The sequence below is a fragment of the Arthrobacter sp. 05N428_2 genome (assembly GCF_056397065.1).
In genome coordinates this window covers 1-112,094 of sequence record NZ_JBFTMR010000005.1, presented here as the reverse complement: position 1 = coordinate 112,094, position 112,094 = coordinate 1, and the positions used below count along the sequence as shown (strand labels likewise).

The 112,094-nt window shown below is 67.4% G+C and carries 108 protein-coding genes, 3 tRNA genes, 2 pseudogenes and 2 riboswitches; of the genes and pseudogenes, 81 read left to right on the top strand and 32 right to left on the bottom strand.

The window, feature by feature from the left end:
- Positions 1-85: 85 nt before the first annotated feature.
- Positions 86-200: riboswitch (SAM riboswitch) on the top strand.
- 60 nt (positions 201-260) lie between these two features.
- The 3 genes from AC1DGI_RS07245 to AC1DGI_RS07235 all read left to right on the top strand — a co-directional run bounded on the left by AC1DGI_RS07245 (position 261) and on the right by AC1DGI_RS07235 (position 4,512).
- Positions 261-1,577, top strand: a complete 1,317-nt coding sequence (locus tag AC1DGI_RS07245; RefSeq protein WP_476898292.1) for a bifunctional o-acetylhomoserine/o-acetylserine sulfhydrylase — start codon at positions 261-263, stop codon at positions 1,575-1,577.
- Positions 1,578-1,636: 59 nt separating this feature from the next.
- A riboswitch (SAM riboswitch) is annotated at positions 1,637-1,752 on the top strand.
- An 11-nt stretch (positions 1,753-1,763) separates the two neighbouring features.
- Entirely contained in the window at positions 1,764-2,963 is a 1,200-nt protein-coding gene (gene metX / locus AC1DGI_RS07240; protein ID WP_476898291.1) for a homoserine O-acetyltransferase MetX, read from the top strand.
- A gap of 166 nt (positions 2,964-3,129) precedes the next feature.
- Positions 3,130-4,512, top strand: a complete 1,383-nt coding sequence (locus AC1DGI_RS07235) for an MFS transporter (RefSeq protein ID WP_476898290.1) — start codon at positions 3,130-3,132, stop codon at positions 4,510-4,512.
- Positions 4,513-4,644: 132 nt separating this feature from the next.
- Here the strand turns inward: AC1DGI_RS07235 and AC1DGI_RS07230 are convergent, their stop codons facing one another.
- Both AC1DGI_RS07230 and AC1DGI_RS07225 read right to left on the bottom strand, forming a co-directional pair.
- Positions 4,645-4,989, bottom strand: coding sequence for a cupin domain-containing protein (locus AC1DGI_RS07230; protein ID WP_441403287.1), 345 nt, complete (start codon positions 4,987-4,989; stop codon positions 4,645-4,647).
- A 572-nt stretch (positions 4,990-5,561) separates the two neighbouring features.
- Positions 5,562-6,461, bottom strand: coding sequence for a LysR family transcriptional regulator (locus tag AC1DGI_RS07225; protein WP_476898289.1), 900 nt, complete (start codon positions 6,459-6,461; stop codon positions 5,562-5,564).
- Between the two features lie 174 nt (positions 6,462-6,635).
- Between AC1DGI_RS07225 and mmsB the strand changes: the two genes are divergently transcribed.
- A complete protein-coding gene (gene mmsB, locus AC1DGI_RS07220) occupies positions 6,636-7,538 on the top strand; it encodes a 3-hydroxyisobutyrate dehydrogenase (RefSeq protein ID WP_476898288.1) in 903 nt (300 codons plus the stop codon).
- 31 nt (positions 7,539-7,569) lie between these two features.
- Complete coding sequence (locus AC1DGI_RS07215; RefSeq protein ID WP_441402560.1) at positions 7,570-9,054, top strand: CoA-acylating methylmalonate-semialdehyde dehydrogenase; 1,485 nt, start codon at positions 7,570-7,572, stop codon at positions 9,052-9,054.
- 3 nt (positions 9,055-9,057) lie between these two features.
- Here AC1DGI_RS07215 and AC1DGI_RS07210 read toward each other — a convergent pair whose 3' ends face one another.
- Positions 9,058-9,522, bottom strand: a complete 465-nt coding sequence (locus tag AC1DGI_RS07210; RefSeq protein WP_476898287.1) for a hypothetical protein — start codon at positions 9,520-9,522, stop codon at positions 9,058-9,060.
- Positions 9,523-9,628: 106 nt separating this feature from the next.
- On the bottom strand, positions 9,629-10,480 hold the full coding sequence (locus tag AC1DGI_RS07205) for an SGNH/GDSL hydrolase family protein (protein WP_441402563.1): 852 nt from the start codon (positions 10,478-10,480) through the stop codon (positions 9,629-9,631).
- Between the two features lie 94 nt (positions 10,481-10,574).
- Between AC1DGI_RS07205 and AC1DGI_RS07200 the strand changes: the two genes are divergently transcribed.
- Entirely contained in the window at positions 10,575-11,237 is a 663-nt protein-coding gene (locus AC1DGI_RS07200; RefSeq protein ID WP_476898286.1) for an alpha/beta hydrolase, read from the top strand.
- A 69-nt stretch (positions 11,238-11,306) separates the two neighbouring features.
- Here the strand turns inward: AC1DGI_RS07200 and AC1DGI_RS07195 are convergent, their stop codons facing one another.
- A complete protein-coding gene (locus AC1DGI_RS07195) occupies positions 11,307-11,543 on the bottom strand; it encodes an RNA-binding S4 domain-containing protein (RefSeq protein ID WP_476898285.1) in 237 nt (78 codons plus the stop codon).
- 33 nt (positions 11,544-11,576) lie between these two features.
- On the opposite strand from AC1DGI_RS07195, the gene AC1DGI_RS07190 reads away from it, so the two are divergent.
- The 3 genes from AC1DGI_RS07190 to AC1DGI_RS07180 all read left to right on the top strand — a co-directional run bounded on the left by AC1DGI_RS07190 (position 11,577) and on the right by AC1DGI_RS07180 (position 15,078).
- The gene (locus AC1DGI_RS07190; protein ID WP_476898284.1) at positions 11,577-12,560 is read left to right on the top strand and encodes a DMT family transporter; all 984 of its coding nucleotides are present in this window, start codon (positions 11,577-11,579) and stop codon (positions 12,558-12,560) included.
- Positions 12,561-12,682: 122 nt separating this feature from the next.
- Complete coding sequence (locus AC1DGI_RS07185; RefSeq protein WP_441403097.1) at positions 12,683-14,068, top strand: glycine--tRNA ligase; 1,386 nt, start codon at positions 12,683-12,685, stop codon at positions 14,066-14,068.
- Positions 14,069-14,070: 2 nt separating this feature from the next.
- On the top strand, positions 14,071-15,078 hold the full coding sequence (locus AC1DGI_RS07180) for a GNAT family N-acetyltransferase (protein WP_476898283.1): 1,008 nt from the start codon (positions 14,071-14,073) through the stop codon (positions 15,076-15,078).
- A 100-nt stretch (positions 15,079-15,178) separates the two neighbouring features.
- Here the strand turns inward: AC1DGI_RS07180 and AC1DGI_RS07175 are convergent, their stop codons facing one another.
- The 3 genes from AC1DGI_RS07175 to AC1DGI_RS07165 are packed head-to-tail and all read right to left on the bottom strand — an operon-like array spanning position 15,179 to position 17,665.
- Positions 15,179-16,024: a lysophospholipid acyltransferase family protein gene (locus AC1DGI_RS07175; RefSeq protein ID WP_476898282.1), complete on the bottom strand. Its 846-nt coding sequence runs from the start codon at positions 16,022-16,024 to the stop codon at positions 15,179-15,181.
- 1 nt (position 16,025) lies between these two features.
- A complete protein-coding gene (locus AC1DGI_RS07170) occupies positions 16,026-16,886 on the bottom strand; it encodes a DUF1295 domain-containing protein (RefSeq protein ID WP_476898419.1) in 861 nt (286 codons plus the stop codon).
- Complete coding sequence (locus AC1DGI_RS07165) at positions 16,886-17,665, bottom strand: alpha/beta hydrolase (protein ID WP_441400064.1); 780 nt, start codon at positions 17,663-17,665, stop codon at positions 16,886-16,888. The genes AC1DGI_RS07170 and AC1DGI_RS07165 overlap by 1 nt, the downstream gene beginning before the upstream one ends.
- A gap of 112 nt (positions 17,666-17,777) precedes the next feature.
- On the opposite strand from AC1DGI_RS07165, the gene AC1DGI_RS07160 reads away from it, so the two are divergent.
- The 12 genes from AC1DGI_RS07160 (at position 17,778) to AC1DGI_RS07105 (ending at position 27,924) form a co-directional block, all read left to right on the top strand.
- Positions 17,778-17,879: a BBE domain-containing protein gene (locus AC1DGI_RS07160; protein ID WP_441400062.1), complete on the top strand. Its 102-nt coding sequence runs from the start codon at positions 17,778-17,780 to the stop codon at positions 17,877-17,879.
- 96 nt (positions 17,880-17,975) lie between these two features.
- Positions 17,976-19,442: a YibE/F family protein gene (locus AC1DGI_RS07155; protein ID WP_476898281.1), complete on the top strand. Its 1,467-nt coding sequence runs from the start codon at positions 17,976-17,978 to the stop codon at positions 19,440-19,442.
- Positions 19,443-19,561: 119 nt separating this feature from the next.
- A complete protein-coding gene (dusB, locus tag AC1DGI_RS07150) occupies positions 19,562-20,740 on the top strand; it encodes a tRNA dihydrouridine synthase DusB (protein WP_441400058.1) in 1,179 nt (392 codons plus the stop codon).
- The gene (locus AC1DGI_RS07145) at positions 20,733-22,022 is read left to right on the top strand and encodes a deoxyguanosinetriphosphate triphosphohydrolase (RefSeq protein ID WP_441400056.1); all 1,290 of its coding nucleotides are present in this window, start codon (positions 20,733-20,735) and stop codon (positions 22,020-22,022) included. The genes dusB and AC1DGI_RS07145 overlap by 8 nt, the downstream gene beginning before the upstream one ends.
- A gap of 123 nt (positions 22,023-22,145) precedes the next feature.
- Complete coding sequence (locus AC1DGI_RS07140) at positions 22,146-22,475, top strand: hypothetical protein (RefSeq protein WP_476898280.1); 330 nt, start codon at positions 22,146-22,148, stop codon at positions 22,473-22,475.
- Positions 22,476-22,509: 34 nt separating this feature from the next.
- The gene (locus tag AC1DGI_RS07135; RefSeq protein WP_476898279.1) at positions 22,510-23,478 is read left to right on the top strand and encodes an FAD:protein FMN transferase; all 969 of its coding nucleotides are present in this window, start codon (positions 22,510-22,512) and stop codon (positions 23,476-23,478) included.
- Positions 23,471-24,028 carry a ferric reductase-like transmembrane domain-containing protein gene (locus AC1DGI_RS07130; protein ID WP_441400050.1) on the top strand — a complete coding sequence of 186 codons (558 nt, stop codon included), beginning with the start codon at positions 23,471-23,473 and terminating at the stop codon, positions 24,026-24,028. Before AC1DGI_RS07135 ends, AC1DGI_RS07130 begins: the two co-directional genes overlap by 8 nt.
- Positions 24,025-25,284 carry an NADH-ubiquinone oxidoreductase-F iron-sulfur binding region domain-containing protein gene (locus AC1DGI_RS07125; RefSeq protein ID WP_476898278.1) on the top strand — a complete coding sequence of 420 codons (1,260 nt, stop codon included), beginning with the start codon at positions 24,025-24,027 and terminating at the stop codon, positions 25,282-25,284. Before AC1DGI_RS07130 ends, AC1DGI_RS07125 begins: the two co-directional genes overlap by 4 nt.
- Positions 25,281-25,532 (top strand): ferredoxin, encoded by a 252-nt coding sequence (locus tag AC1DGI_RS07120; protein WP_441400047.1) that lies wholly within the window; start codon positions 25,281-25,283, stop codon positions 25,530-25,532. The genes AC1DGI_RS07125 and AC1DGI_RS07120 overlap by 4 nt, the downstream gene beginning before the upstream one ends.
- Positions 25,533-25,634: 102 nt before the next feature.
- Complete coding sequence (gene dnaG / locus AC1DGI_RS07115) at positions 25,635-27,566, top strand: DNA primase (RefSeq protein ID WP_476898277.1); 1,932 nt, start codon at positions 25,635-25,637, stop codon at positions 27,564-27,566.
- A gap of 65 nt (positions 27,567-27,631) precedes the next feature.
- Positions 27,632-27,704, top strand: a tRNA-Asn gene (locus tag AC1DGI_RS07110).
- 147 nt (positions 27,705-27,851) lie between these two features.
- A tRNA-Asn gene (locus AC1DGI_RS07105) sits at positions 27,852-27,924 on the top strand.
- Between the two features lie 107 nt (positions 27,925-28,031).
- On the opposite strand, the gene AC1DGI_RS07100 is transcribed toward AC1DGI_RS07105, so the two are convergent.
- Positions 28,032-28,439, bottom strand: coding sequence for a hypothetical protein (locus tag AC1DGI_RS07100; protein WP_441401766.1), 408 nt, complete (start codon positions 28,437-28,439; stop codon positions 28,032-28,034).
- A gap of 363 nt (positions 28,440-28,802) precedes the next feature.
- Between AC1DGI_RS07100 and AC1DGI_RS07095 the strand changes: the two genes are divergently transcribed.
- From AC1DGI_RS07095 to AC1DGI_RS07025, 15 genes are all read left to right on the top strand, one after another.
- The gene (locus AC1DGI_RS07095) at positions 28,803-29,510 is read left to right on the top strand and encodes an HD domain-containing protein (protein ID WP_441401765.1); all 708 of its coding nucleotides are present in this window, start codon (positions 28,803-28,805) and stop codon (positions 29,508-29,510) included.
- 47 nt (positions 29,511-29,557) lie between these two features.
- Complete coding sequence (locus AC1DGI_RS07090; RefSeq protein WP_476898276.1) at positions 29,558-30,358, top strand: IclR family transcriptional regulator; 801 nt, start codon at positions 29,558-29,560, stop codon at positions 30,356-30,358.
- A 147-nt stretch (positions 30,359-30,505) separates the two neighbouring features.
- On the top strand, positions 30,506-31,783 hold the full coding sequence (locus AC1DGI_RS07085) for a cytochrome P450 (protein ID WP_476898275.1): 1,278 nt from the start codon (positions 30,506-30,508) through the stop codon (positions 31,781-31,783).
- A gap of 5 nt (positions 31,784-31,788) precedes the next feature.
- Positions 31,789-32,958 carry a PEP/pyruvate-binding domain-containing protein gene (locus tag AC1DGI_RS07080; RefSeq protein ID WP_476898274.1) on the top strand — a complete coding sequence of 390 codons (1,170 nt, stop codon included), beginning with the start codon at positions 31,789-31,791 and terminating at the stop codon, positions 32,956-32,958.
- Positions 32,959-33,027: 69 nt separating this feature from the next.
- Positions 33,028-34,911 carry a PEP-utilizing enzyme gene (locus AC1DGI_RS07075; protein ID WP_476898273.1) on the top strand — a complete coding sequence of 628 codons (1,884 nt, stop codon included), beginning with the start codon at positions 33,028-33,030 and terminating at the stop codon, positions 34,909-34,911.
- The gene (locus AC1DGI_RS07070) at positions 34,904-35,692 is read left to right on the top strand and encodes an SDR family NAD(P)-dependent oxidoreductase (RefSeq protein ID WP_476898272.1); all 789 of its coding nucleotides are present in this window, start codon (positions 34,904-34,906) and stop codon (positions 35,690-35,692) included. Before AC1DGI_RS07075 ends, AC1DGI_RS07070 begins: the two co-directional genes overlap by 8 nt.
- A gap of 60 nt (positions 35,693-35,752) precedes the next feature.
- The gene (locus tag AC1DGI_RS07065; protein ID WP_476898271.1) at positions 35,753-36,073 is read left to right on the top strand and encodes a 2Fe-2S iron-sulfur cluster-binding protein; all 321 of its coding nucleotides are present in this window, start codon (positions 35,753-35,755) and stop codon (positions 36,071-36,073) included.
- Positions 36,074-36,075: 2 nt separating this feature from the next.
- Complete coding sequence (locus AC1DGI_RS07060) at positions 36,076-37,419, top strand: NAD(P)/FAD-dependent oxidoreductase (protein ID WP_476898270.1); 1,344 nt, start codon at positions 36,076-36,078, stop codon at positions 37,417-37,419.
- Positions 37,420-37,460: 41 nt separating this feature from the next.
- Positions 37,461-38,213 carry an HD domain-containing protein gene (locus AC1DGI_RS07055; RefSeq protein ID WP_476898269.1) on the top strand — a complete coding sequence of 251 codons (753 nt, stop codon included), beginning with the start codon at positions 37,461-37,463 and terminating at the stop codon, positions 38,211-38,213.
- On the top strand, positions 38,210-39,730 hold the full coding sequence (locus AC1DGI_RS07050; protein ID WP_441401925.1) for an aldehyde dehydrogenase family protein: 1,521 nt from the start codon (positions 38,210-38,212) through the stop codon (positions 39,728-39,730). Before AC1DGI_RS07055 ends, AC1DGI_RS07050 begins: the two co-directional genes overlap by 4 nt.
- 325 nt (positions 39,731-40,055) lie before the next feature.
- The gene (locus AC1DGI_RS07045) at positions 40,056-40,952 is read left to right on the top strand and encodes a phage holin family protein (protein ID WP_476898268.1); all 897 of its coding nucleotides are present in this window, start codon (positions 40,056-40,058) and stop codon (positions 40,950-40,952) included.
- A 55-nt stretch (positions 40,953-41,007) separates the two neighbouring features.
- Positions 41,008-41,667 carry a CDP-alcohol phosphatidyltransferase family protein gene (locus AC1DGI_RS07040; RefSeq protein WP_476898267.1) on the top strand — a complete coding sequence of 220 codons (660 nt, stop codon included), beginning with the start codon at positions 41,008-41,010 and terminating at the stop codon, positions 41,665-41,667.
- The gene (locus AC1DGI_RS07035; RefSeq protein WP_441401922.1) at positions 41,667-42,572 is read left to right on the top strand and encodes a DMT family transporter; all 906 of its coding nucleotides are present in this window, start codon (positions 41,667-41,669) and stop codon (positions 42,570-42,572) included. Before AC1DGI_RS07040 ends, AC1DGI_RS07035 begins: the two co-directional genes overlap by 1 nt.
- Positions 42,573-42,675: 103 nt before the next feature.
- A complete protein-coding gene (locus tag AC1DGI_RS07030; protein ID WP_476898266.1) occupies positions 42,676-43,887 on the top strand; it encodes a glycosyltransferase in 1,212 nt (403 codons plus the stop codon).
- Positions 43,888-44,021: 134 nt separating this feature from the next.
- A tRNA-Ile gene (locus tag AC1DGI_RS07025) sits at positions 44,022-44,095 on the top strand.
- Between the two features lie 97 nt (positions 44,096-44,192).
- Here the strand turns inward: AC1DGI_RS07025 and AC1DGI_RS07020 are convergent.
- The 4 genes from AC1DGI_RS07020 to AC1DGI_RS07005 all read right to left on the bottom strand — a co-directional run bounded on the left by AC1DGI_RS07020 (position 44,193) and on the right by AC1DGI_RS07005 (position 46,081).
- Positions 44,193-44,924, bottom strand: coding sequence for a hypothetical protein (locus tag AC1DGI_RS07020; protein ID WP_476898265.1), 732 nt, complete (start codon positions 44,922-44,924; stop codon positions 44,193-44,195).
- Complete coding sequence (locus AC1DGI_RS07015; RefSeq protein WP_476898264.1) at positions 44,917-45,126, bottom strand: hypothetical protein; 210 nt, start codon at positions 45,124-45,126, stop codon at positions 44,917-44,919. Before AC1DGI_RS07015 ends, AC1DGI_RS07020 begins: the two co-directional genes overlap by 8 nt.
- 105 nt (positions 45,127-45,231) lie before the next feature.
- The gene (locus tag AC1DGI_RS07010) at positions 45,232-45,738 is read right to left on the bottom strand and encodes a DUF2510 domain-containing protein (RefSeq protein ID WP_476898263.1); all 507 of its coding nucleotides are present in this window, start codon (positions 45,736-45,738) and stop codon (positions 45,232-45,234) included.
- 115 nt (positions 45,739-45,853) lie between these two features.
- Positions 45,854-46,081, bottom strand: coding sequence for a hypothetical protein (locus AC1DGI_RS07005; RefSeq protein WP_476898262.1), 228 nt, complete (start codon positions 46,079-46,081; stop codon positions 45,854-45,856).
- 820 nt (positions 46,082-46,901) lie between these two features.
- Here AC1DGI_RS07005 and AC1DGI_RS07000 point away from each other — a divergent pair.
- The gene (locus AC1DGI_RS07000; RefSeq protein ID WP_476898261.1) at positions 46,902-48,092 is read left to right on the top strand and encodes an acyl-CoA dehydrogenase family protein; all 1,191 of its coding nucleotides are present in this window, start codon (positions 46,902-46,904) and stop codon (positions 48,090-48,092) included.
- Between the two features lie 62 nt (positions 48,093-48,154).
- Here the strand turns inward: AC1DGI_RS07000 and AC1DGI_RS06995 are convergent, their stop codons facing one another.
- Positions 48,155-48,688 carry a murein hydrolase activator EnvC family protein gene (locus AC1DGI_RS06995; protein ID WP_476898260.1) on the bottom strand — a complete coding sequence of 178 codons (534 nt, stop codon included), beginning with the start codon at positions 48,686-48,688 and terminating at the stop codon, positions 48,155-48,157.
- 499 nt (positions 48,689-49,187) lie between these two features.
- On the opposite strand from AC1DGI_RS06995, the gene rpsB reads away from it, so the two are divergent.
- From rpsB to AC1DGI_RS06965, 6 genes are all read left to right on the top strand, one after another.
- On the top strand, positions 49,188-50,087 hold the full coding sequence (gene rpsB / locus AC1DGI_RS06990) for a 30S ribosomal protein S2 (protein WP_476898259.1): 900 nt from the start codon (positions 49,188-49,190) through the stop codon (positions 50,085-50,087).
- 133 nt (positions 50,088-50,220) lie between these two features.
- On the top strand, positions 50,221-51,057 hold the full coding sequence (tsf, locus tag AC1DGI_RS06985) for a translation elongation factor Ts (protein WP_441401029.1): 837 nt from the start codon (positions 50,221-50,223) through the stop codon (positions 51,055-51,057).
- A gap of 132 nt (positions 51,058-51,189) precedes the next feature.
- Positions 51,190-51,927, top strand: a complete 738-nt coding sequence (pyrH, locus tag AC1DGI_RS06980) for a UMP kinase (RefSeq protein WP_476898258.1) — start codon at positions 51,190-51,192, stop codon at positions 51,925-51,927.
- A 74-nt stretch (positions 51,928-52,001) separates the two neighbouring features.
- Complete coding sequence (gene frr / locus AC1DGI_RS06975) at positions 52,002-52,559, top strand: ribosome recycling factor (RefSeq protein ID WP_441401033.1); 558 nt, start codon at positions 52,002-52,004, stop codon at positions 52,557-52,559.
- Positions 52,559-53,476 carry a phosphatidate cytidylyltransferase gene (locus tag AC1DGI_RS06970; RefSeq protein WP_441401035.1) on the top strand — a complete coding sequence of 306 codons (918 nt, stop codon included), beginning with the start codon at positions 52,559-52,561 and terminating at the stop codon, positions 53,474-53,476. Before frr ends, AC1DGI_RS06970 begins: the two co-directional genes overlap by 1 nt.
- Positions 53,477-53,577: 101 nt before the next feature.
- Positions 53,578-54,156, top strand: a complete 579-nt coding sequence (locus AC1DGI_RS06965; protein ID WP_476898257.1) for a DivIVA domain-containing protein — start codon at positions 53,578-53,580, stop codon at positions 54,154-54,156.
- 19 nt (positions 54,157-54,175) lie between these two features.
- On the opposite strand, the gene AC1DGI_RS06960 is transcribed toward AC1DGI_RS06965, so the two are convergent.
- Genes AC1DGI_RS06960 through AC1DGI_RS06945 form a run of 4 tightly spaced genes read right to left on the bottom strand, consistent with a single transcriptional unit; the run spans position 54,176 to position 58,009 of the window.
- Positions 54,176-55,642 carry a sodium/solute symporter gene (locus AC1DGI_RS06960; RefSeq protein WP_476898256.1) on the bottom strand — a complete coding sequence of 489 codons (1,467 nt, stop codon included), beginning with the start codon at positions 55,640-55,642 and terminating at the stop codon, positions 54,176-54,178.
- Positions 55,643-55,649: 7 nt separating this feature from the next.
- Positions 55,650-56,021, bottom strand: a complete 372-nt coding sequence (locus AC1DGI_RS06955; protein ID WP_476898255.1) for a hypothetical protein — start codon at positions 56,019-56,021, stop codon at positions 55,650-55,652.
- Entirely contained in the window at positions 56,018-56,737 is a 720-nt protein-coding gene (locus tag AC1DGI_RS06950; RefSeq protein WP_476898254.1) for a LytR/AlgR family response regulator transcription factor, read from the bottom strand. Before AC1DGI_RS06950 ends, AC1DGI_RS06955 begins: the two co-directional genes overlap by 4 nt.
- 54 nt (positions 56,738-56,791) lie before the next feature.
- Positions 56,792-58,009, bottom strand: a complete 1,218-nt coding sequence (locus AC1DGI_RS06945; RefSeq protein WP_476898253.1) for a sensor histidine kinase — start codon at positions 58,007-58,009, stop codon at positions 56,792-56,794.
- 184 nt (positions 58,010-58,193) lie between these two features.
- Between AC1DGI_RS06945 and AC1DGI_RS06940 the strand changes: the two genes are divergently transcribed.
- Both AC1DGI_RS06940 and AC1DGI_RS06935 read left to right on the top strand, forming a co-directional pair.
- A complete protein-coding gene (locus tag AC1DGI_RS06940; protein ID WP_476898252.1) occupies positions 58,194-58,574 on the top strand; it encodes a DUF485 domain-containing protein in 381 nt (126 codons plus the stop codon).
- Entirely contained in the window at positions 58,571-60,187 is a 1,617-nt protein-coding gene (locus AC1DGI_RS06935) for a solute symporter family protein (RefSeq protein WP_476898251.1), read from the top strand. Before AC1DGI_RS06940 ends, AC1DGI_RS06935 begins: the two co-directional genes overlap by 4 nt.
- A gap of 101 nt (positions 60,188-60,288) precedes the next feature.
- On the opposite strand, the gene AC1DGI_RS06930 is transcribed toward AC1DGI_RS06935, so the two are convergent.
- Entirely contained in the window at positions 60,289-60,762 is a 474-nt protein-coding gene (locus AC1DGI_RS06930) for an Lrp/AsnC family transcriptional regulator (protein ID WP_476898250.1), read from the bottom strand.
- Positions 60,763-60,959: 197 nt separating this feature from the next.
- Between AC1DGI_RS06930 and pdhA the strand changes: the two genes are divergently transcribed.
- From pdhA to AC1DGI_RS06915, 3 genes are read left to right on the top strand one after another with little or no spacing between them, the layout of a single operon-like run.
- Positions 60,960-62,138 (top strand): pyruvate dehydrogenase (acetyl-transferring) E1 component subunit alpha, encoded by a 1,179-nt coding sequence (gene pdhA / locus AC1DGI_RS06925; RefSeq protein ID WP_476898249.1) that lies wholly within the window; start codon positions 60,960-60,962, stop codon positions 62,136-62,138.
- Entirely contained in the window at positions 62,138-63,148 is a 1,011-nt protein-coding gene (locus AC1DGI_RS06920; RefSeq protein ID WP_476898248.1) for an alpha-ketoacid dehydrogenase subunit beta, read from the top strand. Before pdhA ends, AC1DGI_RS06920 begins: the two co-directional genes overlap by 1 nt.
- Positions 63,145-64,542, top strand: a complete 1,398-nt coding sequence (locus tag AC1DGI_RS06915) for a dihydrolipoamide acetyltransferase family protein (RefSeq protein WP_476898247.1) — start codon at positions 63,145-63,147, stop codon at positions 64,540-64,542. The genes AC1DGI_RS06920 and AC1DGI_RS06915 overlap by 4 nt, the downstream gene beginning before the upstream one ends.
- Before the next feature lie 662 nt (positions 64,543-65,204).
- On the opposite strand, the gene AC1DGI_RS06910 is transcribed toward AC1DGI_RS06915, so the two are convergent.
- The gene (locus AC1DGI_RS06910) at positions 65,205-65,831 is read right to left on the bottom strand and encodes an SACE_7040 family transcriptional regulator (RefSeq protein WP_441403768.1); all 627 of its coding nucleotides are present in this window, start codon (positions 65,829-65,831) and stop codon (positions 65,205-65,207) included.
- Positions 65,832-65,977: 146 nt separating this feature from the next.
- Here AC1DGI_RS06910 and AC1DGI_RS06905 point away from each other — a divergent pair, with 146 nt between their 5' ends.
- The 7 genes from AC1DGI_RS06905 (at position 65,978) to AC1DGI_RS06875 (ending at position 74,016) form a co-directional block, all read left to right on the top strand.
- Positions 65,978-67,585, top strand: coding sequence for a carboxyl transferase domain-containing protein (locus AC1DGI_RS06905; RefSeq protein ID WP_476898246.1), 1,608 nt, complete (start codon positions 65,978-65,980; stop codon positions 67,583-67,585).
- Between the two features lie 7 nt (positions 67,586-67,592).
- Positions 67,593-69,818: an acetyl/propionyl/methylcrotonyl-CoA carboxylase subunit alpha gene (locus AC1DGI_RS06900; protein WP_476898245.1), complete on the top strand. Its 2,226-nt coding sequence runs from the start codon at positions 67,593-67,595 to the stop codon at positions 69,816-69,818.
- Positions 69,819-69,880: 62 nt separating this feature from the next.
- On the top strand, positions 69,881-71,044 hold the full coding sequence (locus tag AC1DGI_RS06895) for an acyl-CoA dehydrogenase family protein (protein WP_476898244.1): 1,164 nt from the start codon (positions 69,881-69,883) through the stop codon (positions 71,042-71,044).
- Between the two features lie 35 nt (positions 71,045-71,079).
- Complete coding sequence (locus AC1DGI_RS06890; protein WP_476898243.1) at positions 71,080-71,850, top strand: CoA transferase subunit A; 771 nt, start codon at positions 71,080-71,082, stop codon at positions 71,848-71,850.
- A 2-nt stretch (positions 71,851-71,852) separates the two neighbouring features.
- A complete protein-coding gene (locus AC1DGI_RS06885) occupies positions 71,853-72,623 on the top strand; it encodes a CoA transferase subunit B (RefSeq protein ID WP_476898242.1) in 771 nt (256 codons plus the stop codon).
- Positions 72,620-73,186 carry a MaoC family dehydratase gene (locus AC1DGI_RS06880; protein ID WP_441402349.1) on the top strand — a complete coding sequence of 189 codons (567 nt, stop codon included), beginning with the start codon at positions 72,620-72,622 and terminating at the stop codon, positions 73,184-73,186. The genes AC1DGI_RS06885 and AC1DGI_RS06880 overlap by 4 nt, the downstream gene beginning before the upstream one ends.
- Entirely contained in the window at positions 73,183-74,016 is an 834-nt protein-coding gene (locus AC1DGI_RS06875) for an HpcH/HpaI aldolase/citrate lyase family protein (RefSeq protein WP_476898241.1), read from the top strand. The genes AC1DGI_RS06880 and AC1DGI_RS06875 overlap by 4 nt, the downstream gene beginning before the upstream one ends.
- Before the next feature lie 123 nt (positions 74,017-74,139).
- On the opposite strand, the gene AC1DGI_RS06870 is transcribed toward AC1DGI_RS06875, so the two are convergent.
- Positions 74,140-75,249 carry a DUF2510 domain-containing protein gene (locus AC1DGI_RS06870; protein ID WP_476898240.1) on the bottom strand — a complete coding sequence of 370 codons (1,110 nt, stop codon included), beginning with the start codon at positions 75,247-75,249 and terminating at the stop codon, positions 74,140-74,142.
- Positions 75,250-75,446: 197 nt separating this feature from the next.
- Complete coding sequence (locus AC1DGI_RS06865) at positions 75,447-77,153, bottom strand: SNIPE associated domain-containing protein (protein ID WP_476898239.1); 1,707 nt, start codon at positions 77,151-77,153, stop codon at positions 75,447-75,449.
- Positions 77,154-77,441: 288 nt separating this feature from the next.
- Here AC1DGI_RS06865 and AC1DGI_RS06860 point away from each other — a divergent pair, with 288 nt between their 5' ends.
- Positions 77,442-78,446, top strand: a complete 1,005-nt coding sequence (locus tag AC1DGI_RS06860; RefSeq protein WP_476898238.1) for a patatin-like phospholipase family protein — start codon at positions 77,442-77,444, stop codon at positions 78,444-78,446.
- 99 nt (positions 78,447-78,545) lie between these two features.
- Here AC1DGI_RS06860 and AC1DGI_RS06855 read toward each other — a convergent pair whose 3' ends face one another.
- Genes AC1DGI_RS06855 through AC1DGI_RS06845 form a run of 3 tightly spaced genes read right to left on the bottom strand, consistent with a single transcriptional unit; the run spans position 78,546 to position 81,344 of the window.
- On the bottom strand, positions 78,546-79,604 hold the full coding sequence (locus AC1DGI_RS06855) for an ABC transporter substrate-binding protein (RefSeq protein ID WP_442250426.1): 1,059 nt from the start codon (positions 79,602-79,604) through the stop codon (positions 78,546-78,548).
- A 3-nt stretch (positions 79,605-79,607) separates the two neighbouring features.
- The gene (locus tag AC1DGI_RS06850) at positions 79,608-80,501 is read right to left on the bottom strand and encodes an ABC transporter permease (protein WP_442250427.1); all 894 of its coding nucleotides are present in this window, start codon (positions 80,499-80,501) and stop codon (positions 79,608-79,610) included.
- Between the two features lie 24 nt (positions 80,502-80,525).
- Positions 80,526-81,344, bottom strand: a complete 819-nt coding sequence (locus AC1DGI_RS06845; RefSeq protein WP_476898237.1) for an ABC transporter ATP-binding protein — start codon at positions 81,342-81,344, stop codon at positions 80,526-80,528.
- 242 nt (positions 81,345-81,586) lie between these two features.
- Here AC1DGI_RS06845 and AC1DGI_RS06840 point away from each other — a divergent pair, with 242 nt between their 5' ends.
- Together AC1DGI_RS06840 and AC1DGI_RS06835 are read left to right on the top strand one after the other, a co-directional pair.
- Positions 81,587-83,329, top strand: a complete 1,743-nt coding sequence (locus tag AC1DGI_RS06840) for a sensor histidine kinase (RefSeq protein ID WP_476898236.1) — start codon at positions 81,587-81,589, stop codon at positions 83,327-83,329.
- Positions 83,319-83,981, top strand: coding sequence for a response regulator (locus tag AC1DGI_RS06835; RefSeq protein WP_476898235.1), 663 nt, complete (start codon positions 83,319-83,321; stop codon positions 83,979-83,981). The genes AC1DGI_RS06840 and AC1DGI_RS06835 overlap by 11 nt, the downstream gene beginning before the upstream one ends.
- 50 nt (positions 83,982-84,031) lie before the next feature.
- On the opposite strand, the gene AC1DGI_RS06830 is transcribed toward AC1DGI_RS06835, so the two are convergent.
- Positions 84,032-85,519 carry a lipase maturation factor family protein gene (locus tag AC1DGI_RS06830; RefSeq protein WP_476898234.1) on the bottom strand — a complete coding sequence of 496 codons (1,488 nt, stop codon included), beginning with the start codon at positions 85,517-85,519 and terminating at the stop codon, positions 84,032-84,034.
- Between the two features lie 113 nt (positions 85,520-85,632).
- On the opposite strand from AC1DGI_RS06830, the gene dxr reads away from it, so the two are divergent.
- The 10 genes from dxr to AC1DGI_RS06780 all read left to right on the top strand — a co-directional run bounded on the left by dxr (position 85,633) and on the right by AC1DGI_RS06780 (position 96,568).
- Positions 85,633-86,817, top strand: coding sequence for a 1-deoxy-D-xylulose-5-phosphate reductoisomerase (gene dxr / locus AC1DGI_RS06825; protein ID WP_476898233.1), 1,185 nt, complete (start codon positions 85,633-85,635; stop codon positions 86,815-86,817).
- 39 nt (positions 86,818-86,856) lie between these two features.
- Positions 86,857-88,188: a M50 family metallopeptidase gene (locus tag AC1DGI_RS06820; RefSeq protein WP_476898232.1), complete on the top strand. Its 1,332-nt coding sequence runs from the start codon at positions 86,857-86,859 to the stop codon at positions 88,186-88,188.
- A 154-nt stretch (positions 88,189-88,342) separates the two neighbouring features.
- On the top strand, positions 88,343-89,062 hold the full coding sequence (locus AC1DGI_RS06815) for a MarR family transcriptional regulator (protein WP_476898231.1): 720 nt from the start codon (positions 88,343-88,345) through the stop codon (positions 89,060-89,062).
- Positions 89,059-89,592 (top strand): hypothetical protein, encoded by a 534-nt coding sequence (locus tag AC1DGI_RS06810; protein WP_476898230.1) that lies wholly within the window; start codon positions 89,059-89,061, stop codon positions 89,590-89,592. The genes AC1DGI_RS06815 and AC1DGI_RS06810 overlap by 4 nt, the downstream gene beginning before the upstream one ends.
- Positions 89,593-89,640: 48 nt before the next feature.
- Positions 89,641-89,934, top strand: a complete 294-nt coding sequence (locus AC1DGI_RS06805) for a YciI family protein (protein WP_441401276.1) — start codon at positions 89,641-89,643, stop codon at positions 89,932-89,934.
- Between the two features lie 49 nt (positions 89,935-89,983).
- On the top strand, positions 89,984-91,150 hold the full coding sequence (gene ispG / locus AC1DGI_RS06800; RefSeq protein ID WP_476898229.1) for a flavodoxin-dependent (E)-4-hydroxy-3-methylbut-2-enyl-diphosphate synthase: 1,167 nt from the start codon (positions 89,984-89,986) through the stop codon (positions 91,148-91,150).
- Positions 91,113-92,009, top strand: coding sequence for a GNAT family N-acetyltransferase (locus AC1DGI_RS06795; protein ID WP_441401283.1), 897 nt, complete (start codon positions 91,113-91,115; stop codon positions 92,007-92,009). Before ispG ends, AC1DGI_RS06795 begins: the two co-directional genes overlap by 38 nt.
- Before the next feature lie 380 nt (positions 92,010-92,389).
- Positions 92,390-94,201, top strand: coding sequence for a proline--tRNA ligase (locus AC1DGI_RS06790; protein ID WP_441401272.1), 1,812 nt, complete (start codon positions 92,390-92,392; stop codon positions 94,199-94,201).
- Positions 94,202-94,222: 21 nt separating this feature from the next.
- Complete coding sequence (locus AC1DGI_RS06785; protein ID WP_476898228.1) at positions 94,223-95,017, top strand: sulfite exporter TauE/SafE family protein; 795 nt, start codon at positions 94,223-94,225, stop codon at positions 95,015-95,017.
- 108 nt (positions 95,018-95,125) lie between these two features.
- Positions 95,126-96,568 carry a pyridoxal phosphate-dependent decarboxylase family protein gene (locus AC1DGI_RS06780; protein ID WP_476898227.1) on the top strand — a complete coding sequence of 481 codons (1,443 nt, stop codon included), beginning with the start codon at positions 95,126-95,128 and terminating at the stop codon, positions 96,566-96,568.
- On the opposite strand, the gene AC1DGI_RS06775 is transcribed toward AC1DGI_RS06780, so the two are convergent.
- The 3 genes from AC1DGI_RS06775 to AC1DGI_RS06765 all read right to left on the bottom strand — a co-directional run bounded on the left by AC1DGI_RS06775 (position 96,565) and on the right by AC1DGI_RS06765 (position 99,607).
- Positions 96,565-97,635 carry an aminoglycoside phosphotransferase family protein gene (locus AC1DGI_RS06775; RefSeq protein ID WP_476898226.1) on the bottom strand — a complete coding sequence of 357 codons (1,071 nt, stop codon included), beginning with the start codon at positions 97,633-97,635 and terminating at the stop codon, positions 96,565-96,567. The genes AC1DGI_RS06780 and AC1DGI_RS06775 overlap by 4 nt on opposite strands.
- Before the next feature lie 46 nt (positions 97,636-97,681).
- A complete protein-coding gene (locus AC1DGI_RS06770; RefSeq protein ID WP_476898225.1) occupies positions 97,682-98,413 on the bottom strand; it encodes a VIT1/CCC1 transporter family protein in 732 nt (243 codons plus the stop codon).
- Positions 98,414-98,491: 78 nt separating this feature from the next.
- Positions 98,492-99,607 (bottom strand): DUF4439 domain-containing protein, encoded by a 1,116-nt coding sequence (locus tag AC1DGI_RS06765; RefSeq protein ID WP_476898224.1) that lies wholly within the window; start codon positions 99,605-99,607, stop codon positions 98,492-98,494.
- A gap of 106 nt (positions 99,608-99,713) precedes the next feature.
- Between AC1DGI_RS06765 and AC1DGI_RS06760 the strand changes: the two genes are divergently transcribed.
- The 7 genes and pseudogenes from AC1DGI_RS06760 (at position 99,714) to AC1DGI_RS06730 (ending at position 106,511) form a co-directional block, all read left to right on the top strand.
- A complete protein-coding gene (locus tag AC1DGI_RS06760) occupies positions 99,714-100,328 on the top strand; it encodes a ribosome maturation factor RimP (protein WP_476898223.1) in 615 nt (204 codons plus the stop codon).
- Positions 100,328-101,308, top strand: coding sequence for a transcription termination factor NusA (nusA, locus tag AC1DGI_RS06755; RefSeq protein WP_476898222.1), 981 nt, complete (start codon positions 100,328-100,330; stop codon positions 101,306-101,308). The genes AC1DGI_RS06760 and nusA overlap by 1 nt, the downstream gene beginning before the upstream one ends.
- A 199-nt stretch (positions 101,309-101,507) precedes the next feature.
- Positions 101,508-101,876, top strand: a complete 369-nt coding sequence (locus AC1DGI_RS06750; protein WP_441402388.1) for a YlxR family protein — start codon at positions 101,508-101,510, stop codon at positions 101,874-101,876.
- 152 nt (positions 101,877-102,028) lie between these two features.
- Positions 102,029-104,905: pseudogene (gene infB / locus AC1DGI_RS06745) on the top strand (translation initiation factor IF-2); the annotation flags it as partial.
- Between the two features lie 156 nt (positions 104,906-105,061).
- A complete protein-coding gene (gene rbfA, locus AC1DGI_RS06740) occupies positions 105,062-105,571 on the top strand; it encodes a 30S ribosome-binding factor RbfA (RefSeq protein WP_476898221.1) in 510 nt (169 codons plus the stop codon).
- Between the two features lie 146 nt (positions 105,572-105,717).
- Entirely contained in the window at positions 105,718-106,164 is a 447-nt protein-coding gene (gene trxA / locus AC1DGI_RS06735; protein ID WP_476898220.1) for a thioredoxin, read from the top strand.
- Positions 106,164-106,511: a CU044_2847 family protein gene (locus tag AC1DGI_RS06730; protein WP_476898219.1), complete on the top strand. Its 348-nt coding sequence runs from the start codon at positions 106,164-106,166 to the stop codon at positions 106,509-106,511. Before trxA ends, AC1DGI_RS06730 begins: the two co-directional genes overlap by 1 nt.
- A 24-nt stretch (positions 106,512-106,535) precedes the next feature.
- Here the strand turns inward: AC1DGI_RS06730 and AC1DGI_RS06725 are convergent, their stop codons facing one another.
- Positions 106,536-106,733, bottom strand: a complete 198-nt coding sequence (locus AC1DGI_RS06725; RefSeq protein ID WP_441402977.1) for a hypothetical protein — start codon at positions 106,731-106,733, stop codon at positions 106,536-106,538.
- A 65-nt stretch (positions 106,734-106,798) separates the two neighbouring features.
- The gene (locus AC1DGI_RS06720; RefSeq protein WP_476898218.1) at positions 106,799-107,992 is read right to left on the bottom strand and encodes a pyridoxal phosphate-dependent aminotransferase; all 1,194 of its coding nucleotides are present in this window, start codon (positions 107,990-107,992) and stop codon (positions 106,799-106,801) included.
- Positions 107,993-108,067: 75 nt separating this feature from the next.
- Between AC1DGI_RS06720 and truB the strand changes: the two genes are divergently transcribed.
- The 4 genes from truB (at position 108,068) to AC1DGI_RS06700 (ending at position 110,579) form a co-directional block, all read left to right on the top strand.
- On the top strand, positions 108,068-109,003 hold the full coding sequence (truB, locus tag AC1DGI_RS06715) for a tRNA pseudouridine(55) synthase TruB (RefSeq protein ID WP_476898217.1): 936 nt from the start codon (positions 108,068-108,070) through the stop codon (positions 109,001-109,003).
- 2 nt (positions 109,004-109,005) lie between these two features.
- The gene (locus tag AC1DGI_RS06710) at positions 109,006-109,359 is read left to right on the top strand and encodes a hypothetical protein (RefSeq protein ID WP_441402956.1); all 354 of its coding nucleotides are present in this window, start codon (positions 109,006-109,008) and stop codon (positions 109,357-109,359) included.
- Positions 109,360-109,381: 22 nt separating this feature from the next.
- Positions 109,382-109,864, top strand: coding sequence for a hypothetical protein (locus AC1DGI_RS06705; protein WP_441402955.1), 483 nt, complete (start codon positions 109,382-109,384; stop codon positions 109,862-109,864).
- 235 nt (positions 109,865-110,099) lie between these two features.
- A complete protein-coding gene (locus AC1DGI_RS06700; protein WP_441402954.1) occupies positions 110,100-110,579 on the top strand; it encodes a MarR family winged helix-turn-helix transcriptional regulator in 480 nt (159 codons plus the stop codon).
- 63 nt (positions 110,580-110,642) lie between these two features.
- Here the strand turns inward: AC1DGI_RS06700 and AC1DGI_RS06695 are convergent, their stop codons facing one another.
- Positions 110,643-111,179: an NUDIX domain-containing protein gene (locus AC1DGI_RS06695; RefSeq protein WP_476898216.1), complete on the bottom strand. Its 537-nt coding sequence runs from the start codon at positions 111,177-111,179 to the stop codon at positions 110,643-110,645.
- 106 nt (positions 111,180-111,285) lie between these two features.
- Here AC1DGI_RS06695 and AC1DGI_RS06690 point away from each other — a divergent pair, with 106 nt between their 5' ends.
- Positions 111,286-111,762 carry a hypothetical protein gene (locus AC1DGI_RS06690; RefSeq protein WP_476898215.1) on the top strand — a complete coding sequence of 159 codons (477 nt, stop codon included), beginning with the start codon at positions 111,286-111,288 and terminating at the stop codon, positions 111,760-111,762.
- A gap of 85 nt (positions 111,763-111,847) precedes the next feature.
- Positions 111,848-112,094 (top strand): annotated as a pseudogene (locus AC1DGI_RS06685) (hypothetical protein); the annotation flags it as partial.

Sequence of the window (112,094 nt, the reverse complement as noted above, 5' to 3'; positions counted from 1 at the left end):
GCTTGGCGGGGCTGCACGTGGGGCGCGGCTTCATCTTCGTCATAAAGCTATCCAGACGCCCGGGGGCCTTCCTAGACTGAAGCCAGGTCATGAGCGCCAGCATCGAGCCCCGGCTTGCTGGCCGGCAACCCTCCTGCGCGGTGGGGTGCCCCGGGTGAAGACCTGGCCAACCGGCGTCCGCCGGAAGGCAAGCGCGGCGCCAGAGCCGGCCGGGCCCCAGGGCCACGGACGGCCTGTGCCCAGTCACAAGGAGCTCTCCAATGTCCAACGCCTGGTCCTTTGAAACCCGCCAGATCCACGCCGGCCAGGAGCCGGATTCAGCCACCGGAGCCCGGGCGCTCCCGATCTACCAGACGACGTCGTTCGTCTTCCCCAGTGCGGAAAGCGCGGCCAACCGCTTCGCCCTCGCCGAACTCGCCCCCATCTACACCCGGATCGGCAACCCCACCCAGGATGCGGTGGAGCAGCGGGTCGCGAGCCTTGAAGGCGGCCTCGGCGCACTCCTCCTGAGTTCGGGGCAGGCCGCCGAAACCTTCGCCATCCTCAACATCGCCGAAGCCGGGGACCACGTGGTCGCCAGCCCCAGCCTGTATGGCGGCACCTACAACCTGCTGGCGCACACACTGAAGAAGTTCGGCATCTCGGTGACCTTTGTGGAAGACCCGGACAACCTGGACCAGTGGCGGGACGCGGTGCAGCCGAACACCAAGCTGTTCTTCGGCGAGGTGGTCTCCAACCCGCGGCAGGACGTGCTGGACCTCGAAGGCGTCGCGGACGTGGCCCACCGGGCAGGGGTACCGCTGATCGTGGACAACACGCTCTCCACCCCCTACCTGATCCGGCCGATCGAATGGGGCGCCGACGTCGTGGTCCATTCGGCCACCAAGTACCTTGGCGGCCACGGCACCGCGATCGGCGGCGTGATCGTGGACTCCGGCAACTTCGACTTCGGCAAGGACCCCGAGCGCTTCCCCGGCTTCAACACCCCGGACCCCACGTACAACGGCCTGGTCTACGCCCGCGACCTCGGAGCCGACGGGGCGCTGGGCGCAAACCTCTCCTTCATCCTCAAGGCCCGCGTCCAGCTGCTGCGCGACCTCGGCTCGGCCGTCTCGCCGTTCAACGCCTTCCTCATCGCCCAGGGCATCGAGACACTGAGCCTGAGGGTGGAGCGCCATGTCGCCAACGCCGTCAAGGTGGCCGAATGGCTGGAGGCAAGGGACGACGTCGAATCCGTCGCATACGCCGGACTGCCGTCCAGCCCCTGGTACGAGCGCGGGCGCAAGTACGGCCCGAAGGGTACCGGCGCCGTCGTGGCCTTCAACATCGCCGGCGGAGCGGAGGCCGGCAAACGTTTCGTCGATGCCCTCGAACTCCATTCCCACGTGGCGAACATCGGTGACGTGCGGTCCCTGGTCATCCACCCGGCGTCGACCACGCACAGCCAGCTCTCGCCCGAACAGCAGACGGTTGCCGGGGTGAACCCCGGCCTGGTCCGGCTGTCAGTGGGGCTGGAACACATCGACGACATCGTCGCTGACCTTGACGCCGGCTTCCGGGCGGCCAAAACCGCCTGAGGTCACACAGCCGTCACAATCTTCGCGCTTGCCCGGCCGTGTTTCGTAGACTCGGGGCAGGTCATGAGTGCCAGCGACAGCCCCGGCTTGCTGGCCGGCAACCCTCCTCCTGCGGCGGGGTGCCCCGGGTGAAGACCTGGCCTGTCGGTCAGCTGACGGCGGGCAAGCGCAAAGATAGGTCCGCACATGACGATTGCCGCCGCCCGCACGGGTGCACCCGACAGCACAGCAACCAGCCGCGAAGCGACGGGCCATGACGTGACGGGCCACCAAACGACGAAAGGCACAGGGGCCGCGTCCGTCCCGGACGGGACGGTGCGCCACCACCGGATCGGCTCCCTGGCCCTTGAATCCGGCGCCACCCTGCCGGATGTCACGCTCGCCTACGAGACCTGGGGAACGCTCAATGCTGACGCCTCCAACGCGGTCTTGATCGAGCACGCCCTGACCGGAGACACCCATGTCACCCGGGGTGCCGGCGAGGAACCGGGCTGGTGGGAGCAGCTGGCTGGCCGCGGCGCGCCCGTGGACACGGACCGGTACTTCGTGGTTTCTATCAATATCCTTGGTGGCTGCTACGGCTCCACCGGGCCCTCGACGCCGGCACCGGACGGCAGGCCCTGGGGCTCGCGCTTCCCGCTGGTCACCCTCCGGGACAGCACCGCCGCCGAGGCCCGCCTCGCGGACGCCCTGGGGATCGGCAGCTGGCACGCCGTACTGGGCGGTTCCCTCGGGGGAGCGCGCGCCCTCGAATGGGCGGTCAGTTACCCGGAACGGGTCCGGCGTTGCGCCGTGATCTCGGTGGGTGCCAGCAGCACGGCCGAGCAGATTGCGTTCGCCCAGGCCCAGACCCTGGCCATCCGCCAGGACCCCAACTTCAACGGCGGCGACTACTACGGCGGCCCGGAACCGCATGCCGGTCTGGCCCTGGCCCGCCGGATCGCCCACATCACCTACCGTTCCGCCGCCGAACTGGACGGCCGCTTCGGGCGGAAGCCGCAGCCGGCCGAGGCCCCGCTCGAAGCCGGGTCGCTGGCCGGCCGGGGCCGCTACCAGGTGGAGAGCTACCTGGACCACCAGGGCAACAAACTCGTGCGCCGCTTCGATGCCAACAGCTACATCGCCATCACCGAGGCGCTGATGAGCCACGACATCAGCCGCGGCCGCGGAAGCCTTAAGAAGGCCCTCTCGAGGGCCACCGCTGAGTTCCTCGTGGCCGCCGTGGACTCGGACCGGCTGTACTTCCCGGCCCAGTCCCGTGAACTCGCCGACGCCCTGCCGGGAGACGTTCCGGTGCATGTGATCGAGGCTCCGATCGGCCATGACGGCTTCCTGACCGAGATCGGCCAGCTCAGCGATCAACTGCGGGAGAGCTTCTTCGGCTAGCCGGCGGCGTCGTCGGCTGTGCATTTTTGCAGACGGGCTCTGCGCGAATGGTCGTTGAGCCTGCGGCGATGGCAGTCCATACTCGTTGAGGATAAAAGCTGTGTGTCATAACTCACACAAGCGTCAGGTTCACAGGGGTGTCGACGGAGACATCGAAGGAGTCCCAATGAGTACGGAAAACGCCGCCGCGAGGCGCGCAGCAGAGCCCGAAGTCGAGTTGTCGGGTCTGAAGAAGGTAGTGGCGGCCTCGATGGCCGGCACGGTGGTTGAGTGGTACGAGTTCTTCCTCTACGCCTCCGCCGCCACCCTGGTGTTCGGCAAGATGTTCTTCCCCAACTCCGGCACGGAGCTGGACGGAATCCTTGCCGCCTTCCTGACCTACGCGGTCGGCTTCATCGCCCGCCCCATCGGCGGCATCGTGTTTGGCCACTTCGGTGACAAGTTCGGCCGCAAGCAGCTCCTGCAGCTCAGCATCATCCTGGTCGGCGTCTCGACCTTCCTGATGGGCTGCCTCCCGAGCTTTGCGCAGGTCGGCTACTGGGCACCGGCCCTGCTGGTGTTCCTCCGCTTCGCCCAGGGCTTCGCCGTCGGCGGCGAATGGGGCGGCGCCGTCCTCCTCGTCGCCGAGCACAGCCCCAGCAAGTCCCGCGGTTTCTGGGCCAGCTGGCCGCAGTCTGCCGTCCCGCTGGGCAACTTGCTCGCCACCGCCGTACTGTTCATCCTCTCCGCCGTGCTGTCCTCCGCGGACTTTCTGGGCTGGGGCTGGCGGGTTGCGTTCTGGCTGTCCGCCGTCATCGTGCTGATCGGCTACTACATCCGGACCAAGGTCCAGGATGCCCCGATCTTCCTGGAGGCACGCAAAGAGGTTGAAGAGGGCCAGAAGGGCTATGGCGTCGCCGAGGTCTTCCGCCGCTACCCCCGCGGCGTGTTCACCGCCATGGGCCTGCGCTTTGCAGAAAACATCCTGTACTACCTCGTGGTCACGTTCTCGATTACCTACCTCAAGACCGTCGTCCACACCGACACTTCCCAGATCCTGCTCCTGCTGCTCGTGGCGCACGCCATCCACTTCTCCGTGGTGCCGATGGTCGGCCGCCTCTCGGACCGTCTGGGCCGCAAGCCGGTGTACATGGCCGGCGCCGTTCTGGGTGCAACCTGGGGCTTCTTCGCCTTCCCGATGATGGACACCGGCAACGACTTCGTCATCCTCGCTGCGGTCATCATTGGCTTGCTGTTCCACGCCCTGATGTACGCCGGCCAGCCGGCGATTATGGCGGAAATGTTCCCGACCCGGATGCGCTACTCGGGCGTCTCGCTCGGCTACCAGGTCACCTCGATCGTGGCGGGTTCCCTTGCCCCGATCATCGCCGTGGCGCTGTTGAGCCAGTACAAGTCCTCCGTTCCGGTGGCTGTCTACCTGTTGCTCGCCTGCGTCGTTACGGCCGTCGCGGTGTTCTTCCTGAAGGAAACCCGGGGTGTTTCGCTGCACGACGTCGACGCCGCCGATGCCCAGGGCACAGCGGACCTCATCGCCGCAGGCAAGAAGTAACAGGCAAGAAATAGCAGGTAAGAAATAAGCTCAGCCGGTACCACGCTGCCCGTGTCCGCGTTTCTACGCGGGCGCGGGCAGCTCCTTTTCGGCGTCTTCTGCGGCGGACGGTTGGTCAGAAGCCCGGGCCTTTCAGGGTTTGGCGTAGTCGACGAATCCCTGCCAGTCGATCACGACACAGGGTTCGTCTCCCAGTACCCAGGCGTCGTGCCCGGGGGCCATGGTGGCGAAGTCGCCGGGCCCGTATTCCATTTCCTCGCCGTCGTTCATAACGACCTTCATTCGACCGGATACGAAATACCCCATGTGGGCGGCCTGACAGCTCTCCGTTTTGGCGATCGGTTTTACGTGCTCGGACCAGCGCCATCCGGGCAGGAATGTGGCGCGTCCCACGCCGCCCTGTTCGAGGTTGACGAGTTGAAGTTGGCCCGTGCCACCTTCAAAGGGACGCGTCTCCTCGGGCGAATCGAGGCTCATGCGAACTAAACCTGGCATCATGACCTCCTATGGTCGGTCCTGCTTGTTGTGGGTAGGCTCCGACACTGCGCTCTGGCGGTGTTTACCCCTCGGATGCTGTGAAACTTCACCCGACGGCGCCTCTGCGGAAGGGCCGCCAGCGCGCTGAGCTACCGTCTTGATTTATAGACCCAATCGCGCCTTTTGCCTAGAGCGCACCGGTCCCGCATCAGCTGGGCTTGCGATTCACCGCGATACTTTTCCCTCACTGATGAGACGGCATTCGGAGGCTTCCTATTCGCAGCCGCTAACGCATGGTTTTTCATGTCAAGTGATGGCCCCGCCCCTGAGTATCACGCGTCCTGCAGGACGCGGCGTCTACAACGCCAAATAGCGCCGCAAAAGACCCCCCCCCATTTACCGCCGAAAGTCACAGGCCGGATTTGGCTTAGTGTCGCTCGAACGTCCCGGTCAGGGTTCCCTTTGCGGGCAAGTAGTGGGCCGGGCGGACTCTGAACAGTTCGGGCTGACGACATCGGACATGGACGGCCGCCGGTAAAGCAGGCCGCCGCCGTAAACGCAGCGCGCCCGGCTCAGCCTGCCAGCACGTCCTGGCGTTCGGCGATCTCGGCCCGGACGGCCGCCACCACCGCCTGCACCGGTGCCGACCGCAGCGATTCCGACCGGGCCACCGCCCAGATCGGCAGCTGGCGCTGGAAGTCGTCCGGCAGGACCGGCACGAACCCTGGCTTGCCGACTACGAGGAAGTTGGGCAGCAGCCCGATCCCGGCGGCCCGACTGACCGCCTCGAGCTGGGCGAAAATACTGGTGGCTTGGAAGCTGGAGCGCGGCATCGGTAGCTGGGTGGACCGGTGGCCAAGTTCGGCGACCTGCAGGGCTGACTCGACGTAAGAGACAAAGCCGTGCTGCCGGACGTCGTCGAGCGTCTCGGGAAGCCCGTGCTCGCGCTCGTACTCCGGGCTCGCGTAGAGCCGGAGGAAGTAGTTGGAAAGGAAGATGGTCTGGGCGTTGCTGACGTCCAGGTTGCCGACCACCACCTCAAGGTCAACCCCGGACCGGTTCTGGCTTACCTTCCGGGTGGCGCTGAGCATTTCCACGTTCAGCGAGGGGTGGTCCTGCTGCAGCCGGACCAGGGCCGGGGTGACGAATTCGGCGCCGAAGCCGTCCGGGGTGCTGATCCGGACCAGGCCGGAGAGCACGTCCTCCCGTCGGGTGATCCGGCCGGTCAGCGCACCCAGCGTCCCCTCGATGGCTTCCGCGGCCGCCACCGCCTGGGCTCCAAGCTCGGTAAGCTCCCAGCCGTGCGGGCTGCGCTCTAGCGTCCGGCCCCCAAGTTGTTTGTCCAGGGCGAGGATCCGCCGCGAGATGGTGGTGTGCGTGGTGCCCAGGGTCTCCGCGACCGCGTTGAACCGGCCCAGCCGCGCCACGGTTAGCAGGATCAGCAGGTCGTCCGGACTCGGGAGCCTCTTCATGCCCTCCATCTTTCCGCCATGTGCATCTGCGCACATGGCATCTTCAGTTTTTCTCCTTGATTGCACTGTAACAGGGTGTGATGGTTGACACGTGGGATCCGGCAGCTGCGCCGGCCCCGAGCCTTACCAAGACGCAGCAACAGGACGCAGGATCAAAGCAAAGGAGCTTACGCCATGGCAGTTGTCGCCTGGATCGGACTGGGAAACATGGGCGGGTCCATGTCGGTGAACCTCGCCAAAGCCGGAAACGAGGTCCGCGGCTTCGACCTCAACGCGGACGCCGTGGCCGCCGCCGAGGCCGGGGGAGTCAAACCCGCCAGCAGCATCGCCGAGGCCGTGGAGGGCGCCGACGTCGTCTTCACGATGCTCCCGAAGGGCGAGCACGCCCGCGCCGTATACCTCGGTGCCGAGGGCGTCCTGGCCCACGCCGACAACAAGACACTGCTGGTGGACTCGTCCACAATCGACATTGCCTCGGCCCAGGCCCTGCACGACGCCGCAGCGGAGGCGGGCTTCCGCTTTGTCGACGCCCCCGTCTCCGGCGGGATGAGCGGCGCGAAAGCCGCGACGCTGACCTTCATGATCGGCGGCGAGGCCGGCGCCGTCGCCGAAGCCACCGAATACATTCGGCCGATGGCCGCCAACATCATCCCCACCGGGGGAGCCACCACCGGGCAGGCCGCCAAGATCTGCAACAACCTGATGCTCTTCATCAACCTCGCCTCCACGGCCGAGGGAGCGGTGCTCGCGGACCGCCTGGGCCTGGACAAGCAGGTTTTCTGGGACATCGCCTCGGTCTCCTCCGGCGACAGCTGGGCTCTGCGCACCTGGTACCCGGTGGCCGGCGTCGTGCCCACCGCCGCATCCAACAACGACTTCGCCCCGACCTTCACCGCCGAACTCGCCAACAAGGACATCGGACTGGCCATCAGCGCAGCCAAGGACACCGGAACCCCGCTGGAAATCGGCGAGCACGTCCAGCAGCTCTTCCAGCGCCTGATCGACGGCGGCCAGTCCGGCAAGGACTGCTCCGCGATTGTCAAGCTGGTCGACGGCTCGTTCGAATCCGCCAAGTAGCCTTCAAACCTTTTTAGAAAGAGATCCTCCCATGGAACGCATTCCGCACTTTATCAACGGCGCCCTGGTGTCCGACGCCGAACGCTACGGCCCCGTATTCAACCCCGCCACCGGCGAACAGGAAAAGGAAGTGGCCCTTGCCTCCGCGGACCGCGTCGAGGAGGCCATCGCCGCCGCCCGCGCCGCCCTGCCCGGCTGGCGGGCCACCAGCCTCGCCAAGCGCACCACGATCTTCTTCAGGGTCCGCGAGCTCCTCATGCAGCGCCGGCCCGAACTGGCGGCCCTGCTGACCAGCGAGCACGGCAAGGTCCTCTCCGACGCCGAGGGCGAGATCACCCGCGGCCTGGAAAACATCGAATTCGCCACCGGCCTGTCCCACGCGCTCAAGGGTGAACGCTCGGAACAGGTGTCCGGCGGCGTCGACGTCCACTCGGTGCGCCAGCCGGTCGGCGTCGTCGCCTGCATCACGCCGTTCAACTTCCCGGCGATGGTGCCGCTCTGGATGATCGGCAGCGCGCTGGCGTGCGGGAACACCGTGCTGCTCAAGCCGAGCGAAAAGGACCCGTCCTCCGCGATCTTCATCGCACAGGTCTTCGCCGAGGCCGGACTGCCCGCCGGCGTCCTCAACGTGGTGCACGGCGACAAGGAAGCCGTCGACGTGCTGCTCGAGCACCCGGACGTGAAAGCGGTCAGCTTTGTAGGCTCGACGCCGATCGCCCAGTCCATCTACAAGCGCGCCGCCGACCATGGCAAGCGGGTCCAGGCCCTGGGCGGTGCCAAGAACCACATGGTTGTGCTCCCCGACGCGGACCTCGACATGGCCGCCGACGCCGCCATCTCGGCTGCCTATGGCTCCGCGGGCGAGCGCTGCATGGCCGTCAGCGTCCTGGTCGCCGTCGGGAACATCGCCGACGAACTGGTGGACGCGATCGCCACCCGCATGGCCACGCTCAAGATCGGTCCCGGCACGGATCCGGCGTCGCAGATGGGTCCGCTGATCACCGCGGAACACCGCGACAAGGTGGCCTCCTACGTGGCCGGCGCCGCAGACGAGGGCGCCTCCGTGGTGGTGGACGGCCGGCACCAGGAGTTCGACTCCAACGGCTTCTTCATCGGCGTCAGCCTGATTGATCACGTCAAGCCCGGCATGAAGGTCTACGACGACGAGATCTTCGGCCCCGTCCTCTCGGTGGTCCGGGTGGAGAGCTACGCCGACGCCGTCAAGCTCGTCAACGACAACGAGTTCGGCAACGGCGTGGCGATCTTCACCCGCGACGGCGGCGCCGCCCGGCAGTTCGAGTTCGACGTCGAAGCCGGCATGGTGGGCGTCAACGTCCCGATCCCGGTGCCGGTGGGAACCTTCTCCTTCGGTGGCTGGAAGAACTCGCTCTTCGGCGACACCCACATGTACGGCCCGGAAAGCATCCGCTTCTACACCCGGGGCAAAGTGGTCACGACGCGCTGGCCGGATCCCTCCACCTCGGTGATCGATCTGGGCTTCCCGCAGGTCGACTAGGGCCTAGCCCTTCATGATCTCCGCGCGCTGGGCCATGTAATCCTCCATGGCCAGCTCGCCGTTGCTGTACTTCTGGTCCAGCTCGGCGAGCTTGCGCGCGCGGAAACCCTGCGGCTCCGACGACGACGGCGGGGCAGCCGGCGGCTGCCAAGCAGGTGCCTGCGGGGCGGCGGCCTGCGGCGGGCTGTTCAGGTATTCCGGGCTGTCCTCGTACGGGACCTGGTACTGCTGCTTGGCCGGGGGCTGCGGGGCGCCGAGCTGGCCGAACCCGCCGTAGTAGTCCCGCTGGGTGAAACCGTCGCGCGGCTGGTTGTCCTGCTGGCCGGGGAACCCTCCGGACCCGCCGAACGGCTGCCCGGGAAAGCCGCCGGGGCCGTTGCCGTTCCGCCCGCGGTTGGACGCCCTGTACCGGCGCATCCCGAACATGATGATGGCCGCCGCGACGGCGAGCCCAAAGAAGGAGAACACGGTACCGAACCTTTCAGGAGTGGTCCTTCAGCTTAACGCGCGGGCCGCTCCCGAAGTGCCTGGTCCTGCCCCGGCCGGAACCGGGCAGCCCGTTCAGGGCCGTCGTTCAGGGCCGCAGGGCATCCTCCGCGCCGGGCGGGCCCTCGCCCGACCCGAGCGGGACCCCGGGGCCGAACACCGGACCGGCCAGCGGGCGCTTGGCCGTGATGCCGTCCCCGGAGGAGCGGTGCCGGAGCCGGCGGACCACCCACGGGACGAAGTGCTCGCGGGCCCAGATGAGGTCACCGGTGCGGGCCTGCCGCCAGCTGCGCGGCGGCAGCGGTTTGGGGGAGAGCGGCTCCAAGGTGTGTTGCACGTTGAGCGAGTCCAGCACCATGGCCGCGATGGTGTGGTGGCCCAGCGGCGAGAAATGCAGGCGGTCCGCATCCCACATCTGCGGGTCATTGAGCTGCCGGAGGGACCACATGTCGGCGATGACGGCGTCGTGCCGGGCCGCCACGGTGCGCAGGTTCTCGTTGTAGATCGCCACCTTGCTGCGGATCCGGCCCAGCACCGTGGAGCCGGTGTCCGGCCCGTTGAACAGGACCACCGTGGCGCCGCCCAGGCTCAGGATCTGCACCACCGAGTCCAGCCGCTCGGCCAGGACGTCGGGGTCTCCGCCGGGCCGGATCAGATCGTTTCCGCCCGCGGACAGGGTCACCAGATCCGGCTTCAAGGACAGGCAGTGGGCCAGTTGCTGGTCCACGATCTGCTGCAGGAGACGGCCCCGGACCGCGAGGTTGGCATAAGCGAAATCGTCGTGACCGCGGCTCAGTTCCTCCGCCACCCGGTCCGCCCAGCCGCGGTGGCCGCCCGGGCTGGCCGGCTCCGGATCGCCGATCCCTTCCGTGAAGGAGTCGCCCATGGCAACGTAGCGCGTCCAGGGATGGTTAAGGGTCAGATCCGGAAGATTCGCCATGGCTTCTGTTTCGCTCACCTACTTATCCTGCACTCATGTACCAAAGGTGCGCCAGCGCCACTGGTGACCCACAGGTAACTGTAAGAATAGAACCATGACTGAAGCCGCTCTTTTCCCCGCCGCGTTTCCCGCCCCCGTCGTCCTGTGGTCCCGGCCCGAAGACGCCCGCGCCGGCAAGCCCCTGCTGGTCCTGCTGCACGGTTACGGCGCCAACGAGGAGGACCTGCTGAGCCTGGCCGACGCGCTGCCGGAGGAGTTCGTGGTGGCCTCGCTGCGTGCCCCGCTGGCCGCCGGTCCGGGCTTCACCTGGTTCCCGCTGACCGCATCAATCGATTATTCACTCGAGGCCGTCAAGCACGCGGCGGCCTACGCCCAGGACTGGATCGACTCGGTCCGGGCGAACCATCCCTCGGTGACGCTGCTCGGGTTCTCAATGGGCATGGCCCTGGCCACCACGCTGCTGCGGCAGCGGCCGGACGGGTACGCCGCCGTCGTCGGACTCTCCGGCTTTGCCGTCGACGCCGGCGGCGACCCGAGCTTCCGCGACGACGAGCTGGATGGCACAGTGCCGATGTTCTGGGGCCGGGACCAGCACGACCCCGTGATCACGCCGGACAAAGTCGAGTTCACCATGGGCTGGGTGCGCCGTCACGTGAAGCTGACCAAGGTGCTGTACACCGGCATGTGGCACGGCATCAACCAGCAGGAAATCGGTCACGTGGGCGAGTTCCTCAGCCATGAGGTGCTCGACAAATAGTCCGCGCGGCGGCGCCCCGCGCGGCGGCGCCCCGCACGGCGGCGCCCGGCGCCGCGCTGCCAGGTGCTGCTAGGCTCCGGCGGGTGTCACGATCCGTACGGTCCGGCCGTTCACGGTGACGGTGTCGCCGTGGTGGAGCTGGCGGCCGCGCCGGTCATCGATCTCTCCGTTGACTTTGACAAGCCCGTTCCTGATAAGGTCCGTAGCTTCCACCCCGTCCTCGACCAGGTTGGCCAGTTTCAGCAGCTGGCCCAGCCGGATCATGTCGTCGCGGATGGGGATGTCTTCAATTTCCGGGTTGCTCATACCAGCAATAATGCCTGACCAAAGGTGGCACCAATGACCCACGCACCGCGGCTTCCGCTGCTTCTCGGTCTTCTCCTCGCCGTGGCGGCGGGACTTTTCGTCCCCGTCCAGGGCCGGATCAACGGCGCCCTGGGAACGGTCCTCGCCGACGGCCTCGCCGCCGCGGTGGTCAGCTTCAGCACCGGCCTGGTGCTGATGATCGTCATCTCGCTGCTCCTGCCCAAGGGGCGCGCCGGGCTGGCCGAAGTCCTGCCTTCGCTGCGGGAACGCCGGTTCCCGCGCTACTACGTGCTGGCCGGCGGCATCGGCGCGTTCTTCGTCTTTGCCCAGTCCTTCACCGTCGGACTTCTCGGCGTCGCCCTGTTCACCGTCGCCGCCGTCACCGGGCAGACCCTGAGCGGCCTGCTGGTGGACCGGATGGGGATCGGCCCCGCGGGCCGGAAACCCATCACCGGGATCCGGGTCCTCGGCAGCGTGCTGACCGTCGCAGCCGTGGCCTGGGCCGTGTCGCCGCGATTTGCCGCCGGCGGGGTTTCGGGGGCGGACTCCGGGCCGTTGCAGCTGCTGGTGCCGGTGCTGCTTCCGGTGCTCGCCGGGTTTCTCATGAGTTTCCAGCAGGCCATGAACGGCACGGCCACGGTGCACTACCGCACCCCCATCACCGCCACCCTGGTGAACTTCATCGCCGGCAGCATTGTGCTCTGGCTCGCCTTGCTGATCAAGCTGGCCGTCGCCGGGCCCGGCCACCCTCTCCCAGGCGAGTGGTGGTACTACCTGGGCGGTCCGATGGGCTGCGTCTTCATCGCCGTCGCGGCCTTCCTGGTTCACAGCCTGGGCGTGCTGGTCACCGGCCTCGGCATGATCGCCGGGCAACTGCTGGGATCGCTGGGCCTGGACCTGTTCCTGCCCGCGCCGGGCACCATCGTCGCGCTGCCCACCGTGCTGGGCACGCTGCTGACGCTGGCCGCCATCGTCCTGGCCAGCCTGCCCTGGTCCCGCGGAGCCCTCAAGCGGTAGCGGCCCGGGTAGGCTAGGAGTTTGCATCACACCGTTCGCAACACCCCGCCCGGCAACCAGCCGGTGACCCGGGGCTGACAGCGCGGACCGCACCCAGCGGCCCTGTAGAAATTGGAGTTCCCATGGCAGCAAAATCCGTACTCGACCAGATCATTTCCCTCGCCAAGCGACGGGGATTCGTCTTCCAGGCGGGCGAAATCTACGGTGGCTCCCGCTCTGCCTGGGACTATGGCCCCCTCGGTGCCGAGCTGAAGGAAAACATCAAGCGGCAGTGGTGGCAGTCCGTGGTCCGCGGCCGTGAGGACGTCGTCGGTCTGGATTCCTCGGTGATCCTGCCCCGCCAGGTCTGGGAGGCCTCCGGCCACGTCGACGTGTTCTCCGATCCGCTGGTGGAATGCCTTTCCTGCCACAAGCGCTACCGCGCGGACCACCTCGAGGAAGAGTACGAGGAGAAGAAGGGCCGCCCGGCCGAGAATGGCCTCAAGGACATTGCCTGCGCCAACTGCGGCACCCGCGGCGAATGGACCGAACCGCAGGAATTCTCCGGCCTGCTCAAGACCTACCTGGGCCCCGTCGCCAGCGAAGAGGGCCTGCACTACCTGCGCCCCGAGACTGCCCAGGGCATCTTCGTCAACTTTTCCAATGTGCTCACCACGTCCCGGAAGAAGCCCCCGTTCGGCATCGGCCAGATCGGCAAGTCCTTCCGCAACGAGATCACGCCGGGCAACTTCATCTTCCGCACCCGCGAGTTCGAGCAGATGGAGATGGAATTCTTCGTCGAGCCCGGCACCGACGAGCAGTGGCACCAGTACTGGATGAAGGAACGCATGTCCTGGTACACCGGCCTGGGCATCCGGGAGGAGAACCTGCGCTTCTTCGAGCACCCGCTGGAGAAGCTCAGCCACTACTCCAAGGGCACCACGGACATCGAATACCGCTTCGGCTTCCACGGCTCGGAATGGGGCGAGCTCGAGGGCATCGCCAACCGCACCGACTTTGACCTCTCCACGCACTCGAAAGCCTCCGGCCAGGACCTGAGCTACTTCAACCAGGCCACCAACGAGCGCTACACCCCGTACGTGATCGAGCCGGCCGCCGGCCTTACCCGCTCCTTCATGGCGTTCATGATCGACGCGTACACCGAGGACGAGGCACCGAACGCCAAGGGCGGCGTCGACGTCCGCACCGTGCTCAAGCTCGACCCGCGCCTGGCCCCGGTCAAAGCGGCGGTGCTGCCGCTGAGCCGCAACGAGGACCTGTCCCCGAAGGCCAAGGACCTCGCCGCGCAGCTGCGCAAGAACTGGAACATCGAGTTCGACGACGCCGGTGCCATCGGCCGCCGCTACCGCCGGCAGGACGAGATCGGCACCCCGTTCTGCATCACGGTGGACTTCGACACGCTCGAAGACCAGGCCGTCACGATCCGCGAACGCGACACCATGAGCCAGGAACGCGTCTCCCTGGACAAGGTGGAGGGCTACCTGGCCGCACGGCTGATCGGCGCCTGAGCGTGGCAATCGAATACCGCGAATGGCGCGAGGGCGACGACCTGGCGCTGCTGGAAATGTGGGGCGGTCCGGAGACGGATCAGGCCCGGCAGTTCCGCGGCACCCTGGCGCCCTCGGGCAACGCCCCGTGGCGCCGCTGCATCGTGGCCGAGGACGTCGTCGACGGCGTCGCCATCCCCGTCGCGGCGGGCGTGGTCCACGAGGCCTCGCTGCACCCGGAACGCCTCTGGGTCTACGTCGAGGTGGCCCGCGACCACCGCCGCGCCGGCATCGGCTCCACGCTGCTGGCCATGCTCCGGCACGAGGCGGAACGATCGCCGTCGGGAGTGTCCCGGCTCCGGACCAAGGTGGAGCCGGGCACGCCCGGCGCTGCCTTCGCCGAGGCCGCCGGACTGGCCCCGATCCAGCGCTCCCGCCTCGTCGTCGTGGAGCCCGGAGCCCTGAAACTCCCCGTGTTCGGCGACGGCTCCGAAGCCGCGGCCTCGGACCAGGTGGAGGATCTGGCCACCGGTTCGGTGGAACTGAGCGACGTCGTGGGGCGGTACTACACCGCCGTGCACTACTGGGACAGCCCCGGCGAACTCAGCATCCCCACTGTGCAGCGGCTGTTCCTGGACGATCTGAGCGGCGCGCACGGCGCGATCGTGCTGCGCTCGCCCAAGGCCAGTGCCTTCGGTGCGGGCGTGGCCGCCAAGAAGAAAGGGCGGCTGCAGGCGTTTGCGATCAGCTACGCGCAGGGCGGCCCGGAGATGGGCGGCCCTGAGAACGGCCACTCCGCCACCGCCGGCGAACCGTCCGACGTGTTCCTGGGCCATGACCCGGCGCTCTCCGACGACGACGCCCGGACCGCGGTCAGGGACCTGCTGGCGCTGATCGCGTACCAGTACCCGGTTCTGCTGGAACTGGACGATTCCATGACGGCCTTGCGCGCCGTCGTCGAGCCGCTGCTGGACGACGGCAAGGCCCGGCAGGCCGGCGCAGACACCCTGATCGTCTCCGACCCGGTCTAGCCCGCTTAGCCCAACTGACTCGCAGTTGTTGTCGTTTACAGGAGGGTAAGCGACAACAACTGCGGGTCAGTTTTGGGTTAGACGGCGGCTGAGTGGGGCTTTAGCGATGCCGGCTGCGTGCGCGGCGCGGGCCTTCGGCTTCATCCAGCCGTCGACGTTCCTCCTCGTTGGGCGCGCCGCCGCCGAGGGCAGCCGGCATCCACCAGGCGCCCGGTTCCGGCTTCAGCGGGAAGTCGGCGATGCCGGCGTCGATTCCGTACTGAAGGATTTCGCGCAACCTTTCGGTGGCCGCAGCGACGTCGAGCTCTCGGCCGGGGGTGAACGGCTTACCGACGTGCACGCGCACCGGCGCCCGCCAGGCCCGGAACGGCGAAAAGCCGTGGTGCCGGGTCATGACCCGGTGCGCACCCCAGACCGAGACCGGGATGATGGGGACGCCGGCCTCGGCTGCCATCCGCACGGCACCGGTTTTGCATTCCCGGACCCGGAAGCTGCGGCTCACCCCGGCCTCGGGCAGGATCGCGATGTACTCGCCCTCGCGCAGCTTTTGCACGGCGGCGTCGTAAGCGTGGGAGCCGCCGCCATAGCCGACGACGACGTGCCCGGCGGCGCTGACGGCTGGCCCGGCGAACCAGTGGTCGGCCGCTCCCTGGGTGATCAGGAAGCGCATTTGGGCCCTGTTGTGCCCCCACAGCAACAGCTCGGCGACGGCGAAGTCGAGATAGCCGAAATGTGTGATGGCGACGACGGCGCCCGCCCCGGGGGTGGGGCGCCGGGAGGAGGTGCCCGGGGACGAGCCGGGCGGGACCGCCCCGGGCAGATGTTCTTGCCCGGTGACGATGACCCGGATCCGGAACAGCCAGCGCAGCGCCTGTCCGGTCCGGATGATCACGCGGTAGAAACGGTCGCTGGGCTTGGGCCGCCAGCCGCGTCCGGCCGCCTGCATCTCAGTGTCCGCCGGTGTTGTGGGGGCGGGGCTTTTGATGGCCCTGATGCCGGCTGCGCGTCTTCCGCCGGCGCGGCGGCCTCGGGATGAAGCCCGAGGTCGATTCGACGTATTCCTTGTAGCCAGGCCGGGCGGACATCGCCTTCTCAGTCAGCGGCTTCCCGGTCTTTCCGGCCAGCGTCCAGATCATCAGCGCGGGGGAGAGGACTGTCAGCGCACCCGGCCAGGAGTCCGCGGCGACCAGGAACAGCCCGGCCCAGACGGCGGCGTCGCCGAAGTAGTTCGGGTGCCGGGTGTAGCGCCAGAGGCCCGTGTCCAGGACCGTGCCGCGTCGAGCCGGATCCGCCTTGAACCGGGCCAACTGCCAATCCCCAACCGTCTCGAAGACGAAGCCGACCAGCCACAGCAGGGTCCCCAGCAGTGCCAGCCAGCCCAGGGCCCCCGTGCTGAACATGCCGACCTGGAGGGTGAGTGAGACGAAGAACATCACCACGCCCTGCGGCAGGTACACGCGGCGGAGCGCGTAGCTGTTGCGCGAGCCGGGGGCCGAGGAGAGCATGGCCACGTAGCGCGGATCCTCGTGGCCCCCGCGGGCGCGGACGCCGATGTGCGCGGCCAGCCGGATGCCCCAGACGGCGACTAGGGCCAGCAGCAGCAGGCGGCGGCCGCCGTCGCCGTGGCCCGCGGACAGCAGCCACGAGACCCCGGCCGCCACGACGAAGCCCAGGCCCCAGACCGTGTCGATGACCGAGTGGCGGCTCTGCCGCACGGCGACGGAGAACGTCACGGCCAGCAGTGCCACCAGTCCAAGGGCCACCCAGGGAAGGCTTGCCAGGAAGGCCTCCAGCGGGAATGCCGGCATCACAGCACCACCGGGAGTTTGGCCGCGGCGGGCAGGACCTGGCGGAGGATGCCGGTGCCGCGGAACTCGACGCCGGCGCTGCCGCCGAAGGCGTCAAGGATGAAGCCGTTGGCGAGCGCATTCCAGAGCCGGACCCGGCGGAACATGAAGTGGCCGGCGCCCTGCAGCGAAACGTAGTCCACAGACTCGGCCACGCCCTCGATGCGCCGGGCGTAGGCCAACGAGTGTTTGGGGCTGGTCCAGCGGTCCTCGCTGCCATGCACGATCAGTACCCGGCGTCCCGCGACGCGTTCCGCCGGCGTGGACCCGTCCAGCCACGGGGCCAGGGCGACGACGGCTACGACCTGCGGGTCGTCCGCGACGCAGAGCGCCGTGAGGCCGCCCATCGAATGGCCCAGCAGGTAGACGGGCACGCCGGGATGCTCGCGGCTGATCTGGGCAAGTGCCCAGCGGGCGTCTTGGACCGGGGACATGTCCGGTCCGTTCCAGCCCCGGTACCGGTTCCGGAGGGTCCAGACGGCCAAGCCCTGCGGGCCGCCCTCGTTCCGCAGCGCCTGGGCGAAGGGGAGCATCCGGGCCGGGCTGAGGTGCCGGCCGCGGACGGCCTGAAAACTATCCGCGCGTCCGCCGTGCAGCACCAACGCGACGCCGCGGGTCGGCCCGGCCGGGTCGGCAATGGTTAGCTCCGCCCGGGCGCCAAGGCCGGTCCCGGCCGCAGGGCTTTCCCGGTCATCTGTCTTGCGTCTGGCCACCGTTGTGTCCTCCACATCGTTCGTCAATTCCAACCTTAGGGCCGTCTGGGCGCAGTTCAAGTGGCCCTGCAGGTGCGGGCGCGCACCCCTTTTCGGGGGGGACCTACCCACAGGACATTCGGAGCAAGGCCGGGGAAGGATGGGCTCCGCGCCGGCTTACTACCGGCGGCTGGGCGAGATCAAGGCCAAGTACGATCCGCAAAACCTCTTCCATGTGAACCAAAACACCGCGCCGGCGTAACCGGCGGGTTTCCACGCGCCGCGCCAGCGCACCATGGCCGGGGACGGCCAGGGTGCGCTCACGCCGTAGAGTTTTGGGCATGAGGTTGAACTGCTGATGGGCGCCGGACACTCCCATACCCCGCAAGGGCATCCCGAACCGACGCCCCGGGCGCTCGCCGCCCGGAAGAAGGCCAACCGGATCCTGGCGGCCATCCTTATCCCGCTGACCCTGCTGACCGTCGCCGCGATGGTGCTGCTGTGGCCCTCGGGCAGCAAGGAAGGCATCAAGCTGTCCAGCCCCTACGCGGCCGCACCGGGCGTCAGCTTCGACACAGGCAAGATCCAGCGCGTCGTCGTCGGCAGCTGCATGGACGGCTCGGGGCCCGGCGCGGACGCAGCGGGCGCGCCCGCCGATTCCGCCCAGGGCGCGGCGCCCGGGCAGGGCTCGCAGTGCACCTTCGCCTATACCGAACCGGACAAGGGCGGAAACCCGGTCAAGGTGGTCATCAACCCCGACGTCGCCAAGTCCCACGGCGTCAAAGTCGGCGACAACATCCGCTACCTGAACCTCTCCAAGGCGCAGGGCGCCTCGGCCCAGGGCACGCCTGCCTATGTGTTCGTCGACTTCGTCCGGACGCTCCCCATCGTCCTGCTCGCCATTCTCTATGCCGTCGTCGTGATCGCGGTGGCGCGCTGGCGCGGACTGCGCGCGCTGATCGGCCTGGCCGGCGCCTACACCGTGCTCGTCACCTTCATCCTGCCCGGCCTGGTCGAAGGGAAACCGCCGCTGCTGCTGGCGGTCGTCGGCTCCACAGTGATCATGATCGGCGTGCTGTACTTCGCCCACGGCTTCACCGCCCGGACCTCGACGGCGCTGCTGGGCACCATGTTCGGGCTGGGCATCACCGCCGCCCTGGCGGCCTGGGCCACCGATGCGGCAAACCTGGCCGGCGTCGGCAACCATGACGCCGCCACCCTGGCCAACGTCTCTGACCACATCTCCATCTCGGGGATCATCCTGTGCGGGCTCATTATTTCCGGGCTCGGCGTGCTCAACGACGTCACCATCACCCAGGCTTCCGCGGTGTGGGAACTCTGGGAGCTCGCCCCCGGGACCTCGGCACGGAAGCTCTTCAGCTCTGCCATGCGGATCGGCCGGGACCACATTGCCTCCACCGTCTACACCATCGCGTTCGCCTACGCCGGCGCCGCACTGCCCATCCTGATCATCGTGATGCTCTACGAACGGCCGCTGGGCGACGCACTCACCAGCGCCGAGCTATCCGAGGAAGTGATCCGCACGCTCGTCGGCTCCATCGGCCTGGTCCTCGCCATCCCGGTCACCACCCTGATCGCGGTGCTCGTCGTGAAAGCCACCGGCCTCCGGGGCGCCGCAACCGCCGCGGACGACGGCGGCCGGTCCGCCGTCGTCGTGCCCGCGACCGCCGAGGCCGCAGTGGCTGCCGGTGCGCTCGCCGGCGGTGCGCTGGACGGCGCGAGGCTGCCGGGCGGTGTGCCCGAGGGGAGGGCCGAACCGGCGGCGGAGACCCGCCGCGGACGGCGGGCCGCCCAGCCCGGCTGACCGGCCCGGCTCGGGTGGGGCGGCTGCCCGGGCGGGCCGGCGGCCGCACGCAGCCCAGCGATATCCACATGGCCGGGCGGGCGTGCTGCCGATTTGCCCGGCTTTGAGACAATGGTCGGGTGACTGTAGTAGCAACGCCTCCCGCCCCCAAGCTGGACCTCCCGCCGCTCAAGCTGGGACCCCTCACGGTGGACACCCCCGTGATCCTGGCTCCGATGGCGGGCATCACCAACTCCGCGTTCCGCAGACTGTGCCGTGAATATGGCGGCGGTTTGTATGTCGCGGAGATGGTCACCTCCCGTGCCCTCGTTGAGCGCACGCCCGAGTCACTGCGGATCATTTCGCACGACGAGGACGAGGACGTCCGTTCCGTCCAGCTCTACGGCGTGGACCCGGTGACGGTGGGCCAGGCCGTCCGGATGCTGGTCGAGGAAGACCGTGCGGACCACATCGACCTGAACTTCGGCTGCCCGGTGCCCAAGGTAACTCGGCGCGGCGGCGGCTCGGCGCTGCCGTGGAAGATCGACCTGTTCACCTCGATCGTGCAGACCGCGGTCAAAGAAGCGTCCAGGGGCAACATCCCGCTGACCATCAAGATGCGCAAAGGCATTGACGAGGACCACCTGACCTATCTGGACGCCGGCCGGATCGCGCGTGATTCCGGCGTGGCCGCCGTCGCCCTGCACGGCCGCACCGCCGCGCAGTTCTACTCCGGCCAGGCCGACTGGTCCGCCATCGCCAGGCTGCGCGAAGCCCTCCCGGATATCCCGGTCCTGGGCAACGGAGACATCTGGTCCGCCGAAGATGCGGTGCGCATGGTCCGCGAAACCGGCGTCGACGGCGTCGTGGTGGGCCGCGGCTGCCAGGGCCGGCCCTGGCTGTTCGGCGACCTGATGGCCGCGTTCGAGGGCAGCGACGTCCGGCACAAGCCGGCACTGCGCCAGGTGGCCGAAAGCATCTACCGCCACGCCGAACTCATGGTCGAGACCTTCGGCGACGAGGGCAAAGCGCTGCGGGAAATCCGCAAGCACATGGCCTGGTACCTCAAGGGCTACGTGGTGGGCAGCGAACTGCGGAACCGGCTGGCCCTCGTGACCAGCCTCGAGGTGCTCCGCGGCACCCTCGACGAACTGGACCTCGATTCGCCCTACCCCGGGGCCGACGCCGAGGGCCCCCGCGGCCGGGCCGGTTCGCCCAAGAAGCCCGCACTGCCCAAGGACTGGCTGCTCAACCGCAGCCTCGACGCCGAACAATCCCGCGATATCTCGTTCGCCGAACTGGACGTCTCCGGTGGCTGAAACCAGGACTACCGCCCCGGTGCTGGACGGCTACGTGGACCGGGACTGCGCCCGCTGGGTCGAGGAGCCACCCAAGAGCACCTACCGCTCCGACTTCGAACGGGACCGCGCCCGGGTGCTGCACTCGTCCGCCCTGCGCCGGCTCGGGGCCAAGACCCAGGTGGTCGCCCCGGACACCGATGATTTCGTCCGTACCCGGCTCACCCACAGCCTTGAGGTCGCACAGGTGGGCCGCGAACTGGGCCGCGCCCTTGGCTGCGATCCCGACGTCGTGGACACCGCCTGCCTCAGCCACGACCTCGGCCACCCGCCCTTCGGCCACAACGGCGAGTCGGCCCTGAACGAGGTGGCCCACGCGATCGGCGGCTTCGAAGGCAACGCCCAGACCCTGCGGCTGCTGACCCGCCTCGAGCCCAAAGTCCTCGCCCCCGACGGCCGCCCCGCCGGGCTGAACCTCACCCGCGCCAGCCTCGACGCCGCCGCGAAGTACCCGTGGTCGGCAGCGAACGCCCCCGTGATCCACGGCCAGCGGACCAGCAAGTTCGGCGCCTATGAGGACGACCTGCCCATATTCGACTGGATCCGGGAGGGTGCGCCCGAACGCCGCTCCTGCCTCGAAGCCCAGGTCATGGACCTCGCGGACGACATCTCCTACTCGGTGCACGACGTCGAGGACGCGATCGTCGCCGGGCACTTCCAGCTGCGCTGGATGGACAACCCCGACCACCGGGCCCGGGTAGTCGGCTACGCCAAGCAGTGGTATCTGCCGCACAACGATCCGGCAGCCATCGACGCGGCCCTTGCCCGGCTGGAAGCCACCCCTGTCTGGGTCCGCGAGGCCGACGGCAGCCGCAAATCCATGGCGGCCTTGAAGGACATGACCAGCCAGCTGATCGGCCGCTTCTGCCAGAGCGCGCTGGAGACCACCCGCGCCGTTTACGGTCCGGAAAACCTCACCCGCTACAACGCCGAACTCATCGTCCCGGACGAGACCGTGATGGAGATCGCCGTAATGAAGGGCCTGGCCACCACCTTCGTGATGACCACCGAACACCGGCAGCCGATCTATGAACGCCAGCGGGAGGTCCTGCATGCCCTGGTAACCGCGCTCAACGCCGCCGGCGCCCGTCACCTGGAACCGATGTTCGCCGCCGACTGGCGGGCCGCGGCAGACGACGGCGCCCGGCTGCGGGTCGTCATCGACCAGGTCGCCTCGCTGACCGACGGGTCCGCGCTGGCCATGTACGAACGGCTCGTCGGCAGCCTGCCGTCGCTCTGGTGACAGGCGCCGCCGGCCGGCGTAGTATCCGGCCGGTTGCCCGATCTACACATAATTCAAAGAAATTACACAGGGACGGCGAGGAGTATGGAAGGAGAGGCACACCCTAAAGGACAGGAGTAGGTCATGAGTACTCGGAGCAGGGGCAAGCGCCTCGCCAGCGGGATTACCGCTGCCGTGGGCCTGGGCAGTCTGGCAACAGCCGGTGTTGCCGCCGCCGCCGTGTATGCCTCAACGCCTTCGGTGGTTGCCAGGATGGGTTCCACCTCCAACTTCGGCACGTCCGGAACTTCCACGACGCCCGGCGACTCCGCCAAGTACGGCGGCTCCAATACGTCCGGCGGTTCGGGCAACAGCCAGGACAACAGCACACGGCGTTCGCGCGGCTACGGCAGCACCAGCCCGGTGCAACCGGGCAGCGGCGGGACCATCCATGGCAATTCGTCCGGTTCCTGAGATGACGGGTCCTGCGGCGCAAAACCCTGGAACTGTGGGTCAATCCACCTGGACCGTTTGGGGACTCGAGGCCTCGCTCACCGTCACAGAGCAGGCGTTGCTGCCCGCAGCGGAACACATCGTCCGGGGTGTTGTAGCCGCCGTCGACCTTGCCTGCAGCCGTTTCCGCGCCGACTCGGAACTGATGCGGCTCCAACCCTCGCTGGCGGCCGGAGCCGCCGTCAGCCCGACACTGAGGCTCCTCATGGAACGTGCCCTCGATGCAGCCCGGCTGACGGCGGGCGACGTCGATCCGACCCTAGGCGCCGACCTTGATGCACTGGGGTACGGCCACGGACTGGTCAGCGTGCCGTTGCCGCTTGATCATTCGGCTGGTGACGGGGCAGCGGCGCCTTCGCCGGCGAGCCCCAGAGCTCCCGGCTGGTCACGGATCAGCCTTGACGCCCAGAGACTAACGGTGCCGCCGGATCTTCGCCTCGACCTGGGCGCCACGGCCAAAGCCGTGGCGGCGGATCTTGCCGCCGCCGAGGTGCACGCGAAATTAGGCTGCGGAGCCCTCGTTGGCCTGGGCGGAGACCTGGCCACCGCCGGGCCCGGACCGCAAGGTGCCGGACAGCCGGGATCCTGGCAGATCCTTGTCCAGGACCTTGTTTCGGACCCGAGCCAGCGGATCGCCCTCGCGCCTGGCTTTGCCCTCGCCACCTCCAGCACGCAAAAGCGGCGCTGGAAGCATGCAGGGATCGAAGTCCATCACATCCTGGATCCCCGCTTCGGACTGCCAGCGGAGCCTGTCTGGCGGTCGGTGACGGTGGCAGCTCACACGTGCCTGGAGGCCAACGCCTTCAGCACCGCGGCCATAGTCCGTGGCTTCGGAGCCCTGGAGTGGTTCCGGTCTGAAAACATCGCGGCACGCCTTGTCGGCAGCAACGGCCGGGTCGCCGCCACCGGCGGCTGGCCCGCGGCTGACCGTAGCGTGCGCGCCGGAGGTGTCTCCCGTGGATGAGGCAATGTGGGCCTTCGGCCGGGTCAGCGGGTTCATCGCCCTCGCGCTGTTTACCGCGTCCGTCCTGTTGGGCATCCTCAACAGGTCAGGCCGGCCGCTGCTGGAGCTGCCGAGGTTTTCCATCAGCATCCTGCACCGCAATATTGTCCTGCTTGCCACGGTATTCCTTGGCCTGCACATCGGATCCCTGCTGCTGGATTCCTTCGCGAAACTGCGCCCCGTGGACGTCGTCGTGCCGTTCCTGGGCTCCTTCCAGCCGTTCTGGCAGGGGCTGGGCACGGTGGCACTGGACCTAGTGGCGGCCGTCGTCGTGACAGCCCTGCTGCGGCGCCGGATCGGCCAGCGCGCATTCAAGGCCGTCCACTGGCTCAGCTACGCCATCTGGCCCCTCGCCATGGCCCACGCCCTCGGAAACGGCACGGATGCGGGCAGCAAGTGGTTCCTCGCGCTGGCGGCAGGGTCAGCAGTGGCCGTCGCGTCAGCCCTGGTGTGGCGGCTCTCGCCGTCGTTCCCGGAAACCGCCAAAGCCCGGGAAGGACGCCTCCTGTGAACCCGTTTCCCGACGTGCTCCCGCCTTCGCCCGGGGCCGCCGCCGTCCGGCTGGAGCCCCGCCTCCTGGCAGCGGATCCGGGTGCAGGGCTGGCCGGTCACCTGGAAACCTTCGGGCCTTTGGATCCCGACGTCGCTGCCCCGGGCCTGCTGGCGGTGCTGGAGGCCTCGGGCCTCACCGGCCGCGGCGGCGCCGCCTTCGAGACCTGGCGGAAAGCCACCGCCACCGCCCGCTCCGTACGGAAGGGGTTGCTTGCAGCACGGCCCGTGGTGATCGCCAACGGCGCGGAAGGGGAGCCGCTGAGCTTCAAGGACAAGACGCTGCTGGCCGACGCACCCCATCTGGTGATTGACGGCCTCCTGGCTGTTACCAAGGCGTTGGCGGGCTCGCGGATGTATCTGTACGTGCCGGCGGTCAGCATTCCCGGGGTGCAGCGTGCCTTGCTGGAGCATCCCGGTGCGCGGCGGATTGAAGTGGTGGAAGCGCCGGAGACCTTCATCTCGGGGGAGTCGAGCGCCGTCGTAAACATGATCGCCACCGGCTCTGCGCTTCCGCTGGACCAAAGCCGTCGACTCAGCGTGTCCGGGCTCAACGGCCGTCCCACCCTGGTAGTCAATGTCGAAACCCTGGCGCAGGTGGCCTTGATCGCCCGCTTCGGTGCGGCGTGGTTCCGTGAAGCCGGGACCGCCGCGGATCCCGGCACCCGGCTGGTGTCTGTCTCCGGTCCCACCCCGGCACGCGGTCTAGTGCTGGAGGTGCCCGGCGGGGCAAAGCTCGCCGACGTCCTCGGGGCCGCCGGCATGGATCCCGCCTCCGTGTCCGCAGTGCTGGTGGGCGGCTACCACGGCCGCTGGGTGCGGACCGGTTCCCAGCTGCTGTCGCCCGCGGGACCGGCCAGCCGGATGGTGCGTCCCGGCGCCGGAGTCATCCACGCGCTGGGCCGGGACACGTGCGGGGTCGAGGCCACGGCCCGCATCCTTACCTATCTCGCCGGGGAGTCAGCCCGGCAGTGCGGACCGTGCATGTTCGGATTACCGGCAATGGCCGCGGTCCTCAACCGCATCGCCGCAAGGGACCGGGATCCCCGGCTCCTCGCCGAACTGGACCGCCTCGGCAAGCTGGTCACCGGACGCGGCGCGTGCCGGCACCCGGACGGAACAACGGGCCTGGTAAGCAGCGCGCTGGAGGTTTTTGCCGACGACGTGCGGGCGCACCTCACCGGCCGGTGCATCGGGCCCGGAGGCATGGCGGCATGAGCACCTCCCTTCATATCGACTGGACCAAGTGTGATGGCCGCGGCCTGTGCACCGAGCTGCTCGCCGGCGTGCTGGACAGGGACGATTGGGGATACCCGGTGGCCCGCGGGAAGGTAGGCCGGCAGCGGACGGATGTTCCGCTGCGCGCCGCTGACCGGGAAGCGGCGCAAGAGGCCGTGGCGTTGTGCCCCATGCTGGCCCTTAGCCTGAGGGAGACGGCCCCCGCTGAATCCCGGCGCCGCCGTTAGTCCGCGGTCAAGGCGCGGTTAAGTCGCGGTAAGCCGCTGCGCGGCTGCCGGGCCGCGGGCAGCCCCSCCGGGCTGCCCGCGGGCGGGGGCTAGGATAGCTATGTGGCTGGCCTGATCAAACGTGACGATATCGACGAGGTACGCCAGCGCACCGACATCAAGGAAGTCATCGACGGCTACGTGACCCTCAAGGGGGCGGGCCTGGGATCCTTCAAGGGCCTGTGCCCCTTCCACGACGAGCGCTCGCCGTCCTTTACCGTGCGCCCCCAGGTGGGCCGCTACCACTGCTTCGGCTGCGGCGAGGACGGCGACGTCATCTCCTTCGTGCAGAAGCTCGACCACACCACCTTCCACGAGGCCGTAGAGAAGCTCGCGGCGCGGATCGGCTACGAACTGCGCTACGAGGACGGCGGTTCCGGCCCCAATCGCGAGGAAATCGGCCGTCGCCAGCGGCTGCTGGACGCACACAAGATCGCTGACGAATTCTTCCGTGCCCAGCTCCTGACCCCCGGTGCCACAGAAGGCCGAAACTTCCTTTACGACCGCGGTTTCGACCGTGCCGCATCGGAACTGTTCGGCGTCGGCTACGCCCCGCAAGGCTGGGACTCGCTGCTCAAGCACCTCCGCGGCCGCGGCTACACCGACGCCGAGCTCAAACTCACCGGGATGTTCTCGGAAGGCTCCCGGGGGATCTACGACCGCTTCCGCGGCCGGCTGATCTGGCCCATCCGTGACATCGCCGGCGACACCATCGGCTTCGGTGCGCGGAAGCTCTACGAGGACGACCAGGGCCCGAAATACCTCAACACCCCCGAAACCGCTCTCTACAAGAAGTCTCAGGTCCTGTACGGGATCGACCTCGCCAAGCGGAACATCGCCAAAGAGCGCCAGCTGGTGGTGGTGGAGGGCTACACCGATGTGATGGCGTGCCACCTGGCCGGGGTTACGACGGCGGTCGCGACCTGCGGCACGGCGTTCGGCACCGAGCACATCAAGGTCGCCCGCCGGCTTCTCTCCGACGACGGCAGCGGGGGAGAAGTGATCTTCACGTTCGACGGCGACGCCGCAGGCCAGAAAGCGGCCCTGCGTGCCTTCGAAGAAGACCAGCGCTTCGTGGCCCAGACCTATGTCGCAGTCGAACCGGGCGGCGCCGATCCCTGCGAGCTGCGCCAGGCCAAGGGCGACTCCGCCGTCCGCGACCTGATTGGCACCCGCCGTCCGCTGTTCGAGTTTGCGATCCGCGCCACGCTGAGGCGGCACAATTTGGACACCGTGGAGGGCCGGATCGCGGCCCTGCGCGAGTCGGCTCCCGTGGTCGCGCAGATCCGCGACGCCGGCATCCGGCCCGGCTACGCCCGGGAACTGGCGGGCTGGCTGGGAATGCCGGTCGAGGAGGTCAGCCGCGCCGTCGGCGTCGCCATGAAGCGAGGCAGCACGGGTGGGCCGACGGTTTCCGGGACATCGCGGCCCGGCGGGCGGCCGGCCGGTGGCGACGCTGCCCTGCCCGGGGGACCCGGGGTGGCCGCCGGACCGGCGTCGGGTGCTGTCCCTTCCTACCAGCGTCCGGACCCCCGCGATCCGGTGGCCTCAATGGAGCGGCAGGCGCTCGAAGTGGCGCTGCAGGAGCCGGCCCTCCTGGCCGGGGGCATTTGGGAGCGCTTCTCCGGGGCCCGGTTCCTCACGCCTGCTTTTCAGGCCGTCCACGACGCCATGCGCGCCTCGGGTCCTGGCCTGCTGGGGGAACCCGCTCGCTGGGTGGGTCAGGTCATGGAGGAGATCCCCGAACCACTCCGGCCGTTGGTCTCCGAGCTGTCGGTGGTGCCATTGCCTGCCAGTACAGCCGAGGGGGTCCAGAAGTACGGCAAGGGGATCCTCAAGGCGCTCTTTGAACTTCAGATCACCCGGGTGAAGGCGGACAAGATGGGCCAGCTGCAGCGGCTCGATCCCAGTTCCGAGAAGGAACGGATCCAGCAGGTCCAGCGGGAACTGATGATGCTCGAAATGGAGCGTCGGGCGTTGCGTTCCGACGCCTAGACCCACGATTTCGTTCCACGATTTCACTCCCGTCAGGGATTTTGCTAGGCTTGAACCCGCCTCATTCCTCCTTAGCTCAATTGGCAGAGCATTCGACTGTTAATCGAAGGGTTGCTGGTTCAAGTCCAGCAGGAGGAGCGCGCAGTCCCCGTTCCGGGTCACCGGGACGGGGACTTTTTTATACCCGCTGGGGGTATGGAGTCCGGCGGGGAGGCGGCCCGGCCCCCGACTGCGCCGCCGATTTCCTTAGCGCTGAAACCTTTGCTAATGTCATACCTGCTTCATTCCTCCTTAGCTCAATTGGCAGAGCATTCGACTGTTAATCGAAGGGTTGCTGGTTCAAGTCCAGCAGGAGGAGCGGACAGGTCCCGCGGCCGGTGAATTACCGGCCGCGGGACCTTTTTTCTTGCCCGCCGTGCGGACGGATCGGGCGCCTATTTGCCTTTCGGGCGCCTTTTCGGGCCCCTAGACGAAGAACATCTCGACCTGCAGGAAACGCTCGGCCTCGGCCACGGCCGCCTGAAAGGCCTCATCCTCCGTGGGGGACTGCCTCGGCTCCCGGGGGTGCCACTCGTGGGCGGAGGAGTGCACGCGGGTGAAGCCGCCGCGCGGGGGTGCGTAGAAGATGCCAAAGCGCTGCACGGGCCACTCGGGGGAAGTTTCGGGGGCTACCAGGAGCGCTGCATCGAAGGCGGGGTTGTACCACTGAGCGATGGGACGCCGCCGGTCCTCGGTGAATAGCCCGGCCGCATACAGCGCGGCCGACTGAGGGCTGGTCTGGGAGCACAGCCGCTCCCACCACAGAGGCAGAATCCCGTCGTCGCTTCGCTGCCACGTGGCCGGTAGGGGATGAGGGCTCTGCCAGTCAGGCACACAACAACTTTATCGCCCGCCGTGGGCCGCGAACAGGGCCGCGTGGTCGCACCCCTCCCGCCCCTCGGGACATGCGCCACGCTCGGGTTGGCGGGGGACATGCGCCGCGCTCGGGCCGGCGCATGGGCATGTTGCCAGTATGTCCATTCGTGGCGGCGGGGACTGGGCATGTCCTGGAGGGGGTCTGCCCTCTTCTCGGGCCGGCCGGGGACATGCGCCGCGCTCGGGCCGGCGTGTGGGCATGCTGCCAGTATGTTCATTCGTGGCGGCGGGGACTGGGCATGTCCCGTACTTGCCCAGCCCGGTTCCGGTGAGCGGAAGGCGGCCCTTGCCCGCGCCGACTTTAGGGCCGATGTTGGATGCATGACGAAGATGAGGGCCGCCGCCAATCACCACGGGCGGGACGTCGCCGCGAGTATTGAGGCGGACCCGGATGGGGTCATGGCGCTATCTCCTCAGCTTGCCGCGATCTGGGACCGCGCGGCCCCCTATCTGCGGGTGCGGGACAACGATGCCCACACGCTCTACGCCCTGGGACTGGCCCAAGCCCTGTTGGATGCGCACCCCGAGGCGGATCCTGCCGTCGTTCTTCCGGCCATCATGCTGCATGACGTGGGCTGGTCGCAGGTTCCGCCGGACGAGGTGCTGCAGGCCATTGCCCCGGGCGGCGGGAGACCCGACCTGGTGCTGCTGCACGAAAAAGAGGGGGCCAAGCTGGCGGCCCAAATCCTCGCGGACGGCCGCTACGATCCCGGGAAGGTCCAGGCCATTCTGGACATCATTGACGGGCACGACAGCCGGCGCGAAGCCCTCTCCATCGAAGACGCGATCGTCAAGGATGCCGACAAGACCTGGCGGCTCAGCCCGCACGGCATCGACACGGTGATGGACTGGTTCGGGCTCGACCGCGGGCAGGCCCTGCGGCTGTGCAGCCAGCGCGTCCACGGGCATCTGTTCACCGCCGAGGCACGCGCCATGGCGAGGGCACTGTCCGCCCTGGAATCGGTAACCCTGTGGCCGCAGCGGCAACGCCTGCTCGAGGAGCCAACAGGTGCGGCCGCACCGGTCTAGACTCGATTCCGGACGCCGCTGGGCGCCAAGGAATGCAGGAGGTCAGCATGGCCGGCGGCAGCCGCGAACCCGGACGCACCGTGACGTCCAAGGTCCTGGCCATCCTGGAGGCATTTGAGAAGTCCCGCGGCGCGTTGAGCCTAACGGACATTGCCGAGAAATCCGGGCTCCCGTTGAGCACCGCGCACCGGCTGGTGAACGAGCTGACGGACTGGGGCTTCCTCTCGCGGGAACCCAACGGGCGGTACCAGCTGGGCATCCGGCTGTGGGAGCTCGCCCAGAACACCGGACGGCAGCTGCGCGACGCGGCCCGTCCCTATGTTCAGGACCTGTTCTCATTGACCGGCGAGACCGCGCACCTGGCCGTCCGCGTCGGCCATGAAGTGCTCTACATCGACAGGGTCTACGGTTCCAAACGGGTGCCCAGGGCCTCCCGCGTGGGAGGCCGGCTTCCGATGCATGCCACCGCCGTCGGGAAGGTCATCCTGGCGTTCGAGGAGGGCTGGGTCCGGGACGCTTACCTGCATCGGGAGCTGGAACGGCCCACAGCCCACACCCACGTTGACCCGCGGCGGTTTGCTGCGGAACTGGACCAGATCCGCGAGCAGGGCTATGCCACCACGCTGGAGGAAGTGCGCCTGGGCTCGTGTTCGATCGCCGTCCCGGTCTTCCACACGGGCAGGATCGGGGCGGCGATCGGCCTGGTGCTGCCCACCTCCCAGGCGTCCACCATGACCAGGCACCTTCCGGTCCTGAAGGGAATTTCGGCGCAGATCGAACGCGCCACGGCACGGATCCCGCTGGAAACGCTTATCGGCGTCCACCGGGGAACCCTTCCGACGGGGTAGGCCGACGCCGCTCTTCCGGAGACTGATATTGGTTTCCGCTGAGCGGAAGTAACGACTGGGCTTGGCTGGTGATGTGGACCACACTGGAGACCACGAACCCCCGGCGCCTGACGGCAGCCGGCGGAGCCAATTTTCCTAGGAGTTCCCATGTCATCGTCGACTGAAACGGCCGGCCGCTGTCCCCTCGGCCACGGCGCCGAAGCCCCCGCCGGGCACCACGGCTATGAGCCGTTCCAGATGAAGGACCCCTTCGGCGCGTACGCCGAGCTCCGGGCCGAGCAGCCGGTCATGTTTGACGAGCGGACGGGCCTCTACGTTGTCTCGCGCTATGAGGACATCAAGGCAGTGTTCGAAGACTGGGAGACCTTCTCGAGCGAAAACGCCCAGGCGCCGGTCCGCGAACGCGGCGCCGCGGCCAAGAAAATCATGGACGACGGCGGGTTCACCGCCTACTCGGGTCTTTCCGCGCGCATCCCTCCGGAGCACACCCGAATCCGCGCGATCGTCCAGAAAGCCTTCACCCCCCGCCGCTACAAGGCGCTTGAGCCGTTCATCCGGCAGAACGTCGTCGGGCTGGTCGAGAAGATGCTGKCACGCCCGGAACACCGCGGCGACATGGTCAAGGACCTCGCCTATGACGTCCCCACCATCACCATCCTCACGCTCATCGGAGCCGACGTCGCAAAGGTCGATACCTTCAAACGCTGGAGCGACTCCCGCGCGGCCATGACCTGGGGCGACCTCAGCGACGAGGAGCAGATTCCGCACGCCCGCAACCTCGTGGAGTACTGGCAGGAGTGCTTGCGCCTGGTGAAGGAGGCCCACGGCAACTGCGGCGACAACCTCACCGCGGACCTGGTGAAGGCGCAGCAGGAAGGCGCCGAGATCTCGGACCACGAGATCGCCTCCGTTCTCTACAGCCTGCTCTTCGCCGGCCACGAGACCACCACCACGCTGATCTCCAACGCGCTGCGCGAGCTCCTCGCCCGGCCCGAGCAGTGGAAGCGGCTCGTGCAGGACCCCAAGAAGATCCCCGCGGCCATCGACGAGGTTCTGCGCTACGCCGGCTCGATCGTGGGCTGGCGGCGCAAGGCGCTGAAGGACACGGAAGTGGGTGGTGTCGCGATCGAAAAGGGTGCCCAATTGCTGCTCCTGATGGGCTCCGCCAACCGCGACGAGGACAAGTTCGACGCCGGCGAAAACTTCGATATCACCCGCCCCAACGCCCGCGAGCACCTCTCCTTCGGGTTCGGCATCCACTACTGCCTGGGCAACATGCTCGCAAAACTCCAGGCAAAAATCGCGCTCGAGGAAGTCGCCCGGCTCGCCCCGGAGCTACAGCTGGAGAACCCGGAGGGCATCACCTTCCGGGAAAACCTGTCCTTCCGCGTCCCCGAGACCGTTCCCGTCAGCTGGAAGGCCTGAAAATCATGCACAGCAACGAATACATCCAGTTCTTCGACGGCGGTGTCACGCCAAAGCTCGAAAACCTCGGCGGAAAGGGGGCTTCGCTGGTCACCATGACCTCCGCCGGCATGCCCGTTCCGCCCGGCTTCGTGGTGACCACCGCCCAGTTCGACACCTTCATGGAGGAAGCCGGGATCACCAAGCACATCCATCAGCTCTTGGCCGATCTGGATTCCGAGGACATGGCGCAGGTGGACAAGGTCTCCGCCGCCATCCGCGAAGACATTTGCTCCCGGCCCGTTCCGCAGGCAATGCGTGAACTTACGATCAGCGCCTACGACTCCCTCATGAACCGCTTCGACGCGCCGGTCCCCGTGGCCGTGCGGTCCAGCGCCACCGCCGAGGACCTGCCGGACGCCTCTTTCGCCGGCCAGCAGGACACCTACCTCTGGCTCGACGGCGTCAAGGCCGTCACCGACCACATCCGGCAATGCTGGGCCTCGCTCTTCACCTCCCGGGCCATCGTCTACCGGCTCAAGAACAACATCCCCAACGAGGGCCTCTCGATGGCCGTCGTGGTGCAGAAGATGGTCAATGCGCGCGTCTCCGGCGTCGCGATCACCATGGACCCCACCAACGGCGACCGCTCCAAGATCACCATCGACTCCTCCTACGGGGTCGGGGAGATGGTGGTTTCGGGCCAGGTCACCCCGGACAACGTCATGCTGGACAAGGTGACCCTGGCCGTGGTCAACGAGCACCTCGGCGACAAGCACGCCGAACTCGTCCCGGACGCCGCCGCCGGCCGCCTCGTCGAACGCGAGGTCGACGCCGAACGCCGCGGCCGCCGCAGCCTGTCCGACGCCGAACTCACCGCCGTCGCGCAGATGGCCAAGCGGGCCGAAAAGCACTACAAATGCCCGCAGGACATCGAATGGGCCCTCGACGCGGACCTGCCCGACGGCGAGAACCTGCTCCTGCTGCAGTCCCGCCCGGAAACGGTGCACTCCTCCAAGGCAGCGTCGCAAACGCCGCCCCAGCCGGCCGCCGCCGGCGGCTACTTCAGCGGACTGCGCCACCCGACCCCGCCGGTGACCCCGCCTGTAGGCACGGCGCCGTCGTCAGCGCCGCCGGCGAGCGGGAGCTTCAGCCTCGGCGGCATCACCGCGTCACTGCTGAAGCCCTCCTTCTGAATAAGTTTTGCCCCGCTAGTCCGCTCCGACACCCAGGCTCAACGCCGAGCCCGTATTGAAAGGACCGCCATGTCCCTGAAGTCCTTCCCCAAGCCCTCCGAGCTTCCGGTTCCCGCCGGCGCCGAGGGCTGGGAAAAGATCTACCCGTACTATCTGGTCTTCCAGGACAAGCTCAAGGAGCAGGAGGACGCCAAATTCTGGTTCTGCGACAGCCAGCACTGGCCTACCGTGTTCAAGCCCTTCGAGACGATCGGCGGCGAGTTCGCGGTCAAGTGCCTGGGCCAATACAACGCCCGGCACCTGATGATCCCCAACGCCAACGGCATCGAGTTCCGGGTCCACCTGGGCTACCTGTACATGTCGCCCATCCCGGTCCCCGAGGACCAGATCGGCGCCCGCGTCCCCCTCTTCGAACAGCGGGTGGGGCACTACTTCCAGAACTGGGACCAGTTGCTCAAAGACTGGCACGTGAAGGTCAAGGGCACCATCGATGAGATGGAAACCATTTCCTTTCCGAAGCTCCCGGACATGGTTCCGATGGAGGACATCCTGTCCGGCAAGGGCAAGGACGGCTCCGAGAAGCTCTTGGAGAGCTACGACCGGCTGATCCAGCTGGCCTACCAGAACTGGCAGTACCACTTCGAGTTCCTGAACCTGGGCTACATCGCCTACCTGGACTTCTTCAACTTCTGCAAGCAGGTCTTTCCCAACATCCCGGACCAGTCCATCGCCACGATGGTCCAGGGCGTGGATATGGAGCTCTTCCGCCCGGACGACGAACTCAAACAGCTCGCCAAGCTCGCCGTCGAATTGAAGCTGCAGCGGTACTTTGGTAACACCGACGACGTCGAGGCCACCTTGGGTGCCATCGCGGCCGCCCCGGGCGGGGACCGCTGGATAGCCCAGTACGAGGGCGCCAAGGACCCGTGGTTCAACTTCACCGTGGGCAACGGCTTCTACGGCCATGACAAGTACTGGAACGAGCACCAGGAAATCCCGCTGGGCTACATCGCGGACTACGTCCGGCGCGTGGACGAAGGCCAGGAAATCATGCGCCCGGTCGAGGCCCTGATCGCCGAGCGCGACCGCATCATCGAGGAATACCGGGACCTGCTGGAAGGCGAAAACCAGGCGCTCTTCGACGCCAAGCGGGGCCTCGCCGCCACCGCCTACCCGTACGTGGAAAACCACAACTTCTACATCGAGCACTGGACCATGGGCGTTTTCTGGCGCAAGATCCGTGAACTGTCCCGCATGATGCAGGCCGAGGGCTTCTGGACCGAACCGGATGACCTGCTTTACCTGGGCCGCAACGAGGTCCGCGACGCACTCTTCGACCTCGTCACCGGCTGGGGCGTCGGCGCCAAGCCGATCGGCCCGGACTACTGGCCGGAGGAGATTGAGCGCCGCCGCGGGATCGTGGACGCGCTCAAGACTGCCCGGCCCGCGCCGGCGCTGAACACCCCGCCGGAAATCATCACCGAACCCTTCACCCGGATGCTCTGGGGCATCACCACCGAGCAGGTCCAGCAGTGGCTGGGCGCCGGCGAGGAGGTTGAGGGCGGCGGCCTGCGCGGCATGGCGGCATCGCCCGGCGTCGTTGAAGGCCTGGCCCGCGTCGTTACGGACGCGGACCAGCTCTCCGAGGTCCAGCAGGGCGAGATCCTCGTCGCCACCGTCACCGCTCCCTCCTGGGGCCCAATCTTCGGCAAGATCAAAGCCACCGTCACGGACATCGGCGGCATGATGAGCCACGCGGCCATCGTCTGCCGCGAATACGGCCTGCCGGCCGTGACCGGAACCGGTTCGGGGTCCACCACGATCAAAACCGGCCAGCGGCTGCGGGTCGACGGCACCAAGGGCACTGTCCAGATCCTGGACGATGAGCCCGAACTGCAGGTCGCGGGGCCGGGGGCCCACAGTCACAGTGAGCACAGCCACAGCCATGTCTGATCCCACTACGCCTGATCCACAGAGTGACGGTGCGGGCCCTGACGGCCGCACTGTCCTGATCACCGGTGCCGCCGGCGGGCTGGGCCGGGCGTTCGCGCTCGGCTTCGCCCGCCGCGGCTACCGCGTGGCTGTGGCGGATGTGAATCTCGAGGGCGCGGAGGAAACCGCCAAACTGGTCGCGGATGCCGGGGCCGAGGCGGCAGCGTTCCACGTCGACGTCACCAGCGTCGACTCCACCGAGGCCCTCGCGAAAAGCTGCGCGGACTTCGGCAGCGGGGGGATCGACGTCGTCCTCAACAACGCCGCCGTGTACGCGGCGGTGACCCGGAGCCCGTTCGAAGACATCGATCCGGCCGAGTGGGACCTGGTCATGAACGTCAACCTCAAGGGCCCCTGGCTCGTGAGCCGGGCCGCGAGTCCGTACCTGCGCGAGGGCGGCCGCGTCATCAACCTCTCCAGCGCGACCATCTTCAGCGGTTCGGAGCAGTGGATGCACTACGTCGCCTCGAAGGGCGGCGTGGTGGCCCTGACCCGGGTCATGGCCAAGGAGCTGGGCAGGCGGGGGATCACGGTCAACGCGATCGCCCCCGGCTTTACCCTCACCGAGGCCAGCTACGGGCTGATGGCCAATGCCGAGAACTACGGCGTGGACCGCGGCGCGATCAAACGGGCGAGCCAGCCGGAGGACATCGTCGGCGCCGCGCTCTTCCTGGCCGGCCCGGACAGCTCCTATTACACCGGCCAGACCATGGTGGTCGACGGCGGCCGCCAGTTCATCTGACCCCGTCCGCCACCGCCCAACTCAACGATTCATCCCAAGCTCACCCTCTAAGGAGGACCTATGCCAACCGTTCATTTCACTGACGCCGAAGGCGCTGTTCGCGATGTCCAGGGCAACGCCGGCGACTCCGTCATGGAAACCGCGGTCCGCAATGGCGTGCCCGGTATCGTCGCCGAATGCGGCGGCTCGCTGTCCTGCGCCACCTGCCACGTGTTCGTCCGCGAGGACTGCCTTTCACAGCTCCCGAAGATGGAGGACATGGAGGACGAGATGCTCTACGGCACCGCAGTGGACCGCGAGGACAACTCGCGGCTGTCCTGCCAGCTCCGCCTCACGGACGAGCTCGACCTGTTCGTCACCACCCCGGAAACGCAGGTGTAGTGATGGGCACCCGCGCATTGGAGCAGGCAGCCGCCGCCGAGCAGACCGCGGCCGGCGCAGCCGTGCAGCCGGACAGCACCACCCGGACCGGCCTGCTGATCATCGGCGCGAGCCAGTCCGGCGTCCAGCTCGCGGTGTCGCTGCGGGCGCTCGGCTTCGAGGAACACATCACCCTCCTCGGTGACGAGGACCACCGCCCCTACCAGCGGCCGGCGCTATCCAAGGAATTCCTGCAGGGCACGGTGGAGAGTGAATCGCTGATTTTCCGCTCCAACGACTACTGGACCGAACACAACGTGGACCTGGTGAAGGGCCAATTCATCGTCCGGATCGACAAGGACGCGGACGGCTCCGGCGTCGCGCACTCCGCCTCCGGCAAGCAGTTCCCCTTCAAGCGGCTCGCCCTCACAGTGGGCGCCCGCGCCCGCAAGCTGGAGATCGACGGCGCGGACCTCGACGGCGTGCTGTATCTGCGCAACGCCGACGACGCCCTGGCGCTCAAGGCCCGGGTGGGGGACGCCACGGACGTGGTGGTGATCGGCGGCGGATTCATCGGACTGGAAGCCGCGTCGAGCCTGCGGAAGATGGGCAAGAACGTCACGGTGCTGGAGTTCGGGCCTCGCCTCGTGGGCCGGGCCGTCGGCGAAGAAACCGCCGACTACTTCCTGCGGGCGCACCGGGACCGCGGACTGGACATCCGGCTCAGCACGAGCGCCCGGCGGTTCATTGCGGAGCACGGCTCGGGCGAGGGCAGCGGGGCGGTGGCCGGCGTGGAACTCCAGGACGGCACCGTGCTGCCCGCTCAGATCGTGCTGGTAGGCATCGGCGTCATCCCCAACACCCAGTTGGCGGAGGACCTGGGCCTCACGGTAGACAACGGGATCGTAGTGGACCGCTTCGCCCTGGCCTCGGACGGCGCCACGGTGGCAATCGGTGACTGCGCCAACATGCCCAACCCGGTGCCCGGGTCCACGCCCGGCGAACGGATCAGGCTGGAAAGCGTCAACAACGCCATCGAACACGCCAAGGTCGCGGCTTACTCGCTGACCGGACGGCGGGAGGAATACGCCGGCATCCCGTGGTTCTGGTCCAACCAGGCGGACCTCAAGCTGCAAATCGCCGGCCTCTGCAACGGTTACGACCAGACTGTTCTCCGGCGGGACGAGGAGCGCGGAAAGTTCAGTGTCCTCTACTACCGGCAGGGCCGGATCATCGCCGCGGACTGCGTCAACGCGCCGCTGGACTTCATGGCCGTCAGGAACGCCCTGGCCAAGGGCCAGAACATCCCGGCGGACGCCGCCGCTGACCCGGCCACCCCCCTCAAGACGATTACGACGGACAGCTAACTGTATTCAGACAGTAGGTTGGCCGCACCCGAAGGAGCATCATGACCACCCCCGAGACTCCGGTCGCCCATGCCGACGCCGGCCCGGCTGCCCGAAGCGCGGAACCCATGTCCGCCGCCGCGGATTTTGCCGCAGCCTATCCAGCCCGCCCGGTTCCGCCCACGGGCCCGGTCGACACTGCCCCGATCGCCACCACTCCGGCCGCGCTCGAGGACCTCGACGTGCTCTGGCGTGCCGTGGTGCACGAGACACGCACCCGCGGCAACGACATCCACCTGCCGATCTCGCTCGCATTCGCCGAGCGGCTGTGCCGTGCGCACCCCGACGCCGACGCCGAACTGGTGCGCGTGGCGACCTTGCTGCATGACACCGGGTGGGCCCACGTGGACGAATCGCGCATCATCTCCGAGGGCTTCGCCGGCGACTGGCGCAAGGCAGCCATCAGGTACGAACACGAAAAGCAGGGCTGCGACGTTGCCCGCCGGGTGCTCCCGCCCCTGGGCTACTCCTCGGAGTTTATCGAGCGGGTCTGCGACATCATCGACGGCCACGACACCCGCCCGGAGGCGCACTCCCTGGAAGACGCGCTGATGCGCGACGCGGACCGGCTGTGGCGGTTCGACCAGGCGGGGATTGCGCTCGCCTCCTCCTGGTTCGGGATGGATCCTGCCACTTACACCGACCGGCTGGCCACGGAAATCGTGCCCGAACTCATCACCCAGGCCGCCCACGACATGGCCGTCGCGGACCTGGACCGTTCCAACGCTCTACTCAAGACGGCGGTGATCCGGTGACCGCCGCGACGCACGACGCGCCGGCCCTCGCAGCGCGGGCCGCGCTCGAATTGCCGTACACCCACGTCGAGGACATCTTCATCGACGGCGCCTGGATCCCCGCGCGCGGCACCGGCCGCAACCCGGTCACGGACCCCGCCACCGGCGAAGTGTGGGGCTCGGTGCCGGACGGAACGCCCGACGACGTCGACGCCGCCGTCGCCTCCGCCCGCAGGGCTTTCGACGCGGGCGAGTGGCCGCGGTTGGCGCCGTCCGAGCGGGCAGCCTATCTGCTGCGCATCGCCGAGGAAGTGGAGAAACGGGCGGGGGAGCTGTCGCTGACCAACACCCGGGAGAACGGCTCGCCGGTGTCCGAATCCGCCGGAGCCGCGGCGAACGCCGCGGGCATCTTCCGCTACTTCGCCACGTTGGCTGGCTACCTTGAGCGCGCGGATGTGCGCGCGTTCCCCAAGGGCGGCGGCGAATCCGTGGTCCGGCGCGAACCGATCGGCGTGTGTGCGCTGATCGCGCCGTGGAATTTTCCGATCAACCTCGTGGTCATCAAACTTGCCCCGGCGCTGCTGGCCGGCTGCACTGTGGTAATCAAGCCGGCGTCGCCCACGCCGCTGTCGCTCCGGGTGATTATCGACGCCGTGGCCGCGGCCGGGGTCCCGGCCGGCGTCGTCAACCTGGTCACCGGGTCCGGCCGGCTCGGGGACGCGCTGGTGAAGCACCCGGGCGTGGACAAGGTGGCGTTCACCGGTTCTACCCCGGTGGGCCGGAAAATAGCCGCGGCCTGCGGCGAGCTGCTGCGTCCCGTCACCTTGGAGCTTGGCGGAAAATCCAGTGCGATTGTGCTGCCGGATGCTGACTTGGACGCGATGTCGCGGGTGCTGATCCGCTCCTCCATGCGCAACACCGGCCAGACCTGCTACATCTCCACCCGGATCCTGGCCCCCGCCAGCCGGTACGAGGAAGTGGTGGACATGGTCACCGCAACCATCGCGGCCGGTAAGCAGGGCGACCCGCTGGACCCGGACACGGTCTTCGGGCCTTGCGCCACCGAATCCCAATACCGGACGGTGCTGGAATACGTTGAGTCAGGACTGGCTGAAGGGGCCCGCGCCACCACCGGCGGCCGGGCGGCTAGCCTGGGCGGCGGGCTCGAAGGCGGCTACTTCGTGGAACCCACCGTGTTCGCCGATGTCACCCCGGAGATGCGGATTTCCCGGGAGGAGATCTTCGGCCCGGTGATCTGCATCCTGAAGTACGACGACGCCGGGGGCGCCGTTGATGAGGCGGTTGAGCTGGCGAACAACACCGAGTTTGGCCTCGGCGGCCTGGTGTTCGGGCAGGACCGGCAGGCGGCGCTGGCTGTCGCGGACCGGATGGACACCGGGTCCGTGGGCATCAACTTCTTCGCGTCCAACCACGCAGCACCCTTCGGCGGCCGGCACGATTCAGGACTTGGCACGGAATACGGAATCGAAGGCCTGAACGCGTACCTGAGCTACAAGTCCATCCACCGCCAGGTTTAGCCTGCTCCGCGTCGCCGGAGTCCGCCCACCCGCCGGCCTGCGCCGCCCCTGTACCGCCCCCGTCCCGGGGGACATGCGCCACGTGCGTGCCGGCGGGTGGGCATGTGCCCGTTATGTCCATTCGTGGCCGCGGGGTACGGGCATGTCCTCCCCGGAGGGTGTGGCCCGGACCGGGCCGGCCCTCACGCCACGCTCAATCCTGCCAGTCGGCGGGACGCTGTCCGGACCCTGAATGATAGTTTTGAGACCTGGGCGTGCGTTTAAGCACGTGCACCCGGCAATTCAGCGTAGGCGGATCACAGATGGAACCAGTTAGGCGGAACCGATGAGCGGACGTCACACCGGCAGGACAAGCGGAGGGCTGCGCCTTTCCGCGCTGCCCAAGACCCTGAAACTGATCTTCAAGCTCGCACCCCGGCAGCTCAACGACGAGATTGCGTTCGCCAAGGCCGAGCTCAAACGCAAGGGCATCCAGCTTGGCGTCGCGGCGGCCTTCCTCGCTGTCGCGCTGATCTTTGTCGCTTTCCTGGTGATCGGGCTCATCGTTGCCGCCATCATGGGCCTGGCCACGGTGATGCCCGCCTGGCTCGCGGCCCTCCTGGTCTGCGCCGCCTTCCTGATCGTCGCGCTGATTGTGGGCTTGATCGGCTACAGCCGGTTCAAGAAGGCGATGCCGCTGCTGCCGGAGGAGACGATCCGCGGCCTCAAACACGACCTCGGCATCGCGAAGGAAGGCTCGTCCTTCGACGCCGCCGTCCTGGATCCGAAGTCCCCGCAGGCCCAGGCCGCCAAGGCCGCCAAGGAAGAGGCCGCCGCGAAAGCGAAGGCCGCGAAGGAAGCCAAGAAGGCAGCCGAGCAGCCCGACCTCGGCCCGGCCCCGACCGAATCCCAGCTGCGCAGCCGCCTCGACCAGCGACGCCGGCACCTCACCGGGGTCCGTGACGAACTCGGCGAGGAACTCGACGTCAAGACGCAGGCGCAGGGCCTCCTCGCCGCCGGCCAGCACCGGCTGGCTGAAGGCAAGGAGCTCGTTGACGACAGGGTCGCCGCGTTCCGCAGCCAGGCAAAAACACCCGGCGCACCCAAAGCCTTCGCCGCGACGGGGGTCAAGGGCGAGTCCGGCGCCGCAGCCGAGCTCGGCAAGCGCTGGAAGCCGCTGGCCGCCCTGGCCGCCTCGACGGCCACCCTCATCTTCCTGTTGCGCAGACTGCTCAAGGGTTAGGCGCCACCCTGAACTCCGACACTGACTCGTTGCCGGCCGTGGAAAGGGGGACCGGATGAAGTTCATCGGCGCTGGCACGCGGCCCGGGCAGCCGCAGATCCATCACGACCTGGTCTTCACCGTCCCCAACCTGCTGACCGTGGTCCGCTTCCTGGGGGTCCCGCTCTTCATCTGGCTCGTCCTGGCTAAGCAGGAATACGGCTCGGCCGCGCTAGTGCTGGCGGTCATGGGCAGTACCGACTGGGTGGACGGCTACATCGCCCGCCGCTTCAACCAGATGTCAGAACTGGGCCGCATCATGGACCCCATCGCGGACCGGTTGGCGTTGATCGCCGTCGTCGTCACGCTGGTGATCGCCGGCGTCATTGAGTGGTGGTATTTGGCCGCGCTCCTGGTCCCCGACCTGGTACTGCTGTCCCTCTCGCTGTTCTACTTCCACAGCCACCCCGACCTGCCCGGCAGCCGGATCGGGAAGATCCGGACCGCCCTGCTGCTGGTCGGCACGCCGTTGCTGGTGCTGTCCAAGCTGCCCATCCCGGGAACCGGCGCCTACTTCGTGGCCGCCTGGATCTGCCTTGGGCTGGGCCTGGTGGGGCACTGGATCGCGGCCTACAACTACTTCTGGGCCATCATCCGCAAGGGCCGGGGGCTCAAAGCCGGTGCCGGAGCGGCCGTGGACCAGGGGCAGAACACCGGCGACGGCGGACGCCGCTGATGGTCTGGTTCGCAGTACTGCTGGCGGTGCTTGGCGCCTTCTTTCTTGCCTTCGGTGCCCAACGGCAGGGGAGCGCGGTCAAAGCGGACACCGGAGGCCTGGCACTCAGCTCGCACGGCATGCTCCGCCTGATCCGCAACCCGCGCTGGGTCCTCGGACTGCTGCTGCTCGGCGTCGGCACGGCAATGAACGCCGTCGCCCTCGTCTCGGCGCCCCTCACCGTGGTGCAGCCAATCGGCGCGATCGCGCTCGTGATCACCACCATCATCAATGCCAAAGACCAGGGCCTCAGCATGAACCGGGCCACCGTGGTGGCCATCAGTACCTGCGTCACCGGCTCGGCCCTGTTCGTGGTGCTCGCCGTGAACGTCACGCAGGAAAACCACCACGTCAGCGGCTCGGACGAACTGACCATTGTGCTGCTGCTTGCCTTGGCCGTGGGCCTCTTCGGAACGCTGGCGGTGCTTTTCAGACACCGGATGAGCGCTTTCGTGTACATCATCGGCGCCGGCGTACTCTTCGGTTTCGTGGCGGTCCTGACCCGGATCATCGGCAAACACCTGCTCGATCCGAACGGACTGTTCCTGCTCAACGTCCAGTGGTACACGCTGGTCGCCATGGCGGCGGCCGGCGGGCTGGGATCGTGGTTCGTGCAGAGCGCCTACTCCGGTGGGCCGCCGGACCTCGTGATCGCCGGGCTGACCGTGATCGACCCGATCGTCGGCATCGCTATCGGCATCGTGATTTTGGGGGAACTGCGCCCCGACGTCCACGCTGTGACGGCGATTGCCATGGGGGTCGCCGCTTCCCTTGCTATCGTGGGAGTGATCGCCCTTTCCCGGCACCATCCCGAGGTCACGAAGCGCAAGAAGGACGCGCGGAAGGCCGCGGGGCGGGTGTCCTAGGGCGGCGCCAGAGACTTCAGGCGCAGGCCCGCCGCCTGCCGCCGACGGCCAGCCGGCCGCCACAGCCCAGCTGACCGCACCGTGACGACCAGGAGCTATCCCCGTGACCAGGCCCGAGAATGACCAACCCGACAACCAGAAACCGCTGACCATCCTGATTGCCGCGGAGACGTACCCGCCCAACATCAACGGCGCGGCCATGTTCGGTTACCGCCTCGCCAAGGGCATGACGGCCCGCGGACACAACGTGCACGTCCTGGCCTGCCGGCCCGGCAAGGGCAAAAGTTACAGCGAAGCCTGCGACGAGGGCACGGTCCACCGAATCAGGTCGCATTCAGTTCCCACCCACGAATACTTCCGGATCACCTTCCCCTGGGAGATCAAGAAGGAAATCAGCCTTCTCTTCGACAAGGTCCAGCCCGACGTAGTGCACATCCAGAGCCACTACATGATCGGCGAGCACGTCCTGTACGAGGCGGTGAAGCGCGGCGTCAGGGTCGTCGCCACCAACCACTTCATGCCCGAGAACCTGAACCCCTTCCTGCCCTTCCCGCAGTGGTTCAAGGACGTCGTGGGCCGCATTTCCTGGAAGGACATGGGCAAGGTGATGGGCCAGGCCGACGTCGTGACCACCCCCACGCCACTGGCCGCCAAGGCCATGCACGAGCACGCCTTCCTGCGCAAGGTCCTTCCGCTCTCCAACGGCATCGACGCGGCAGCGTACGAGTTGAAGCCCGGCGAGGAAGAGGTCCGGCATGCCAGCCCCACGGTCCTGTTCGTTGGCCGACTGGCGGAGGAGAAGCACATCGACGTGCTGATCGATGCCGTGTCCAAGACCCCCAAGGAGCTGGACATCCACCTCGAGATTGTCGGCGGCGGGGAGGTCCGCGCCGCCCTCGAGGCACAGGTCGCCCGGCTCGGACTGCGCGACCGGGTGAAATTCCTGGGACTCACCAGCGATGCCGAGCTCCGCAAGGCCTACCTTGCCGCAGACCTGTTCTGCATGCCGGGCACGGCCGAGCTCCAGTCCCTCGTTACCCTCGAGGCAATGTCCGCGTCGACGCCGGTGCTGCTGGCGGACGCCATGGCCCTGCCGCACCTGGTGCGCGACGGCGAGAACGGTTACCTGTTCACGCCAAATGACAGCGACGACCTGGCCGCCAAGATGGTCCGCGTCCTGACGCTTCCCGCCGGCGAACTCGCGGCCATGGGCAAGGCAAGCCGGGGCATCGTGGAGAACCACAGCATCGAACGCACCCTCCAGACGTTCGAGGACATCTACCGCGGCGCCAGCTACGACGATCTCGTCGTCTAGTCCCGGCGCCGTGTACGACCGCGTTTGCGGGACGGAGTTGCCCGGCGGTCGGTACGGCGCGGGCGACTACTATTGCTAGAGTGTTTTTGCCCGGAACAGTCCGGTCCGCCCGGGCCAGGCCGTTCCCGGCGCACGGGGCTATAGCTCAGCTGGTTAGAGCGCGGGACTCATAATCCTAAGGTCCTCGGTTCAAGTCCGAGTAGCCCTACCTGAAAAGAGCTCCTGACCTGCGGAAACGCGGATCAGGGGCTCTTTCGTATTGGAGTTTTCAGGTAGGCCTCCGCCGGAAACCCACCGATATGCTGTCAGACCGAGTCCACGAAACCATCCCAGCGGCGCTGGGCCGCTGTCGCCACGGCGGGAGCAACGAGGCCAGTGGTGCCGATCAAATTTCCCGCTTCGGGCAATGAGATCGACACCCCAAGGACGGCCAGGACCCAGACCGTGAATACAAACGCGTAGATCCCCTGGCTGATGAGTTCCAGAGCATTGGTGGCGTATCCCGAAAGGGATGCCACGTAGGCCTCGATCGCTGGCTCAGCGCCATCCAGCGCATTCACTGCTTCGCGTGCAGTTTCAAGAAACTCCGGATCTGTTGCATGGGACGCCGCGACGGCCGTGCCCAGCCTCAGTAGTTCGTCAGCGGAGGGAAGCCGGGGCGCAGCGGTCCCGGCTTCACCCGGAGCCACTATCGCCGGGCCCAAGCCGGTCACCGGTGGGAAGGCCGCCAGAATCGACTTCTGCAACGTTTGGATGCTTGGGGCGAACGACTTCGCCAGTTCCCCGGAAAAATTAACTCCCAGGACTTGACTGACGTTCGGCACCAGCTTGGACCAGTCCGGCGCGACGGCCTTATATGAATCGAGGATCGTTTGGCGGACGTCCGGAAGGTGTGATGCAAAGTTGAGGGCGATGGAATCAGTCATCGGCTTGGTCAAACCTGAAAAGTAGTCAGTCGGAAACAGCTGGGGCATTTTGATGGGCGGGAACACTGCGGCCATGTCGAAGTGATAAGGCGGCAGTAGCTGGTTAGACAAGGCGATCTCCGAAGGCTTCGAGTAAGGACGTGTTGTCGGGTGCTTGGTGAATTTTTTGGACGTGGTGCTTCCGGGTGACGTACTCGATGGAGTGGCCCAGCTGGGCCGATGCGCTGGCCATCCCTGAGGAGGCTTCCAGCAGGGTCCCTGCTGTCTTTCGGAACGTGTGCGGCGTGACCCACTGGAGGCTGAGTTCGACCATGAGCCATCCCCTATCCCGTCATGACGCGTGAGCGTCAGCCTAGTTCAAACTCGCTGCCCCGGAGGATCTTCCGGAAACGAAAGGAATCGGTGGGCCTCGTGACGGCTAGCCGACGCTAGCGCTTCCGTTCCATTGATGATCGGAGGGACTATAGGTGAGCGAACACGTGTAGCTAGAGCGGATCTGCGCCCCGAAGCTGTTTTGCGAGTCCACGGAACCAGTCACAGTCCAACTGTTCCCAGACCCCGAGGCGCCTTCCCCGCTGAAGTTCGCCGTTGATGGTGCCTTCAATTTGTCCTGAACCATTCCACGGCAGGCGACCTTTGCGTGTGCCCCGTCGCCCAAAGTTGCCGGGTCCACCTTGCCGGCATTAGCCACGCAACTAGACATTATGCCGCCAATGACCAACGAGAGGACCAAGAACACTCCGCACCCAATGGCCGTTTGCTTCGGGGTGGCCTTCGGCTTTTCGACGACGGTGGCCGCCGGCTTAGAGCCTGCCGAGTTCGGCGCAGGGAACGGCCGCACCTCTTCCCTCCACGTCGTTCCGTCCCAAAACCGCTGCTGCGGCTGGCCTGCCGGATCTGGATACCAGCCTGCTGGATTGCTCAATATTCCCCCTTGAAATCGCCCCGTATCGGGGCCCTTGGTGATCCTAAGGCTGGATTGCGACGCGTACGTGCCAACTCCGCTTACGGCGCGCCGCGGCCGGTCACATGGACGGTCGTCACGTCCTCCGGCGGATCGGCGACTGCTGCACCGGCGCAACCTCCGATGTGGTGAGGATGGTTGCGAGGTGGTGTTCGGTGAAGCGGATGGTTCTGGGGCCGAACTCAAGGTAGGGCCACGCCCCGCCGCGAGCTTTGTTGCGGACCGTGGGGGGCGCGATCTGCAGGAGCTTGGCGACCTGGCCGACGGTGTAGGTTAGCGGGACTGAGGGTGAGTCTTCGTTCAAGGTCAATCCAGTCAAAATCGGTAAATATCGAGCTGTACCGATCGAAGATAGCCCAGAGTGACACCTAAATCCATCAAATGCTTGCCAGTTCGGCACGATAGTGGTATTCCCACGAATTCCGCACGTTTCAAACATGCAACTCGGACGTCTGCCAACGGCCGGCCCGCGGGGCGTTGCGCAAACTTGAGGTTGCCGGCTTGGCCTGGATGAACGGGGGCCTTCCGCAGCCGGAGACTAACGCACGCAAATTGGCTAGGAGTAGCGGGGGATCGAGGCGCCTGTCCATGATGCCACCGGAGCCCGGCGCCCAACGGCATGCCGCCGCCGTCACTCCTGGATGGTCGGGAAGACCGTGTCCGCCCACCACTTACCCACCGGAAACCCCGACGGGGAACGCAAGACGATGAACATGGCATGCGGCGTATAGGCCAGTTCCGTCCCGGAATCTGGGCAGTAACGCCATCCACCGAATACTGACGAAAAGCAGCAACTCATTCTCCTAAGGTCCTCGGTTCAAGTCCGAGTAGCCCTACGAACTGGCGGAATTTCCTAGACGATCCGCGTCCCACCGGGGCCACAGTCGACGTTTCCGCGTCGGCTGCGGCTTCTTTTGCGTCACGGCGAACCGCCGCATCCGGTCCAGCTTCCACCCCTTTCTCACACCCGGCTCCCGGACGCGCCCGGGCCCGGGACCCACCCGCCGTGCCCCCGGTCACTTGCCGCCCGGCCGCCGCTTGCGATATGTTACTCGTGAGTAACATATCCGCGGCGCGCCGCCCGCGCCCTTTTGATCGCTGCTGATCACGAGTGAAGGAACGACATGTCCAAAGCTGCAATCGACTTCAACAACCTCCCCTACGCCGACGGCGATTTCTTCGCGTTCGAGCAGCTGCTCAGTGGCAAGGAGCAGGACCGACTCGCGGAGGTGCGCGAGTTCATGGCCCGCGAGGTCAAGCCGATCGCCGTGGACTGCTGGAACCGTGGCGAGTTCCCGATGGAGCTCATCCCCAAGCTCGCCGAGATTGACCTGGTCAGCCCGGTGAAGCGCCAGGGCTACTCGAACCTCTTCGCGGGGATCCTGCACGCGGAGGCAACCCGTGCGGACACCTCGATCGCCACTTTCATGGGCGTGCACGACGGGCTCTTCACCGGATCCATCGAGGCACTCGCATCGCAGGAGCAGCAGGAGGCCTGGCTGCCGGACATCTACTCGCTGAAGAAGATCGGCGCCTTCGGCTTGACCGAGCCGCTGGGCGGCTCCGACGTCGCCGGCGGGACGCGCACCACAGCCCGGCGCGAGGGCGACAGCTGGATCCTCAACGGCGCCAAGCGCTGGATCGGCAACGCGACCTTCTCCGACTGGGTGGTCATCTACGCGCGCGACGTGGCCGACAACCAGGTCAAGGGCTTCCTCGTGGACACCAAAACCGCGGGGTACAAGGCCACCAAGATCGAGAACAAAATTTCGCTGCGCACCGTGCAGAACGCCGACATCACCCTGGAGAACGTCGTGGTCCCGGAGTTCTTCAAGCTGGCCAACGCCAACAGCTTCCGGGACACCAACAAGGTCCTGAAGGTCACGCGCCTCTCCGTCGCCTGGCAGGCCGTCGGTCAGCAGCTGGCCGCGTTCGACGTCGCCCGCCGCTACGCCGTCGAGCGCAGCCAGTTCGGCCGGCCGATCGCGTCCTTCCAGCTTGTCCAGCACCAGCTGGTGCAGATCCTCGGCAACGCTGTCAGCTCCATGGGCATGATGGTCCGCCTGTCCCAGCTCGAGGATGCCGGGGAGGCCAAGGACGAGCAGTCGGCCCTGGCCAAGGCCTTCACGACGGCACGGATGCGCGAAAGCGTGGCCATCGGCCGCAGCCTACTCGGCGGCAACGGCATCGTCACCGACTATGAGATGGCCAAGATCTTTTCCGACGCCGAAGCCATTTATTCCTACGAGGGAACCCACGAAATCAATACCCTGGTCACCGGACGGGCCATCACCGGGATCTCTGCCATCGTCTAGGCACCCGGGGCTCCGGCTTTGGCACCGCCTGCCGGGGGACCCCGATGCACGCCCGCGGCCCTTCATCCGGAACCGCCCAGTCCCGAACCGGGATTTGCGGGTGGAAGCAGGATGGAGGGCCGCAGGTCCATAACGAAAGCCAGCGGGTTGAGATACTCATCGCCGCGCCGCACGCCCCAGTGGACGCACGGTGTTCCGCCGCAGTGGCCGGGCAGCGCGTGTCCCAGCACCGACCCTTCGCCCACCTCGTCGCCGGGCTGCAACGCGCTTTCGACCGGCTCGAAACTGCTGCGCAGGCCGTTGCCGTGGTCGACGGTAATTACCGGTCGATCCACCACGAAGCCCGCGAAGCTGACGCGGCCCGGCGCCGGCGAGGTGACCGGGGCGCCGTCGTACGCCGCGCGGAGGTCCACCCCGCGGTGGCCGCTGAGCCACGGCCGGTCCGGAGGATCGAAGCCGCGCAACACGGGGGGTCTGGGGGAGAGCGGCCAGCTCCAGCCGCCGGCCGGGGACGCCGGCCCGGGAGCGCCGCGCGCCGGAGCCGACGCCGGAACGAGCACCAGCAACAACGCAGCGAGAAGAATTGAAACCTTCATGCCGCCAGCCTGCGGTGACCGGACGCGGCCCCGGAAGGCCCCGACGCGGCTATGTGGATTCGGGCCCGGTTCCGGACGCGATTCCTGCCCGCTTCCAGCCCCGAACGCCACCGAAGCAGGGCCTTCGAGCGGCCCGGAAGCCGTCCGTCCGGGCAGGTCCGCTGTAGTACACTTGGTGGAGCAGTTTGCTGTGCCCTCATGCCTGATTCCGCATATGTGTCCCTCCTTCTGGGGCCGATATGCCGGACAGGCAGCACGTCTCATTCAGGAGTGCGGGAGCAGTGGCTGACTACGCGTATCCAGCCCTCCCTGTCCGAAGCCCGGCTTCCGGGTGCGGAGGACTGCGCCTCTTACGGTCCGGCCCCTCGGGGTTGGATGAGGGGTGCGGTGGATGCCAGGAGGAACACCCGCCCGGGTGTTGCTAAATAACCGTCAACTATTGGCAGGGTAAGAGAGCCCAGGGCTTTCTCATGAATGACCTGCCGGAAGGAGCGTCGGCATGCCCGTCGTAACTATGCGCCAGCTGCTTGACAGCGGCGTCCACTTTGGACACCAGACCCGTCGTTGGAACCCGAAGATGAAGCGTTTCATCTTCACGGAGCGCAACGGCATCTACATCATTGACCTTCAGCAGTCGCTGTCCTACATCGACCGCGCCTACGAGTTCGTGAAGGCCACCGTTGCACACGGCGGCACCGTCCTCTTCGTCGGCACCAAGAAGCAGGCCCAGGAAGCGATCGCCGAACAGGCAACCCGCGTCGGCCAGCCGTACGTCAACCAGCGTTGGCTCGGCGGCATGCTCACCAACTTCCAGACGGTTTCCAAGCGCATCCAGCGCATGAAGGAACTCGAAGAGATCGATTTCGACGACGTCGCCGGCTCCGCGTACACGAAGAAGGAACTGCTGCTCCTTCGCCGCGAACTGACCAAGCTGGAGACCAACCTCGGCGGTATCCGCAACCTGACCAAGGCGCCTTCGCTCCTCTGGGTTGTCGACACCAAGAAGGAACACCTCGCCGTCGACGAAGCCAAGAAGCTGAGCATCCCGGTTGTGGCCATCCTGGACACCAACTGCGATCCCGATGAAGTCGACTTCCCGATCCCGGGCAACGATGACGCCATCCGCTCCGTCAACCTGCTGACCCGCGTTGTTGCCGACGCCGTTGCGGAGGGCCTGATCGCTCGCCACAACCGCGCCACCGGCACCACGGAAGCTCCCGAAGAGCCGCTGGCCGAGTGGGAGCGCGAGCTCCTCGAAGGCAACAAGGCCGCTGAAGCTGCTGCTCCGGCCGCCGCCGAGGCTGCTGCTCCGGCAGCCGCTGAAGCCGAAGCTCCCGCCGCTGAAGCTGTTGCTCCGGCCGCCGCCGAGGCCGCTCCGGCTGCCGACGAAGCCAAGTAGTCAGACAAATAAATCTGGATCTCCCTGCACGCCGCCCGCGGCGTGCAGGGTACTGACAGGATGGTTGCTCACTGGGTGAGCAGCCGTCCTGTCGGTCCGTACACCACACAAATTTCTAGACAGAGGGGTTCACATGGCGAACTACACTGCCGCTGATATCAAGGCTCTGCGCGAGCGTACCGGCGCCGGCATGATGGATGTCAAGAAGGCTCTTGACGAAGCCAACGGTGACGCCGAGAAGGCCATCGAGATCATCCGGATCAAGGGCCTCAAGGGCGCCACCAAGCGCGAAGGCCGTTCCACCGCGGAAGGCCTGGTTGCGGCCAAGGTCGACGGCGGCGTCGGCGTGATGATCGAAGTCAACTGCGAGACGGACTTCGTCGCCAAGTCGGACAAGTTCATCCAGCTTGCCGACAAGGTGCTCGCCGTTGCTGTTGAGTCCGGCGCTGCCGACCTCGACACCCTGCTGGCCACCGATCTCGACGGCAAGCCGCTCTCCGAGGTCGTCATCGAAGAAGGTGCGATCCTGGGTGAGAAGGTTGTCGTCCGCCGCATCTCCCGCGTCGAGGGCGCCACAGTCGACGCGTACCTGCACAAGACCTCCAAGGACCTTCCGGCCCAGGTCGGCGTGCTGTTCGCCGTAGACGGCAAGGGTGAAGAAGCTTCCACCGCTGCCCACGACGTCGCCGTGCACATCGCCGCGATGTCCCCGAACTACCTGACCCGCGAGGACGTCCCGTCCGACCTGGTCGAGTCCGAGCGCCGCATTGCTGAGGAAACCGCCAAGGCCGAGGGTAAGCCCGAAGCCGCGATGACCAAAATTGTCGAAGGCCGCGTTACCGGCTTCTACAAGGGCGAGGTCCTCGTTGACCAAGCATTCGCCAAGGATGCCAAGAAGTCAGTCGCCAAGGTCCTCGAAGAGGCCGGCGTCAAGGCAACCGCGTTCACGCGTTTCCGCGTCGGTTCCTAAGTAAGATCCGCTGAGGGGGTGGTCACTGCGGTGGCCACCCCTTTCGCGTGCGCCGGGAACGCGGGCCCGGGAATGCAGCCTTTGGTCCCCGGCACGATACCCTTTTTCAGAGCTCACCAACGGGAAGGCACCATGGAGACCGTCAACAATTCAGCCCAGCCAAAGAAGAGCAGGCGCCGCGTGCTCCTGAAGCTGTCCGGAGAGGTCTTCGGCGGCGGCAAGCTGGGCGTTGACCCGGACACCGTGCGTGGCGTCGCGAAGCAGATCGCGGCCGCCGTTCCCGACGTCGAGGTCGCAATCGTCGTCGGCGGCGGGAACTTCTTCCGCGGCGCCGAACTTTCACAGAGCGGCATGGACCGTTCCCGCGCCGACTACATGGGGATGCTCGGCACCGTGATGAACTGTCTGGCCCTCCAGGACTTCCTGGAACAGGCCGGCGTGGAGACGCGCGTGCAGAGCGCCATCACCATGGGCCAGGTGGCCGAGGCCTACATTCCGCGCCGCGCCATCCGCCACATGGAAAAGGGCCGCGTCGTCATCTTCGGCGCCGGTGCCGGACTCCCGTACTTCTCCACCGACACGGTCGCAGCGCAGCGCGCTATGGAGGTGCACGCCGACGTCGTCCTGATGGCCAAGAGCGGGGTCGACGGCGTCTACACCGCCGACCCGAAGAAGGACCCCACCGCGGAGAAACTGCACCACCTCAGCTATGACGAGGCCCTGCGCCGCGATATCCGCGTGATGGACCAGACGGCCATGACGATGTGCAAGGACAACAACCTGACCATGGTTGTGTTCGGCATGGAAGGCGAAGGCAATGTCACCCGGGCCATCCGCGGCGAGGACCTCGGCACCGTGGTCACCCCCTAGCTCCGGCTAGGATGTTTTTAGGACAGTTCAGCTCCCCGGGCACTGGGGTGCGCACCAATTTCTGAGGAGAGAACGTGATCGAAGAAACCTTGCTCGAAGCCGGGGACAAGATGGACAAGGCGGTTGAGGTAGCCAAGGACGACTTCGCCTCGATCCGGACCGGCCGTGCCACCCCGGGCCTGTACAACAAGGTCCTGGTGGACTACTACGGCTCGCCGACCCCGTTGCAGCAGCTGGCCTCCTTCGCCGTCCCGGACGCGCGCACGATCCTCATCACCCCGTTCGACAAGACCGCCCTGCGGGACATCGAACGTGCCCTGAGCGACTCCGAGGTGGGCGCCAACCCCTCCAACGACGGCAACGTCATCCGGATCACCATCCCGGAACTGACCAAGGAACGCCGCAAGGAATACGTCAAGATCGTCAAGTCCAAGGGCGAGGACGCCAAGGTGTCCATCCGCAACATCCGCCGCAAGGCCAAGGAAACCCTGGACAAGCTGGTCAAGGACGGCGACGCCGGCGAGGACGAAGGCACCCGCGGCGAGAAGGAACTCGACGCCCTGACCAAGGCGCACGTCGACGGCATCGACGAGTTGCTCAAGCGCAAGGAAGCCGAGCTGCTCGAGGTCTGATGGCGGAGGAACAGCAGGCGCCCGGACCGCAGGTACGGGCGCGGGGGAAAGAGCGGAAGAACCCGACGCCGAAAGCCGGCCGGAACCTTCCTGCCGCCACGGCGGTGGGCCTTGCCATGCTCTTCGCCGTGCTGGGCGGTCTGCTGTTCCTGCCACTGGCCTTCGTGCTGCTGGTCACCGCGTTCGCCGTCTTCGGCGTCTGGGAAGTGTACCGGGCGCTGGAAGCCTCCGGCACCCGGCTGCCGATCATCCCCGCGATGACCGGCACCGTGGCGATGCCTCTCGCGGCCTATTTCGGCGGCCCCGAGAGCCTGCTGTTCGCACTGCTGCTCAGCAGCGTCGCGGTGCTCCTGTGGCGTTCGCTGGAGGGGGCCGCGGGGTCGGCGCGGAGCATCTTCGCCGGCGTCTTTACGATGGCCTGGGTACCTTTTCTGATCAGCTTCGCGGTGCTGCCGCTGCATGCCGCCGGCAGCTCCCCGATCGGGCCTTGGCCCGGGGGCGTGGTGCCGACAGGGGCCTGGCAGATCGGCACCCTGCTGTTGCTGGTGGTCTCCAACGACACCTTCGGCTACCTCGTGGGCGCCTCGCTGGGCAAGCACCCGATGGCCCCGAAGATCAGCCCGAAGAAGTCCTGGGAGGGCTTTGGCGGGTCGATCGCGGGGGCGGTGGTGGTGGGCGTCCTCGCCTGCATTTTCGTGCTGGGCGAACCCTGGTGGTTCGGCGCGGCCCTCGCCGTGGGCATGGTCGCCGCCGCGACCGCCGGCGACCTGGCCGAATCCATGGTCAAACGCGAACTCGGCATCAAGGACATGGGCAACAGCCTCCCCGGGCACGGCGGAGTGATGGACCGGCTCGACTCAATCGTCTTCGCGTCCCCGGTGGCGTTTATGATTTTCTCCGCCAGCGCCGGCCGCTAGCGCAACGCGTTTACCACCCGGCGCCTACAATGGTGCCGAGCAAACACCGCTCGATATTCGGGCAACCAGAGCCGAACGGCATCGAAGGAAACATAGTTACAGTGGACATCCAACGGCAGATTCCTGGCTCCTTTGACCGCGTGCAGCGGAACCAGTACGGCTATAACGCCAAGCAGGTGGACCAGTTCCTGCAGCGCGCGCGGGTGTCGTTTGAAACGCCCCACGCAGCAGCACGATCGGTCAAGAGCGCCGACGTCCGCGCCGTCTCCTTCGACCCGGTCAAGGGCGGCTACGCCGCCGCCGGCGTCGACGCGGCCCTGGACCGGCTGGAGGACGCCCTGGCCCGCCGGGAACGCGACGAACTGATTGGGGAACGCGGCGAGGAAGCCTGGTTGCGCGAGATCGGCCGGCTTGCCGGGCTGCTCCGCGGCCGGCTGCACCGCCCCGACGGCCAGCGCTTCCGGCGCCCGGCCAAAGGCAAGGTGCGCAGCTACAACACCACCGACGTCGACGACCTCTGCCACGAACTGATCGGCTACCTCGAGGAGGACCAGCCGCTGAGCGTTGACAACGTCCGCCGCGCCACCTTCCGGCCCGCCGTCGGGCGCGAGGGCTACGAGGAAAGCCAGGTCGACGCGTTCCTGGAGCGCGTCGTCGAACTCATGGCCGCCATCGACTAAGGCGCCACCGGCTGCCCCGCTAGCGCTCGGTGGCGAGCGGCCGTTCCGGGGTGTGCAGCCGGGTCATCAGCCGGGTAATGGTCCGCGGAACCCGTCCCCGGGTGGCCCGGGACACCAACACCATCACCGCGAAGGCGGCCGGGACCGTCCACGCGGCCGGCTGGGCGAGCCACGGCGCTGTCCCGGCGGCACCCAGCACCGCGCCGGCCAGCATGGCGCCGCCGCAGAGCACCGCGCCGGTCAGCATTCCGGCGATCGCGCCGGCGTCGGTCAATCCGCGCCACCAGATGCCCAACAACAGCACGGGGCAGATGGTGGACGCCGTGAAGGCAAAGACCAGGCCCACACTCCCGGCCAGCGCCGTGGAGTCCGTCATGGCCGCGATCGCCAGCGGCACCACCGCCGAGATCAGTGCCGCGAGCCGGAACCCGCGCACGCTTCCGCCCAGGACATCCTGGCTGATGACACCCGCCAGCGACACCACGAGGCCCGAAGTGGTCGACAGGAAGGCCGCGAACGCCCCGGCCACCACGAGTGCGGACAGCAGGTCCCCGGCCGGGCCGCCGACCATTCGCCCCGGCAGCAGCAGCACCAGGGCGTCCGCCTGCACGCTGTGCGCCAGTTCGGGGGCGTACATCCGCCCCAGCACCCCGTACGCCGTCGGAAACAGGTAGAACACCGAGAGCAGGCCCAGCACAATCAGCGTGGTCCGGCGCGCCGACTGGCCGTCCGGGTTGGTATAGAAGCGCACCAGCACGTGCGGCAGACCCAGCGTCCCGAACAGCAGCGCCACCAGCAGCGAGAGAGTCTGGTACGGGCCCGCCGCGGCAACGGCCGTCGGGTTCACGGACGCCTCGGCGACCGCGGGGGAGCCGCTGCCGGCCAGGACAAACAGGATGAACAACACCGGCACGGCCAGCGCAGTGAGTTTCAGCCAGTACTGGAACGCCTGGACGAAGGTGATGGACCGCATCCCGCCGGACACCACAGTCACGCAGACGACAGCGACCACGGCCACTTGCCCCACCCAGGCCGGCAGCCCGGTGGTGATGCGGATGGCCAGCGCCGCGCCATGCAGTTGCGGGACGATGTACAGCCAGCCGACCACCACCACGACGAAGCTGGTGACCCGGCGGACCGCACGGGAATCCAGCCGGGCCTCGGTGAAGTCGGGGATCGTGTAGGCGCCGGAACGCCGCAGCGGGGCGGCAACGAACAGCAGAAGCATCAGGTACCCGGCCGTGTAGCCCACCGGGAACCACAGCGCGTCCGTGCCTGAGAGCAGGATGAGCCCGGCGACGCCGAGGAAACTGGCGGCGGATAGGTACTCGCCGCCGATCGCCGAGGCGTTCCACCAGGGCCGCACCGTACGCGAGGCGACGTAGAAGTCACCGGTGGTGCGGGAAATCCGCAGGCCGTAGAAACCGATCACTGCGGTGGCCAGCGAGACGGCGGCGAAGGCCGCAACGCCGACGACCGGGTTCATCCGGGCCTCACTTGTGCCCGGCGAGGTCGCGGTAGCGGGACTCGTTCCGCGCCGCTGTCCGGACATACAGCCACGCGCTCAGGCCGATCACCGGATAGACCCCGACGCCCAGCAGGACCCAGCCGAAGGGCAGTCCCGCGACCCGCAATTCCGCCATACCCGGCACCAGTCCCAGCAGCAGCGCGAAAGCCAGCAGGATCAGCATGAACCCGGCCGCCACCACGATGCCGAGCCGCAACTGGGAGCGGATCAGCGAGCGGACGAACAGTTGCCCGGCGTCGGACTCCTCGGCCGCCTCACGCGTGTCCGCGGATGGGCGGACCGCGGCAGCACTGCCTGCGTTGAAACTGCGCGGGGCGGTGACGCGGACCCGGGTCATGCCTGCGGCCGGATCCGGGTCGCTTCGAGCTTCTCCCGGACCGACGGCAGGTGCCGGCGGCTGATCGGCAGTTCGGCCCCGGCAACGGTCACGCTGGGACGGGCCGCGGCCAGCTTCATGTGGCTGACGTGGTTCAGGGCGATCAGGTAGGAGCGGTGGATCCGGAGGACACCGGCGTCGGCCCACTGCTGCTCAAGGTCAGCCAGCGGCACCCGGATCAGGTAGCTCGCGTCCGGGGTGTGCAGCCGGGCGTAGTCGCCCTGCGCCTGGACGTAGGTGACGTCCTCCCGCCGGATCATCTTGGTGGTGCCGCCGAGATCCACCGTGATCATCTCCGCGGCCGGGGCGCCGTCGCGGATCAAATCACAGATCCGGCCGATCGACCTGGCCAGCCGCTCGGCGCGGACGGGCTTGAGCAGGTAGTCCACGGCGGCGAGCTCGAACGCCTCGAGCGCGCAGTCCTCGTCGGCGGTGACAAAGACGACGGCGGGCGGCTTGGCGCCGCGGGAAATGACCCGGGCGATGTCCAGCCCGGAGACGGCCGGCATATGGATGTCCAGGAACACGGCGTCGACGTCGCCGGCCTCGAGGGCGCGCAGCGCCTCGGCGCCGGAGGAGGCGCGATGGATGGTCCCGATCCGGTCGTCCCGGCCGAGCAGGTAGGCCAACTCCTCGACGGCGGGCAGCTCGTCGTCGGCGACGAGGACGTTAATCATGGTCCTAGGGTACCGCCGCAGCCGGGGGAGCCGTGGAAGCCGAGGCGCTGGGGCTCAGGCGTCGTGGCGGGGCTGCGACTTGGGGACCCGCATGGTGATCAGGGTGCCTTCGTTCGGCGCCGTCTCGATCACCAGGCCGTTGTCCTCGCCGTAGACCTGCCGCAGCCGGGCATCGACGTTTCGCAGGCCCACGTGGTCGCCGTCGGAATGCCCGGCAAGAACGCCGCGCAGTTTCTCCGGATCCATGCCGACGCCGTCGTCCTCGATGGTCACCTCGGCGAAGGCGCCGGAATCGTTGGCGGTGATGGTGATGTGGCCCGGGCCCTCCTTGGCCTCGAGGCCGTGCCGGACGGAGTTCTCGACCAGCGGCTGCAGGCTCAGGAATGGAATGACGGTGCTCAGCACCTCGGGTGCGATCCGCAGGCTGACCTGGACCCGTTCGCCGAAGCGCGCCCGCTCCAGCAGGAGGTACCTGTCGATGCAGCGCAACTCCTCGGCCAGCGTGGTGAAGTCGCCGTGCCGGCGGAAGGAGTAGCGGGTGAAGTCGGCGAACTCCACCACCAGCTCCCGGGCCCGGACCGGGTCGGTGTTAATGAAGGAGGCGATCGCGTTGAGCGAGTTGTAGATGAAGTGCGGGCTGATCTGGGCCCGCAACGCCCGGACCTCGGCCTCCATCAACAGGGTCCGCGACGCGTCGAGCTCGGCCAGTTCCACCTGTGTCGCCACCCAGTCGGCCACTTCGCCGGTGGCCCGGACCAGCCCGGCGTTCGCTGCCGGGGCGAAGGCCGCCACCACCCCCACCACCCGAGTGCCTGCCTTGATCGGGGCGATGATGACGGCGCGTTCCGCCCCCGGGGCCGCCGGTGCGGGGCCCTGGGTGCCGGCGAGCATCTGCAGTTCGCCGGCCGGAATCATGGCCGTGTGGCCGCCGGCCAGTACCTTGGCGGCGAGGCCCATCAGCGCGGGTTTGAGTTCCTCCGCGACGCCGTCCCACGCCAGCACCCCCGTGGTGTCGGTGATCGCCAGACCGTCGCAGCCCAGCAGGCCGCGGAGCTGCCGGCTGGCCTTCGCGGCGCCGGCCGGATTCAGCCCGGTGCGCAGGTACTGGCCGGCCCGGGAAGCGGCATGCAGGGTCTTGTACGTGGCGCGTTCGGCGTCCGTGCCCAACTCGCGGAAGGAGCGCAGGACCTTGAGTCCAACGGCGACGACGACGGCGACGGCCGCGGCTATCATGGCGATTGCCGCCGCGGCGACAAGGGGAGAGTCCGGCATGCTGCCAGCGTAGCGCGCGCCGTTGGGCGCAGCATCGCAACCGTTGAGCGACGTTAAGCGCGCGGATGCTGGAACGTGGCGTGCCTCACGATGCACAGTGATTGCAGTCACACAGCACCGGAGGTCTCTTTCCGGAGCCCGGGGGTACCCGTCGGTGGCTCGCCAGTCTCAACGAGGAGGAACGATGGGTCACGACGCCCAACATACGGACGCAGCGGCGGCCGTGGACTTCAAGGAGGTCCAATCGACGGAGCGGTTCCAAGAACTGCGCAAACGTCACCGCAGCTTCGTTTTTCCGATGGCCATCGCATTCCTGCTGTGGTACTTCGCCTACGTCCTGCTGGCCGACTACGCGGTGGGCTTCATGTCCACCAAGGTCTGGGGCAACGTCAACATCGGCTTGATCCTGGGCCTGCTGCAGTTCGTGTCCACGTTCGCCATCACCGGCTGGTACGTCAGCTACTCGAACCGGAAACTTGACCCGATCGCCTCCGAGATCCGCCATGAGATCGAAGGCCACGAGTTCGACAAGCACGGCAACAGAGTGAGCGGAGAAGCGAAATGACTCTTATGGTTCCCGCCGTCAATGTTGCGGATCTCAAAGACACCACCGCGCTCAACATGGGCATCTTCGCCCTGTTCGTCGCGATCACCATGGTCATCGTCATCAGGGCCAGCCGGAACAATAAAACCGCTGCGGACTACTACGCCGCCGGCCGCTCCTTCACCGGCCCGCAAAACGGTACTGCCATCGCCGGCGACTACCTCTCCGCCGCGTCGTTCCTGGGCATCACCGGCGCCATCGCCGTGAACGGCTACGACGGCTTCATGTACTCGATCGGATTCCTCGTCGCCTGGCTCGTCGCGCTGCTGCTGGTGGCCGAACTGCTCCGCAACACGGGCAAATTCACCATGGCCGATGTCCTTTCGTTCCGGCTCAAGCAGCGACCCGTGCGCATCGCCGCTGCCATCTCCACCCTGGCCGTGTGCTTCTTCTACCTGCTGGCCCAAATGGCCGGCGCAGGCAGCCTGATCTCCCTGCTGCTGGGCATCAGCGACTGGGGCGGACAGGCACTCGTGATTATCGTCGTCGGCGCCCTGATGATTATGTACGTGCTGATCGGCGGCATGAAGGGCACCACCTGGGTCCAGATCATCAAGGCCATGCTGCTCATTGCCGGCGCCGCCGTCATGACCTTCTGGGTCCTGGCCATCTACGGCTTCAACCTTTCCGATCTGCTCGGCGGCGCGGTAGAAACCTCGAAGAACCCGGCAGTGCTCAACCCGGGCCTGCAGTACGGCAAGTCGGACACCTCCAAGCTCGACTTCATGTCCCTCGGCCTCGCGCTGGTGCTCGGCACCGCCGCCCTGCCGCACGTGCTGATGCGCTTCTACACTGTTCCGACCGCCAAGGAAGCCCGAAAGTCCGTGGTGTGGTCCATCTGGCTGATCGGCATCTTCTACCTGTTCACCCTGGTCCTGGGCTACGGCGCTGCGGCTCTGGTCGGTGCCGACACGATCAAGGGAGCCCCGGGCGGGGTCAACTCCGCGGCACCCCTGCTGGCCTTCCACCTGGGCGGTCCGCTGCTGCTCGGCTTCATTTCGGCGGTGGCCTTCGCCACCATCCTTGCCGTGGTCGCCGGCCTCACCATCACGGCGGCGGCGTCCTTTGCGCATGACATTTACGCCAACGTCATCGCCAAGGGCAAGGCGGACCCGGGGACCGAGGTCAAGGTGGCCCGCCGGACCGTCGTTGTGATCGGCATCCTGGCCATCATCGGCGGCATCTTTGCGAACGGCCAGAACGTCGCGTTCCTGGTGGCACTCGCGTTCGCCGTGGCGGCGTCCGCCAACCTGCCGACGATCGTCTACTCACTGTTCTGGCGGAAATTCACCACCCAGGGGGCAATCTGGAGCATGTACGGCGGCCTCGGGTCCGCGATCATCCTGATCGCGCTCTCACCGGTGGTCTCCGGCGCCAAGACGTCGATGATCCCCGGGGCCAACTTCGCGGTCTTCCCGCTGAGCAACCCGGGCATCGTTTCCATCCCGCTCGCGTTCCTCCTGGGCTGGCTGGGCACGGTACTGGACAAGAGGCTTGAAGACACCACCAAGCAGGCCGAAATGGAGGTCCGCTCCCTGACCGGGGTGGGCGCCGAAAAGGCCACCAACCACTAGCCGCCCAGCGGGAAGGGGAGCCCCCGTGCATCAACTGCACGGGGGCTCCTCTTTGCCTTGGGGCCGTGCTGGGGGACCGGGGCGGGGGAGTGGGCTGCCGGTTAGGCCTCGGCGGAGCCGCGTTCCAGCAGCGGCTGGACCCGGAACGGGATCATCTCACTCATGGCCAGGGCGGTGTCGGTGCGGTCTACGCCGYCGCAGGACAGGATCTTGCCGTTGATCCGGAACAGGTCCTCGGCGTCGAGCGCCACCACGCGGAGCAGCAGATCGGCGGACCCCGTAAGGCCGTAACCCTCCAGGATTTCCGGGACCCCGGCAAGCTCCACCGCCAGTTTGCCCAGCTTTTGTTGCTGGACATGAACGGAAATGAACGCCATCAGGGGATAGCCCAGGGCGGCCGGGTTGATCCGCCGCTCGAAGGAGAGGAACACGTGCTTCTTCTCCAGCTGGGCCATCCGGGCCTGCACCGTATTTCTCGACAGCCCCAGCTTCTGCGCCAGGGCCACCACGGTGCGGCGGGGATCCCGGGCCATCGCCGAAAGCAGGCGGGTGTCGGTGCCATCCAAAGCTTGCATAATGCGCAAGGTTAGCACGGTCCAGCGGACCCAGATAGGGCAAAATGCTCAATATTTCCGAAGGTGGTTGTACCCTCTGGCAGTTGTGAGTAGGGTCACAATTATCCGGGGCAACGGCGCCCGGGCGGCCGTCGCGCGTAGGGATCACAAGTCCCGCGGGCCAGGGTCAGACGACGTCAGAAGGTTGCGGACAAGCTGTGTTTACCGACGACGCGGGGAAGGGCGGCATGACCGCCGACAACCCCGGGAACAGTGCAGAATCAAACAGGCGCACGGGCGGAGACCTCGTCCAGCTGATCACCCCGGGGGGTGAACGCGTAAGCCATCCGGAGTTTGACTCCTGGGTCCAAGATGTCGGCGATGAGCAGCTCGCCGCGCTCTACGAGGACATGGTGGCGATCCGCCGGATCGACGCCGAGGCCACCGCCCTGCAGCGCCAGGGCGAGCTCGCCCTGTGGCCCCCGCTGCTGGGCCAGGAGGCGTCCCAGATCGGTTCGGCCCGGGCGCTGCGCGAGGACGACTTCGTCTTCCCCAGCTACCGCGACAACGGTGTGGCCTACTGCCGCGGCGTGCAGCCGGCAGACATCGTCAAGGCCTGGCGCGGCAACGCCCTGGCCGGCTGGGATCCCTACACCGTCAACGTGGCCACGCAGCAAATCATCATCGGCGCCCAGAGCCTGCACGCCACCGGTTACGCCATGGGGATCCAGAACGACGGCGCCGACTCGGTCGCCGTGGCCTACTTCGGCGACGGGGCCACCAGCGAAGGCGACGTCAACGAGGCCATGGTCTTCGCGGCAAGCTTCCAGGCGCCGGTGGTGTTCTTCTGCCAGAACAACCACTGGGCCATCTCCGAGCCGGTCATGCTGCAGTCCCACATCCAGATCGCGGACCGCGCCTCCGGCTTCGGCATTCCCAGCATGCGGGTGGACGGCAACGATGTGCTGGCCGTCATGGCTGCCACCCGGATCGCTATCGACCGGGCCCGCCACGGCGGCGGACCCACCTTCATCGAGGCCGTCACGTACCGGATGGGCCCGCATACGACGGCGGATGACCCCACCCGCTACCGTGACGCCAACGAGCTCGAGGACTGGGCCGCCAAGGACCCCATCGCCCGGCTCAAGGCACTCCTCGAGCGCAAGGGCCTGCTGACAGACGACCTCGAGGCCGCCGTCGCCGCCACGGCCGACGCCGTCGCCCGGGAACTGCGCTCCGGCACCATCAACATGCCCGAGCCGCAGCCGCTGGACATCTTCAAGCACGTGTACAGCACACCCAACTCCTCGCTGGACCGCCAGCAGGACCACTACACCCGTTACCTGGCTTCCTTCGGCGATCCCGCGGCAGCCGCTTCCGAAGAAGGTGCACGCTGATGACAAAGATGACCTTTGCCCGAGCCATCAATTCGGGCCTGCGCAAGTCCCTCGAAAACGATCCCAAGGTGATCCTCATGGGCGAGGACATCGGCACCCTCGGCGGCGTCTTCCGTGTCACCGACGGCCTGCAGAAGGACTTCGGGAAGCACCGCGTGGTGGACACGCCGCTGGCGGAATCCGGCATCCTCGGCACCGCCGTCGGCCTCGCCTACCGCGGCTACCGTCCGGTGGTGGAGATCCAGTTTGACGGCTTTATCTACCCGGCGTTCGACCAGATCGTCAGCCAGGTGGCCAAGATGCACTACCGCACCCAGGGCGCCGTCAAGATGCCCATCACCATCCGGGTCCCCTTCGGCGGCGGCATCGGCTCACCGGAACACCACTCCGAATCACCCGAGGCCTACTTCACCCACACCTCGGGGCTGCGCGTGATCAGCGTGTCCAACCCGCAGGACGCCTACACCATGATCCAGCAGGCCATCGCCTCGGACGACCCGGTGCTCTACTTCGAGCCGAAGCGCCGCTACCACGACAAGGGGGAGGTGGACGAGTCGCTCGACCTCTCTTCCGCACTGTCCATGGAGAACGCGCGCGTTGTCACCGAAGGCACCGACGTGACGCTGGTTGCCTACGGCCCGCTCGTGAAGACCGCCCGCGACGCCGCCCTCGCGGCTGCCGATGAAGGCGTCTCCGTCGAGGTGATAGACCTGCGCTCGCTGGCTCCGCTGGACTTCGCAACCCTGGAGGCCTCGGTCCGGAAGACCGGACGGCTCGTCATCACGCACGAGGCCAGCCAGTCCGGCGGACTCGGCGCGGAAGTGGCCGCCAGCATTACCGAACGCTGCTTCTACCACCTCGAGGCGGCCCCCGTCCGGGTGACCGGTTTCGACGTCCCCTACCCGTACTCGAAGCTTGAAATGCACCACCTGCCGGGCCTGGACAGGATCCTCGACGGCGTAGACCGGGCCCTGGGCCGCCCCAACTCCCTCAGTGGGCTGGAAGGATGACCGCCACCATGATCAAGGAATTCCGGCTCCCGGACCTCGGCGAAGGCCTGACGGAATCAGAAATCGTCGCCTGGAAGGTCGGCGTCGGTGACACGGTCACGCTCAACCAGATAATCGCCGAGGTGGAAACAGCCAAGGCCGTCGTTGAGCTGCCCTCCCCGTTTGCCGGCATCGTGACGGCGCTGCATGAGCAGCCGGGCACCGTGGTCGAGGTGGGCAAGCCCATCGTCTCCTTTGAGATTGAGGGCGACGACGGCGGCTCCGATTCCGGCGAAGCCCCCGCCAAACGGGAACCGAACCTGGTCGGCTACGGCGCCGTGCTGGAAGGCTCCGGCCGTCCGGCCCGCCGTGCCCGCAGCTTCGCTGCCGCCGCAACTCCCGCCGCCCCGGCCGCTCCAATGGCGGCCCCGGCCGCGGCACCTGCCGCTCTCGTCGCCGCCCCAGCAGCCGAGCCCCAGGCAGCGGTGTCCGCCGACGGGGGTGCCGGCGGCGGCGAGCGTCCGCGCTCCACCCCGCCGGTGCGCAAACTGGCCAAGGATCTCGGCGTCGAGCTCACCGCCATCACCGGCACGGGGGAACGCGGGCTCATCACCCGCGATGACGTGCGGAACTTTGTCGGCGGCGGGGACCTTCCGGTGGCACCCCAGGAGTTGGCCGGCGGCCAGGTGGGCGCCCCGGCGCCCGCTCAAGGCGAGCGGGAAACCCGGACCCCCATCAAGGGCGTCCGGAAGTTCACCGCCGCAGCCATGGTGTCGAGTGCCTTCACCGCTCCGCACGTCACGGAATTCCTGACCCTGGACGTCACGCCCACCATGGAACTGCTGGGCCGGCTCAAGGCCAGCCGGGCGTTCGCGGGCTACAAGCTGACGCCGCTGACGCTGGTGTCCAAGGCGGTACTGATCGCACTGCGCAACCACCCGACGCTGAACGCCCGCTGGGACGAGGCCAACCAGGAGATCGTCCAGTTCAACTACGTGAACCTTGGCATCGCGGCCGCGACACCGAGGGGGCTGACCGTTCCGAACATCAAGGACGCGGACCGGATGTCCCTGCTGCAGTTGTCCACGGCGCTGACGGAGCTGACTGAGACCGCGCGGGCCGGCAAGACCGCCCCCACAGATCTGGCCGGCGGCACGATCTCCATCACGAACATCGGCGTCTTCGGCATCGACGCCGGCACGCCCATCCTCAACCCCGGCGAGGCGGCCATCCTGGCGCTCGGCGCGGTGCGGAAGATGCCGTGGGAGTACCAGGACGAGGTGGCACTGCGCCAGGTCATGACGCTGAGCCTGTCCTTCGACCACCGGCGGGTGGACGGTGAACAGGGTTCCCGCTTCCTGCAGGACCTGGGCGCCATTCTCGCCGATCCGGGCATGGCCTTGGCGATGGTCTAGGCGCCGCAAGCTCACGGCTGCCGGCTTCCCCTCGACGGGGAGGCCGGCAGCCTTGTGTTTCGGCGCGGTATGTGTGTCCCCGTTCGGAGCTTGGATGCTCCGACGAAAGGTCCGGTACCGGTTGTCGAGCCGCGGCCTTTCGCGGGTCCTATACCGGCGCATCCGGCCTCCGCAGTTGCCGGATTCGACATGACTGTGTTTCCGCAGTCGGCCGATCCCCGAATGACCGCCCGCGAAAGCCCGGTGACGGGGGGCTTGACGGTACATTCACGTCCGTTACCGGGTTCCCCATCGACAGGTGGGTCCGGGCATCCCGCGGGCGGTTGCGGCCGTCGGGGGTAACTTTCAACGGGGGATTCGGCCTTTCGCCCGGAATTTGCGGTGTGTCCGAGCCGAAGTGCCCCCACAGTGGACCTCGGCGGTAAGGCAGCGAGCCCCGGCCGGAAAGCGCCCGGCGCTCAGGGGCCGAGGGGTGCCGGCCGCCACAGGGGTGGATTCGTTCCCGGCGAGGCTGTTTTGCCGGCCGCCACGGGGGCCACCGTGGCGGGCAACTTTGGCGGCAGAAATTGTCCGTGGAGCCATTGTCCATGGCGTGTCCGCGCCAAAGTGCCCGCCGGAGCGCGGGCGGAGCTTGCCGGCACGGGGCAAGCGCCGGTCCGGCGTCAGCCGAGCGGGCGGGGCGTGGCCGGTGCCGTCAGGGCGGCCAAGGCCATGCTTTCGAGCAGTGGACGAGCCCGCTTGAGCGCCATCCGGCGCCCGTGGTTCCGCACCGAGTGCGGCGTGGAGTTGATCAGGCCGAAGGTGGCATGCGCCCGCATCCGCAGCTCGGCCGGGTCCGTCTCCGGATGCAGCCCGGCCAGCACGTCCACCCAGAGCTCCACGTAATTGCGCTGCAGGGTCCGGACCTCCGCCTCGTCATCGTCGTCGAGGTTGCTGAAGTCCTGGTCCTGGACCCGGATGACGTCCGGGTTGCTGAGGGCGAAGTCGACTTGGAATTCGACCAGGCCGGCGAGCGCCGCCGCGGCGCCGTTGGAGTCCTCCACCACGCTGCGGCCGCCCTCCAGCAGGTCCTGGCTGACGCTGAGCAGGAGTGCCCCGAGGACTGCCTGCTTGCCGGCGAAGTGGCGGTACACGGCGGGTCCGCTGACTCCCGCGGCGGCGCCGAGGTCCTCCAGTGAGACCCGGTTGAAACCGTCGGCGGCGAAGAGCGCGGCCGCCGCGGTCAGGAGGGCTTTCCGGCGGTTTTCCTTGGCCTGGCTCCGCTGGGTGGTCTGGCTGGGCTCGGTCACCGGCGCATCCCTCGTCTCGACTGTCCCGTGGTGGACATCACAGTTAATAGAGACTAACCTAAAACTCAGTTATGCGGTACTAACCGAAATTGCCGGTGGCCGCCGGGACCACGCGCCGGCGCCACGGCCCAGGACGGAAGCAGTCAATGGAGACAATCGCCAGCCAGGTGGACACGGGTACGGCCGCCTTCGCCGCGAACCGCGAGGCGCAGCTCGGCTTGGCCCGGGAGCTGAAGGAGCGTCTCGCCACCGCCGCACTGGGCGGGCCGGAAAAGTCCCGGGAACGGCACGTTGCCCGTGGCAAGTTGTTGCCGCGGGAACGGGTCGACCGGCTGCTGGATGACGGCAGCCCGTTCCTGGAGATCGCCCCGCTGGCCGCGGACGGGATGTACGACGGCGATTCGCCGGGCGCCGGAGTGATCGCCGGGATCGGTCTGGTCCACGGCCGCCAGGTCCTGGTGATCTCCAACGACGCCACGGTCAAGGGCGGCACCTACTATCCGATGACGGTGAAGAAGCATCTCCGCGCACAGGAAATCGCGCTGGAGAACCGGCTGCCCTGCATCTACCTCGTGGACTCGGGCGGGGCCTTCCTGCCCAAACAGGACGAGGTGTTCCCGGACAAGGAGCATTTCGGCCGGATCTTCTTCAACCAGGCGCAGATGTCCGCGGCGAAGATCCCGCAGATCGCCTCGGTGATGGGGTCCTGCACCGCCGGCGGCGCCTACGTCCCCGCGATGAGCGACGAGACCGTCATCGTCCGCAACCAGGGCACGATCTTCCTGGGCGGCCCGCCGCTGGTGAAGGCCGCGATCGGCGAGATCGTCACGGCCGAGGAACTCGGCGGCGGCGACGTGCACTCGAAGATCTCCGGCGTGACCGACCACCTGGCCGAGAACGACGAGCATGCCCTGCAGATCGTCCGCGACATCGTCTCCACGCTGCCGAAGCCGGCCGCGCCCGCCTGGGACGTGGACACCGTCGTCGAACCCCTGGCCGATCCGGAAGAGCTGTACGGCGCGGTCCCCACCGACGTCAACGCCCAGTACGACGCCCGCGAAGTCATCGCCCGGCTGGTGGACGGCAGCCGCTTCCACGAATTCAAGAAGAACTACGGCACCACCCTGGTCACCGGCTTCGCCAAACTCCACGGCCACCCGGTCGGCATCGTGGCCAACAACGGCGTGCTGTTCAGTGAGTCAGCACTCAAGGGCGCGCACTTCATTGAACTCTGCGACCAGCGCGGTATCCCGCTGATCTTCCTGCAGAACCTCTCCGGCTTCATGGTCGGGAAGGACTATGAGCAGGGTGGGATCGCGAAGAACGGCGCCAAGATGGTCACCGCCGTCGCCACCGCCCGCGTGCCCAAGCTGACCGTGGTGATCGGCGGGTCCTTCGGCGCCGGCAACTACTCCATGTGCGGCCGGGCCTACTCGCCGCGGTTCCTTTGGATGTGGCCCGCGTCCCGGATCTCCGTGATGGGCGGCAACCAGGCCTCCAGCGTGCTGGCCACCGTGAAGCGGGACCAGTACGAGGCCCGCGGCGAGGAATGGTCCGCCGCGGACGAGGAAGCGTTCAAGGCCCCGATCAAGGCCCAGTACGAGGACCAGGGCAGCCCCTACTACTCGACCGCCCGCCTCTGGGACGACGGCATCATCGACCCCGCGGACACCCGCACCGTCCTGGGGCTGGCGCTCGACGTCGTCTCCCGCACCCCGCTGCCGGAGACCTCCTTCGGCCTGTTCCGGATGTGAGCCAGCAGTGACTATCTCTTCGTCAACATTTTCCCCCGCCGCAAAGCCCCTTTTCGGCACCGTCCTGGTGGCCAACCGGGGCGAGATCGCCTGCCGCGTGATCCGCACCCTGCGGGCCCTGGGCATTCGTTCGGTGGCTGTCTACTCCGACGCCGACGCCGGCGCCCGCCACGTGCGGGACGCCGACCTCGCCGTCCGGATCGGACCAGCCGCGGCCACCGAAAGCTACCTCAAGATCGAAGCCATCATCCAGGCCTGCCGCGACACCGGAGCCGAGGCCGTGCACCCCGGCTACGGCTTCCTCAGCGAGAACGTCGACTTCGCCCGCGCCCTGGAAAAGGCAGGCATCACCTTCATCGGCCCCGGCGTTGAATCACTCAACGTCATGGGCGACAAGATCCGCTCCAAGAACCACGTCACCGGCTACGGCGTGCCAGTGGTTCCCGGCATCGCCGAACCCGGCATGAGCGACGCGCAGCTGATCGAGGCTGCGGCCGGCGTCGGCTTCCCGCTGCTGATCAAGCCCTCCGCCGGCGGCGGCGGGAAGGGCATGCACATCGTCGAACGGGCCGAGGACCTGGAAGCCACCCTGGCCACCGCCCGGCGGGTCGCGGCCAGCGCCTTCGGTGACGACACCCTGTTCCTGGAACGGCTCGTCACCACACCGCGGCACATCGAGGTGCAGGTCCTGGCGGACAACCACGGCAACGTCATCCATCTGGGGGAGCGCGAGTGCTCGTTGCAGCGCCGCCACCAGAAGGTCATCGAGGAAGCACCGTCCCCGCTGCTGGAGTCCCTTCCCGACGGCGCCGAAATCCGGGCCCGCCTCGGCGAGGCCGCCTGCCAGGCCGCCCGCAGCGTCAACTACTCCGGCGCCGGCACCGTGGAGTTCCTGGTCTCCGACAACGCCCCGGACGAGTTCTTCTTCATGGAGATGAACACCCGGCTGCAGGTCGAACACCCGGTCACCGAAATGGTCACCGGCATGGACCTGGTCGAATGGCAGGTCCGCATCGCCGCCGGCGAGGAACTCACCGTGGGCCAGGACGACGTCGTCCTCACCGGCCACTCGGTGGAGGCCCGCGTGTACGCCGAGGTGCCGGAGAAGAACTTCCTGCCCTCCGGCGGCGAGATCCTGGTCCTGGATGAACGGGGCGGGATCTTCACCGCACTGGACGACCTGGATTCCTTGAGGCCCGCCGCCGCGGACCCGGACATCCGCATCGATTCCGCGCTGATACGGGGACTCGAGATCTCCAGCGACTACGACCCGATGGTGTCCAAGGTCATCGCCTGGGGCAAAGACCGCGCCGCTGCGCTGGACAAGCTCGACACCGCGCTCAGCCGATACACCGCCCTGGGGATCGACACCAACGTCGAGTACCTGCGGCTCCTGATCAACGACGCCGACGTCCGCGCCGGACGCCTCGACACCGGTCTGATCGAACGCAAGATGCCGGGCTTCACGTTCCGCCGCGCCGGGGACGCCGAGCTCATCGCGGCGGCCCTGCCGTTCTGGGTTCTTGCCGAAGGGCCGGCGACGGTGGGATCCCCCTGGGACACCGTCCAGGGCTGGCGCCTGGGCGCCCCCGCACCGTGGACCATGAGCTTCGGCGTCCCGGGTGGCACGATCTCCACCGTGTCAGTGACCTGGCTCGAGAACCTCGACCTGGGCCGCGCCCGGGTGCGGGTCGACGCCGGCCCGGAGCACGACGTGACGGTCATCGGAATGTCCAGTGACAACGTCTTCCTGGAGCTCGACGGCGCAGAGCTGCGGTTCGCGCACGTGCAGTCCGGGCAGGACTTCCCGCGGGAGAACCCACCGGAGTTCGTCTATCTCGGCAACGGGGGCTGGTCCTGCCGCCTCGAACCGCTCAGCCGCGAAACCCGGCTGGCCCGGGTGCTCGCCGCCGTCGAACGCGAGGAGGGTGCCGCCGACCCGGCCGTGCGCTCGCCGATGCCCGGCACCGTGGTGTCCGTTTCCGTCAGCAACGGCGACACCGTCGAAGCCGGCCAGGTCCTGCTCTCGGTGGAGGCCATGAAGATGGAGCACCAGCTCGTGGCGCCGCTGGACGGGACCGTGCACATCAGCATCGGCACGGGCGACCTCGTGAAGGCAGACCAGGTCCTCGCCACCATCCACCCCGCAGCCCCGGACGGACCGTCGGGGGCCGACCCCTCGCAGGCCGAAGCCGCCGCCGAAGAAGCGGCCCTCGCGCTCGGCGCGGACTAACCCACCACAGCTTGAACACCACAGCCGCACCAGACGAACGCACCCGACACAGGAGTCACCCAATGCCAGATTTTGAACTCAGCGAGGACTACCAGGACCTCAGCGACACAGTACGCGAATTCGCCGACCAGGTGGTCGCCCCCGTCTCCGCCAAGCACGACGAAGAGCACAGCTTCCCCTACGAAGTCGTCTCCCAGATGGCCGAGATGGGCCTGTTCGGCCTGCCGTTCCCGGAGGAGTTCGGCGGCATGGGCGGGGACTACTTCGCCCTCGCCTTGGCCCTGGAACAGCTCGGCCGGGTAGACCAGTCGGTTGCGATCACCCTCGAGGCCGGCGTCTCCCTCGGCGCCATGCCGATCCACCGCTTCGGCAACGAGGCGCAGAAACAGGAATGGCTGCCGCTGCTGGCCTCCGGCAAGGCGCTCGCCGGCTTCGGCCTGACCGAGCCGGAAGCCGGCTCAGACGCCGGCGGGACCAAGACCACCGCCCGGCTCGAGGGTGGCGAGTGGGTCATCAACGGCAACAAAGAGTTCATCACCAACTCCGGCACCGACATCACCCGCCTCGTCACGGTCACCGCAGTCACCGGCCAGGAAGAACGGTCCGACGGCAGCATCAAGAAGGAAATCACCACCATCCTGGTGCCCACCAATACCCCCGGATTCACGGCCGAGAAGGCCTATAACAAGGTCGGCTGGAACGCCTCTGACACCCACCCGCTGACGCTCAACGACGTCCACGTCCCGGAAGCGAATCTGCTCGGAACCCGGGGCCGCGGCTACGCGAACTTCCTGTCCATCCTGGACGAGGGCAGGATCGCGATTGCTGCGCTGGCAGTCGGCGCCGCCCAAGGCTGTGTGGATCACGCGGTGAAATACGCCAAGGAACGCAGCGCCTTCGGGCAGAACATCGGCAAGTACCAGGCCGTCGCCTTCAAAATCGCCCGGATGGAAGCCCGCGCCCACACCGCACGGCTGGCCTACTACGATGCGGCTGCCCGGATGCTCGCCGGCAAGCCGTTCAAGACGCAGGCCGCCATCGCTAAGATGGTCGCAGGCGAGGCAGCCATGGACAACGCGCGGGACGCCACCCAGGTGTTCGGCGGCTATGGCTTCATCAACGAATTCACCGTGGCACGCCACTACCGCGACTCCAAGATCCTCGAAGTCGGTGAGGGCACCACGGAGGTCCAGCTGATGCTGATCGCCCGCGAACTGGGACTCTAGCCGGCCGGCCGCAACCGTCGAGGGAAGGATCAACGATGATCAACAAAGTTGTTGCCAGCGCCGCCGAGGCCGTCGCGGACATACCCGACGGAGCCTCCCTCGCCGTCGGCGGGTTCGGGCTGTGCGGCATCCCGGTGGCCCTGATCGACGCTCTTCACGACGGCGGCGCGACCAACCTGGAAACCGTGAGCAACAACTGCGGCGTGGACGACTGGGGGCTCGGAATCCTGCTCAAGGACGGCCGGATCCGCCGGACCATCAGCTCCTACGTGGGGGAGAACAAGGAGTTCGCCCGGCAATACCTCGCCGGCGAACTCGAGGTGGTCCTCACCCCGCAAGGCACCCTGGCCGAGAAGCTCCGCGCCGGCGGCGCCGGCATCCCGGCCTTCTACACGCCCGCCGGCGTCGGGACCCAGGTCTCCGACGGCGGCCTGCCGCAAAAGTACGACGCCGACGGGACCGTCGCCGTCGCCTCCGCGGCCAAGGAGGTCCGCAGTTTCCACGGCGCTGACTACGTGCTGGAGGAGGCCCTGACCCCGGACTTCGGCCTGGTCCACGCCTGGAAGGGTGACCGGCACGGCAACCTGGTTTTCCACGCCACCGCGATGAACTTCAACCCGCTCTGCGCCATGGCCGGCCGGATCACCATCGCCGAGGTCGAGGAACTCGTTGAGCCGGGGGAGCTGGACCCGGAGCACGTCCACGTCCCCGGGATCTTCGTCCAGCGCGTGGTCCTCGCGCCGCAGGCGGAGAAGCGCATCGAAAAGCGCACCGTGTCAAGCACCACCGAGCAGTCAGGAGCCTAACCGTGGAGACTAACGACGCGCCGGGCGCCCCGCCCCGTCCCGAAGCGGTCCGGCACGAATACCGGCGCTCCGCCGTCGAACACGCCGGCGGCAACGGCGGCGACGGCGCCAAGGGATGGACGCGCAACGAGCTGGCTGCCCGGGTAGCGCAGGAGCTGCAGAACGGCCAGTACGTCAACCTCGGCATCGGGATGCCCACGCTGATCCCCAACTACATTCCGGCCGGCGTCGAGGTGGTGCTGCATTCGGAAAACGGCATCCTGGGTGTCGGGCCCTACCCGGCCGAGGACCAGGTGGACCCGGACCTGATCAACGCGGGCAAGGAAACCGTCACGGTGAACAAGGGCGCCGCGTTCTTCGACTCCGCTGCCTCGTTCGGCATGATCCGCGGCGGCCACGTCGATGTGGCGGTGCTTGGCGCGATGGAGGTGGCCCAGAACGGCGACCTGGCCAACTGGATGGTCCCCGGCAAGATGGTCAAGGGCATGGGCGGCGCCATGGACCTGGTCTTCGGCGCCAAAAAAGTCATCGTGATGATGGAACACGTGGACCGCAACGGCAAGCCGAAGATCGTGGAGCGGTGCAGCCTGCCGCTGACCGGCAAGGGCTGCGTGAACAGGATCATCACCGACCTTGCCGTGATCGACGTCGTGACCGACGGAGGCAAGTCCCGGCTGGTGTTGCGGGAGCTGGCCCCCAATGTCACCGCGGAGGACGTCGCCGCGGCCACCGGTGCCGAGCTTTTCGAGGAAGATCAGGAACTGACCGTATGACAACGAATGCAATGTCCGGGCGCGAAACCGGCCGCCGGGTTATTGAACAGCGCGGCCTCTACTTCGAAGAACTCGACGAAGGCGCCCTCTATGCGCACCGACCCGGCCGGACCGTGACCGAGACGGACAACGTGCTGTTCACCACCATGACGATGAACACCCAGGCGCTGCACCTGGACGCCGCGTGGAGCGCGGGGCAGCCGTTCGGGCAGCGGCTGATGAACTCGATGTTCACCCTCGCCACGCTGGTGGGCCAGTCCGTCCCGCAGCTGACCCAGGGCACCATCATCGCGCAGCTGGGACTGACCGACGTGTCCTTTCCGCACCCGCTGTACCACGGGGACACCCTCTATACCGAGACGGTGGTGACCGGAAAGCGGCTGTCCTCCTCCCGGCCTGGCCAGGGCATCGTGACCATGCAGCACACCGGGCGGAACCAGGACGGCGACGTGGTGGCACTGGCGACCCGCAGCTGCCTGATGTGGACACGGGAGGCCCATGCAGCAGCGCAGCAGGAAAACGTGCAGAAAGAACCGGCCCAAAAGGGGACAATCGAAGCATGAGCTTCCTGATGGGCCCCGCCCTGCTGTTTTGCCCCGCCGACCGCCCGGAGCGCTACCAGAAGGCGGCCGAGCGCGCCGATGCCGTGATCCTGGACCTGGAGGACGCCGTCGCCCCGGCCGATAAGCAGCGGGCCCGCGGAGCCATCCTAGCCCAGCTCGGCGCCGACGGGGATGGCCCCGAGCTGGACCCGAGCCGCACGATCGTGCGGATCAATCCGGCCAGCACGGAAGAATTTGAAAAAGACCTGCACTGCCTCAAGCACACCCCGTACCGGCACGTGATGCTCGCCAAGGCCGAGAGCGCCGCCCAGCTCAAGGAGCTGGAGGGCTATGGCGTGATCGCCCTGTGCGAGACGGCCGCCGGCATTGTGAACGCAGCGGCGATCGCCGCGGAACCCAACGTGGTGGCGTTGATGTGGGGTGCCGAGGATCTGCTCGCCTCGCTCGGGGGCACCTCCAGCCGGGACGACGACGGCGGCTACCGCGCCGTCGCGCTGCACGCCCGGTCCGCGGTGCTGCTGGCCGCCCGGGCGTTCGGCAAGGAAGCGATCGACTCCGTCTACGTCAACATCCCCGACCTTGACGGCCTGGCCGCCGAGGCCCGGGACGCCGCCGCGTCCGGCTTCGGCTCCAAGGCCTGCATCCACCCGAACCAGGTCGCCGCGGTCCGCGAGGCCTACGCCCCGTCCGAGTCCGACGTCGCCGCAGCCAAGGAACTGCTCGACGCCGCCGCTGCGGCCGGCACCGGTGTCTTCCAGTTCCAGGGCAAGATGATCGACGGGCCCATCCTCAAGCACGCCGAGTCCACCCTCCGCCGCGCGGGTCGCTGACGCCGCGTCGGTTTGCCACAAATGGCCGGTTCGGCCGCTCCCGTAGCGGCCATGTGTGTCAATCGGGTGATCCGTGGCATGGAACCTTGCCGGGATCTGTTACTCCGCGAGACCTTGGCGCGGCTAGGGCTTCATCCTGATTCTCGATGTCCACCCGGAACCGTCCCAGTATCGGAAGGGAGCAATTCCCTCCGGATCCGGATAGAAACCGGGCATGAGTGCTCCAGCCACGGACTGGGTGGGTGTCGGCTCGCCGGGGACCGGTAGCGCATCCTCATCGAAGGAAAGATCGATGACGGCGGCCTGCATCGCGGGCGCCGGGGCCGACCGTTGGGCCTTTTGACGTTCTCTTTCGGCTGCCTTCTCCGCCCGGATTCGTTCCGCGTCGGCGCGTTTCTCTTCCTTGGCGCGCTCTGCTTGTCGGCGCTTCAGCTCGGCCGCGCGTTCTTTCTCCCGGGCCGCGTCGGATTTTTTTTGTTCGACTTCTTGCTGTCGCTGCTGCACGCGGGCAATCGCCTCGTGGAGGCCGGGGACGCTGGAATCTTCCGCCAGGATCTTCTCAAGGTCTGCTGTTGCCCGTGCAAACGCACCCTCGGCCAGGCTGATCTCGGCACGGAGAGCCAGCGCCTGAAACCTCAGTCCGGGGCCGTACTTTTTGCTCGCCGTCAGGGTCTTGATGCATTCTTTTGCAGCGACGTGTTGTCCGAGGGCCAAGTGTGCCTTGGCCCGGAAGATGGCCAACATGGCTGTCAGCTCGGAGCCAACGCCGACCCCGTTCGTGAGCCGAAGAACCTCGTTCCAGTCCTGCAGGTCAGAATACAGATCAGTGAGGCTCAACAGCGCGGGATAGCTCGGGTCCAAGGATTCGACGTAGAAGACAGCGGTCTCGGTCTGGCCTTGGATCTGCAGCGCTTCGGCCAGGGCCAGCGTTGCGGCATCGTTCGAAAAAGGCAACTCGACGGAGACGCCGCCCGCGATGCCGAGCGTAAGCCGATAGTCAGAGAGGTACTTCTGCGCAAATGCGTGCGCCTCCACGCCTCCTTCAAGTGATAGGGCCGCCCGGAGGTGTTGGACAGCGGGGTCGGTCCGCCCGTGGACGAGATGCCGCAGGCCAAGCAGAGCGTTTCCAAGCTTGGCGTATTGCGAGTGTGCGAGCACGGTCCCGTCGAGGCTCGACGTTTCCGGCTGAGAGATGAAGCCATAGAGGGCCTTCTCCTCCTTGGCTGCAAACATCCCAGGCCGGGGCGGCGCACTTACCAGCGCACTTGCCGGAGCCCTCGTCGGCGTCCTGGCGGGAGCGGGCCGTGCTGGAGCCGGCGCCCTTCTTGCTGTCGTCTTGCGGCCGCCTACGTAAGTGCTCACTCCGCTGGTAGAGACGCGGATCCTCACGCCCGGCATCACCTTGAACGATTTGCTTTTCTTGAATCCCACTATTCCCCCTTGGACATCGATAGGCTGCGCCGAAACTCTGAGGCTTCGGCTTCTTCCCTGAATTCGAGCGTTGTTGCCCCGACAATTCTGCGCACCGCTTCGCGGACCTCGTGCGGGGTAGCGTAAAAGAATTCCCGGCGTAGGTTGACCCGGTTGACTCGGCGGCTTTCGAATTCCCTGTGCAACTGCCCCTCCAAGCCCGCGGCGTCGTCACTGAAGAAGAGCACGTGAACGTCGTAGAGAAACGGAACGCCTGCTCCACTGAGTTCACGGATTCGTTCGGTGGGTTCTAGGCGACGCGTCATGCCGATCTTCACGATCTGGTCGCCGAAGGCCCCAAGATTCGAAATGACATAGACATAGCCGGCCTTGGCGTTGGCTTCCCGGTTTTGGATGTCTCGAAGGTTGAGTTCGGCTTGCTCAAGCCGAGCCGTCATTTTCGCGACTGCCGAGGCGTCGCCGCTTGTGACTGCTATCTGCAGAGCGGCTGCGTACTGGTCCCGTTCTTTCTCAAATTTCTCTCTGGCCCTCTGGAGTTCACGTTCAACTTTCTCCTGTTCCCGGAGATCCTCGCGGAGAGCCCGTTGAGCCTCGCGCTCTTCGGCAACCTTGAGGTGGTAGTCCGAGGTGAGCCGGATTTCGGTGAGACGGAGTTCGTGGTACTCCTCTGTAATCTGGATGGCCATGCTTCGGCCCAGTTTTTGAATCGAGTCTTTTGCCCGAGTCAGCCGGGACAGGGTCGGTTCAAGGTTGTGACTGCGGACCGTCCGAATGCAATTGTCGGCTTCTGCGTTGTAAGCGCGGAGCATGAGCCGGCACTGCTCGCGGACCATGCGGGCGCCGTCCTGCAGACTGCCGTTGACTGCCCAGTTGGCGGCCCCCGTAACGCCACGCTCCTTCGCGGTTTCCTTGATCTTCAGGCGGAGCTGGTCCAGACGGTCCTTGTATTGGATTGCGTCGTCCAGCGGGTGTGCGAAGTCGTAGATGCCGAGTTCCTGGAGGAGCTTGATCTCGCGGGTCTCGATAATCCTGGATTCGAGCTCCCTCAGGACCGCTTCTTTTTCCCGTATCCGGTGTTCCAGATCATGGAGGTCGTTGATGCGGTGCTGGTGCTGGGGCGCCGGCGAGGGTCCTGCAGTGGGCACAGGCGGCGTCTGCTCCGCGCCAAGTTCCACTCCGTGCTCTGCAAGAAACGATTCAAGACCGCCGGTCCATCCTTGCGAGACGCTGCGGATCTTCCAATCGCCGTTCTTGCGGTAGATCTCGCCCATCACTGCCACATTTTCGGTGGAAAGGTCCGTGGCAGCGATGTCGAAAGATACGCCGTAAGGTGACTTGACCACCAGACGTAGTCCGTCTAGGCCACCCAGGGCTTTCGTCGCAGAATCGAGGCTGGCCGCAATGGCGATTCGCTGCACAACGAGGGGGATATCAGCGAGCAAGATCGTTGCGGAATGCTCGTGCACGTCGGTGCCGGTCGACTTCCGGCCGATGTATTTGACGGCGCCGTCGAGGTATTGCGGCTGATTGTAGAAAACGAGTGCTTCATTGGAAGGAACTCGGCCGTCGGAACCGACCAAGATCAGGAAAAGGTCCAGGTCCGGATTAGAACCAGACGTCTTCCATTGAAGAGCAATGGAAAGCTTTTCATCGATATGTGCTGGCAAAGTCGAATTTCCGCCCTTGGCCAGGATTGAATGCGGCATTAATCGACCCTATAACAGGAGGCAGACACGTTCGGGGTTTGCGATCGGTCGCCGTGATCTGCCGCTTCGCGCCAAGGCCTCTTCGAAACGGCAGCCGGCCCGTTGCCCGTTGCGCACCGCGACGCTGGTGTGCGATCATTCCGGTGATCGTGAAATTGATCCAACAGCAGGAGGTGAGACCCATGAACGCAGTATCCGCAATGGGCGCTCCGCTGAAGCCCGCGATCGCGCGACTGAAGTAGTCGCATCCGGGAGCGCCCGCCACGCAATTCGCGAAAGGCGACTCCCATGAACACGACAATTTCTTCAACTCCGCACCTCACCTCGATCCCGACCTCGACGACGGCCGCGGCCCGGCCGAGGTCCGAGCAGGTCCAGCCGCAAGTCGACGCCACAAAGCGGATGCACGCAGCGGGCGAGCGGGCGCTGGTCCTCGGTGGCGGCGGATCGACCGGCAACGCCTGGCTGATCGGCGTCGTTGCCGGCCTGTATGATGCCGGGTTGGACGTAACCGAGGCCGACCTGACCATTGGTACGTCGGCCGGTTCGACCGCGGCGGCCCAGCTGGCTGGCGCGACCCCGGCGGAGCTGTTTGCCGCCGTCGTTGGCGCTCCTCACCAGCAACGGGCCGCTCCACTTGGATCCGGTCGAGGACCCGTTCCGCACGGGCCGGTGACGGACCACCTGGCGAGAACACGAAAAATAATCGGTTCCGCCGAGGACGCGGCTGACATGCGCCGCAGGATGGGCGCGGCGGCACTCGAGATGGATGCGGCGTCGGACGGCTCCTGGCAAGCTCAGTGGCGCGCCACCGTCGCCTCGCGGCTGCCCAGTCAGCGCTGGCCGCAACGATCGTTGCTCATCACCGCGGTCGATGCCCGCAGCGGTGAACCGGTGGTGTTCGACCGCCACAGCGGAGTCGAGCTGGCGGACGCCGTCGCGGCCAGCTGTGCCAGTGGTCGCCCCTACCGGATCGACGGGAAGCCTTACATCGACGGCGGTTACCGACGCAACGAAAATGCCGACCTGGCAGCCGGAACCAGACGTGTGCTGGTGCTGTCACCCTTTGGCGGCAGGACATTGCATCCGCTGGACTGGGGCATGCAGCTGGCGGCGCAGGTGGACGAACTGCGCGCAGGCGGCAGCAGAACCGAAACGATCTGCCCGGACAGCAATTCCGAGCACCTGTTCGGTGCCAATGCGATGGATCCGTCGCTGCGTCCGCCCGCCGCCCGGGCGGGTTATCACCAGGGCGGAGCCCTTGCCGAGGAGCTCACCGAATTCTGGCGCTGACGCTCCGGAAATCAGCCGGCGCTGCAGACAGGTGGACAGGAAGCGGSGGGTGCAGCCCGGTGACAAAACCGGGGCGCACCCGCCGCTTCTTCTATGCTGCTACTTCTCGGCCGGGACCTTGTCGGTAAACGCCGTGGTGTAGGTCTTGCTCAGGTCGATGGAAGCGCCCTTTCCCTTGACGTTAGTGGAGTATTTGTCCAGGATGCTGAGCACGTTCTTGGCGCCGTCGGCATCCATCTTTCCGTCCTTGTTGAACATGGTCTTGGTGTCATTGATGGACTTCTCGTAGAGCGCCTGCCCGGCGTTGGCGTACTCCTTGGGCATCTTGGCGGCGATCTCGGCGGCGCTGTGGCTGTTGATGAAGCGGAGCGCGCCCACGAAGGCGTTGACCACTTTCTGGACGGTTTGCGGGTTCTTCTGCACGAAATCACAGCTCATGTAGACGGACGCCGCCGGATACAGGCCGCCGAGCGCCTTTCGGGTGCCCTCTTCCGTGCGCATGTCGATCATTACTTTGCCCTTGCCCGTTTCAACGAGCTGGGCGATGGTGGGATCGGTGGTCATGCCCGCATCGATGCCGTTGTTGTCCATGGCGGCAATGAAGGTCTGTCCGGCGCCGACCTTGGCGGGGGTGTAGCTCTTCACCCCGGCTTGACCGGCCAGGGCCTGGGTCAGGAAGTCTGTGGATGATCCCAGTGACGTGATGCCCAGGTTGCGGCCTTCAAAGTCAGCCGCGGTTTTGATCGAGTCGGCCTTGCTGGTGGAGACCACCTCGGCTTCGCCCGGGATGTTCGCCAGCTGGACCACGGAGGTGATGCACTGCCCCTTGGCCTGCAAATCGATCGTGTGGTCGTAGAAGCCCTCAACGGCCTGGGCGTTGCCGGTCAGCAGCGAGTTCTCCGCCGTGGCGCCGGACTGCTCGCCGAGCAGGTTGACCTTGACCCCTTCCTTTTCGAACAAGCCCAGGCCTTCGGCAAGCTTCGCCGGCATGTAGATGACCTTTTCCAGGCCGCCCACGATGATGTTGACCTCCGGTGTACTGGCGCTGTCCACCGATGCCGCCCGTGAATCCTGGCAACCGCTGACTCCGGCGGCAACCGCGATGGTGAGAAGGACGGCTGACGCCTGGACACTACGTCGCTGTAGTTTCGTTTTCATGGTTTAGATTCCCTTGATCTGAGTCTGGGCCTGAGACGGCCGCCATTTGAGGAGCTTGTTTTCTGCGGTGGTAATGACGGATTCGGCCAGCAGCGCCACCACGGTGACGATGATCATGCCGGCGTAGATACCCGCCGAGTCGAAGGTGCCTTGGGCATTGGCGATCAGCATGCCCATGCCGTGTTTCGCCCCGGCGTATTCGCCGACGATCGCGCCGATGAGCGCGAACCCGAATGCGGTGTGGAGCGAGGAAAGAATCCAGGTGGTGGCGCTGGGGAGCACGATCGAGGTCAGGATCTTGCGCTTGCTCGCCCCCAGGATCCGTGCGTTGTTGACCACGTTGCCGTCCACTTCGCGGGCCCCGGTGAAGGCGTTGAAGAACACCGCGAAGAACACCAGGACCACCACGGTGGCAATCTTGGAGTTGATACCGAAGCCGAACCAGATGATGAACAGCGCCGCGAGGACGATGCGGGGAACGGCGTTGGCAGCCTTGATGAACGGTGAAAAAACTTCCGCCATGTAGTGGCTACGGCCCAGGAGGACGCCGAGCACGATGCCGGCGACGGTGCCGATGGCGAAACCGACGGTCGCCTCCAGTACGGTGTAGCCGATGTTTTCCCAGACGGAACCGAACTGGGTGCCGGAGCTGAACCACTGGATCAGCCGGTCCCAGATCAGGGAGGGCTTGGAGTAGAAAAACGGATCGATGAGGTAGGTGGCGGTCAGTTCCCAGCTGCCGAGCCACACCGCGACGATGACGGCCCGGAGTGCCCAAACCTTGTAGGAGGCGTTCCTGTTTGACCGTCGCGCCGCGGCGAGCAGGGTTGCCTCGTTTTCCGCGCTGAGCTCGTTGCCCTGCCCCATCGGCGGGGCGCTGATCGTGGGTGACGTCATCGTCGTTGTCCTAACTGGTTGCTGTTACTTTGCATCGGGGTGCCCGGCCGAGGCCCTGGCCTGTTCGACTTCGTCCCGCAGGCTGTCCCAGACCTGGCGGTAGATCGCCAGGAACTCCGGGGTCAGCCTGACCTCTTCCACGTCGCGCGGCCGCGGCAGGTCCACCCTGAAGTCAGCCTTGATGGTCGCCGGACTCGCGGTCATGACCACCACACGGTCAGCCAGTGCGATGGCTTCTTCCAGGTCGTGGGTAACGAAGACGACGGCAGCGTCGCTTCCGCTCCACAGCCGCAGCAACTCCTGCTGCATGAGCTGCCGGGTCTGGACGTCGAGGGCGCTGAACGGTTCGTCCATCAGCATGATTTCGGGTTCGTTGACCAGCGTCTGCGCCAGCGCCACACGCTTGCGCATGCCCCCGGAGAGCTGGTGCGGGTAGTACTTCTCGAACCGCCCCAGCCCCACCCGTTGCACCCAGTCCCTGGCCCGATCCCGGGCCTCGGCCTTGGACGCCCCGCGGTAGCGCGGACCCGAAGCCACGTTGTCCAGCACGGTCTGCCAGGGCAGCGTCGCATCGGCCTGGAACATGTAGCCAACCCCCGACGGGATGCCCGTGACCAGTTCCCCCCGGACATAGGTCTCTCCCTGCGACGCAGGTTGCAGGCCCGAGATCAGCGACAGCGTGGTCGACTTGCCGCAGCCGGTGGGGCCGACGACGGCGACGAACTCGCCTGGGGCGACGGAGAGGTTCACGTCCCGGATGGCCGTGTGGATCCCTCCACCGTTCTTGGGAAATCTTTTCGTTGCCGCCCGCAGTTCAATCAGGGGCGCCGTATTGCCTGGCATGGTGTCTCCTTCGTCACTTTGCATTGCTGCCGCACCGGGGACCGGAAGTCGTCCCTGTGGGCTGCCTCACAAGACCGTACGGGGGAAAATTTGCCGCGTCGCGCTTTAGGCCATTAGCCCCAATCAACCCGTTGTGCCCCTTTTGCGCATTGTGCTCAGCGGTCCGCTGGTGCCGGAACTGCAATGCCTCTAACGTGGGGGCTGGCCAGCGAGGCCCGCGTGGAAGAAGTGAATGAGGAAGTGTGGAAGCAGCGGACACTGTTGTCCCCGAGATAGGAGACCGCCGGGCAGCCCGGCCGTCTGGACTGGCCTTTTCGACCAAAATGCTCGTCCTGCAGCTGACAGTCGTGGTGGTGGTGGTCATCCTTACCGCCGGCGTCTACGGGTGGTTGTCCTACCAGCGACTCAGTGCGGAGATTGGGTCCAAATCCCTCGCCGTCGCCCAGAGCCTCGCGGTGGAAGACACGGTCCGCAGGGAGTTGGGGGCCGGTGCGGTCGCTGAAGCCACTCCGGCCAGTTCAGCGCTGCGCATGGGCCCGGTCCAGCAACTGGCCGAAAGCCTCCGAGACCGCACCGATGCCTTGTTCGTCGTGGTCACAGACCGGGACGGCATGCGCTGGTCCCACCCCAACCCCGCCGAACTGGGCCGGCCAGTCAGCACCAGCCCGGATGCGGCCCTTTCCGGTCAGGAAATCACCGTCCAGGAGGTCGGAACACTCGGACCATCGGTCCGGTCCAAGGTTCCGGTCTGGTCCACCGACGGCCGAACCATCGTGGGCGAGGCAAGCGTCGGATTCTCCACCCAGGACGTACTGACCGGCCTGCAGACCGCCATTCTTCCCATCCTCGGAGTCGCTTCGATTGCGCTCGCCCTGGGCGCTGCCGGGACAACGCTGTTGAGTCGAAGGCTCCGGACCCACACCCTGGGTCTGGAACCAGCCGAAATCGGCGAATTGGTGCAGGACCAGGCGGTGGTGCTCTACGGCGTCGCCGAAGGCGTCATCGGGATAGCCGAAGACGGGCACGTTACGGTCTGCAACGACAAGGCCCGCCGCCTCCTGGGGCTGGAAGAGACCGCCGGGCGCAGCCTGGACGAACTCGGACTCCCGCCCAGGGTATTGGCCCTCCTGGAGTCCGGGAACGCCGACGGCGAGCAAAGCGTCCAGATGATGGTGAACGAATCAGTGCTGATCATGACAGCCCGGAAGGTGGTGCGCGGCCGGCGGGAACTCGGCTGGGTCCTCATGGTCCGGGACCGAACGGACGTAGAGGCGCTCAGCCGCCAACTGGACGCCGTCGGCGCACTGTCCACCGCGCTGCGGGCCCAACGGCACGAATTCGCCAACCGCCTGCACGCCGTGTCCGGACTGCTGACCATAGGACGGCCGGGCGAAGCAGCCACGTACCTGCAGGAAACCCTGAAATCCGGGCCGCTGAAGTACCCGGTGGACTTCGCCGGTAAATTGGAGGACACCTACCTGCAGGCGTTCATCGGCGCGAAAGGCCTCCGTGCCGCCGAGATGGGGGTGCCCCTGCGACTGGGGGAATCAACCTTGATCAGCGGCTCGGTGTCCGATCCGCAAAACGTCACCACAGTCCTCGGAAACCTCATTGACAACGCCGTTGCCGCGGCTGTCCGGGGCGTCTGCGTTGACCGCTGGGTGGAAGTTGAACTGCTCAGTGAAGCCGGGACACTCTTCATCACCGTGGCTGACTCCGGGGACGGGTTGCAAACCCGGGAGGTCGAGGCGCCCTTCACCGAAGGCTATTCGACTTTCCCCGGGGACGCCGGGCCGGCAAACCAGGGGCAAATCGGCCAGGGTGAGGGGCTGGGACTGGCGTTGTGCCGTCAGATTGCCAGAAGCAGGGGCGGGGACGTGTGGGTAATTTCGACCGGCCGTCCCGGCGGACCGGGAGCGGTCTTCTGCGCCCGGCTGCCGCAGGTGCTCAATCCGAACGGACGAAAGGAACACGATGAGGGATGACCTGCGGGTTTTGATCGTCGACGACGACTTCCGCGTCGCTCGGCTCCACGCCGACTATGTGAACGCCGCGCCGGGGTTCACCGCGCTTGAACCGGTGGGGACGGGGGGAGCGGCCCTTGAGGCCATCCAGACCTACCGTCCGGATCTGGTCCTAATCGATGTCTATCTTCCGGACAGTAGCGGACTGGACGTCCTGCGCGGCGTGGACGTGGATGCTTTCGTTCTCAGCGCAGCATCGGACGCGGTCTCGGTACGCAAAGCCATGCGGAGGGGCGCCATCGGTTACCTGATCAAACCCTTCTCTGAGAAGCAGCTCGCCGACCTGCTGCGAGGCTATTCGCGGTACACCCGGCTTCTCGGCTCCGGGACGGCCCTCGACCAGGACCTGCTCGAACGCGCCCTGCGCCAACTTCACACCTCGGACTCACAGACGGCCAAAGCCCGGTCCGTGACCGAGACCGCCGTCCTCGCCGCCCTGGGACAGACCCCCGGGGCGCTGACCGCCGTCGACGTTTCCGCAACTGTCGGCATCTCCCGGGCAACCGCGCAACGGTACCTCTCCGCCCTCGTGGAGGACGGTTCCGTCGACGTCAACCTCCGTTACGGCAGCACGGGGCGGCCGGAGCACCGGTACAGCCTCCGGGCAACCTAGCTCCGGTGAGCCGGGCCAGGCGGCCGCCCTGGCGGCAAGGCGTGGAAGCCTCAGTCTTCCGGCGGCAGGGACAGCGGCGGAATGGAGTCGTGCAGCAGCATCCGGATCCAGCGCTGGCCGGTGGCGCGGAACTCCGCCCGGGTGGCAAAGCGGTAGAGATAGCTGCGGGCACGCACCCAGCGGGGCCGGGCGCCGTCGAACGGATCATGCCGCAGCAGGCGCAGGGTGGGCCGGTCGGCCACCAGCAGCTTTTCCAGGAATGCGTAGAACCACAGCTCATGGACGGTGCGTAGCGGCAGAAACCACATCAGCCAGTCGAGGCGCAGGTGGTACGGCGCCCACTGGCGCGGGATGCGGTGGACATCGCCGGGCTTGCCGCGGAAGCCGTATTCCTGCCAGTCCGCGGCGTCGTCGGGCTCCGCGTCAAGCGTTCCCTCCACCACTATTTCGACGCGTTGCTTCGTGACCGTGCCGAAGGCACCGTAGGCGTTCACAAGCTGCCAACGGTTGAAGGCGGCATTCATCAACTGATACTGCGAGAACAGGTTCGCGGCCGGGCGGTAGCTGAGTACCAGCAGCAGGACGGTGGCCAGGAAGACCACCACCAGCCAGGCGACCGGCGTCTGGCTGCCTGCGCCGGCGGGAGAGCCCGCGGCGGCCGTGCCCGCGGACACCGGGTGCCAGTCGGGCGGGATCGCCGGGAACACCGCGTGCGCCACCGGGTCGCTGACCGCGGCGAAGGCTAGCAGGATCGCCATCCAGTTCAGCCACGCGAAGTTGCCGCTCGCCACCAGCCAGAGCTGGGTGAAGATGATGATCCCCGCTGCCGCGCCGGCCAGCGGTTGCGGGGCAAAGAGGAAGAACGGGACCACCAGTTGGGCGAAGTGATTGCCCAGGACCTCCAGCCGGTGCCACGCCTTGGGCAGCAGATGCGCCTGCCGGCTGAGCGGCCCGGGCATCGGCTGGGTCTCGTGGTGGTAGTACAGGGCGGTCAAGTCGCGCCACTCCCGGCCGCCCCGAATCTTGATCATGCCCGCACCGAACTCCAGCCGGAACACCAGCCACGCCAGCAGGATCAGGATGGTCCGGGGCGGGGGAGTCTGCTCGGAGCCCAGAAACGCCACAGTAAACCCGGCCTCGAGCAGCAGCATCTCCCAGCCGAAGCCGTAGAACGTTTGGCCCACATTCACGATCGACATGTACAGCAGCCACAGCGCCAGGAAGACCAGCAGGGGAACCCACGGCGGGCCGAGCTGCGGAAGGCCCAGGACGAGCGCGCCGGCCAGCAGCATCCCGCCCCAGCACACCGTGCACAGCAAACGGTCCGAGTACCGCCAGCTGAACAGCGTGGGCCTGCGCAGTCGGCTGGAACGCGCCAGAAACTGCGGGACGGGCAACAGGCCGCGCTCGCCGAGGAGGGCCGGAAACTGGTTGAGCGAGGACAGGAAGGCTACCAAGTAGAGGACGGCGACGCCGCGCTGCAACACCTGCCGGGCGAACTCGTACTCCGGCGCATCAAACCAGGCCGTCCACTCCACGATCCCCACGTTACGCTTGCGGCCCGTCCCGTCAACGTGCGGCCATCAGCGCACCCGGGAAGCAACGGCGCACCGAAATGCGACGCCGGAACGAGGTGCGGGATACTGGAAGCATGCAGCCGCGCACAATCGTCCTTCTCGGATCCACCGGTTCAATCGGGACCCAGGCCATCGACGTCGTCGACGGCGCCCCGCACCTTTTCGAGATCGTGGCCCTCAGCGCCGGCGGCGGCAACCTTGAGCTCCTCGCCCGGCAGGCCGTGCACACCCGGGCCCGTGCCGTCGGCATCGCCGGCGGGGACCCAGCGGCACTGCAACAGCTGATCGACGACGCCGCCCGCGCCGCCGGCGTCGCAGGCTACCGGCCGGAGATCATTGCCGGACCGGACGCCTCCACCCGGATCGCGGAAATGCCGGCGGACGTGGTGCTCAACGGCATTACCGGCTCGATCGGACTCGCCCCCACCCTGGCCGCGCTGAAGTCCGGCGCCACGCTGGCGCTGGCGAACAAGGAGTCCCTGATCGTGGGCGGTGCCCTGGTCAAGGCGGCCGCCCGCGAGGGCCAGATCGTCCCGGTCGACTCGGAGCACTCCGCAATCGCCCAGTGCCTGCGCTCCGGCACCCCCGCGGAGGTGGACCGGCTTGTGCTGACCGCGTCCGGGGGACCGTTCCGCGGCAGGACCCGGGAGCAGCTGCACAACGTCACGCCCCGTGAGGCCTTGGCGCACCCCACCTGGGACATGGGCCTGATGGTCACGACCAACTCCGCGAGCCTGGTCAACAAGGGCCTGGAAGTCATCGAGGCCCACCTGCTTTTCGATATCCCGCTGGACCGCATCGACGTCGTGGTCCACCCGCAGTCGGTGGTGCACTCCATGGTCCAGTACGTGGACGGATCCACCATTGCCCAGGCCTCGCCGCCGGACATGCGCCTGCCGATCGCGCTCGGCCTCGGCTGGCCGGACCGGGTGGCCGGCGCCGCCAAGCCCTGCGACTGGACCAAGGCGACCAGCTGGACCTTCGAACCGCTGGACACCCGGGCCTTCCCCGCCGTCGGCCTCGCCAAGGAAGCGGCACGGCAGGGGGGCACTTACCCGGCCGTGTTCAACTCCGCCAACGAGGAAGCCGTAATGGCGTTCCATGCCGGCCGGATCCGCTTCACCGATATTGTCGATACGATCGAAGCCGTGCTCAGCGAGCACTCAGGGTCCTCCCGGCTGACGCTCGAATCCGTGCTGGATGCTGAACAGTGGGCACGCGCGCGGGCCCTCGAGCGTTTGGCCGTTGGAAGTGCCTAAGAATTAGCCGACCAGTGCCCAGGAAGTAGCAAGCCCAGCATGAGCCCCGTTGTCCTCTTTATCCTCGGCGTCGTCTTCGTCGTGATCGGCATCGCCGTGTCCATCGCCCTGCACGAGGTGGGGCATCTGGTCCCGGCCAAGCTCTTTAAGGTGCGCGTCACCAAGTACATGATCGGCTTCGGGCCCACCCTGTGGTCGAAGCGCCGCGGCGAGACCGAGTACGGCGTGAAGGCGATCCCGCTCGGCGGCTTCGTCTCGATGATCGGCATGTACCCGCCGAACAAGACCGACGGCAGCGTCCGCCCGTCCAGCACCGGCATGTTCCAGTCGCTCGCCTCCGACGCCCGCTCCCTCGCGCACGAGGAGATCGGCCCGGGCGACGAAAACCGGGTCTTCTACCGGCTGTCGGTCTGGAAGAAAGTCATCGTCATGCTCGGCGGCCCGGCGATGAACCTGCTGATCGGCGTGGCGCTGACCGCCGTGCTGCTGATGGGCTTCGGCGTGGCGGCGTCCACCACCACCATCGCGGACGTCTCCAAATGCCAGGTCAAGGCCGGCGAAACGGTGGATCCCAACTCGGCCGACTGCAAGCTCACCCCGGCAGCAACCGCCGGCCTCAAACCCAACGACCGGATCACGTCCTTTGACGGCAAGCAGGTCACCAGCTGGGAAGAGCTCACCGGCTGGATCCGCGCCTCCGCGGACAAGCCCGTCAGCATCACCGTGGAGCGCAACGGCGCTCCGGTCACCACCACCGTCACCCCGGTGCTGTCCGCGCGTCCGGTCATCGGGCCAGACGGGCGGCAGGCCAAGGACGCCGCCGGCAAGCCCAGCTACCAGGATGTGGGCTTCCTCGGCATCGGCGCCCAGACCGCGCTGGTGCAACAGCCCGCCACGGCCGTGCTCCCGCTGGCCGGCGAGAACATCAAACAGATCGCCGGCGTCGTGGTGAACCTGCCGGCCCGGGTGGCCGGGGTGGCGCAAGCCGCCTTCAGCGAGGAGCCCCGCGACCCGAACGGCCCCATCAGCGTCGTCGGCGTGGGCCGCGTGGCGGGCGAAGTCGCCGCCATGGAGCAGGTCCCGCTGCAGAGCCGCGTGGCCGCCCTGGTAGGGCTGCTCGCGGGGCTCAACTTCGCCTTGGCCGTGTTCAACCTCGTTCCGCTGTTGCCGCTCGACGGCGGCCACGTGGCCGGGGCGCTCTACGAGGGCGCCCGCCGGCAGATTGCCAAGCTGTTCGGCCGCCCGGACCCCGGCGCCTTCGACATTGCCAAGCTGCTCCCGGTCACCTATGTCGTGGCCGTGCTGCTGATGGGCATGTCCGCGCTGCTGATCTACGCGGACATCGTCAAACCGGTCAACCTCTTCGGTTAGCGGCGCACGCCGGCCGGCCAGGCAGACCGGGCCGGGCAGCCGGCCGGTCAAATCTGAATCCCGGTGATTTATCGCTATCAGCTCATTCTGGCTTATTTTCAATAATCAGTCCTAAATGGTTGATCTGTCCGAATCAGCCGCCTAGGGTTGGGACATGTACGTTCTGACCATTGACCAGCGCGGCAGTACCGCCGACGTCGACCGCGTCCCGGACCTGCTGGCCGAACTGGCCGCGCTTTGCCCCGACGCAAACTTCGAACGCTCGGTCGGCGACGAGGTCCAAGGCGTGCTGCAGCACCCGGACGACGTCGTGGAAATCGCCCTGCACGCACTCCGCAGCGGCCACTGGTACGTGGGCATCGGGGTGGGCCCGGTGGAGCTCCCGCTGCCCGCCAGCCCCCGGGAAGGATCGGGTCCGGCCTTCGTGGCGGCGCGCTCGGCAGTGGAACGGGCCAAGTCCGAAGCCTCGCGCGTCCCGCTCGCTGTCGCCGGAGAGGCTCGTSGGGGGACTGCCGCCGGCCCCGGGCGCGGACCGGGGCCGGCAACGCCGGGAGTCCGCGAATGTTCGAATGCCGAGGCCGTGCTGCGGCTGATCGGCCGCCTCGTCCAGGACCGGACCGCCGCGCAGTGGAAGGTGGTCGACGTGCTGCGCGGCATCCAGCACGGCCACGCCGGCACCCACGGGACGCAAAAGATCGCGGCCCGGCAACTCGGAATCACGGAACAATCGGTGAGCCGCGCGCTGCTTCGATCCGGCTGGCAGGAAGAATGGGCGGCGAGGCCTGCCGCTGAAATGCTGCTGGGCCTGGCAAACAGCCTGATCGACGGGACGGACGACGACGCCCCGCAGACACGTAGTAAAGGAGACCGGTGAGCGCCCTCTGGATCACCCTGGCCCTGCTGGTGGCCGGATTCGCCGGCTGGCCGGTCACCGCCCTGGTGTTCCGGCTGGCGCGGACCATCGATGACCGGTCGGACAGCCGGGCCGACGGTGGAGCCTCTGCGGATAACCCTTCCGCGGACARCACGGTCGACGGCGAGATCACCCTGCCGGCGGCGTCACCAGCGCCGAGGCCGGCATCGGCCGCGGGGGCCGTCGAACCAGCCGTTGAACCAACCGTTGAAGCAACTGTCGGAACAACCCCGGCAGCGCCAGGGACCAGCACCCGCATCCTGCGTGGCGGTGCGATCATCGGCGTGCTCGAGCGGTTGGCTGTCTGCATGGCGATCCTGACCGGCCAGCCCGTCGCCATCGCCTACGTCGTGGCGATCAAGGGCCTCGGACGCTTCGCGGAGCTGAAGGAAACGCCGGTCGCCGCCGAACGGTTCATCATCGGCACCCTCACCTCCATGCTCTGGGCCGCTGGAGTGGCAGCCCTGACCAAGGTGATCTTCCTCGGCTGACGCGCTTCGGCCGAGGCGTCCGGCGGGCAGGGGCGATAGGGTAGCGGTATGACTGTTTTTGCTGTTGAGTACGTTTACGACGCCGAATCCGCCGCTACCCGCGACGCCACCCGCCCCGCGCACCGCGAATGGACCGCAGGACTCGCCCAGGACGGCACGCTCCTTGCCAGCGGCCCCTACTCGGACGGCGCCGGCGCCCTCCTCATCTTCAAGGCGGCCGACGAGCCGGCCCTGACAGAGATCCTGAAGCAGGACCCCTACGCCGGTGCCGGCGCCATCTCCGGCATCCGCACGACGGTGTGGGCTCCGGTGACCGGCCTGCTGGCCGGGCACGCCGCCTAGCCCCGCACCGCCCGCCCACCATCGATCCTGAGATTTAAGAGGAGTCCACGTGACCTCGGTCAGCCTGGGAATGCCGTCCGCACCGCCCCCCGTACTTGCCCCGCGCCGAAAGACCCGCCAGATCAAGGTGGGCTCGGTCGGCGTCGGCTCCGACTCGCCGATCAGCGTGCAGTCGATGACCACGACTCCGACCACGGACATCAACGCCACCCTGCAGCAGATCGCCGAACTGACCGCCTCCGGCTGTGACATCGTCCGAGTGGCCTGTCCTTCAGCCGATGACGCAGCGGCCCTGCCGATCATCGCCCGCAAGTCGCAGATCCCGGTGATCGCCGACATCCACTTCCAGCCCAAGTACGTGTTCGCGGCGATCGAAGCCGGCTGCGCTGCCGTCCGCGTGAACCCGGGCAACATCCGGAAGTTCGACGACCAGGTCAAGGAAATCGCCCGCGCGGCCAAGGACCACGGCACCTCGATCCGGATCGGCATCAACGCCGGTTCGCTGGAGCCGGGCATCCTGAAGAAGTACGGCAAGGCCACCCCGGAGGCCTTGGTCGAATCCGCGGTCTGGGAGGCCTCGCTGTTCGAAGAACACGGCTTCCACGACTTCAAGATCTCGGTCAAGCACAACGACCCGGTCATCATGGTGGCCGCCTACGAGATGCTGGCGGAAAAGGGCGACTGGCCGCTGCACCTCGGTGTGACCGAGGCAGGGCCGGCCTTCCAAGGCACCATCAAGTCCGCCACCGCCTTCGGAGCCCTGCTTTCGCGCGGGATCGGCGACACCATCCGGGTCTCCCTCTCCGCCCCGCCGGTGGAGGAGATCAAGGTGGGCAACCAGATCCTGCAGTCACTGAACCTGCGCCCGCGGAAGCTCGAAATCGTCTCCTGCCCCTCCTGCGGCCGCGCCCAGGTGGACGTCTACACGCTCGCCGAGCAGGTCACCGCCGGGCTTGAGGGGATGGAGGTCCCGCTGCGCGTCGCCGTCATGGGCTGCGTGGTCAACGGCCCCGGCGAAGCCCGGGAAGCGGACCTCGGCGTCGCCTCGGGTAACGGCAAGGGCCAGATCTTCGTCAAGGGCGAGGTCATCAAGACTGTTCCTGAGGACCAGATTGTTGAGACACTGATCGAAGAGGCAATGCGTCTCGCTGAAGAGATGGGGGAGTCCGATGGCGAAGATGCTGTCCAGGGTGGCCCCGTGGTTAGCGTCTCGTAGGGACGGCGCCACCGGGCCCACGGCCGGCCTCACCCTTCGGGTCCTGGCGGGCGCGGACACCGGCGCGTTACTGCAGCTCGCCCGGCAGGACGCCGTCGCGAACGTCTTTATCCTGTCCCACCTCGAAACAGCCGGAACCGCGGCGCCCACCGGCGGCGGTGCCAGCATCTTCGGCGTGTTCGACGGCGACACTCTGCTGGGGGCGTGCTGGGCGGGCGCCAACCTGGTGCCGGTGCAGCTGGATCCGGAGCTGGCCGGCCTGGTCGCGGCCGCCGCGCACCATTCCGGCCGCCGGTACGCTTCGATTTTCGGTCCGGCCGAGGCGGTCCTGGCGCTGTATGCGGCCCTCGAGCAGTTGGGCTGCCCCGCGCAGGAGGTCCGCGGCGAGCAGCCGCTGATGAGCATCGCCGGGCCACCTTTGATCGAGCCCAACCCCGCGCTGGACTTTGGCCAGCTCGCGGACTTCGACCGGATCCTGCCGGCCTGCGCTGCCATGTTCGAGGAGGAAGTGGGCTATTCGCCCTACCTCGGCGGCCGCGACTACTACAGCCGCCGGGTCAAGAGCCTGATCCGGGCAGGCCATTCGCTGGTCCACTTGGGCCCGGGCCGCGAAGTGGTATTCAAGGCCGAACTCGGCGCTGTCACGGCAGATGTCACGCAGGTGCAGGGCGTCTGGATGAATCCCGCGTTCCGAGGGCTGGGCCGGAGCGCCGGCTACATGGCCGCCGTCGTGGTCCTCGCCCAGACCGTCGCCCCGGTCACGAGCCTGTACGTCAACGACTTCAACACCCGTGCGCGCGCCAGCTATGAGCGGGCCGGGTTCCGCCAGGTGGGCACCTTCGCGACGGTGCTTTTCTAGTCACATTATTGACAAGCTGTTTCGACAGAAATCTGGTTGACGACTCTTGTTTTAGTGGCTGGGATCACATAGGTTCTAGCTAAGCCGCGCCGAGCAGGCGCGAGCGCTCTCAGGGAAGAAACCGACCCTTGGCTGCAGGTGCCGTCCGGCAAGGCGGGGCCAGCTGGACGGGCAGCCTTGGGCAGAGCGGCACTGGGGTCGCAGAGAGCCACGCCATCACGGGATGACCAGCCGGTAACGGCCAGGGGCTTCCGCGTTATGGCGTGGCTCTTCCCTTTCCGCCGGGGAACGCGGCCGCCGGCAGACGGTAGATTGGTAGCTGGACAATTTTCGTAAACATCCAGAACGCCCCGCACTTCCTCAGAAACGGATACCTCCCAGTGGTCCTTCGACTCTCCAAGCTGTTCCTGCGCACCCTGCGTGAAGACCCCGCCGACGCTGAAGTCGCCAGCCACCGGCTGCTGGTCCGTGCCGGCTATATCCGCCGCGCGGCTCCGGGCATCTACACCTGGCTGCCGCTGGGACTGAGCGTACTGCGCAGGGTCGAGCAGATCATCCGCGAGGAAATGGCCGCCATCGGTGCCCAGGAAGTCCATTTCCCGGCCCTGCTGCCCAAGGAACCCTACGAGGTGACCAACCGCTGGACTGAGTACGGCGAGGGCATTTTCCGGCTCAAGGACCGCAAGGGCAACGACTACCTGCTGGCCCCGACCCATGAGGAAATGTTCACCCTGCTGGTCAAGGACCTGTACTCCTCGTACAAGGACCTGCCCCTGAGCATCTACCAGATCCAGAACAAGTACCGCGATGAAGCCCGTCCCCGGGCCGGCCTGCTGCGCGGCCGCGAATTCATCATGAAGGACTCCTACTCCTTCGACGTCGACGACGCCGGCCTGGATGCCAGCTACGCGGCGCACCGCGGCGCCTACCTGAAGATCTTCGAACGACTCGGCCTGGAAGTCGTTCCGGTGGCGGCCACGGCCGGCGCCATGGGCGGCTCCAAGAGCGAGGAGTTCCTGCACCCGACCGAGATCGGCGAGGACACCTTCGTGCGCTCTCCCGGCGGCTACGCGGCCAATGTCGAAGCGGTCACCACGGTGGTGCCCCCCGCCATCGATTTCAGCAACGCGCCGGCCGCGGAGGTCCGCGACACCCCTGACACCCCGACGATCGACACGCTCGTCGACGCCGCCAACGCCCTGGTTCCCCGCGGCGAGGCCGACGGCGGCGCCTGGACCGCAGCGGACACGCTCAAGAACGTGGTCCTCGCCGTCACCCTGCCGACCGGTGAACGACAGCTCGTCGTGATCGGCGTGCCCGGCGACCGCGGCGTGGACCTCAAGCGCGTCGAGGCGAACATCGGCGCCTTCCTGCCCATCGGCGGCGAGATCACCCTCGAGGCAGCCAACGAGGAGGACCTCAAGAAGCAGGCGCTCCTGGTCAAGGGCTACATCGGCCCGGGCCTGTCCTTGGACGCCCCGCTGCTGGGAGCCGAGGGCGCCTCGAAGCTGCTCTACCTGGTGGATCCCCGGGTTGTCAGCGGCTCCGCCTGGGTCACCGGCGCCAACGAGGCGGGCAAGCACGTCTTCGGCCTTGTTGCCGGCCGCGATTTCGGCTGGGACGGCGTCATTGAGTGCACCGAGGTGCGCGCCGGGGACGAAGCCCCGGACGGCTCCGGGCCGCTGGAAACCGCCCGCGGCATCGAGATGGGCCACATCTTCCAGCTCGGCCGCAAGTACGCAGAAGCACTCGACCTGAAGGTCCTGGACCAGAACGGCAAACAGGTTGTCGTGACCATGGGTTCCTACGGCGTCGGTGTCACCCGCGCTGTGGCCGCCCTGGCCGAGTCCAACCACGACGACAAGGGCTTGATTTGGCCCCGGGCCGTTGCGCCGGCCGACGTCCACGTCGTCGCGGTGGGCCGCGGCGAGGAAATCTTCGCGGCCGCCGAAAAATTGTCGCTGGAACTGGAAGCGGCCGGCCTTGAGGTCATCTATGACGACCGCGCCAAGGTGTCGCCGGGCGTCAAGTTCGGCGACGCCGAGCTCGTGGGTGTCCCGACCATCGTCGCCGTCGGACGCGGGCTCGTGGACGGCGTCGTGGAAATCAAGGACCGCCGCAGCGGCGAGGCCGAGAACATTGCCGTGGACAAGGCTGTCGACCACGTGGTCAACGCCGTCCGCAGCAACTGACGCGTCCCGGCGTCGCCAGGTATGGTCTCGGGGCTTGAATCGATCCAGCTCGCCACGCTGGTCCTCGTGGTGGTTGCCGGGTTCGCCGCCGGCTGGGTCGACGCCGTGGTGGGCGGCGGGGGCCTGATCCAGCTTCCGGTCATGCTGCTGGTCCCGGGAATCACCCCGGTGCAGGCGCTGGCGACGAACAAGATGGGTTCCATCTTCGGCACCACCACCAGCGCGGTGACCTTCTACCGGCGCGTCGGGCCGGACCTGCGCACCGCCGTGCCGATGGCGGTCATTGCGCTGGCCGGCAGCTTCGGCGGGGCCGTGCTGGCAGCGACCCTGCCGGCGAGCGTGTTCAAGCCGATCATCGTGGCGGCGCTGGTCGCAGTGGCGCTGTTCACCGCGCTCCGCCCCAACGTGGGCGGGCTGACCCGGCTGCGGCACGACGGCCACCGGCACTACGTCATCGCCTGCCTGATCGGCGCCGTGATCGGCTTCTACGACGGCATGATCGGTCCGGGCACCGGATCGTTCCTGATCATCGCGCTGGTGTCCGCGATGGGCTATGCCTTCCTGGAAGCCAGCGCCAAGGCCAAGATCGTCAACATGGCCACCAACGCGGGCGCCCTGCTTTTCTTCCTGCCGCATGGTTCACTGCTTTGGGGCCTCGGCCTGGTCTTGGGCGCGGCCAACATGGCCGGCGGCTACCTTGGCGCCCGGACCGCCGTCAGCCGGGGCAGCAAGTTCATCCGGGTCGTGTTCCTCGTGGTGGTGGGGGCGCTGATCATCAAGCTCGGATCCGACGTCTGGAACGACGTTTTCCGCTAGCGCCGGCAGTCCTGCCAGCCCCCGTCCTGACAGCCGTCCTCACGGCTGCCCTGACAGCCGTGCCCGGCGGCACTGCCGTGCACACGGCCGCGGGCGTAGCATGCAGCTATGTCAGCTCCTGTTGAGCGCTACGGCGATGCCCTGGCGGCCGCTTTCCGGCATGCCCGCCGCTGGCTGGAGAGCCAGGAAACCCGGCCCGTGGGCCCGCGCGTGGCCGCGGCCGACCTTGCGGCCGACTTCGGCGGTCCGCTGCCCCGGGAAGGCACCCCGGCGGCGGAAGTCGTGGACTACCTGGCCACTAAGGCCGAACCCGGGCTGATGGCGATGCCGTCCGGACGGTTTTTCGGCTGGGTGATCGGCGGCACCGTGCCGGCCGCGCTGGCCGCGGACTGGCTGGTCAGCGCCTGGGACCAGAACGCGGGGCTGCGCTTCGCCACCCCTGCCACGGCAGCCATCGAGGAGGCCGCCGGCAAGTGGCTGATCGAGCTGCTCGGACTTCCCGCCGAATGCGACGTCGGCTTCGCCACCGGTGCCACGATGGCCAATTTCACCGGCCTGGCCGCGGCACGGTGGCGCCTGATGGCCGACGCCGGCTGGGACCTCGACGCCGACGGCCTCGCCGGCGCGCCGCGGATCCGCTGCTTCGTGGGCCAGGAACGGCACGACACGATCGACCTTGGCCTGCGCTACCTGGGGCTCGGCAGGCCCACGGTCGTCCCCGCGGACCGGCAGGGCCGCATCGACGCGGCGGAACTGGACTGTGCCTTGGACCGCGCGCTGGCAGACGCCCCCACCGCCCCCGGCGGTGCCGGATCTGCCCGCACCCCGCTGCTGGTCTGCCTGCAGGCCGGGAACCTGCATTCTGGAGCCTTTGATCCCTTCAAAGAGGCCATCGCCGTCGCCAAGGCCCACGGTGCCTGGGTCCATGTGGACGGTGCGTTCGGTCTCTGGGCCGCCGCCGTGCCGGAACTCGCCGACCTGACCGCCGGGATGGGCGGCGCCGATTCCTGGGGCACCGACGCGCACAAGACCCTCAACGTCCCTTACGACTGCGGGATAGCGGTGGTCCGGGACGCGCAGGCGCTGCGATCGGCCATGGGCGTGCACACCAGCTACCTGATCCAGGACACGGACGGCGCCCCCGACCCCTTCGAGACGGTTCCGGAGCTGTCCCGCCGTGCCCGTGGGGTGCCGGTGTGGGCTGCGCTGAAATCGCTGGGCCGGGACGGCGTTGCCGGCCAGGTCCGCGGGCTGGTGCTGCATGCCGGGCAACTGGCGCAGCAGCTTTCCGCGCTGGAGGGCGTTGAAGTGCTCAACGACGTCGACTACACCCAGGTTTCGCTGGCCTTCGGCGACGACGAGACCACCCGGGCAGTGACGGCCCGGATCATGGCCGACGGTCGGGTCTGGATGTCCGGTTCACGCTGGCAGGACCGGGACATCCTGCGGATTTCGGTGAGCAACTGGAGCACGGACGACGCCGACGTGGCAGTTGCGGTCGACGCCGTGCGCGATGCCGTGGCGGCCGTCCGGGAAGACAAACGCGGCTAGCCCGACCGTTCGGCGGCTTCCCCGGGCGCCGGTAGGCCCTGCGGGGCCGGCAGGCCGGCGAGCGTATTTCCGGCGAGGGTGCTGGCCACCCACAGGGAGCGGGCCAGGTCGCCGCGGTGGTTGCGCTCCGCGTACCACAAGGCGTTCTCCACCTCCCGGACCACAGCCCACTGCCGGGCAGTCTCGCCGTCGAGGCCGGCTGCGGCGCTGAAGTCCCGGCAGCGGGCCAGCAAGGCGTCGCCGGGACCGGTGCGGGGCAGCTCGGCCAGCCGGTTCCACAGCAGCGGGGCGACCGCGAACTCCGCTTCGCCGACCAAGGGCTGCGGGTCGATCGCCTTGAATTCTTCGGCCGTGAATCCGGCACCGGGCAAGCCTCCGGGGCCGCGCCGCTCCGGGGCGGCGGGCCGTGCGAGGACGTTCTGGAAGTGCAGATCGGTGTGCACCAGTACGTCCGTGCCGGACCGCCGGCCGACAGCGCCGCGGGTCTGGCAGACCTCCAGAGCTGCTTCCAACAGCCAGCGCGGGAACGGCCGGCCGAGCCGCTCCCAGCGCTCCGGGAGCTCGTCGCTCCACTGCTCGGCGCGGGCAGCTATGTGGCCGAAGGCCGGCCACTGCGGCCGGCCGTCCGGCGGAAGGCTCAGCTGGCTGACCAGGCCGCCCCAAATGGCAGCGGCGGCGTCCAGCGGCACGTCCTGCAACGAGCGGCCGCCGTCGAGCCGTTCGAGCAGCAGGGCACCCGCCTCGGGGTCCGCCTCATAGACCTGGACGGCGCCTCGGCCGCCCCACAACGCAAGGGCCTGGCGTTCAGCCAATGCTTCCTCGTGCGGAAAAGCGAGCTTCAGGACCGCCGCCGCGGCATCGGGCGTCTGCCCGCGGACCGGGACCACGATGGCGCCGTGGCCGTGCCAAGGCAGGCCGCCGGGGGCCAGATCAGGCACGAGCTGCCACTGCTCCAGGCAGCGTCCGAGCACCCGGGGGAGAGCCGCCAGCCAGGCCCGGCCCTCGCTGCTGCCGCCGTAGCGGTGGGAGAGCGCGGGTGGGATCGGGACGGCTGCAGGCGTGGTCATCGCCTCCAGCGTAGTTCCAGTGGAGTTACGGCGTCGTTCCCGCCGGTCAGGCCGCGATGCCGCTGGCGCCGAGCCAGCTGCCGATCAGGAAGGTCGCCACGAGAGCCGCGGCGCCGCCGATGACCACCCGGATGGCCGCCTTCATCTGCGAGCCGCCGCCGATCCAGGCACCGATGGCTCCGGTAGCCGCCAACGCGATGAGTACCGCCGCGAAAGTCAGCGGGACGCGGACGTTTTGCGGCGGCAGCAAGATGGCGAGCATCGGCAGGATGGCCCCGATCAGGAAGGCGACGGCGGAGGCGAACGCCGCGTGCCACGGGCTGACGATGTCGGTCTCGTCGATATGCAGTTCGGCGGACAGGTGGGCAGCGAGTGCATCGTGCGCCGTCAGCTCGGTGGCCACCTGCTGGGCGGTTTCGGGGCTGAGGCCCTTCCCCTGGTAGATAGCGGCCAGCTCGGCAAGTTCCTCCTCGGGCTGTTCGGCCAGTTCGCGGCGTTCTTTCTCGATCAAGTCGTGCTGGCTGTCCTTCTGGCTGCTCACGGACACGTACTCGCCCAGGGCCATCGATATGGCGCCGCCGACGACGCCGGCAGCGCCGGCGATGAGGATCGGGCCCGAATCGGTGGTCACACCGGCGACACCGACCACAATGGCGGCGACCGAGACGATGCCGTCATTCGCGCCCAGGACGCCGGCGCGGAGCCAGTTCAGCCGCTGTGCAATGTCTTCGTGGTGGGGCTCGTTGTCGTGAAAGGCTGCTGCGCCGCTAATCTCCATGGCTACAGCAAATCATCAGCCGCCAGTGCTGGCCAGTATTGGAAGGCTAAGCAACGTAAGCCGGACCTTGGCCAGGCGTCAACCGGCGGGCAGCGTCGGGAACGACGCGGGGTCCACGTCCAGGCCCGGCAACGCGGCGGCACTTGCCCCCCAGAGAGCGGCGCGGCGCGCGGCGCCGAGCAACCCCGCGATGGCCCACTGTCGGGCGTCCCCGTCGCTGAGGGCCACGAGGTCGCCGTACGCGGGCAGCGACGCGCCCTCCAGCGCCGCCAGGCCGGGCCCGGGCGAGGCCAGGAACGCCGGATCCAGGGCGTAGCCGGGCTCCGGCGGCGGGATCGCTGCGCACTGCGACCGGCTCAGTGATTCCGCGCCGGCGAGAAGTGTCTCGTGCCGTGCAAGCTGCTCCGCTGCCGACTTGGCCGCTGCGCCGTCCAAGCGGGTCAACGCCACCTGGTAGCCGTACATGGTCTCCTGCTCGGTGCTGATCACCGCCGCCAAGGCTCCCGGCAGCCCGGCATTTCCGGCAGCCGTCCCGCCGTCGTTGACCGGGGCGGACGACGGCGAAGCGGTCGCGGCGGGGCACGATCCGGGGGCTGGGTGGGCGGCGGCAGGTCTCGGGTCGGGCGCTCCGGCCGCCGGGTCCGGGGCGCCGGCTGCGGCGGCGAGGGCGCTGGACTGCAGCAACTGGGCGGTTCCGACCGCAGCCAACAGCCTGGCCATCCCGCCGTCGGCAGTGGCGGCGTCGGCGAGGCGCTGCCGGCCGCTGCCGGCGAGGGACGCAGCTAAGCCGGCGACGGTCGTCGGAGCGGACGGCAGGGAGGGTGTGGACTGTGCTGCCGCCTGAGCCTGGCCGGGCCGCAGCAGCGCCCGCGCGTGGGTTGTCAGCAAACTCACAGTCTGAGTCAGGGCGGTCCGGGAGCCCTCCGCCGGTGCGTCCTGCGCCGGGTTCGCAGCCGCGGCCCCCCGGGCGGCTCCCAGTTCCTCGCCGGCGTTCCGCAATTGCAGCGCGTCGGCCAGTGCGGCGGCGCGGGCCCGTTCGGACGCCGGCGGTTCCTGTGGTTCCGGCGGATTCCCGGGCCTGAACACCATTCCCAGGCTGACCATCACCAGAGCGAGGCAAACGAGGAGGGCGATGCGGGGGAGGTGCCGGGGGAGCCGGAGCCGCCGTCGTTCTTCCCCGCTGTCGTCTTTCACAACAGACCATGTTGTCATGCCGGTCGGGAACTGGAGTGCACCATGGCGCCGGGAATATCGCTAGGCTAGTAGGCACAACATCATCTAGCGGGAGGCGGGCGGCATCATGACCAACGCAGAAGCCACGACTTCGACAGACCGGACCGGGACGGGGAAGGCTGAAGCCGTACCCGCCCATAATCCGGAGGCCGAACGCCTGCACGCCCTGCTGGAGCCTGCAGTCCTGGCGAACCGGTTGTACCTTGAAGATGTTTCCATCCACGTAGCGGGCGCCAACCGGGTGGTCCACGTTGTGGTGGACCTGCCGCAGGAAGAAACCGGGGGCGTCAGCCTTGACGTCATCGCCGAGATTTCCAAGACACTCTCCGATGTCCTGGACAACGACCCGAGCATCGACTCCCGCCCCTACGACCTCGAGGTGTCTTCGCCCGGCGTGGGGCGGCCCCTGACCGAGCAACGGCACTGGCACCGCGCCCGCGGACGGCTGGTCACGGTCAAGGTGATCCAGGACGACAACGTCACCGGCCGCATCCAGTCCGTGGACGACGGCGGCGTGACCCTGGTTCCGGAGTTGGCCRTCAAGAAGGGGATGAAGCCCAAGCAGGGCGAACCCATCAAACTTCCTTTCGACAAGATCCGCAGTGGAAAAGTCGAGATAGAGTTCAGCCGCCTCGAAGAGGCCGGCCTGGAGAACGACAATGGACCTTCCGAGGAGGCCTAATGGATATTGACATGAGCGCACTGAGACTCCTGGAGCGTGAGCGCGAAATCCCGCTGGATCTCCTGATTCCGACCATCGAGCAGGCACTGCTGGTGGCCTACCACAAGACACCCGGCGCCTTCGAGAAGGCCCGCGCGGAGTTGGACCGCAAGAGCGGCCACGTGACCATCTGGGCGACCGAGATCGACGACGACGGCGCGCCCATCGGCGAATTCGAGGACACCCCGGCCGGCTTCGGCCGGATCGCGGCGAGCACCGCGCGGCAGATCATCCTGCAGCGCCTCCGCGATGCCGAGGACGACAATGTGCTGGGCCAGTTCAAGGGCCGCGAGGGTGAACTCGTGGCCGGCACCATCCAGCAGGGCAACAACCCGCACATGATCCAGGTGAACCTCGGCACGGTGGAGGCGCTGCTGCCGCCGCCCGAGCAGGTTCCCGGCGAGAAGTACACCCACGGCAACCGGCTCCGCGCGTTCGTGATCGACGTGCACCGCGGCACCAAAGGCCCCTCCATCACACTGTCCCGGTCCCACCCGGGGCTGGTCCGGAAGCTCTTCGAACTCGAAGTTCCGGAAATCGCCGACCGCTCGGTCGAGATCGTGGCGCTGGCCCGCGAGGCCGGACACCGCACCAAGATAGCGGTCAAGGCGAACATCCCCGGCGTCAACGCCAAGGGCGCCTGCATCGGTGAAATGGGCTCCCGCGTCCGCGCCGTTATGACGGAGCTGAACGACGAAAAGATCGACATCGTCGACTACAGCGACGAACCCGCCGCGTTCATCGCCAGCGCCCTCTCGCCGTCGCGCGTGAATTCGGTCACCATCACGGACGAGGCCACCCGGTCCGCCCGCGTCGTGGTGCCGGACTACCAGCTGTCCCTTGCGATCGGCAAGGAGGGCCAGAACGCGCGCCTTGCCGCCAAGCTGACCGGCTGGCGGATCGACATCGTCTCCGACGCCACGGAAACCCGCGACAAGTAATTGCCGAAAGTTGTCCCTGGGACGCCGCCCGGCGGCGTCCCAGCTCCACGCCCCGAACGGGACCGCTTCGCCCGGTTTCGGACGGCAGCCCCCGGCGGCACCGAAAAAGGGGCTAGAATAGACAGGACCGCGCCTAACGGCCGGTATCCTCGTGCTTCAGCGCGTCCGGGTGTTTGACCGGAAGCCATGGGGCCGGCAGATGCGAACTGGCAGGAAGATACTCGTAGTGGCAGAAGTGCAACACCTCGGGAATCAGCCGCAGCGCACCTGCATCGGATGTCGGAAGAAGGGTCTGCGGTCGGAGCTACTCCGGCTTGTCGCCGGCGCCAGCGGTTCATCCGCTGTGGTGCTGGATGAACGACGTCGGATGGCTGGCCGGGGAGCATGGCTGCACCCCAGCGAAAAGTGCCTGGCACTGGCGGTCAAACGTCGAGCGTTCGGACGCGCCCTCAGCGGCGCCGCCCTGACTCCCGACGTCGAACGCCGGATCGTGGCAGGCACGCGAGCTGCAGACACCCCGGTGGCCGCGGCAACAACCGTCCAACCTGAAAGCGGGTCAGAAAACTGATGGAAACCCGATGAGTTCCCAGCGATGAGTGCGCAACGATGACAACTTTGTTGCGCTCTGCAATGGACCTTTCAGCTGCACTCGCGGCGGAGGTCCGCAGTAAGAAGTAGACGGTTCGTGCCTGGCTCGGTGCGGACCGAGACAGGAGAAATGTGGCCAAGGTCCGCGTACATGAGCTTGCTAAAGAGCTCGGTATTACTTCCAAAGATGCAGTAACCAAACTGCAGGAACTGGGCGAATTCGTTCGCTCCGCCTCTTCCACCATTGAGGCCCCCGTTGTGCGGAAACTGCGCAACGCCTACCCCGCGGCAGCCGCTCCGAAGTCCGAAGCGCCCGCCTCAGCCCCCAAGGCAAGCCCCGCAGCGTCCCGACCGGCCCCCGCGCCGGCCCCGGCCGCGCCGAAGGCAGCCGAACCCAAGACTGAAGCTCCGGCTCCGTCGGCTCCGGCCGAGGCACCCGCGGCGGCCCCCGTTGCCGCTCCGGCTGCCCAGGCGCCGTCGGCACCCGCAGCCCAGGCTCCGGCAGCGCAGGCTCCGGCCGCTGGTGGCGCCAAGCCCGGCGCGCGTCCGGCACCCAAGGCCGAGGCCCCGGCTGCCCCGGCACGCCAGGGCGGCTCTGCGCCGCGTCCGGGCGGCCCCCGTCCCGGTAACAACCCGTTCGCCACGTCCCAGGGCATGCCCCGCGGCCGCGGTGGCGACAACGAACGCACCTCCCGTCCGGGTAACAACCCGTTCGCTCCTTCCCAGGGCATGCCGCGCCCGGGCGGAAGCCGCACCGAGGGCGACCGCCCCGGCGGCCCCCGTCCCGCAGCAGGCGCTGGTGGTCCCCGTCCGGGCGCTCCGCGTCCGGCCGGCGCCGCCGGTGCACGTCCGGGCGGACCCCGCCCGGCAGGCGCTCCCGGCGCCCGTCCCGGAGCCGGCGGAAACCGTCCGACTCCCGGCATGATGCCCAACCGCACCGAACGTCCGGCACCCGCAGGTGCAGGCCGTCCCGGCGGCGGCGGCCGTGGTCCGGGTCGCCCGGGCGGCGCTCCCGGCACCGGTGCTCCCGGCGCCGGCGGCGGCGCTCCGGCCGGAGGTGGCTTTGGCAAGGGCGGCCGCGGTCGCGGCGGCACCCAGGGTGCCTTCGGCAAGGGCGGCGCAGGCCGCGGCAAGCAGCGCAAGTCGAAGCGTGCCAAGCGCCAGGAACTCGAGCAGATGAGTGCCCCGTCGCTGGGTGGCGTGAGCGTACCCCGCGGCGACGGCAACACCATTGTCCGGCTCCGCCGCGGCTCGTCCATCACGGACTTCGCCGACAAGATCGAGGCAAACCCCGCCGCACTGGTGACCGTCCTCTTCCACCTCGGCGAAATGGCCACGGCCACGCAGTCGCTGGATGAGGAAACGTTTGCCCTGCTGGGTGAGGAGCTTGGCTACAAGCTCCAGGTCGTCTCGCCGGAAGATGAGGAGCGCGAGCTGCTCTCCGGCTTCGACATCGACTTCGACGCTGAACTGGAAGCCGAAGGCGACGAAGACCTCGAGGCCCGTCCTCCGGTTGTCACCGTCATGGGCCACGTCGACCACGGTAAGACCCGGCTGCTCGATGCCATCCGCAAGTCCGACGTTATGGCGGGCGAGCACGGCGGCATCACGCAGCACATCGGTGCCTACCAGGTCACGCACAACCACGAAGGCACGGATCGCCGGATCACCTTCATCGATACCCCGGGCCACGAAGCGTTCACCGCCATGCGTGCCCGTGGTGCGAAGGTTACCGACATCGCCATCCTGGTCGTTGCAGCCGACGACGGCGTGATGCCGCAGACCATCGAAGCCCTTAACCACGCCCAGGCGGCCAACGTGCCGATCGTCGTGGCCGTGAACAAGATCGACAAGGAAGGCGCCAACCCGGACAAGGTCCGCGGCCAGCTGACCGAGTACGGACTGGTTCCGGAAGAGTACGGTGGCGACACCATGTTCGTAGAGGTCTCTGCCCGCCAGAACCTCAACATCGACGAGCTGCTCGAGGCAGTCCTGCTCACCGCAGACGCTGCCCTGGACATGCGCGCCAACCCGAACAAGGACGCCCGCGGTATCGCGATTGAAGCCAACCTGGACAAGGGCCGCGGTGCCGTTGCTACCGTCCTGGTTCAGTCCGGCACCCTGCACGTCGGTGACACGATCGTGGCAGGCACGGCCCATGGCCGCGTCCGTGCGATGTTCGACGACGACGGCAGCTCGCTGACCGAGGCAGGTCCGTCCCGCCCCGTGCAGGTGCTGGGTCTGTCCAACGTCCCGCGTGCCGGTGACACCTTCTTCGTGACTGCTGACGAGCGCACCGCCCGCCAGATCGCCGAGAAGCGTGAAGCCGCCGACCGCAACGCCGCGCTGGCCAAGCGTCGCAAGCGGATCAGCCTTGAAGACTTCGACAAGGCCGTCGCCGAAGGCAAGATCGACACCCTCAACCTCATCCTCAAGGGTGACGTGTCCGGTGCGGTTGAAGCCCTCGAAGACGCGCTGCTCAAGATCGACGTCGGCGAGGGTGTCCAGCTCCGCGTTATCCACCGCGGTGTTGGTGCGATCACGCAGAACGACGTCAACCTGGCCACGGTCGACTCCGCTGTCATCATCGGCTTCAACGTCAAGCCCGCCGAGCGTGTTGCCGAACTGGCAGACCGCGAAGGCGTGGACATGCGCTTCTACTCCGTCATCTACGCAGCCATCGATGACATCGAAGCAGCGCTCAAGGGCATGCTCAAGCCGGAGTACGAAGAGGTCCAGCTGGGCACCGCCGAGGTCCGCGAGGTGTTCCGTTCCTCCAAGTTCGGCAACATTGCAGGCTCGATCGTCCGCTCCGGTGTTATCCGGCGCAACACGAAGGCCCGCATCAGCCGCGACGGCAAGATCATCGGCGACAACCTCACCGTTGAGACGCTCAAGCGGTTCAAGGACGACGCCACCGAGGTCCGCACGGACTTCGAGTGTGGTATCGGTCTTGGCTCGTACAACGACATCAACGAAGGTGACATGTTTTCGATCTTCGATCGAAAACCGTCCGGCTCCGACAGGCCCGATGCCACTCCCAGGCCGCCGGGAAAGACCCAACGGGAGTCCGTCGTAGACTCGCCTTAGGCGCGTGGCACCAAACTCACCAATGTGCGGCTTGCGTTCCGGCGCCGTCGTACATCCAAGAATTTAGGAGTGGAAATGGCTGATCCCGCACGGGCTGCCAAGTTGGCGCAGCGGATTAAGGTCGTGGTTGCTGAGGCTTTGGGCCGGAGGGTCAAGGACCCGCGGCTGGAAGGTGTGACTGTCACCGATGCGCGGGTGACCAATGATCTGCAGCACGCCACGGTCTACTACACGGTGTTCGGCGACGAGGTGGCCCAGGCGGATGCCGCCAAGGGGCTGGAGAAAGCCAAGGGTGTGCTGCGCCAGGAAGTCGGCCGGAACATCACCGTCCGGCTGACGCCGACGCTTGAATTCGTCGCCGACCAGATTCCCGTGGTGGCCTCGAACCTGGAGCAGCTGCTGCGCGAAGCCAAGAAGCGCGACGCCGAGGTGGCAGCCCTTGCCGCCAGCGCCAAGCACGCCGGCGACGCCGACCCGTACAAGAGCGACGTTCCCGACGACGTCGAGCTCGACGAAGACGACTTTGACGAAGAAGAAACCGACCTCATCGACCACGATGCGATCGATGAGGACCGCAACAAGTAAGCGTCTTCAACAGCAGGGGCCGGAACCGGAAAAGGATCCGGCCCCTGCTGTTTGCGTATCCGGGGACCTTCGACCCTTGGCCCGGTCGCAGCGGGGGAGTCCCATGGAGTCATGACTGCGGGCGAGCGCAACGTTGGTGACCGGCAGTGAGTACCGTCCTGGTCAAATGCCCGCAGTGCGGCACGACCAATCGCATACCCACGGAGGCGCCCGGCCACCCGCGCTGTGGCAAGTGCCGCCGCGACCTGCCGTGGATCGTCGAGGCCGGCGACGCCGACTTCGCAGCGGTCGCTGAGCAATCGCCGGTCCCGGCCCTGGTCGACTTCTGGGCCGCCTGGTGTGGTCCGTGCCGCATGGTCAGTCCGGTGTTGGACAAACTGGCGCAGGAACGGGCCGGCCGGGTCAAGCTGGTCAAGGTCGACGTCGACACGTCACCGGCACTGTCCCGGCGCTTCGACGTCCAGGCCATCCCCACGATGCTGGTGATTACGGACGGCAGGGTGGTGGCGCGGCAGACCGGAGCCCCGCCGGCGGCCGCCCTGCGCGGTTGGCTGGACGATGCACTGGCAGCCAAGCCCGAAGGGAGCAAGTGATGACCGAAATCCTGCGCTATGAGGTCGGATCGGGAACGGTGCTGGTGGAAGTCGACGAGGGAAGCTTCGGCGTCGAACGGCCTGCCCGCAACGAACTGGGCATCCTCGATGCCGGCCGCCGGCTTGAAGACGCCCTTACCGCGGTGCGGCCGGCCGCGAAGGCCGCCGCCGACGTGATGCGGGAACTCGCCCCTGAGCATCTGGAGGTTCAGTTCGGCGTGAAGCTGGCCGGCGAAGCCGGGGCCATCATCGCCCGGAACTGCGCCGAGGGCCACTTCATCGTCAAGATGTCGTTCACCGCGCCGCCGGCCCCCGCCATGCTGCCGGAAGACGAGATCCGGCTCTAAGCCGGGCTGCGCCGAGGCGGCCCGTCAGCCCCGCCGTCGGCCTCTCAGGCCACCGAGTAACGGGGAACCCATGCCCAGCAGGAAGCCGAAATCATACCAGTTGCCGGCCCGCCCGGTGTTGTAGAACGGGAACTCGTGCCAGGCCCCGAAGACATGGGCGATCAGCACGATCCAGGCCGTGATCCCGTTCCAGATGCCCCACAACAAGTCCTGCCACCACATCAGCTCCTCCTCCAACGCCGTCCGCACCCCGGCCGTGAATCCGCCCGCACCCGTGTGTGGTCAGGCTACTGCCTGGCGCGTTCCTGCGGTAGGGACGCGAGGGCCGCCCGGCGGCCGGGAAGCCGGCCCAGGCCTTCGACGAGATCCGGCTGGGCGCCGCACAAGGCGATCCGGATCCAGCCTTCGCCGATGGAGCCGAACGCGGTGCCCGGGGCGAAGGCCACGCCCGCATCGGCGAGGAAGCGCCGGACCCAGGCACGGACGTCGCCGCCGCTGACGTGCGAGACATCCGCCCAGAGATAGAAGGCCCCCTGCGCGCTGAGGAACGGGATGCCCTTGGCTTCCAGCACGGCCGAGGCCGCATCCCGGTTGGCACGGTAATGTGCGTGCGCATGGCTGACATAGTCCTGCGGTCCGGTCAGGGCAGCCAAGGCCGCGTACTGCGAGGGTGAGGCGACGCAGGAAACGATCGCCTCCATCACGTTGTTCATCTGCTGCTCGAGTCCGGGCGGGCAGATCAGCGCCCCGATCCGGAGCCCGGTGAGCCCGTAGGTCTTGGACAGGGTCAGCGAGGTGAACACCCGCGCCTCGCCGGGAACATCGCTGTCGAAGCGCGCCGGGCTTACGTGCGGGACGTCGTAGGTAAATGCCTCGTAGCATTCGTCCGAGATGATCCAGAGGTCGTGGCGTACGGCCAGGTCCACGAGGCTGCGGGTGAGCTCTTCGCCGAGCACCGCGCCGAGCGGGTTGGACGGCGAGTTGAGGACCAGCACCTTGGTGCGCGGCGTGATGAGCGCTTCGATGTCTGCGAGCCGGGGCTGGAAGTCGTGGTCGGGGTAGAGCGGATACCGTACGGGGACGGCGTGCAGCAGGCTGGACGTCATCGCAAACGTCGGGTAGCCCGGGTTGGGAATCAGGACTTCGTCGCCGGGGGAGAGCAGCAGGGTCATTGCGAAGTGCAGTCCCTGCTGCGCGCCGTCGACCACGTACACCCGGTCCGCGCCGACCGGCGTCGCATTGTGCTCACGGAACCTGGCCGCGAAGGCCTCCCGCAGGGCCGGAATCCCGGCATTGGGGGTGTAGTTGGTCTCGTCCCGGTCCAGGCAAGCCATGCCGGCTTCGAGGATATGGCGGGGGAGGGCGAAGCCCGGCTCGCCAATGCTTAGCACGATCGCGCCGGGGGTATGCCAGGCGGCTTCGGTGATCTCGCGGATCTGGTTGACGGCGACGTCGCGGACATGGGCGGCTAGCTCTGGCATGTTTGCCATCCTAGCGTCCGGCGCCCGGCGGACAGCCGCGCCAGGGGCAGTCCCGGCGCGGATATACTGGGAGGCGTGCTTTCTGGACTGGTGATAGTGGACAAGCCGCAAGGCTGGACCAGCCACGATGTGGTTGGACGGATGCGGCGGATCGCCGGTACCCGAAAGGTGGGCCACGCCGGAACCCTCGACCCCATGGCGACGGGCGTGCTGGTGCTCGGCATCAATAAGGCAACCCGCCTGCTCACCTACATCGTGGGGACCTCCAAGACTTACACCGCCACCATCCGCCTCGGCGAGTCGACCGTCACGGACGACGCCGAAGGCGAGGTCACCGCCACGCACAGCGCCGCCGGGGTCACCGAGGAAAGCGTCCGTGCCTGCGTCGCCGCCCTGACCGGGGAGATCCAGCAGGTGCCCAGCAGCGTCAGCGCTATCAAGGTCAACGGCGAACGAGCCTACGCCCGCGTCCGGTCCGGCGAAGATGTCAAGCTTGCCGCCCGGCCCGTGACGATCCACCGCTTCGAGCTCCACGAACTCCGCCGCGCCCAGAACGGCGAAGCCCTGGACCTGCACGTGACCGTGGAGTGTTCCTCCGGCACGTACATCCGGGCGTTGGCGCGCGACCTGGGCGAGGCTCTCGGCGTCGGCGGACATCTCACCGCACTGCGCCGGACGCAGGTGGGGCCCTACACCCTGGACCAGGCTCGAACCCTGGAACAGTTGGCCGGAGAGCTGGATGTGCTGGAGATGTCGCAGGCGGCGCGGGCGCTGATGCCCAACCGCCAGCTCACCGCCGAAGAAACCACGGAACTGTCCTTCGGCCGCCGGATCCCGGCCGGCGCCGCAGCCGGCACACCGGACGCCGCGACCGCGGAGAAGCCGGCTGCCGCCTTCGCCCCGGACGGTTCGCTGGTGGCGTTGCTGGCCGATGCCGGAAACTATGCCAAGCCCGTGCTGGTCTTCGCGCCGGACAATGAGAAGCGCGCCGCCGAAAAGCCGGCGGGCTAGCTGTGGACGGATTTTTCTACATCATCCTCGTGGTCGGCCTGGTCTCCACCGTCCTGTGCGCCGGCGCCGGCATCCTGAGAAAGGCACCCAACGATGCGACCATCCTGTCAGTGGCCGCCGTCGAACTATCCCTCCTGGTCTACTTGGTCGGTTCGATTGTCCGGGTTGCGACGGGGGAGCGGATCGCCGGGGAGCCTTGGGAGTTTTGGGGCTACCTGGCCACGGCGCTGCTGCTGCCGGTTGGCGCGGTCTACTGGGCCATCCTCGAACGCACCCGGTGGAGCAACTTCGTGCTGGCCGCCGTCGGCGTCACCGCACTGGTGATGGCCGCCCGAATGAATCAGATCTGGTACTGACGTGGAAGAGGCAAAGAAGAACATGACGGCTTCAGAGCAGCAAACCGGCGACGGGACCACCGGCGTCGCGGGGACCACCGGCGACGCCGCCGGTTCGGCGGCGCGGGACACCCGAAATACCGGACCCGGCCGGCTGCTGATTGCTGTCTACGCGGTGTTTGCCCTCTCGGCAACCGCGCGGGCCGGCTACCAGATCCTCACCAAATTCGCCGAGGCGCCCTTCGCGTACTTGCTGTCCGCCTTCGCCGCCGTCGTTTACATCGTGGCGACCGTCTCCCTCGCAAAGCCCGGACGGACCTGGTTCAAGGTGTCTGTCACGGCTGTCCTGGTCGAATTGGTTGGCGTCCTGGTGGTCGGCGCGCTGAGCCTGTTCGACGCGGCCAACTTCCCGCACGAGACAGTCTGGTCCTTGTTTGGGCGGGGCTACGGATTCATCCCGCTGCTGCTGCCCATCCTGGGCCTCATCTGGCTGTACCGGCGCCGTCCCGCGCGCCAACAAGCCTGACCAGGCTCCCCGACAGCTACCGCACCCCCGGCTCGGAAAAGGAGCCACACCCCGTTCTGCCGCCGCTGGCGCGATGGTCCTGCGCTGCGGCAAACAGTAAGTAGACTTGCCAAAGGTATAGTAAGCATGCTTATTGTGGAGCATGGGAGCGGACAGAGCGAGCGATGCACCCCACATTTTTCCACTGCAGCGAGGGAGGCATCATGAGCACAATGACCGCCGTTCGCCGAGGATCATGGGAAGCGAAGAGGGCCGCCGCGGGTCGCCGACGCGGGTGGCAGGGATGAGCCAAAGGCACGAATCCGAAGGATGGCGGACAGACCAGCTTCTGTCCATGGCGGCCAGGGTGGTCGAACGCCGCAAGGACCAGGCCTTGGCGGCCCTCGGGCTGACGCATGCCGGCGTGATAGCCCTCCAGGGGCTCCTCGCCGGAAATACGAACCAGGAGCAACTGGCCCGCCGGATTGCGGTGCAAAGCCAGTCTCTGGGAAAGGTGCTGGCTCGTCTGGAGGAGGCGGGCCTGGTCACGCGCACCAGGGATGAGCAGGACCGGCGGCAACTCACCGTGGCGTTAACCCCGGCCGGCAGTGCCGCGCTGGCGACCGCACATCAGATTGAGCGCGATGCTCTTCCCGAGGACTTGGAAGGCTGGACCACGCTACAGCGTGATCTGGTCAGGATCCTGACCGCATTCGAGGCTCCGGGCCGGTTCTGAGGTCGGGCCCGACCCGGGCCCTCGGCCCGGGCCCATCAGGCGGGACCGCCGTCGTCGTGGGTTTTATTCATCGTTTCCGTGCAGATCTAGCCGGCGCCGCAAGGCGGGCCAGGCAGCGGCGAAGCCTGGATGCAGCTCTTTGTCGCCTACGCCGTCCAGCCGCACCCATTGCAGTTCGAGGCTCTCGTGGTCGCTGATTTCGGCTTCAAAGGGTTCCACCACCCGGGCGGCGACTGTCGTGTAGGACCAGTACCCGACGTCGAACACCGACGTGAACAGCACCCGGACTGACGAGGGCGGCACCGCGGCTTCCTCCTTGGCTTCCCGGAGCGCGCCGTCCACGGCATTCTCCCCTTGGTGCAGGGCGCCGCCGGGAAGGCCCCACGTTCCGCCTTGATCACTCCAAGTCGCCCGGTGCTGGAGCAGGACTCCCTTGCCGGCGTCGTGCACCAGCAGGCCCGCGGACCCGAACCGGCCCCAGAACCGGCCGTGCCCGCCTTCCACCCATGCATCCCCGGGGTCCCGGGGTCCAAACGGCCGGCGCGGGTCGTTGTACGGGTTGGTGTGAGCCTCGGCTGGCTGCGCGGCGGAACTGTCCATTCGGTTAGTCTGCCACGCGTTCAAGCGGGACTCCCGAGTATGGCGTTTTGCTTAGTGTCAGTGGGCCGAGGTTTTCACCTAGATCCGGTCACGGTAGCCTGCACGCATGGCGCTCAATCGGAACCGTGTGGGGAACCGCAACCGTGCGGGGATCCGCTTCGCCGGCTTGGTCGTCGCGGCAGTCTTGTCGACCGGTTCAATGACGGCGTGTGGCGAACAATCCGCGCCGCCGCAACTTCCGGCGGCCCCGCCGGCCTCAAAGCTGGCGCCGCAGCCGGGCATATCGGCGATCACTCCCGAGTTTAGGGAACTTCAACTGAACCGGAGTGCGGAACCGGCGGAGACGCTGCCCTGGCATCTGATCCGACTGGACCTGAACGAAAATCGGGTATACCTCTCAGCGTCCTCGGTGATGTGCACGACGCCCGAGAAAGTGCGGCTGATCGAGACCGCTTCTGAGATTAAGATTTCCGTGACGGGGACGCGACGCAGCGAACCCTGCACTGCGCAGAGCATCACCCTGGTCGGGTACGTCCAGCTTGGCTCCATCGGTGGGAGGCAGGTCACCGGCGATAGCAGCTGATGCCGGTGACGGGCGCGAGGGCGCGACGGCCGCCCGGCTGCTCCGTTGCCCTAATAATGTCTGACCCTCTTGTTTGAATTGGTTCATGGGAATCGGTGCAGTTCTCGTCTCTCGTCCGGCCGGTCGGCCGGACGGTGATGAGCGCGGTGCCGCTCCGTCACTCGGCAGTATTTTGGGCCAGTTGCGGGAGTTGAGTTCGACGGCGGCGCGGGACGCGGCGCTGCTCGGCTTCGCTGCGGCGGCGGACTTCGCCGGCGACGTCGAGGAGATCGCCCGGACCCTCGAATACCTGCAAATCGTCGCCGCCGGCGCCGTGGACCGCCGTGGACCGC

Excerpts from the sequence above, each read along its gene's own strand:
- AC1DGI_RS06940 (WP_476898252.1), top strand. The coding sequence starts at position 58,194 with ATGGGTCACGACGCCCAACATACGGACGCAGCGGCGGCCGTGGACTTC.
- AC1DGI_RS06805 (WP_441401276.1), top strand. The coding sequence starts at position 89,641 with ATGACTGTTTTTGCTGTTGAGTACGTTTACGACGCCGAATCCGCCGCT.
- AC1DGI_RS06725 (WP_441402977.1), bottom strand. The coding sequence starts at position 106,733 with ATGTGGTGGCAGGACTTGTTGTGGGGCATCTGGAACGGGATCACGGCC.
- AC1DGI_RS06795 (WP_441401283.1), top strand. The coding sequence starts at position 91,113 with ATGCTGTCCAGGGTGGCCCCGTGGTTAGCGTCTCGTAGGGACGGCGCC.
- AC1DGI_RS07185 (WP_441403097.1), top strand. The coding sequence starts at position 12,683 with ATGGCAGCAAAATCCGTACTCGACCAGATCATTTCCCTCGCCAAGCGA.
- AC1DGI_RS07190 (WP_476898284.1), top strand. The coding sequence starts at position 11,577 with ATGACCCACGCACCGCGGCTTCCGCTGCTTCTCGGTCTTCTCCTCGCC.
- AC1DGI_RS06950 (WP_476898254.1), bottom strand. The coding sequence starts at position 56,737 with ATGATTAACGTCCTCGTCGCCGACGACGAGCTGCCCGCCGTCGAGGAG.
- AC1DGI_RS07060 (WP_476898270.1), top strand. The coding sequence starts at position 36,076 with ATGGGCACCCGCGCATTGGAGCAGGCAGCCGCCGCCGAGCAGACCGCG.
- dxr (WP_476898233.1), top strand. The coding sequence starts at position 85,633 with ATGCAGCCGCGCACAATCGTCCTTCTCGGATCCACCGGTTCAATCGGG.
- AC1DGI_RS07075 (WP_476898273.1), top strand. The coding sequence starts at position 33,028 with ATGTCCCTGAAGTCCTTCCCCAAGCCCTCCGAGCTTCCGGTTCCCGCC.
- AC1DGI_RS07070 (WP_476898272.1), top strand. The coding sequence starts at position 34,904 with ATGTCTGATCCCACTACGCCTGATCCACAGAGTGACGGTGCGGGCCCT.
- rpsB (WP_476898259.1), top strand. The coding sequence starts at position 49,188 with ATGCCCGTCGTAACTATGCGCCAGCTGCTTGACAGCGGCGTCCACTTT.
- AC1DGI_RS06785 (WP_476898228.1), top strand. The coding sequence starts at position 94,223 with ATGGTCTCGGGGCTTGAATCGATCCAGCTCGCCACGCTGGTCCTCGTG.
- nusA (WP_476898222.1), top strand. The coding sequence starts at position 100,328 with ATGGATATTGACATGAGCGCACTGAGACTCCTGGAGCGTGAGCGCGAA.
- AC1DGI_RS06700 (WP_441402954.1), top strand. The coding sequence starts at position 110,100 with ATGGGAAGCGAAGAGGGCCGCCGCGGGTCGCCGACGCGGGTGGCAGGG.
- AC1DGI_RS06695 (WP_476898216.1), bottom strand. The coding sequence starts at position 111,179 with ATGGACAGTTCCGCCGCGCAGCCAGCCGAGGCTCACACCAACCCGTAC.
- AC1DGI_RS06945 (WP_476898253.1), bottom strand. The coding sequence starts at position 58,009 with ATGCCGGACTCTCCCCTTGTCGCCGCGGCGGCAATCGCCATGATAGCC.
- AC1DGI_RS07090 (WP_476898276.1), top strand. The coding sequence starts at position 29,558 with ATGGCCGGCGGCAGCCGCGAACCCGGACGCACCGTGACGTCCAAGGTC.
- AC1DGI_RS07140 (WP_476898280.1), top strand. The coding sequence starts at position 22,146 with ATGAGTACTCGGAGCAGGGGCAAGCGCCTCGCCAGCGGGATTACCGCT.
- AC1DGI_RS07155 (WP_476898281.1), top strand. The coding sequence starts at position 17,976 with ATGGGCGCCGGACACTCCCATACCCCGCAAGGGCATCCCGAACCGACG.
- AC1DGI_RS06875 (WP_476898241.1), top strand. The coding sequence starts at position 73,183 with ATGAGCTTCCTGATGGGCCCCGCCCTGCTGTTTTGCCCCGCCGACCGC.
- AC1DGI_RS07015 (WP_476898264.1), bottom strand. The coding sequence starts at position 45,126 with ATGGTCGAACTCAGCCTCCAGTGGGTCACGCCGCACACGTTCCGAAAG.
- AC1DGI_RS07120 (WP_441400047.1), top strand. The coding sequence starts at position 25,281 with ATGAGCACCTCCCTTCATATCGACTGGACCAAGTGTGATGGCCGCGGC.
- AC1DGI_RS06960 (WP_476898256.1), bottom strand. The coding sequence starts at position 55,642 with ATGAACCCGGTCGTCGGCGTTGCGGCCTTCGCCGCCGTCTCGCTGGCC.
- AC1DGI_RS06855 (WP_442250426.1), bottom strand. The coding sequence starts at position 79,604 with ATGAAAACGAAACTACAGCGACGTAGTGTCCAGGCGTCAGCCGTCCTT.
- AC1DGI_RS07225 (WP_476898289.1), bottom strand. The coding sequence starts at position 6,461 with ATGAAGAGGCTCCCGAGTCCGGACGACCTGCTGATCCTGCTAACCGTG.
- AC1DGI_RS07045 (WP_476898268.1), top strand. The coding sequence starts at position 40,056 with ATGAGCGGACGTCACACCGGCAGGACAAGCGGAGGGCTGCGCCTTTCC.
- AC1DGI_RS06720 (WP_476898218.1), bottom strand. The coding sequence starts at position 107,992 with ATGCCAGAGCTAGCCGCCCATGTCCGCGACGTCGCCGTCAACCAGATC.
- AC1DGI_RS06835 (WP_476898235.1), top strand. The coding sequence starts at position 83,319 with ATGAGGGATGACCTGCGGGTTTTGATCGTCGACGACGACTTCCGCGTC.
- AC1DGI_RS07175 (WP_476898282.1), bottom strand. The coding sequence starts at position 16,024 with ATGCAGGCGGCCGGACGCGGCTGGCGGCCCAAGCCCAGCGACCGTTTC.
- AC1DGI_RS06865 (WP_476898239.1), bottom strand. The coding sequence starts at position 77,153 with ATGCCGCATTCAATCCTGGCCAAGGGCGGAAATTCGACTTTGCCAGCA.
- AC1DGI_RS07230 (WP_441403287.1), bottom strand. The coding sequence starts at position 4,989 with ATGAGCCTCGATTCGCCCGAGGAGACGCGTCCCTTTGAAGGTGGCACG.
- AC1DGI_RS06770 (WP_476898225.1), bottom strand. The coding sequence starts at position 98,413 with ATGGAGATTAGCGGCGCAGCAGCCTTTCACGACAACGAGCCCCACCAC.
- mmsB (WP_476898288.1), top strand. The coding sequence starts at position 6,636 with ATGGCAGTTGTCGCCTGGATCGGACTGGGAAACATGGGCGGGTCCATG.
- AC1DGI_RS06860 (WP_476898238.1), top strand. The coding sequence starts at position 77,442 with ATGAACACGACAATTTCTTCAACTCCGCACCTCACCTCGATCCCGACC.
- AC1DGI_RS07195 (WP_476898285.1), bottom strand. The coding sequence starts at position 11,543 with ATGAGCAACCCGGAAATTGAAGACATCCCCATCCGCGACGACATGATC.
- AC1DGI_RS06750 (WP_441402388.1), top strand. The coding sequence starts at position 101,508 with ATGCGAACTGGCAGGAAGATACTCGTAGTGGCAGAAGTGCAACACCTC.
- AC1DGI_RS06970 (WP_441401035.1), top strand. The coding sequence starts at position 52,559 with ATGGCGGAGGAACAGCAGGCGCCCGGACCGCAGGTACGGGCGCGGGGG.
- AC1DGI_RS06705 (WP_441402955.1), top strand. The coding sequence starts at position 109,382 with ATGACGGCTTCAGAGCAGCAAACCGGCGACGGGACCACCGGCGTCGCG.
- AC1DGI_RS07000 (WP_476898261.1), top strand. The coding sequence starts at position 46,902 with ATGTCCAAAGCTGCAATCGACTTCAACAACCTCCCCTACGCCGACGGC.
- AC1DGI_RS06915 (WP_476898247.1), top strand. The coding sequence starts at position 63,145 with ATGACCGCCACCATGATCAAGGAATTCCGGCTCCCGGACCTCGGCGAA.
- AC1DGI_RS07055 (WP_476898269.1), top strand. The coding sequence starts at position 37,461 with ATGACCACCCCCGAGACTCCGGTCGCCCATGCCGACGCCGGCCCGGCT.
- tsf (WP_441401029.1), top strand. The coding sequence starts at position 50,221 with ATGGCGAACTACACTGCCGCTGATATCAAGGCTCTGCGCGAGCGTACC.
- AC1DGI_RS06920 (WP_476898248.1), top strand. The coding sequence starts at position 62,138 with ATGACAAAGATGACCTTTGCCCGAGCCATCAATTCGGGCCTGCGCAAG.
- AC1DGI_RS07080 (WP_476898274.1), top strand. The coding sequence starts at position 31,789 with ATGCACAGCAACGAATACATCCAGTTCTTCGACGGCGGTGTCACGCCA.
- AC1DGI_RS06880 (WP_441402349.1), top strand. The coding sequence starts at position 72,620 with ATGACAACGAATGCAATGTCCGGGCGCGAAACCGGCCGCCGGGTTATT.
- AC1DGI_RS07205 (WP_441402563.1), bottom strand. The coding sequence starts at position 10,480 with ATGGCGAATCTTCCGGATCTGACCCTTAACCATCCCTGGACGCGCTAC.
- AC1DGI_RS06895 (WP_476898244.1), top strand. The coding sequence starts at position 69,881 with ATGCCAGATTTTGAACTCAGCGAGGACTACCAGGACCTCAGCGACACA.
- AC1DGI_RS06995 (WP_476898260.1), bottom strand. The coding sequence starts at position 48,688 with ATGAAGGTTTCAATTCTTCTCGCTGCGTTGTTGCTGGTGCTCGTTCCG.
- pyrH (WP_476898258.1), top strand. The coding sequence starts at position 51,190 with ATGGAGACCGTCAACAATTCAGCCCAGCCAAAGAAGAGCAGGCGCCGC.
- AC1DGI_RS06850 (WP_442250427.1), bottom strand. The coding sequence starts at position 80,501 with ATGACGTCACCCACGATCAGCGCCCCGCCGATGGGGCAGGGCAACGAG.
- AC1DGI_RS07215 (WP_441402560.1), top strand. The coding sequence starts at position 7,570 with ATGGAACGCATTCCGCACTTTATCAACGGCGCCCTGGTGTCCGACGCC.
- metX (WP_476898291.1), top strand. The coding sequence starts at position 1,764 with ATGACGATTGCCGCCGCCCGCACGGGTGCACCCGACAGCACAGCAACC.
- AC1DGI_RS07065 (WP_476898271.1), top strand. The coding sequence starts at position 35,753 with ATGCCAACCGTTCATTTCACTGACGCCGAAGGCGCTGTTCGCGATGTC.
- AC1DGI_RS07095 (WP_441401765.1), top strand. The coding sequence starts at position 28,803 with ATGACGAAGATGAGGGCCGCCGCCAATCACCACGGGCGGGACGTCGCC.
- AC1DGI_RS07170 (WP_476898419.1), bottom strand. The coding sequence starts at position 16,886 with ATGCCGGCATTCCCGCTGGAGGCCTTCCTGGCAAGCCTTCCCTGGGTG.
- AC1DGI_RS06820 (WP_476898232.1), top strand. The coding sequence starts at position 86,857 with ATGAGCCCCGTTGTCCTCTTTATCCTCGGCGTCGTCTTCGTCGTGATC.
- AC1DGI_RS06775 (WP_476898226.1), bottom strand. The coding sequence starts at position 97,635 with ATGACCACGCCTGCAGCCGTCCCGATCCCACCCGCGCTCTCCCACCGC.
- AC1DGI_RS06870 (WP_476898240.1), bottom strand. The coding sequence starts at position 75,249 with ATGTTTGCAGCCAAGGAGGAGAAGGCCCTCTATGGCTTCATCTCTCAG.
- AC1DGI_RS07245 (WP_476898292.1), top strand. The coding sequence starts at position 261 with ATGTCCAACGCCTGGTCCTTTGAAACCCGCCAGATCCACGCCGGCCAG.
- AC1DGI_RS07035 (WP_441401922.1), top strand. The coding sequence starts at position 41,667 with ATGGTCTGGTTCGCAGTACTGCTGGCGGTGCTTGGCGCCTTCTTTCTT.
- AC1DGI_RS06905 (WP_476898246.1), top strand. The coding sequence starts at position 65,978 with ATGGAGACAATCGCCAGCCAGGTGGACACGGGTACGGCCGCCTTCGCC.
- AC1DGI_RS07200 (WP_476898286.1), top strand. The coding sequence starts at position 10,575 with ATGACTGAAGCCGCTCTTTTCCCCGCCGCGTTTCCCGCCCCCGTCGTC.
- AC1DGI_RS07235 (WP_476898290.1), top strand. The coding sequence starts at position 3,130 with ATGAGTACGGAAAACGCCGCCGCGAGGCGCGCAGCAGAGCCCGAAGTC.
- AC1DGI_RS06955 (WP_476898255.1), bottom strand. The coding sequence starts at position 56,021 with ATGACCCGGGTCCGCGTCACCGCCCCGCGCAGTTTCAACGCAGGCAGT.
- AC1DGI_RS06935 (WP_476898251.1), top strand. The coding sequence starts at position 58,571 with ATGACTCTTATGGTTCCCGCCGTCAATGTTGCGGATCTCAAAGACACC.
- AC1DGI_RS06780 (WP_476898227.1), top strand. The coding sequence starts at position 95,126 with ATGTCAGCTCCTGTTGAGCGCTACGGCGATGCCCTGGCGGCCGCTTTC.
- AC1DGI_RS07160 (WP_441400062.1), top strand. The coding sequence starts at position 17,778 with ATGGGCTCCGCGCCGGCTTACTACCGGCGGCTGGGCGAGATCAAGGCC.
- AC1DGI_RS07040 (WP_476898267.1), top strand. The coding sequence starts at position 41,008 with ATGAAGTTCATCGGCGCTGGCACGCGGCCCGGGCAGCCGCAGATCCAT.
- AC1DGI_RS06690 (WP_476898215.1), top strand. The coding sequence starts at position 111,286 with ATGGCGCTCAATCGGAACCGTGTGGGGAACCGCAACCGTGCGGGGATC.
- rbfA (WP_476898221.1), top strand. The coding sequence starts at position 105,062 with ATGGCTGATCCCGCACGGGCTGCCAAGTTGGCGCAGCGGATTAAGGTC.
- AC1DGI_RS06730 (WP_476898219.1), top strand. The coding sequence starts at position 106,164 with ATGACCGAAATCCTGCGCTATGAGGTCGGATCGGGAACGGTGCTGGTG.
- AC1DGI_RS06845 (WP_476898237.1), bottom strand. The coding sequence starts at position 81,344 with ATGCCAGGCAATACGGCGCCCCTGATTGAACTGCGGGCGGCAACGAAA.
- AC1DGI_RS06890 (WP_476898243.1), top strand. The coding sequence starts at position 71,080 with ATGATCAACAAAGTTGTTGCCAGCGCCGCCGAGGCCGTCGCGGACATA.